104 protein-coding genes and 1 pseudogene (2 of these 105 only partly in view) are annotated in these 112,463 nt (G+C 73.0%); 52 read left to right on the top strand and 53 right to left on the bottom strand.

What is annotated here, in order from left to right; all coding sequences use genetic code 11:
- Positions 1 to 259, top strand: partial view of a dipeptidase gene (locus OG259_RS35550; RefSeq protein WP_328945974.1) — the 3' portion only. 1,106 nt of this gene lie to the left of the window's left edge; the window shows 259 of its 1,365 coding nt (coding positions 1,107-1,365); its start codon lies beyond the left edge, outside the window; its stop codon occupies positions 257 to 259.
- A 203-nt stretch (positions 260 to 462) separates the two neighbouring features.
- On the opposite strand, the gene OG259_RS35545 is transcribed toward OG259_RS35550, so the two are convergent.
- The gene (locus OG259_RS35545) at positions 463 to 1,497 is read right to left on the bottom strand and encodes an NUDIX hydrolase (protein WP_328945973.1); all 1,035 of its coding nucleotides are present in this window, start codon (positions 1,495 to 1,497) and stop codon (positions 463 to 465) included.
- Positions 1,498 to 1,689: 192 nt separating this feature from the next.
- Between OG259_RS35545 and OG259_RS35540 the strand changes: the two genes are divergently transcribed.
- The gene (locus tag OG259_RS35540) at positions 1,690 to 1,887 is read left to right on the top strand and encodes a hypothetical protein (RefSeq protein ID WP_328945972.1); all 198 of its coding nucleotides are present in this window, start codon (positions 1,690 to 1,692) and stop codon (positions 1,885 to 1,887) included.
- A gap of 59 nt (positions 1,888 to 1,946) precedes the next feature.
- On the opposite strand, the gene OG259_RS35535 is transcribed toward OG259_RS35540, so the two are convergent.
- Entirely contained in the window at positions 1,947 to 2,942 is a 996-nt protein-coding gene (locus OG259_RS35535; RefSeq protein ID WP_328945971.1) for an ROK family protein, read from the bottom strand.
- 227 nt (positions 2,943 to 3,169) lie between these two features.
- Between OG259_RS35535 and OG259_RS35530 the strand changes: the two genes are divergently transcribed.
- On the top strand, positions 3,170 to 4,204 hold the full coding sequence (locus tag OG259_RS35530) for a LacI family DNA-binding transcriptional regulator (protein WP_328945970.1): 1,035 nt from the start codon (positions 3,170 to 3,172) through the stop codon (positions 4,202 to 4,204).
- 130 nt (positions 4,205 to 4,334) lie between these two features.
- Here the strand turns inward: OG259_RS35530 and OG259_RS35525 are convergent, their stop codons facing one another.
- The 6 genes from OG259_RS35525 to OG259_RS35500 all read right to left on the bottom strand — a co-directional run bounded on the left by OG259_RS35525 (position 4,335) and on the right by OG259_RS35500 (position 10,907).
- Positions 4,335 to 6,236, bottom strand: a complete 1,902-nt coding sequence (locus OG259_RS35525) for a serine/threonine protein kinase (RefSeq protein WP_328945969.1) — start codon at positions 6,234 to 6,236, stop codon at positions 4,335 to 4,337.
- 107 nt (positions 6,237 to 6,343) lie between these two features.
- The gene (locus OG259_RS35520) at positions 6,344 to 7,633 is read right to left on the bottom strand and encodes a DUF6986 family protein (RefSeq protein WP_328945968.1); all 1,290 of its coding nucleotides are present in this window, start codon (positions 7,631 to 7,633) and stop codon (positions 6,344 to 6,346) included.
- 171 nt (positions 7,634 to 7,804) lie between these two features.
- Complete coding sequence (locus tag OG259_RS35515; RefSeq protein WP_328945967.1) at positions 7,805 to 8,779, bottom strand: electron transfer flavoprotein subunit alpha/FixB family protein; 975 nt, start codon at positions 8,777 to 8,779, stop codon at positions 7,805 to 7,807.
- Positions 8,780 to 8,866: 87 nt separating this feature from the next.
- A complete protein-coding gene (locus OG259_RS35510; protein WP_187623784.1) occupies positions 8,867 to 9,652 on the bottom strand; it encodes an electron transfer flavoprotein subunit beta/FixA family protein in 786 nt (261 codons plus the stop codon).
- Positions 9,653 to 9,852: 200 nt separating this feature from the next.
- Positions 9,853 to 10,383 (bottom strand): flavin reductase family protein, encoded by a 531-nt coding sequence (locus OG259_RS35505; RefSeq protein ID WP_328945966.1) that lies wholly within the window; start codon positions 10,381 to 10,383, stop codon positions 9,853 to 9,855.
- Between the two features lie 197 nt (positions 10,384 to 10,580).
- The gene (locus OG259_RS35500; RefSeq protein WP_328945965.1) at positions 10,581 to 10,907 is read right to left on the bottom strand and encodes a TlpA family protein disulfide reductase; all 327 of its coding nucleotides are present in this window, start codon (positions 10,905 to 10,907) and stop codon (positions 10,581 to 10,583) included.
- 226 nt (positions 10,908 to 11,133) lie between these two features.
- Here OG259_RS35500 and OG259_RS35495 point away from each other — a divergent pair, with 226 nt between their 5' ends.
- Positions 11,134 to 11,856 carry a lysophospholipid acyltransferase family protein gene (locus tag OG259_RS35495; protein WP_266902472.1) on the top strand — a complete coding sequence of 241 codons (723 nt, stop codon included), beginning with the start codon at positions 11,134 to 11,136 and terminating at the stop codon, positions 11,854 to 11,856.
- Between the two features lie 45 nt (positions 11,857 to 11,901).
- Here OG259_RS35495 and OG259_RS35490 read toward each other — a convergent pair whose 3' ends face one another.
- The 6 genes from OG259_RS35490 to OG259_RS35465 all read right to left on the bottom strand — a co-directional run bounded on the left by OG259_RS35490 (position 11,902) and on the right by OG259_RS35465 (position 17,294).
- Positions 11,902 to 12,594: a B3/B4 domain-containing protein gene (locus OG259_RS35490; protein ID WP_328945964.1), complete on the bottom strand. Its 693-nt coding sequence runs from the start codon at positions 12,592 to 12,594 to the stop codon at positions 11,902 to 11,904.
- Positions 12,595 to 12,620: 26 nt separating this feature from the next.
- A complete protein-coding gene (locus OG259_RS35485; RefSeq protein WP_328945963.1) occupies positions 12,621 to 13,220 on the bottom strand; it encodes a transglutaminase-like domain-containing protein in 600 nt (199 codons plus the stop codon).
- A gap of 83 nt (positions 13,221 to 13,303) precedes the next feature.
- On the bottom strand, positions 13,304 to 14,386 hold the full coding sequence (locus tag OG259_RS35480; RefSeq protein ID WP_328947273.1) for a threonine aldolase family protein: 1,083 nt from the start codon (positions 14,384 to 14,386) through the stop codon (positions 13,304 to 13,306).
- Entirely contained in the window at positions 14,383 to 15,144 is a 762-nt protein-coding gene (locus OG259_RS35475; protein WP_328945962.1) for an SDR family oxidoreductase, read from the bottom strand. Before OG259_RS35475 ends, OG259_RS35480 begins: the two co-directional genes overlap by 4 nt.
- Positions 15,145 to 15,179: 35 nt before the next feature.
- Positions 15,180 to 16,586 carry a DUF6421 family protein gene (locus OG259_RS35470; RefSeq protein WP_328945961.1) on the bottom strand — a complete coding sequence of 469 codons (1,407 nt, stop codon included), beginning with the start codon at positions 16,584 to 16,586 and terminating at the stop codon, positions 15,180 to 15,182.
- 156 nt (positions 16,587 to 16,742) lie between these two features.
- Positions 16,743 to 17,294, bottom strand: coding sequence for a GNAT family N-acetyltransferase (locus tag OG259_RS35465; protein ID WP_328945960.1), 552 nt, complete (start codon positions 17,292 to 17,294; stop codon positions 16,743 to 16,745).
- Positions 17,295 to 17,485: 191 nt separating this feature from the next.
- Here OG259_RS35465 and OG259_RS35460 point away from each other — a divergent pair, with 191 nt between their 5' ends.
- The 4 genes from OG259_RS35460 to OG259_RS35445 all read left to right on the top strand — a co-directional run bounded on the left by OG259_RS35460 (position 17,486) and on the right by OG259_RS35445 (position 20,818).
- Positions 17,486 to 18,106, top strand: a complete 621-nt coding sequence (locus OG259_RS35460; RefSeq protein ID WP_328945959.1) for a DUF5134 domain-containing protein — start codon at positions 17,486 to 17,488, stop codon at positions 18,104 to 18,106.
- A gap of 175 nt (positions 18,107 to 18,281) precedes the next feature.
- Positions 18,282 to 19,223, top strand: a complete 942-nt coding sequence (locus OG259_RS35455) for a M56 family metallopeptidase (protein WP_328945958.1) — start codon at positions 18,282 to 18,284, stop codon at positions 19,221 to 19,223.
- An 89-nt stretch (positions 19,224 to 19,312) separates the two neighbouring features.
- Positions 19,313 to 19,996 (top strand): phosphatase PAP2 family protein, encoded by a 684-nt coding sequence (locus OG259_RS35450; protein ID WP_328945957.1) that lies wholly within the window; start codon positions 19,313 to 19,315, stop codon positions 19,994 to 19,996.
- Positions 19,997 to 20,125: 129 nt separating this feature from the next.
- The gene (locus OG259_RS35445; RefSeq protein WP_328945956.1) at positions 20,126 to 20,818 is read left to right on the top strand and encodes a TetR/AcrR family transcriptional regulator; all 693 of its coding nucleotides are present in this window, start codon (positions 20,126 to 20,128) and stop codon (positions 20,816 to 20,818) included.
- Here OG259_RS35445 and OG259_RS35440 read toward each other — a convergent pair.
- Positions 20,797 to 22,236 (bottom strand): LVIVD repeat-containing protein, encoded by a 1,440-nt coding sequence (locus tag OG259_RS35440; protein WP_328947272.1) that lies wholly within the window; start codon positions 22,234 to 22,236, stop codon positions 20,797 to 20,799. The genes OG259_RS35445 and OG259_RS35440 overlap by 22 nt on opposite strands.
- A 272-nt stretch (positions 22,237 to 22,508) precedes the next feature.
- Here OG259_RS35440 and OG259_RS35435 point away from each other — a divergent pair, with 272 nt between their 5' ends.
- Complete coding sequence (locus OG259_RS35435) at positions 22,509 to 23,156, top strand: DUF305 domain-containing protein (RefSeq protein ID WP_328945955.1); 648 nt, start codon at positions 22,509 to 22,511, stop codon at positions 23,154 to 23,156.
- Between the two features lie 24 nt (positions 23,157 to 23,180).
- Here OG259_RS35435 and OG259_RS35430 read toward each other — a convergent pair whose 3' ends face one another.
- Entirely contained in the window at positions 23,181 to 23,534 is a 354-nt protein-coding gene (locus tag OG259_RS35430) for an ArsR/SmtB family transcription factor (RefSeq protein ID WP_328945954.1), read from the bottom strand.
- Positions 23,535 to 23,658: 124 nt separating this feature from the next.
- On the opposite strand from OG259_RS35430, the gene OG259_RS35425 reads away from it, so the two are divergent.
- Together OG259_RS35425 and OG259_RS35420 are read left to right on the top strand one after the other, a co-directional pair.
- Positions 23,659 to 24,744 carry an NADH:flavin oxidoreductase/NADH oxidase gene (locus OG259_RS35425; RefSeq protein ID WP_328945953.1) on the top strand — a complete coding sequence of 362 codons (1,086 nt, stop codon included), beginning with the start codon at positions 23,659 to 23,661 and terminating at the stop codon, positions 24,742 to 24,744.
- Between the two features lie 134 nt (positions 24,745 to 24,878).
- Positions 24,879 to 25,961 carry a WD40/YVTN/BNR-like repeat-containing protein gene (locus tag OG259_RS35420; protein ID WP_328945952.1) on the top strand — a complete coding sequence of 361 codons (1,083 nt, stop codon included), beginning with the start codon at positions 24,879 to 24,881 and terminating at the stop codon, positions 25,959 to 25,961.
- A 45-nt stretch (positions 25,962 to 26,006) separates the two neighbouring features.
- Here the strand turns inward: OG259_RS35420 and OG259_RS35415 are convergent, their stop codons facing one another.
- Positions 26,007 to 26,684: a uracil-DNA glycosylase gene (locus tag OG259_RS35415; protein ID WP_328945951.1), complete on the bottom strand. Its 678-nt coding sequence runs from the start codon at positions 26,682 to 26,684 to the stop codon at positions 26,007 to 26,009.
- A 128-nt stretch (positions 26,685 to 26,812) separates the two neighbouring features.
- Here OG259_RS35415 and OG259_RS35410 point away from each other — a divergent pair, with 128 nt between their 5' ends.
- Entirely contained in the window at positions 26,813 to 27,808 is a 996-nt protein-coding gene (locus tag OG259_RS35410; RefSeq protein ID WP_328945950.1) for an N-acetylglucosamine kinase, read from the top strand.
- 168 nt (positions 27,809 to 27,976) lie between these two features.
- A complete protein-coding gene (locus OG259_RS35405; RefSeq protein ID WP_328945949.1) occupies positions 27,977 to 28,900 on the top strand; it encodes a sirohydrochlorin chelatase in 924 nt (307 codons plus the stop codon).
- A gap of 92 nt (positions 28,901 to 28,992) precedes the next feature.
- Here OG259_RS35405 and OG259_RS35400 read toward each other — a convergent pair whose 3' ends face one another.
- Positions 28,993 to 30,042, bottom strand: a complete 1,050-nt coding sequence (locus tag OG259_RS35400) for a lactonase family protein (protein WP_328945948.1) — start codon at positions 30,040 to 30,042, stop codon at positions 28,993 to 28,995.
- A gap of 211 nt (positions 30,043 to 30,253) precedes the next feature.
- Entirely contained in the window at positions 30,254 to 31,750 is a 1,497-nt protein-coding gene (locus OG259_RS35395; protein ID WP_328947271.1) for an FUSC family protein, read from the bottom strand.
- Positions 31,751 to 32,101: 351 nt separating this feature from the next.
- Between OG259_RS35395 and OG259_RS35390 the strand changes: the two genes are divergently transcribed.
- From OG259_RS35390 to OG259_RS35375, 4 genes are all read left to right on the top strand, one after another.
- Positions 32,102 to 32,809: a VanZ family protein gene (locus OG259_RS35390; protein ID WP_328945947.1), complete on the top strand. Its 708-nt coding sequence runs from the start codon at positions 32,102 to 32,104 to the stop codon at positions 32,807 to 32,809.
- A gap of 154 nt (positions 32,810 to 32,963) precedes the next feature.
- Positions 32,964 to 33,692, top strand: a complete 729-nt coding sequence (locus OG259_RS35385) for a response regulator transcription factor (protein ID WP_328945946.1) — start codon at positions 32,964 to 32,966, stop codon at positions 33,690 to 33,692.
- Positions 33,685 to 34,764: a sensor histidine kinase gene (locus OG259_RS35380; protein ID WP_328945945.1), complete on the top strand. Its 1,080-nt coding sequence runs from the start codon at positions 33,685 to 33,687 to the stop codon at positions 34,762 to 34,764. The genes OG259_RS35385 and OG259_RS35380 overlap by 8 nt, the downstream gene beginning before the upstream one ends.
- A 137-nt stretch (positions 34,765 to 34,901) precedes the next feature.
- Complete coding sequence (locus OG259_RS35375) at positions 34,902 to 35,300, top strand: TOBE domain-containing protein (RefSeq protein WP_328945944.1); 399 nt, start codon at positions 34,902 to 34,904, stop codon at positions 35,298 to 35,300.
- Between the two features lie 76 nt (positions 35,301 to 35,376).
- Here OG259_RS35375 and OG259_RS35370 read toward each other — a convergent pair whose 3' ends face one another.
- Positions 35,377 to 36,906, bottom strand: a complete 1,530-nt coding sequence (locus OG259_RS35370) for a PucR family transcriptional regulator (protein WP_328945943.1) — start codon at positions 36,904 to 36,906, stop codon at positions 35,377 to 35,379.
- 321 nt (positions 36,907 to 37,227) lie between these two features.
- On the opposite strand from OG259_RS35370, the gene OG259_RS35365 reads away from it, so the two are divergent.
- From OG259_RS35365 to OG259_RS35355, 3 genes are all read left to right on the top strand, one after another.
- Positions 37,228 to 37,623 carry a TOBE domain-containing protein gene (locus tag OG259_RS35365; RefSeq protein ID WP_328945942.1) on the top strand — a complete coding sequence of 132 codons (396 nt, stop codon included), beginning with the start codon at positions 37,228 to 37,230 and terminating at the stop codon, positions 37,621 to 37,623.
- Positions 37,624 to 37,726: 103 nt separating this feature from the next.
- Positions 37,727 to 38,542 carry a molybdate ABC transporter substrate-binding protein gene (modA, locus tag OG259_RS35360; RefSeq protein WP_328945941.1) on the top strand — a complete coding sequence of 272 codons (816 nt, stop codon included), beginning with the start codon at positions 37,727 to 37,729 and terminating at the stop codon, positions 38,540 to 38,542.
- A gap of 78 nt (positions 38,543 to 38,620) precedes the next feature.
- On the top strand, positions 38,621 to 40,654 hold the full coding sequence (locus tag OG259_RS35355) for an ABC transporter permease (protein WP_328945940.1): 2,034 nt from the start codon (positions 38,621 to 38,623) through the stop codon (positions 40,652 to 40,654).
- Positions 40,655 to 40,746: 92 nt separating this feature from the next.
- Here OG259_RS35355 and OG259_RS35350 read toward each other — a convergent pair.
- Together OG259_RS35350 and OG259_RS35340 are read right to left on the bottom strand one after the other, a co-directional pair.
- Positions 40,747 to 41,682: pseudogene (locus OG259_RS35350) on the bottom strand (molybdopterin-binding protein); the annotation flags it as partial.
- A gap of 108 nt (positions 41,683 to 41,790) precedes the next feature.
- Positions 41,791 to 42,210 carry a TOBE domain-containing protein gene (locus OG259_RS35340; RefSeq protein WP_328945939.1) on the bottom strand — a complete coding sequence of 140 codons (420 nt, stop codon included), beginning with the start codon at positions 42,208 to 42,210 and terminating at the stop codon, positions 41,791 to 41,793.
- A 632-nt stretch (positions 42,211 to 42,842) separates the two neighbouring features.
- Between OG259_RS35340 and OG259_RS41845 the strand changes: the two genes are divergently transcribed.
- The 3 genes from OG259_RS41845 to OG259_RS35330 all read left to right on the top strand — a co-directional run bounded on the left by OG259_RS41845 (position 42,843) and on the right by OG259_RS35330 (position 44,310).
- Positions 42,843 to 43,199, top strand: a complete 357-nt coding sequence (locus OG259_RS41845; protein WP_443052165.1) for a hypothetical protein — start codon at positions 42,843 to 42,845, stop codon at positions 43,197 to 43,199.
- Positions 43,100 to 43,360 (top strand): methyltransferase domain-containing protein, encoded by a 261-nt coding sequence (locus OG259_RS41840; protein WP_443052072.1) that lies wholly within the window; start codon positions 43,100 to 43,102, stop codon positions 43,358 to 43,360. Before OG259_RS41845 ends, OG259_RS41840 begins: the two co-directional genes overlap by 100 nt.
- A 173-nt stretch (positions 43,361 to 43,533) precedes the next feature.
- Complete coding sequence (locus OG259_RS35330; RefSeq protein WP_328945938.1) at positions 43,534 to 44,310, top strand: class I SAM-dependent methyltransferase; 777 nt, start codon at positions 43,534 to 43,536, stop codon at positions 44,308 to 44,310.
- A 20-nt stretch (positions 44,311 to 44,330) separates the two neighbouring features.
- Here the strand turns inward: OG259_RS35330 and OG259_RS35325 are convergent, their stop codons facing one another.
- A complete protein-coding gene (locus tag OG259_RS35325) occupies positions 44,331 to 45,440 on the bottom strand; it encodes an alkene reductase (protein ID WP_328945937.1) in 1,110 nt (369 codons plus the stop codon).
- Positions 45,441 to 45,505: 65 nt separating this feature from the next.
- Between OG259_RS35325 and OG259_RS35320 the strand changes: the two genes are divergently transcribed.
- Complete coding sequence (locus OG259_RS35320) at positions 45,506 to 45,964, top strand: MerR family transcriptional regulator (RefSeq protein ID WP_328945936.1); 459 nt, start codon at positions 45,506 to 45,508, stop codon at positions 45,962 to 45,964.
- Between the two features lie 8 nt (positions 45,965 to 45,972).
- On the opposite strand, the gene OG259_RS35315 is transcribed toward OG259_RS35320, so the two are convergent.
- Complete coding sequence (locus tag OG259_RS35315) at positions 45,973 to 46,857, bottom strand: hypothetical protein (protein WP_328945935.1); 885 nt, start codon at positions 46,855 to 46,857, stop codon at positions 45,973 to 45,975.
- Between the two features lie 181 nt (positions 46,858 to 47,038).
- Positions 47,039 to 48,445 (bottom strand): FAD-dependent oxidoreductase, encoded by a 1,407-nt coding sequence (locus tag OG259_RS35310; protein WP_328945934.1) that lies wholly within the window; start codon positions 48,443 to 48,445, stop codon positions 47,039 to 47,041.
- A gap of 199 nt (positions 48,446 to 48,644) precedes the next feature.
- On the opposite strand from OG259_RS35310, the gene OG259_RS35305 reads away from it, so the two are divergent.
- From OG259_RS35305 to OG259_RS35295, 3 genes are all read left to right on the top strand, one after another.
- On the top strand, positions 48,645 to 49,124 hold the full coding sequence (locus tag OG259_RS35305) for an Lrp/AsnC family transcriptional regulator (RefSeq protein WP_266902543.1): 480 nt from the start codon (positions 48,645 to 48,647) through the stop codon (positions 49,122 to 49,124).
- Positions 49,125 to 49,155: 31 nt separating this feature from the next.
- A complete protein-coding gene (locus OG259_RS35300) occupies positions 49,156 to 49,551 on the top strand; it encodes a TOBE domain-containing protein (protein WP_266902545.1) in 396 nt (131 codons plus the stop codon).
- A 149-nt stretch (positions 49,552 to 49,700) separates the two neighbouring features.
- Positions 49,701 to 50,336, top strand: a complete 636-nt coding sequence (locus tag OG259_RS35295; RefSeq protein ID WP_328945933.1) for a DinB family protein — start codon at positions 49,701 to 49,703, stop codon at positions 50,334 to 50,336.
- A 28-nt stretch (positions 50,337 to 50,364) separates the two neighbouring features.
- Here the strand turns inward: OG259_RS35295 and OG259_RS35290 are convergent, their stop codons facing one another.
- Positions 50,365 to 52,425 (bottom strand): SpoIIE family protein phosphatase, encoded by a 2,061-nt coding sequence (locus tag OG259_RS35290; protein ID WP_328945932.1) that lies wholly within the window; start codon positions 52,423 to 52,425, stop codon positions 50,365 to 50,367.
- A gap of 420 nt (positions 52,426 to 52,845) precedes the next feature.
- Here OG259_RS35290 and OG259_RS35285 point away from each other — a divergent pair, with 420 nt between their 5' ends.
- Positions 52,846 to 54,666 (top strand): hypothetical protein, encoded by a 1,821-nt coding sequence (locus OG259_RS35285; RefSeq protein ID WP_328945931.1) that lies wholly within the window; start codon positions 52,846 to 52,848, stop codon positions 54,664 to 54,666.
- Positions 54,663 to 56,489 (top strand): serine/threonine-protein kinase, encoded by a 1,827-nt coding sequence (locus OG259_RS35280; protein ID WP_328945930.1) that lies wholly within the window; start codon positions 54,663 to 54,665, stop codon positions 56,487 to 56,489. Before OG259_RS35285 ends, OG259_RS35280 begins: the two co-directional genes overlap by 4 nt.
- Here the strand turns inward: OG259_RS35280 and OG259_RS35275 are convergent.
- The 3 genes from OG259_RS35275 to OG259_RS35265 form a co-directional block, all read right to left on the bottom strand.
- A complete protein-coding gene (locus OG259_RS35275; RefSeq protein WP_328945929.1) occupies positions 56,471 to 59,560 on the bottom strand; it encodes a helix-turn-helix transcriptional regulator in 3,090 nt (1,029 codons plus the stop codon). The genes OG259_RS35280 and OG259_RS35275 overlap by 19 nt on opposite strands.
- Positions 59,561 to 59,638: 78 nt before the next feature.
- Positions 59,639 to 60,481 carry a phosphoenolpyruvate hydrolase family protein gene (locus OG259_RS35270; protein WP_328945928.1) on the bottom strand — a complete coding sequence of 281 codons (843 nt, stop codon included), beginning with the start codon at positions 60,479 to 60,481 and terminating at the stop codon, positions 59,639 to 59,641.
- 5 nt (positions 60,482 to 60,486) lie between these two features.
- Entirely contained in the window at positions 60,487 to 61,719 is a 1,233-nt protein-coding gene (locus OG259_RS35265; protein WP_328945927.1) for a Tm-1-like ATP-binding domain-containing protein, read from the bottom strand.
- Between the two features lie 136 nt (positions 61,720 to 61,855).
- On the opposite strand from OG259_RS35265, the gene yczR reads away from it, so the two are divergent.
- Positions 61,856 to 63,346: an aminotransferase-like domain-containing protein gene (gene yczR, locus OG259_RS35260; RefSeq protein WP_328945926.1), complete on the top strand. Its 1,491-nt coding sequence runs from the start codon at positions 61,856 to 61,858 to the stop codon at positions 63,344 to 63,346.
- A gap of 131 nt (positions 63,347 to 63,477) precedes the next feature.
- Here yczR and OG259_RS35255 read toward each other — a convergent pair whose 3' ends face one another.
- Complete coding sequence (locus OG259_RS35255; protein WP_328945925.1) at positions 63,478 to 63,912, bottom strand: DUF2000 domain-containing protein; 435 nt, start codon at positions 63,910 to 63,912, stop codon at positions 63,478 to 63,480.
- 49 nt (positions 63,913 to 63,961) lie between these two features.
- Between OG259_RS35255 and OG259_RS35250 the strand changes: the two genes are divergently transcribed.
- The 9 genes from OG259_RS35250 (at position 63,962) to OG259_RS35210 (ending at position 75,175) form a co-directional block, all read left to right on the top strand.
- Positions 63,962 to 64,777, top strand: coding sequence for an AraC family transcriptional regulator (locus OG259_RS35250; protein WP_328945924.1), 816 nt, complete (start codon positions 63,962 to 63,964; stop codon positions 64,775 to 64,777).
- A 304-nt stretch (positions 64,778 to 65,081) separates the two neighbouring features.
- The gene (locus OG259_RS35245) at positions 65,082 to 66,758 is read left to right on the top strand and encodes an FAD-dependent monooxygenase (RefSeq protein WP_328945923.1); all 1,677 of its coding nucleotides are present in this window, start codon (positions 65,082 to 65,084) and stop codon (positions 66,756 to 66,758) included.
- A 63-nt stretch (positions 66,759 to 66,821) separates the two neighbouring features.
- Positions 66,822 to 67,292, top strand: coding sequence for a flavin monoamine oxidase family protein (locus OG259_RS35240; RefSeq protein WP_328945922.1), 471 nt, complete (start codon positions 66,822 to 66,824; stop codon positions 67,290 to 67,292).
- A 135-nt stretch (positions 67,293 to 67,427) separates the two neighbouring features.
- A complete protein-coding gene (locus OG259_RS35235; protein ID WP_328945921.1) occupies positions 67,428 to 68,342 on the top strand; it encodes a flavin monoamine oxidase family protein in 915 nt (304 codons plus the stop codon).
- Positions 68,339 to 68,620 carry a hypothetical protein gene (locus OG259_RS35230; protein ID WP_328945920.1) on the top strand — a complete coding sequence of 94 codons (282 nt, stop codon included), beginning with the start codon at positions 68,339 to 68,341 and terminating at the stop codon, positions 68,618 to 68,620. The genes OG259_RS35235 and OG259_RS35230 overlap by 4 nt, the downstream gene beginning before the upstream one ends.
- Positions 68,617 to 71,595, top strand: a complete 2,979-nt coding sequence (locus OG259_RS35225; protein WP_328945919.1) for a ferritin-like domain-containing protein — start codon at positions 68,617 to 68,619, stop codon at positions 71,593 to 71,595. The genes OG259_RS35230 and OG259_RS35225 overlap by 4 nt, the downstream gene beginning before the upstream one ends.
- A gap of 3 nt (positions 71,596 to 71,598) precedes the next feature.
- Complete coding sequence (locus tag OG259_RS35220) at positions 71,599 to 73,278, top strand: FAD-dependent monooxygenase (RefSeq protein ID WP_328945918.1); 1,680 nt, start codon at positions 71,599 to 71,601, stop codon at positions 73,276 to 73,278.
- Positions 73,275 to 74,531, top strand: coding sequence for a cytochrome P450 (locus OG259_RS35215; RefSeq protein WP_328945917.1), 1,257 nt, complete (start codon positions 73,275 to 73,277; stop codon positions 74,529 to 74,531). Before OG259_RS35220 ends, OG259_RS35215 begins: the two co-directional genes overlap by 4 nt.
- Before the next feature lie 101 nt (positions 74,532 to 74,632).
- Positions 74,633 to 75,175, top strand: a complete 543-nt coding sequence (locus OG259_RS35210) for a carboxymuconolactone decarboxylase family protein (RefSeq protein WP_328945916.1) — start codon at positions 74,633 to 74,635, stop codon at positions 75,173 to 75,175.
- Positions 75,176 to 75,217: 42 nt separating this feature from the next.
- Here the strand turns inward: OG259_RS35210 and OG259_RS35205 are convergent, their stop codons facing one another.
- The 3 genes from OG259_RS35205 to OG259_RS35195 all read right to left on the bottom strand — a co-directional run bounded on the left by OG259_RS35205 (position 75,218) and on the right by OG259_RS35195 (position 76,560).
- Complete coding sequence (locus OG259_RS35205) at positions 75,218 to 75,565, bottom strand: ArsR/SmtB family transcription factor (protein WP_328945915.1); 348 nt, start codon at positions 75,563 to 75,565, stop codon at positions 75,218 to 75,220.
- Between the two features lie 136 nt (positions 75,566 to 75,701).
- On the bottom strand, positions 75,702 to 76,088 hold the full coding sequence (locus OG259_RS35200) for an anti-sigma factor antagonist (protein WP_266902576.1): 387 nt from the start codon (positions 76,086 to 76,088) through the stop codon (positions 75,702 to 75,704).
- A gap of 28 nt (positions 76,089 to 76,116) precedes the next feature.
- Positions 76,117 to 76,560 (bottom strand): ArsR/SmtB family transcription factor, encoded by a 444-nt coding sequence (locus tag OG259_RS35195; RefSeq protein WP_328945914.1) that lies wholly within the window; start codon positions 76,558 to 76,560, stop codon positions 76,117 to 76,119.
- Positions 76,561 to 76,760: 200 nt separating this feature from the next.
- On the opposite strand from OG259_RS35195, the gene OG259_RS35190 reads away from it, so the two are divergent.
- On the top strand, positions 76,761 to 77,453 hold the full coding sequence (locus tag OG259_RS35190; protein WP_328947269.1) for an NADPH-dependent F420 reductase: 693 nt from the start codon (positions 76,761 to 76,763) through the stop codon (positions 77,451 to 77,453).
- A gap of 83 nt (positions 77,454 to 77,536) precedes the next feature.
- On the top strand, positions 77,537 to 78,133 hold the full coding sequence (locus OG259_RS35185) for a TetR/AcrR family transcriptional regulator (protein WP_328945913.1): 597 nt from the start codon (positions 77,537 to 77,539) through the stop codon (positions 78,131 to 78,133).
- Positions 78,134 to 78,166: 33 nt separating this feature from the next.
- Here the strand turns inward: OG259_RS35185 and OG259_RS35180 are convergent, their stop codons facing one another.
- A complete protein-coding gene (locus tag OG259_RS35180; protein WP_328945912.1) occupies positions 78,167 to 78,847 on the bottom strand; it encodes an isochorismatase family protein in 681 nt (226 codons plus the stop codon).
- A 106-nt stretch (positions 78,848 to 78,953) separates the two neighbouring features.
- Positions 78,954 to 79,910 carry an SDR family NAD(P)-dependent oxidoreductase gene (locus OG259_RS35175; protein WP_328945911.1) on the bottom strand — a complete coding sequence of 319 codons (957 nt, stop codon included), beginning with the start codon at positions 79,908 to 79,910 and terminating at the stop codon, positions 78,954 to 78,956.
- Between the two features lie 52 nt (positions 79,911 to 79,962).
- Between OG259_RS35175 and OG259_RS35170 the strand changes: the two genes are divergently transcribed.
- Positions 79,963 to 80,391, top strand: a complete 429-nt coding sequence (locus tag OG259_RS35170; protein ID WP_328945910.1) for a MerR family transcriptional regulator — start codon at positions 79,963 to 79,965, stop codon at positions 80,389 to 80,391.
- A gap of 82 nt (positions 80,392 to 80,473) precedes the next feature.
- Here the strand turns inward: OG259_RS35170 and OG259_RS35165 are convergent, their stop codons facing one another.
- From OG259_RS35165 to OG259_RS35145, 5 genes are all read right to left on the bottom strand, one after another.
- Positions 80,474 to 81,475: a hypothetical protein gene (locus OG259_RS35165; protein WP_328945909.1), complete on the bottom strand. Its 1,002-nt coding sequence runs from the start codon at positions 81,473 to 81,475 to the stop codon at positions 80,474 to 80,476.
- Positions 81,472 to 82,659 (bottom strand): DUF2306 domain-containing protein, encoded by a 1,188-nt coding sequence (locus OG259_RS35160; protein ID WP_328945908.1) that lies wholly within the window; start codon positions 82,657 to 82,659, stop codon positions 81,472 to 81,474. Before OG259_RS35160 ends, OG259_RS35165 begins: the two co-directional genes overlap by 4 nt.
- A 161-nt stretch (positions 82,660 to 82,820) precedes the next feature.
- Positions 82,821 to 83,336, bottom strand: a complete 516-nt coding sequence (locus OG259_RS35155) for a PadR family transcriptional regulator (protein ID WP_328945907.1) — start codon at positions 83,334 to 83,336, stop codon at positions 82,821 to 82,823.
- A 94-nt stretch (positions 83,337 to 83,430) separates the two neighbouring features.
- Complete coding sequence (locus tag OG259_RS35150; RefSeq protein WP_328945906.1) at positions 83,431 to 85,815, bottom strand: ABC transporter permease; 2,385 nt, start codon at positions 85,813 to 85,815, stop codon at positions 83,431 to 83,433.
- Positions 85,812 to 86,507 carry an ABC transporter ATP-binding protein gene (locus OG259_RS35145; RefSeq protein WP_328945905.1) on the bottom strand — a complete coding sequence of 232 codons (696 nt, stop codon included), beginning with the start codon at positions 86,505 to 86,507 and terminating at the stop codon, positions 85,812 to 85,814. The genes OG259_RS35150 and OG259_RS35145 overlap by 4 nt, the downstream gene beginning before the upstream one ends.
- A gap of 349 nt (positions 86,508 to 86,856) precedes the next feature.
- Here OG259_RS35145 and OG259_RS35140 point away from each other — a divergent pair, with 349 nt between their 5' ends.
- Entirely contained in the window at positions 86,857 to 88,245 is a 1,389-nt protein-coding gene (locus OG259_RS35140; RefSeq protein ID WP_328945904.1) for a sensor histidine kinase, read from the top strand.
- A gap of 50 nt (positions 88,246 to 88,295) precedes the next feature.
- A complete protein-coding gene (locus OG259_RS35135) occupies positions 88,296 to 89,006 on the top strand; it encodes a response regulator transcription factor (RefSeq protein ID WP_328947268.1) in 711 nt (236 codons plus the stop codon).
- On the opposite strand, the gene OG259_RS35130 is transcribed toward OG259_RS35135, so the two are convergent.
- From OG259_RS35130 to OG259_RS35110, 5 genes are all read right to left on the bottom strand, one after another.
- Positions 88,937 to 89,353 (bottom strand): STAS domain-containing protein, encoded by a 417-nt coding sequence (locus OG259_RS35130; protein WP_328945903.1) that lies wholly within the window; start codon positions 89,351 to 89,353, stop codon positions 88,937 to 88,939. The genes OG259_RS35135 and OG259_RS35130 overlap by 70 nt on opposite strands.
- Before the next feature lie 171 nt (positions 89,354 to 89,524).
- Entirely contained in the window at positions 89,525 to 90,667 is a 1,143-nt protein-coding gene (locus OG259_RS35125; protein WP_328945902.1) for an FAD-binding oxidoreductase, read from the bottom strand.
- Between the two features lie 18 nt (positions 90,668 to 90,685).
- Entirely contained in the window at positions 90,686 to 92,176 is a 1,491-nt protein-coding gene (locus OG259_RS35120; RefSeq protein ID WP_328945901.1) for a phytoene desaturase family protein, read from the bottom strand.
- Positions 92,173 to 92,676: a nuclear transport factor 2 family protein gene (locus OG259_RS35115; protein ID WP_328945900.1), complete on the bottom strand. Its 504-nt coding sequence runs from the start codon at positions 92,674 to 92,676 to the stop codon at positions 92,173 to 92,175. Before OG259_RS35115 ends, OG259_RS35120 begins: the two co-directional genes overlap by 4 nt.
- A 94-nt stretch (positions 92,677 to 92,770) precedes the next feature.
- Complete coding sequence (locus OG259_RS35110; RefSeq protein WP_328945899.1) at positions 92,771 to 94,078, bottom strand: DUF418 domain-containing protein; 1,308 nt, start codon at positions 94,076 to 94,078, stop codon at positions 92,771 to 92,773.
- Positions 94,079 to 94,173: 95 nt separating this feature from the next.
- Between OG259_RS35110 and OG259_RS35105 the strand changes: the two genes are divergently transcribed.
- The 3 genes from OG259_RS35105 (at position 94,174) to OG259_RS41835 (ending at position 97,534) form a co-directional block, all read left to right on the top strand.
- Positions 94,174 to 94,797 (top strand): GNAT family N-acetyltransferase, encoded by a 624-nt coding sequence (locus OG259_RS35105; protein WP_328945898.1) that lies wholly within the window; start codon positions 94,174 to 94,176, stop codon positions 94,795 to 94,797.
- On the top strand, positions 94,794 to 95,804 hold the full coding sequence (locus tag OG259_RS35100; protein ID WP_328945897.1) for a PaaX family transcriptional regulator C-terminal domain-containing protein: 1,011 nt from the start codon (positions 94,794 to 94,796) through the stop codon (positions 95,802 to 95,804). The genes OG259_RS35105 and OG259_RS35100 overlap by 4 nt, the downstream gene beginning before the upstream one ends.
- Before the next feature lie 104 nt (positions 95,805 to 95,908).
- Positions 95,909 to 97,534, top strand: a complete 1,626-nt coding sequence (locus OG259_RS41835; protein ID WP_443052071.1) for a serine/threonine-protein kinase — start codon at positions 95,909 to 95,911, stop codon at positions 97,532 to 97,534.
- 36 nt (positions 97,535 to 97,570) lie between these two features.
- On the opposite strand, the gene OG259_RS35090 is transcribed toward OG259_RS41835, so the two are convergent.
- The 3 genes from OG259_RS35090 to OG259_RS35080 all read right to left on the bottom strand — a co-directional run bounded on the left by OG259_RS35090 (position 97,571) and on the right by OG259_RS35080 (position 100,978).
- On the bottom strand, positions 97,571 to 98,980 hold the full coding sequence (locus OG259_RS35090; protein ID WP_328945896.1) for an aminopeptidase P family protein: 1,410 nt from the start codon (positions 98,978 to 98,980) through the stop codon (positions 97,571 to 97,573).
- A 171-nt stretch (positions 98,981 to 99,151) separates the two neighbouring features.
- On the bottom strand, positions 99,152 to 99,730 hold the full coding sequence (locus OG259_RS35085) for a hypothetical protein (RefSeq protein ID WP_328945895.1): 579 nt from the start codon (positions 99,728 to 99,730) through the stop codon (positions 99,152 to 99,154).
- 87 nt (positions 99,731 to 99,817) lie between these two features.
- Complete coding sequence (locus OG259_RS35080) at positions 99,818 to 100,978, bottom strand: ATP-binding protein (protein ID WP_328945894.1); 1,161 nt, start codon at positions 100,976 to 100,978, stop codon at positions 99,818 to 99,820.
- A gap of 239 nt (positions 100,979 to 101,217) precedes the next feature.
- Between OG259_RS35080 and OG259_RS35075 the strand changes: the two genes are divergently transcribed.
- Entirely contained in the window at positions 101,218 to 102,201 is a 984-nt protein-coding gene (locus OG259_RS35075; protein WP_328945893.1) for a helix-turn-helix transcriptional regulator, read from the top strand.
- Here OG259_RS35075 and OG259_RS35070 read toward each other — a convergent pair.
- The 5 genes from OG259_RS35070 to OG259_RS35050 form a co-directional block, all read right to left on the bottom strand.
- Positions 102,149 to 104,326 (bottom strand): prolyl oligopeptidase family serine peptidase, encoded by a 2,178-nt coding sequence (locus tag OG259_RS35070; RefSeq protein WP_328945892.1) that lies wholly within the window; start codon positions 104,324 to 104,326, stop codon positions 102,149 to 102,151. The genes OG259_RS35075 and OG259_RS35070 overlap by 53 nt on opposite strands.
- Positions 104,327 to 104,330: 4 nt before the next feature.
- Positions 104,331 to 104,879, bottom strand: coding sequence for an FABP family protein (locus OG259_RS35065; RefSeq protein WP_328945891.1), 549 nt, complete (start codon positions 104,877 to 104,879; stop codon positions 104,331 to 104,333).
- Between the two features lie 149 nt (positions 104,880 to 105,028).
- Positions 105,029 to 107,098, bottom strand: a complete 2,070-nt coding sequence (locus OG259_RS35060) for an iron ABC transporter permease (protein ID WP_328945890.1) — start codon at positions 107,096 to 107,098, stop codon at positions 105,029 to 105,031.
- 4 nt (positions 107,099 to 107,102) lie between these two features.
- On the bottom strand, positions 107,103 to 108,080 hold the full coding sequence (locus OG259_RS35055) for an iron-siderophore ABC transporter substrate-binding protein (protein ID WP_328945889.1): 978 nt from the start codon (positions 108,078 to 108,080) through the stop codon (positions 107,103 to 107,105).
- Positions 108,077 to 108,937 (bottom strand): ABC transporter ATP-binding protein, encoded by an 861-nt coding sequence (locus OG259_RS35050; RefSeq protein ID WP_328945888.1) that lies wholly within the window; start codon positions 108,935 to 108,937, stop codon positions 108,077 to 108,079. The genes OG259_RS35055 and OG259_RS35050 overlap by 4 nt, the downstream gene beginning before the upstream one ends.
- Before the next feature lie 434 nt (positions 108,938 to 109,371).
- On the opposite strand from OG259_RS35050, the gene OG259_RS35045 reads away from it, so the two are divergent.
- The 4 genes in view from OG259_RS35045 to OG259_RS35030 are tightly spaced (at most 32 nt apart) and all read left to right on the top strand, a layout consistent with a single transcriptional unit that may run on beyond the window.
- Positions 109,372 to 110,244, top strand: coding sequence for an ABC transporter permease (locus tag OG259_RS35045; RefSeq protein ID WP_328945887.1), 873 nt, complete (start codon positions 109,372 to 109,374; stop codon positions 110,242 to 110,244).
- Positions 110,217 to 110,948 carry an ABC transporter ATP-binding protein gene (locus OG259_RS35040; protein WP_328945886.1) on the top strand — a complete coding sequence of 244 codons (732 nt, stop codon included), beginning with the start codon at positions 110,217 to 110,219 and terminating at the stop codon, positions 110,946 to 110,948. The genes OG259_RS35045 and OG259_RS35040 overlap by 28 nt, the downstream gene beginning before the upstream one ends.
- 32 nt (positions 110,949 to 110,980) lie before the next feature.
- Positions 110,981 to 112,015, top strand: a complete 1,035-nt coding sequence (locus OG259_RS35035) for an ABC transporter substrate-binding protein (RefSeq protein ID WP_328945885.1) — start codon at positions 110,981 to 110,983, stop codon at positions 112,013 to 112,015.
- On the top strand, positions 112,012 to 112,463 hold the 5' end (the start) of the coding sequence (locus OG259_RS35030; protein ID WP_328945884.1) for an LLM class flavin-dependent oxidoreductase. It continues 760 nt past the right edge of the window; 452 of the gene's 1,212 nt are visible here — the first part of the coding sequence; it begins with the start codon at positions 112,012 to 112,014; its stop codon lies beyond the right edge, outside the window. Before OG259_RS35035 ends, OG259_RS35030 begins: the two co-directional genes overlap by 4 nt.

Here is a 112,463-nt window from a genome sequence, read left to right as displayed (position 1 = left end):
GTACGCGTCGATGGCCGAGGCGATGCGGATCGCGTACCCCGGCCAGGAGATGCAGACGGCGGGCATGGGCGGCTCGATCCCGCTCTGCAACACGCTGGCCTCGCTGTACCCGGAGTCGGAGATCCTCCTGATCGGCCTGAGCGAGCCGGAGGCGCAGATCCACGCGCCCAACGAGTCGGTCTCGCCGGAGGAGCTGGAGCGCCTGTCGGTGGCCGAGGCGCACTTCCTCCTCAACTACGCGCACTCGAAGCAGGGCTGACGGAGCGACGGCTCTGCCGTTACGGGCTCGCCCTGCGGCTTCTCCGTACGGATTCGCCGTACGGATTCGCCGCAGGCCTTCGCTGTACGGGTTCGCCGCGCGGTTTCGCCGTACAGGTTCGCCGTACAGGTTCGGCGTTCGGCGAAGCCGCTCCGTCGGCAGGGCCGGGGCTCGATGCCTCCGGCCGGTGGCCGCTCCGGTGGTCAGCCCACCGGGTCTCCCGCCTCCAGGTTGAGCACCGTGCCGCGTTCGCGCGCACGCAGGGCCCAGCGGAGGCGGCGGTAGCGGACGGGGGGCAGGAGGTCGGCGGCTTCCTCCTCGGTGACGAACCGCCAGTCGCGGAGTTCGGCGCCGGGGAGGTGGAGGCGCTCCGTGTCGGCGGGGCCGAGCGTGCCGCCGTCGAAGAGGAGGCGGAGTCCTCCGTAGCCGGGGGGCTGGGGGCGTTCCCAGTCGACGAGCAGGAGGCGGGGCACGGCGTCGAGTTCGAGGCCTATCTCCTCGGCCACCTCGCGCATTCCGGCACGGGCCGGGGGTTCTCCGGCCTCGACGACCCCGCCGGGAAACTCCCAACCGGGTTTGTAGGTGGGGTCGACGAGCAGGAAGCGGTCCTGCTCGTCGAAGAGCAGGACTCCTGCGGCGAGCGTCTCGCCGGTCGGTTCCGGGGTCTGGACGATGCCGCAGGGCGTGGCCTGGCCGGCCAGGACCGCGTCGGCGACGGACCGGGCGACCTCGGCCACGGTGAGCGCCGAGGTGTCGACGACGTACGCGTCGGTGGCGAGCCAGCCGAGCGCGGTGCGGTAGGGCGCGACATGGCCGTGGCACCAGTCCCGGACGCGCGCGTCGGTCTCGGGGTCGCCGTACTCCGACCTGCCGTCTATACGCTGCCGCAGGATCGTTTCCTCCGGGGCGAGCAGCACATGGCGCACGTCGATGCGGCGGGCCGCGAGCCCACCGAAGATCTCGTCCCGGTACTCCTGCCGCAGCAGGGTCATGGGGACGACCAGGACGCCGCCGACCTCGGCGAGCAGCGCGGCGGCGGTGTCGACCACCAGGCGTCGCCAGATCGGCAGGTCCTGGTAGTCCTCGACCTCGGCGAGCCGCTTGGCCGGCAGGAGGCCGCGCAGGCCCCCGCCGGTGACCTCGGGGTCGTACAGCGTGCTGTTCGGGATCAGATCGACCAGCTCGCGCGCGGTAGTGGACTTCCCCGCGCCGAACGCACCGTTGATCCAGACGATCACGTTTCCCCCTCTTCGACAGCCCTCTGTGGCTTGCCCGCAACACCCTGCCACGAAAACCACGAAGTCATGTCTCGGTGATGCGGCGCCTCGGAGATTCGGGGTCGCGGCGCCTCGGCGCCTCGACTCTCGGCATGTGCGTGACACTTCCGCGCGGGCGTCGTTGAGAACGGCAAGCACGAGGGGGTGCGGAGCATGAGTCGTAGGGTTCTCGAACGTTTTCCGGCCGGCGGCCCGCGGGGCAGCTGGCCGGCGGAGGAGTTCGCCGGGGCGCGACGCGACGAGGGGGTGCCGGCCCGGGTCGTCATGGATCTGGCGTCCGACGCGTTCCTGGTGATCGTCGAACAGCGGACGCCGGAGCGGAACGGGGAGGAGCGGGACCGGGAGGAGTGAACCGGGAGGAGGGAGCCGGGAGGAGGGAGCCGGGGTACGGCTTCCCGGCTTCCCTTCGCTCAGGCCGCCGGGCCCGTCCACGCTCCCCCGCCCACCGCGCGCGATGCCGCCGCGGCGGCGCCGAGGAGGCCCGCGTCGGCACCCGTGAGGGCCGGGACGACGGTCAGGTTCCGGACGAACGAGAGCGTGGCGTACGTGGCGAGGCTGCGCCGGAGCGGGGCGAAGAGGACCTCTCCGGCGCCCGCCACCCCGCCGCCGACGACCGCGATGTCGATCTCGACGAGGGCCGCCGTCGCGGCGATGCCCGCCGCGAGCGCCTGGGCCGCCCGCGCGAACGAGGCGACGGCGACCGGGTCTCCGGCGCGCGCGGCGGCGGCCACGGCGGCGGCGGAGAGATCGCCGTCGGGCCCGGGACGCCAGCCGTTGTCCAGGGCGCGACGGGCGATGTGCGGGCCGCTGGCGATGCGTTCGACGCAGCCGCGTGCGCCGCAGGCGCAGGACTCGCCGTCCATGTCCACCACGATGTGACCGATGTGACCCGCGTTGCCGGTGGGGCCGGGGTGGATCTGTCCACCGAGGACGAGTCCGCCTCCGACGCCCGTGGAGACCACGAGGCAGAGGGCGTTGTCGTGGCCCCGGGCGGCTCCGAGCCAGTGTTCGGCGGCCGTCATGGCGACGCCGTCGCCGACCAGGGTGACGGGCCGTCCGCCCGTCGCCTTGTGGACCCGTTCGACGAGCGGGTAGTCGCGCCAGCCGGGCACGTTGACCGGGCTGACGACCCCCCGGTGCGCATCCACAGGGCCCGCGCTGCCGATGCCGACGGCGCCCGCGGCCTCCCACAGGGGCGAGGCGGCCAGCTCGGCGAGTACGTCCTCCACCGCGCGCATCACGGTCTCGCCGTCCTCACGCGCGGGCGTGGGCCGCTGGGAGCGGACGCGGATGCGCCCCTCACCGTCGACCAGGGCGCCGGCGATCTTGGTTCCCCCGATGTCGAGAGCGACGACGAGACCGTAGGCGGGGCCGTCGTGGGGGCCCGTGGCGGGATCGGTCTGCATGGGCGTGAGGTCTCCAGTCGGCGACGGCGGACGGCGGACGGCGGACGGAACGGTCTTCTGTCCAGTCTCCCCCGCTGTGACAACGTTGTCCAGGCCCTATGCTTCGACGAGGGAGTCGATCAGACACCGCGTCCGGAGCACGGCGTCACAGACACCACCGCGTCACGGACACCACCGCGTCACGGACACCACCGCAGCACCGACCTTCGACGGAGGAACCGCACACCGTGGCCGACATCGCCCGCCGCCCCGAGCACCGCTACGGCAACCGGCCCACGATGAAGGACGTCGCCGCGCGCGCGGGCGTCGGCCTGAAGACCGTGTCCCGGGTCGTGAACGGCGAACCGGGGGTCACCGCGGACACCGAGCGGCGGGTCCAGGAGGCCATCGAGGTCCTCGGTTTCCGCCGCAACGACAGCGCGCGGGTCCTGCGCAAGGGCAGGACCGCGACGGTCGGGCTCGTACTGGAGGATCTGGCCGACCCGTTCTACGGGCCGCTCAGCCGGGCCGTGGAGGAGGTCGCACGGGCGCACGGGGCTCTCCTCATCAACGGTTCCAGCGCCGAGGACCCGGCCCGGGAGCAGGAGCTGGCGCTCGCGCTGTGCGCGCGCCGGGTCGACGGTCTGATCGTCATCCCCGCGGGTGACGATCACCGTTATCTGGAGCCCGAGATCAGGGCGGGCGTCGCCACCGTCTTCGTCGACCGGCCCGCGGGGCTCATCGACGCCGACGCCGTGCTCTCCGACAGCTTCGGCGGGGCCCGCGACGGGGTGGCCCATCTGATCGCCCACGGGCACCGCCGTATCGGCTTCATCGGTGACCGTCCGCGTATCCACACCGCGTCCGAGCGGCTGCGCGGCTACCGCGCGGCGATGGAGGACGCGGGTCTCCCGGTCCGGGACGACTGGGTCTCGCCGGGGTCCACGGACCCGGAGCGGGTGAGGACGGCCGTACGGGAGATGCTGACGGCGCCGGAGCCCGTGACGGCGCTGTTCGCGGGGAACAACCGGGTGATGGTCACGGTGGTCCGCGCCCTGGCCGGGCACCCGCGGCCGGTGGCCCTGGTGGGCTTCGACGACATCGAACTGGCCGACCTGCTCGGCATCACGGTCGTCGCCCAGGACGCGGCCGCGCTGGGCCGGACGGCGGCGGAGCGCCTGTTCCGGCGCCTCGACGGGGCCGACGAGGCGCCCGAGCGGGTGGTGCTCGGCACCACGCTCCTGGCTCGCGGTTCGGGCGAGATCCCGCCGTCGGCAGTCTGAGCGACCTGCCGAGCCGGCGCGACCGCGGAGGATCGCCCGGCTCCAGCGGATCCGGCCTCGGTGACCTGCCCTCCGTGGCCCCGGCCTCGGAGGCCCACCCACTGCGGCTTCGGCCCCTCCGGATCCGGCCTCAGCAGATCCGGAGGTTCGCCACCGGGCCCCCGCCCGCTCCTCCGGCCAGGTGCAGCACGCTCAGGTAGACGTTGGTGTTGCCGCTGTCGTCGTCGGTCCTGGCGAACCAGCGGCTGGTGGTCCCCCCGTACGTCTCACCGCGGTCCAGGTCGACCTGGCAGTACAGGACGTGCGGGCCCGCGCCGATCGTTCCCATCTCGCCGCCGTCGTACCGGGTGGTCGTGGCACTGCGCACGACCTGGCAGGTGGCGGAGGTGCCGGAGGCGACGCAGCCCTCGGCGGGCGGCGGGGCCCCGGTGGTGGGCGCGGTCGTCGCTCCGCCGCCTCCGGACGGGTCGCCTCCCGCCGTGGGGGTGCTGCCTCCCGGGCTGTCCGGGGACGTCGTACCGCCGTCGGGCGACCCGTCGGCGGACCCATCGGCCCCGGCGCCGGTACCCGTGCCGGAGCCGGGGGTCCGCGTACCGCCGGGGGGCGGGTCCGAGGCCTGCCCCGAACGGTCGGAGCGGGGGCGGTCCGTACCGTTCCCCTGCACAGGCGGCGAGGGGGTTCCGGAGACCGTCGCGGAGGAGGGCGAGGCGGTGCCGCTCGGCTGCCCCGAGGTCGACCCGGCGCTGGTCCCCGGGTCCAGCGCGCGCCCCGGGTCGTCCCGCTCACCTCCGTCCCGCGGGGCCCCACCGGAGGCCCGGACGTCGGTGTCACGGTCCATGACGGCGTACGTGAGCCCACCGCCGGCCAGCAGGACGGCGGCCACGGAGGCGGCGACGAGCACGAGCCCCCGGCGCGGCTTCGGCTGCGCGCGGCGCGCGGCCCGGGGGCCGATCGGTCCGGCCGTCCCGCTGACGGTTCCGACGCCGGTCGGCGGCAGGGGCAGCGGCGGGCCGAAGGCCCCGCCGAGCGGGACCGCCCCCGGGTCCGGGCCGCGCCCCGCGTACGGAACGGGCGCCGGAGCGTCGACGGGCGCCACCGTCGCGGCGAACCCCACGGGCTCGACGGGCGACCGGGGTTCGACGGATCCCACCATCGGCGCCGCCTCCGCCGCGCCTGCACCGTCGGGGGCGGCCTCCCCCGCGCCCGCCACCGCCGCCAACAGCGCCGCCGCCTCGCGGGCCGTCGGGCGGGCGGTCGGGTCCTTGTCCAGGAGACGGCGCAGGACCGGGGCGAGCGGTCCGGCCCGGCGGGGTTCCGGAAGGGGCTCGGTGACGATGGCCGCGAGGGTCGACCAGGTCGACGTGCGGCGGAAGGGCGAGGCGCCTTCGACGGCCGCGTACAGGGTGGCGCCGAGCGCCCACACATCGGAGGCGGGACCAGGGTCCTGGCCTCGGGCCCGTTCGGGGGCCAGGTAGTCCAGGGACCCGACGATCTCGCCGCTGCGGGTGAGATGGGTGGCGGACCCGTCGCCCGGGTCCTCCATCGTCGCGATGCCGAAGTCGGTGAGGACGATCCGGCCCGAGCGGTCGAGCAGGATGTTGCCCGGCTTCACGTCCCGGTGCAGGACGCCCACGTCGTGCGCGGCGGCCAGCGCCTCCAGGACGTGGGAGCCGATCCGGGCCGCCTCGGCGGCGTCGACGGTGCCGCTCTCGGCGAGGACGTCGTCGAGGGAGGGCCCGTCGACGAGCTCCATGACGATGACGGGCCGGCCCTCGTGTTCGGTGACGTCGTGGACGGCGACGACTCCGTGATGGCGGACCCGCGCGGCGGCGCGCGCCTCGCGGGTCATCCGCAGACGCAGATCGGCCAGTTCGGGCGCGGCCGCGTCCGTGAAGGTACGGAGTTCCTTGACGGCCACCTCACGGCCGAGGACCTCGTCGACAGCCTTCCAGACCACACCCATGCCGCCGCGCCCGAGTCGGCGCACGATTCTGTAGCGGCCCGCGAGCCGTTCGTTCTCCCCCGATGACACCGATGCCCCGTTCCCCTGTCGAGCATGTGCGCGCGGTGCGCGTGAACTCGTACAGAGTACGGGGCAGTTGGCCGGATCGAGACCCTCAGTGGATCATGTCTCGGCGGCTACTCGGCGGAGGCCGTCAGGTCGCCGCGGCGAGGGGCGGCGAAGCGGTCGAGGGCGTCGCGGTTCATACCGGTGAGCGCGTCGACCTCGGCGGTGTCGAGGGCGCCGCAGTCGATGCCGCGCAGCAGGTAGGAGCTCAGGGCCTTCGCGGTGGCGGGCTCGTCCATGACGTCGCCGCCCGCGTGGTTGGCGTACGCGGAGAGGCGCTTGGCTGCGGCCTCGAAGCCCTCGCGATAGAAGGCGAAGACGGCGGCGTAGCGGGTGGGGATGTGGCCGGGGTGCATGTCCCAGCCCTGGTAGTACGCGCGGGCCAGGGCGCGGCGAGTCAGGCCGTAGTGCAGGCGCCAGGCCTCGTGGACGTGCTCGGTGGAGCCGACCGGGAGGACGTTGGTGGAGCCGTCGGAGACGCGGACGCCGGTACCGGCGGCGGCGACCTGCATGATCGCCTTGGCGTGGTCGGCGGCCGGGTGGTCGCTGGCCTGGTAGGCGGCGGAGACGCCGAGGCAGGCGCTGTAGTCGAAGGTGCCGTAGTGCAGTCCGGTGGCGCGGCCCTCGGCGGCGCCGATCATGCGGGCGACGGCGGCGGTGCCGTCGGTGGCGAGGATGGACTGGCTGGTCTCGATCTGGATCTCGAAGCCGAGGCGGCCGGCGTCGAGGCCGTGGGCCTTCTCGAAGGCCTCCAGGAGGCGGACGAAGGCGGAGACCTGCTCGGGGTAGGTCACCTTGGGGAGGGTGAGGACGAGCCCGTCGGGGAGGCCGCCGTTCTCCAGGAGGCCGGTGAGGAAGACGTCGGTGGTGCGGATGCCCCGGTCGCGGACGGCGGACTCCATGCACTTCATCCGGATGCCCATGTACGGGGCCGCCGTGCCGTTCCGGTACGCCTCCGAGATCAGCCGGGCGGCGCGGGCTGCGTCCTGGTCCTCGTCGGCCCCGGCGTAGCCGTCCTCGAAGTCGACGCGGAGGTCCTCGATGGGCTCGCGCTCCAGCTTCGCGCGCACGCGGCCGTAGACGTCCTCGGCGAGGTCGTCGGAGAGGCCGAGGACGGCGGCGAAGGAGGCGGCGTCGGGGGCGTGCTCGTCCAGGGCGGCGAGGGCCTGGTCGCCCCAGGAGCGGATGGTTCCGGCGTCGAAGACGTTGCCGGGTACGTAGACGGTGTGGACGGGCTGACGGGTGCCGGGGTCTCCCGGGTAGCGGCGGTCCAGCTCGGCGTCCACCGCTGCGAGGGAGGCGCTGATGCCCTCGCTGACCGCGCCCGCGAGGCTCGTCGACACCTTCTCCTGCTGACCCATCCCACATCCTCCTATTTTCCGCTTCACGGAATCAACAATCCGTATAGCGAAGTTAGTAGTCCGCCGGGACCTGAGTCAATGGTTGTCCGAAACGACCGGGGGCCGCGCGGTGATCATCACCACGCGGCCCCCGGGCCGTACAGAAGCGCAGGTCAAGCCCGCGCAGTCGGATCAGCCCTTGCGGGACTTGACCTCTTCGGTCAGCTGCGGGACGACATCGAAGAGGTCGCCCACCACGCCGTAGTCGACGAGGTCGAAGATCGGCGCCTCGGCGTCCTTGTTGATCGCGACGATCGTCTTCGAGGTCTGCATGCCCGCGCGGTGCTGGATCGCGCCGGAGATGCCGGAGGCGATGTACAGCTGCGGCGAGACCGACTTGCCGGTCTGGCCGACCTGGTTGGAGTGCGGGTACCAGCCGGCGTCGACCGCGGCGCGCGAGGCGCCGACGGCGGCACCGAGCGAGTCGGCGAGCGCCTCGATGATCGCGAAGTTCTCGGCACCGTTGACGCCTCGGCCGCCGGAGACCACGATCGCGGCCTCGGTCAGCTCCGGGCGGCCGGTCGACTCGCGCGGGGTGCGGGCGGTCACCTTGGTGCCGGTGGCCAGCGCGCCGAAGGAGACCGCGAGGGCCTCGACGGTGCCGGCGGCCGGGGCGGCCTCGACGGGGGCCGAGTTCGGCTTGACCGTGATGACCGGGGTGCCCTTGGAGACACGGGACTTGGTGGTGAAGGAGGCGGCGAACGCGGACTGCGTCGCGACCGGGCCCTCGTCACCGGCCTCCAGGTCCACGGCGTCCGTGATGATGCCGGAGCCGATGCGGACCGCGAGACGGGCCGCGATCTCCTTGCCCTCGGCGGAGGACGGGACGAGCACGGCGGCGAGGGAGCCCGCGGCGGACACGGCCTCGTACGCGGCCTGGAGCGCGTCGACCTTGGGGACGACGAGGTACTCGGTGAACTCGGGGGCGTCGGCGGTCAGGACCTTCACCGCGCCGTGCTCGGCGAGGACGGGGGCGGTGTCGGCGGCGCCGTTGCCGAGCGCGAGGGCGACCGGCTCGCCGATGCGGCGGGCGAGGGTCAGCAGCTCCAGGGTGGGCTTGCGGACGGCTCCGTCGACGTGGTCGACGTAGACGAGAATCTCAGCCATGGGACTTCAATCTCCTGCGAACGAAAAGGGGCGGTCTGAGGGGCTCGCGCGGGCCGGGGACGGACTCCCGGCTCACGGCGCCGAGTCCTAGATGAACTTCTGGCTCGCGAGGAACTCGGCGAGCTGCTTGCCGCCCTCGCCCTCGTCCTTGACGATCGTGCCCGCGGTGCGCGCCGGACGCTCGGCGGCCGAGTCGACGGCGGTCCAGGCGCCGGCCAGGCCGACCTCGTCCGCGTCGATGTCCAGGTCGTCCAGCTCCAGGGACTCCACCGGCTTCTTCTTGGCGGCCATGATGCCCTTGAAGGAGGGGTAGCGCGCCTCACCCGACTGGTCGGTCACGGACACGACCGCCGGGAGGGAGGCCTCCAGCTGCTCGGAGGCGGTGTCGCCGTCGCGACGGCCGGTCACCTTGCCGTCCTCGATCTTCACCTCGGAGAGCAGCGTGACCTGCGGGACGCCCAGCCGCTCGGCGAGGATCGCCGGGAGGACACCCATGGTGCCGTCGGTGGAGGCCATACCGGCGATGACGACGTCGTAGCCGGTCTTCTCGATCGCCTTGGCGAGCACCAGCGAGGTGCCCATGACGTCGGTGCCGTGCAGGTCGTCGTCCTCGACGTGGACGGCCTTGTCGGCGCCCATGGACAGCGCCTTGCGCAGCGCGTCCTTGGCGTCCTCGGGGCCGACCGTCAGCACGGTGACCTCGGCGTCGTCCGCCTCTTCGGCGATCTGCAGTGCCTGCTCGACCGCGTACTCGTCGAGCTCCGACAGCAGGCCGTCGACGTCGTCGCGGTCGACCGTCAGGTCGTCCGCGAACTTCCGGTCTCCGGTCGCGTCGGGCACGTACTTCACACAGACAACGATCCTCAAGCTCACGCCGGCTCTCCTACTGCATCGTCATAACTGGGCTGCCTTGTTGCTCGCAGCATAGGCGCCTGAAGGGCGGGTTTCCGGTCGGGGCGCCGGACGCCCCGACCTGGAATATTACTCGCCAGTACACCCAGTTCGTTACCCCTGAGCAAGCGCTCAGGCATGTGACCTTGACAACGCGCGGAGAGCGGCGCGTGCGGGAACCCTCAGTCGCGCAGAGCGTTGAAGCGACCGTGGTGGTAGAGGAGCGGACGGCCCGCCCCGTCCGGGTCTCCGGCGACCGCCTGGGCGATCACGATCCGGTGGTCACCGGCGGGCACGCGGGCCACCACACGGCAGACCAGCCAGGCGAGTACGCCGTCGAGTACGGGCACCCCCTCGGGCCCCACGCTCCAGCGGGTCCCCTCGCCGAAGCGGTCGGCGCCGCTGCGCGCGAAGGTGGCGGCCAGCTCCTGCTGGTGCTCCCCGAGTATGTGCACGCCGATGTGCTCGGCCTCGGCGAGCACGGGCCAGCTGGAGGAGGAGGTACCCACCCCGAAGGAGATCAGCGGGGGTTCGGCGGCGACGGAGTTGAGCGAGGTCGCGGTGAAGCCGACGGGGCGCTCGCCGTGCGCGGTGACGACCGCGACACCGGCGGCGTGCCGGCGGAAGACGGAGCGGAGCAGGTCCGGAGAGGCCTGCCGGGGCGCGCCGATGGTGGGAACGGTGCCGGGTCGGAGGTCTGGCGTGACCGTCATGGAGTTGTCCTTCTGCGAGGGCGGCATGAGTGAGGTCCGGGGGCGGTCAGACACCCGGACAGCGCGCGCTCGCGTTGCGGGCCAGGTCCACGTGGGTCCGGCCGTAGAGAAGGAGTTCTGGGGGCACACGGTCAGGGTGACGATCGTTGCCGCGTGCAGTCAAGTGCGTACCGGGATGTGGGAGAAGTGTCACCGCGTCAGACGGCCCGGCCCAGGGCGGCGATGACATCCGCCTTGCGCGGCTGTCCCGAGGCCCGGCGGACGACGCGGCCGGTCCGGTCGAGGACGAGGACGGTGGGGGTCTTGGCGATGCCGAGCGCGCGTACGAGATCGAGGCGTTCCTCGGCGTCGATCTCGACGTGCCCCACGCCCGGCACCATCGCGGCGACCTCGGCGAGGGTGCGGCGGGTGGCCCGGCAGGGCTGGCAGAAGGCGGTGGAGAACTGGACGAGGGTGGCCCGCTCCCCCAGTTCGACGCCGAGCGCCTCAGCTCCCAGCGTGTCGGCTCCGGGTATCTCGGTCACCCCTGTCCCCTTCTCTTTCAGGCCGTCTCACCAGGTGCAGCGTCGCACGGGAGCGTTCGATTCCCGCCACGGCCACCGCGAGTGACGAGAATCTCCCTGTACGGAGCCGCCTGGACTGGTCACGACGGCCCACATGGGGCACGATCTGCCCAAAGCCGAAAACCTACGGCTGCGTAACTTCCGCCGGGAGAACCCTCCCCAGGCACAGAAGAAGGGTTCCTCTCAGATGGCAGAACTCGTGTATCGGCCGGTCATCGGCGCCGCATTGACCCTGTTCAAGGCGCTCGACCTGAAGATCGACACGCAGGGTTCGGAGCACATCCCGCGTACCGGCGGCGCGGTGCTCGTCAGCAACCACATCAGCTATCTGGACTTCATCTTCACGGGCCTGGCCGCGCTCCCGCAGAAGCGTCTCGTGCGCTTCATGGCGAAGGACTCGGTCTTCCGGCACAAGGTCTCCGGGCCGCTGATGCGCGGCATGAAGCACATCCCGGTGGACCGTTCGCAGGGCGAGCACGCCTACAAGCACGCGCTCGAATCCCTCCGGGCCGGCGAGATCATCGGCGTCTTCCCCGAGGCGACCATCTCCCAGTCGTTCACCCTCAAGGGCTTCAAGACGGGTGCCGCGCGCCTCGCGCAGGAGGCGGGCGTCCCGCTGATCCCGATGGCGCTCTGGGGTACGCAGCGCATCTGGACCAAGGGCCGTCCGCGCAACTTCAAGCGCAGCCACATCCCGGTGACGATCCGCGTCGGCGAGCCCGTGGAGGCCCCCGCCGACCAGTACGCGGGCGCCATCACGCGGCGGCTGCGCGAGCGCTGCCAGGAGCTCCTGGAGGCCGCGCAGCGCGCCTACCCGGTGCGCCCCAAGGACGCGAACGACACCTGGTGGGTGCCCGCGCACCTCGGGGGTACGGCTCCGACGCCGGCCCAGGTCAAGGAAGCGGGCTGACGGCAGGCCGCCGACCCCGCTCCCGTCCGCTTCCCCGCTGAATCGTCACTCCGGGTCACGGACCGTGATCCGGGCTCCCGGGCTGAGCTTCCCCAGCGACTCCGCCAGCTCGGCGCCCGCCGCGAGGAGCTCCTCCCGGGTCATCGGGGCGAGCGCCTCCAGCAGGAAGAACGCGTCGACGGTGTCGTCGTCGATACGGGTACGGGGGCCCTGGCGCCAGTTCCAGCGACGACAGGTCACGCCCTCCTCGTCGCACCAGACGATCTCCCCGGGCTCGGGGTGCTCCACCGTCTCCACGCCGCCCGCCACGGTGACGAAGGGCTCCTCTCCGGTGGCCCGCACCAGGCGCATGGCGCCCTGGATCCTGCCCAGGTCCTCGCCGCCGACCGGGATGAGGTGGGCGACGCTGATCGCGTTGTAGGCGTCGACGAGCCGGTTGATGCGGGGCAGCCCGCCGTCCGCGAGCGCGCGCTTGGCCAGCGCTTCCGCGGAGTTGCGGGTACGGGAGGGCTTGGCGCCGAACGCGGTGTACGCGGCGCGCCAGGCGGCGATGTGCGGGTCCTGGTCCGGGGTCCGGCCGTCGAGGCGCTCGGCGAGCCGGCGCGCGGCCTCGTCGAGGAGGGCCGCACTGGTCTCGTCACTGGGACCGTTGACCAGCCCCTGGGCCTCGACCACCAGAGCGGTGAAGCCGGGTACGAGGGTGCGCACCTCGTCGGAGACGGTGAGCGTGAGGGTCATGGTCCGCCGTTCGCTGGTGTCCGGGGTCAGAGCTCCGTGGGGAGCGTCCGCCAGAGGTGGGACCGGTCGGGGGCGGCGCGCAGCGCGTCCAGAACAACCGGGTGTGGTTCAGTGTAGAGCACCGGATAATCCATTTCATTGGACTCCGGCCGCACGGTCCAGGCCAGCCGCTCCCCCTTCAGGGAGAACCGGGCGTCGACGCCGGGCTTGTTTCCCCGTACGTCCTGGCGGGCCCAGGTCCGCTCGCCGGGGAGCAGGACGGCGACGAGGCCGTGGATCACCGGGTTCGAGCCGTCGTCGTCGGTGAGCCGCTGGTAGCAGAGGGCGGCCGGGATGCCGCGGGCCCGCAGGAGGGCCGCGTACGCGATCGACTTGGCGTAACAGGTGCCGGTGCGCTGCTCCAGAACGTCGGAGGCGCGCCAGGTCACGCGCGGGTCCTCGGCGTCCGCGGAGTGCGGAACGGTGTCACGTACGTACACGAAGGCCGCTTCGGCGTATGCGTATGCGCCGGGGTGTTCTTCGGAGAGGTGGTTCGCCACGGCACGGACCACCGGATGCTCATGGTCGACCGCTTCGCTCGCGGCCAGATAGGCGGCGATGTCGGGGTTCTGCTGGACGAGTTCCATGCGGGTGGAGCGTACGGAAACGGCCGGACGGAAGTCAATGACTTTCCATCCGGCCGTATATCCATGCAACTATGGGAAGGGAGTTACTGGCGGGCCAGCTCTTCCTTCAGCGCCTGGAGGAAGGCGTCCACGTCTTCCTCCGTGGTGTCGAAGGCGCACATCCAGCGCACGTCACCGGCGTTCTCGTCCCAGAAGTAGAAGCGGAAACGCTCCTGGAGCCGCCGGGTCACGTCGTGCGACAGCCGGGCGAAGACGGCGTTGGCCTGCACCGGGTAGAGGATCTCCACCCCGTCGACCTCGCGCACCCCGGCCGCGAGGCGCTGGGCCATCGCGTTGGCGTGGCGGGCGTTGCGCAGCCACAGGTCCTTCGCGAGGAGGGCCTCAAGCTGCACCGACACGAAGCGCATCTTCGACGCGAGCTGCATGGACAGCTTGCGCAGGTGCTTCATGTGGCTGACCGCGTCGGGGTTGAGGACGACGATGGCCTCGCCGAAGAGCATCCCGTTCTTCGTGCCGCCGTACGAGATGACGTCGACGCCGACCGCGTTGGTGAACGCGCGCATCGGCACGTCCAGCGAGGCGGCGGCGTTGGCTATCCGGGCCCCGTCGAGGTGCACCTTCATGCCCTTGGCGTGCGAGTGCTCGACGATCGCGCGGATCTCGTCCACCGTGTAGACGGTGCCCAGCTCGGTGTTCTGGGTGATCGAGACGACCTGCGGCATCGCCCGGTGCTCGTCCTCCCAGCCCCAGGCCTGCCGGTCGATCAGCTCGGGGGTGAGCTTGCCGTCCGGGGTCGGCACGGTGAGCAGCTTGAGGCCGCCCATCCGCTCCGGCGCGCCGCCCTCGTCCACGTTGATGTGGGCGGACTCGGCGCAGATGACGGCGCCCCAGCGGTCGGTGAGCGCCTGGAGCGCGGTCACGTTCGCCCCGGTGCCGTTGAAGACCGGGAAGGCCTCGGCGGTGGGGCCGAAGTGGCTGTGCATGATCCGCTGGAGGTGCTCGGTGTACTGGTCCTCGCCGTAGGCGACCTGGTGGCCGTCGTTGGCGAGGGCGAGGGCCGCGAGGACCTCGGGGTGGGCGCCGGCGTAGTTGTCGCTGGCGAAGCCCCGGACCGACGGGTCGTGGTGACGACGCGCGTCGGTCCTGGGGCCGAGTGCCGCGGTCACGGCTTGGGGGTCAGCCACAGACGCTGTCCATTCACTTCCTGGGCGGGCTTGTTCCACAGCCCGGCGATCTCGTCCGCCAGGACCGTGACGTCGGTGAAGCCCGCGAACTTCGCGTTGGGGCGTTCGGCGCGCATGGCGTCGTGCACCAATGCCTTGATCACCAGGATCGCAGCCGCCGCCTGCGGGCCGTCGTCGCCCCCCAGCTTGCGGAACGAGTCGGCCATCGCGAGGGTCCAGGCCTCGGCGGCCGCCTTGCCGGCGTTGTACGCGGCGTTGTTGGCGAGTGGCTTGTGCGCGCCGACCTGGCTGATCAGGGCGTACCGGCCGCGGCCACCGGCGCGCAGCAGTCCGTCGTGGAAGGCGAGGGTCGTGTTCTGGACGGTGCGGATCAGGAGCTTCTCCAGGAAGTCCCAGTCCGCGAGGTCGGTCTCGGTGAAGGAGGCGCTGCCGCGCCAGCCGCCGACGAGGTGGACCAGGCCGTCGATGCGGCCGAACTCCTTCTCGGTCTTCGCGGCCCAGTCGCGGGTGGCGTCCAGGTCGAGCAGGTCGACGGTGTCACCGACGACCTTGGCCCCTCCGTGGGCGTAGCGGGCGGCGTCGACGGCCTCCGCGAGGCGCGTCGGATCCGCGTCGGACCCGACGACGGTGGCGCCCGCCTCGGCGAGACGCAGGAGCGTCGCGCGGCCCGCCGGGCCGGCCGCGCCGGCGACCGCGATGACGGCGCCGTCGAGCGGCCCGCCGTTTCCGTTGGCGTTCATGGGCGACGCCTCCTCCGTGTCCTCCGTACGAGCACTCACGCGGCGGCCCGCTCGGTCCGCGAGACGTCGGCGGCGGTGATCCCCTTGGTGTCGGCGATCACGCCCTTCAGCTTCTTGGCGAGGGCCTCAAAGAACATGCTGAGCGGAAACTCGTCCGGAAGCACGTCGTCGACGAGCTTGCGGGGCGGGAGGGAGAGGTCGAGGGCGTCGGGGCCCTTGGCCCACTTCGATCCCGGGTGCGGGGCGAGGTAGGTGGAGACGAGCTCGTACGCCTTGAGCCAGTGGACGAGCTTGGGGCGGTCGATGCCGTCGCGGTAGAGCTTCTCGATCTCGGCGCAGAGCTGGTTGGTTACCTCGGGGGCCCGCTGCCAGTCGATCTTGAGGGTGTTGTCCGTCCAGCGCACCACGTCGTTCTTGTGGAGGTACGCGAAGAGGAGCTGGCCGCCGAGACCGTCGTAGTTGCGGTTGCGGTCGCCGGAGAGCGGGAAGCGGAACATCCGGTCGAAGAGGACGGCGTACTGCACGTCACGACCGTGGGTGTTGCCCTCGGCCTCCAGCTTCACGGCCTCCTTGAAGGCGGTGAGGTCGCAGCGGAGCTCCTCCAGGCCGTACATCCAGAAGGGCTGGCGCTGCTTGATCATGAAGGGGTCGAACGGCAGGTCGCCGTGGCTGTGGGTGCGGTCGTGGACCATGTCCCAGAGCACGAAGGCCTTCTCGCAGCGCTCCTGATCGTCGATCATCTCGGCGATGTCGGTGGGCAGCTGGATGCCGAGGGTGTCGACGGCGGCCTCGGTGACCTTGCGGAAGCGGGCGGCCTCGCGGTCGCAGAAGATGCCGCCCCAGGTGAAGCGCTCGGGGGCCTCGCGGACGGCGATGGTCTCCGGGAAGAGGACGGCCGAGTTGGTGTCGTACCCGGCGGTGAAGTCCTCGAAGGTGATGCCGCAGAACAGCGGGTTGTCGTAGCGGGTGGCCTCCAGCTCGGAGAGCCACTCCGGCCACACCATGCGGAGCACGACGGCTTCGAGGTTGCGGTCGGGGTTGCCGTTCTGCGTGTACATCGGGAACAGCACGAGGTGCTGGAGCCCGTCCACGCGGTCGGCGGCCGGCTGGAAGGCGAGCAGCGAGTCCAGGAAGTCCGGGACGACGAAGCCGCTCTCGGCCCACTTGCTCAGGTCGGCGACGAGGGCGCGGTGGTAGGCGCCGTCGTGCGGGACGAGCGGGGAGAGCTGCTCGACGGCGGCGACGACCCGGTCGAGGGTCAGCTCGGCCACGGAGCGCGCGGGCGCGCCCTCGCGCTCGAAGTCGATGGATCCGTCCGCGTTCTGCCAGGTGCGGATCTCCTCCACGGCATTCTTGAGCTCGGGCCAGGCGGGGTGGTCGATCAGCCGGGCGTCGGTGGATATCCCCCCACCGGTCACGTCCTGCACAAGAATTTCCGTCATGCCTCTTCCTTCACAGGAGAACCTCGTGTCAAGACACCGTAACCGTGGACGGTTCTCAGCCACAAGAGGTGCAAGAGAAATTATCCTGTGAGACCCCCCTGATCGCAGAAGTTTTTCCTGTCAGTCAGGGGGGAAGCCACCCTTCCGCCGTGTTCGTCAGCTCAGCGGCTTCACCAGGAGCTCGAACTCCAGGTCGTCACGCTGAGGCACGCCGAAGCGCTCGTCGCCGTACGGGAAGGGAGTCATCCGCCCGGTGCGCCGGTAGCCGCGGCGCTCGTACCAGGCGACGAGCTCCTCCCGTACGGAGATCACCGTCATGTGCATCTCACGGACGTCCCACTGCTCGCGCACCCGGCGCTCGGCTTCCGCGATGATCTGCTTGCCGAGACCCGCTCCCTGCAGTTCGGGGCGGACCGCGAACATGCCGAAGTAGGCCGCCTCGCCGCGGTGCTCCAGCTGGCAGCAGGCCACGATCTCGCCGTCGCGCTCGACGATCAGGAGCCGACTGCCGGGCGCGGTGATCACGGCCGCCACACCGTCGGGGTCGGTGCGCTGCCCCTGCAGGAGGTCCGCCTCGGTGGTCCAGCCACCCCGGCTGGCATCGCCCCGGTAGGCCGACTCGACGAGCGGGACGAGGGCCGGGACGTCGTCCAGGACCGCCTCGCGATAGCTGATCCGGCCGGTCTCCTGCGGCGTGGCGGTGTCCATGTGAACGGGGCTCCCCTCGGGCGCTGACGATCGTCGTACGCGATCGTCCCGAGCCTACTGGGGTGCCCCACCCCCGATCTCAGCACCTTTCACACCCCCTTGTACGCCGGTGCGCGCCCGTGCGCCCGCGTGTGCCCGGTCGAGCGCGGGCATCCTCCGGGAAGGGGACGCCGTCGAGGGGGAGGTGCGCCGTGCACGGACCGGCCCTGCCCGGGTGGTTGATGGTCGCGCTCTGCGCGGTGACGGGCGTGTACTGCCTGCTGCGGATGCGCGCGTGCACCGGGGAGGAGCGGCGGGCCGCTCGCGGTGAGGCGGTGATGGGCTTCGGGATGGCGACGATGGCGCTGCCCACGGCGGTCCTCACGCCGCCGGAGTGGAGCTGGGCGGTGTACGCGGCGGTGTTCGGCGGCGCGACGCTGCACGGACTCGCGGCGGTGCGGCGCGGCGGACACCATCTGCACCATCTGATCGGCTCGCTCGCCATGGTCTACATGGCGGTGTCGATGGCCGCGCCCGGAGCGGGGGCGCACTCGGGGCACACGGTCGGCACGGCGGGTGGCATACCCGTACTCACCGGCGGGCTGCTCCTCTATTACATGGCGTACGTGCTGCACGCGGGCGCGAGACTCGTGCCGGTCGCGATGCCGACGGCGACGGGGGCCATGGCCGCTGCTACGGCCGGGGTAGCCGCAGGGACCGGGCCGGGGGGAGGGCCGGCGCTCGGACCGGCCTGGGCGGCACGGCCGGAGTTGGCGCTCGCCTGCCGGCTGTCGATGGCGCTCGCGATGCTGGCCATGCTGGTGACGCTGTGAGGGTGGCCGCCCGAGAGGGGTGCGGCCGGTAGACGCGTGCGGGCGGGGCGGGCCGCGCCCTGCCGTGCCGTGCCGTGCCGTGCCGTGCCGTGCCGTGGGCAACGAAACCGTGGCGTACGTCACTTGCCGTCCGCGGGCATACCCCCGACCAGTACCGCGCTCATAGGCTGGCGCCATGTGGGTCTCCCTCGCGCTGTTCCTGCTCGGCGTCCTGACCGCCCTCGCGGCCCCCCGGCTGCTGTCACGGGCGGACTGGGTGGAGCGAGAACCCGTGGTGGCCCTCTGGGTCTGGCAGTGCGTGGTCGCCGCGGTGCTGCTGAGTTTCGCCCTCTCCATGACGTTCAGCGCCTCGACGGCCTGGCAGGCCGTACGGGGCCAGGTCTTCGCGCCCGCGCCGCGCGCGGTGATCGACGCCTATGAACTGGGGACGACCGGCCCCTGGTCCGCGGTGCTCGCGGTGGCCCTGGCGGCCGGTGGGGTCTGGTCCGGGGCGATGCTGGGCCGGGAGATCAGCCAGGCCCGGGCGCGGCGCAGGCAGCGCCGCTGCGATCTGCTCGTCCGCGCACCCCTGCTGCCCGGCGAAGAGCCGGGCAGCGAGCGCCTCGTGGTCCTGGAGGGCGAGCGGGCGAACGCCTGGTGGCTGGCGGGCACCACGCCCCAGCTGGTCATCACCACGGCGGCGCTACGGCGGTTGAAGGGGCGTCAGCTGGACGCGGTCCTCGCGCACGAGCAGGGGCACGCGCGCGCCCGGCACGACTGGCTGCTGCACTCCTCGGCGGCGCTGGCCGCCGGATTCCCGGGGATTCCCGTCTTCGCGGCCTTCCGTGAGGAGATGCACCGGCTGGTGGAGCTGGCCGCCGACGACGTGGCCTCGCGCCGGTTCGGGCGGCTGACGATCGCGCTCGCGCTGGTCGAACTGAACGAGGACCGGGGCGTGTTCGGGCCGGGCCAAGCCCCGTACGGCGATCTGCCGCGCCGGGTGAACCGGCTGCTGACCGCGGCGCCCCGGCTCACGGCCGGCCGCCGACTCCGGCTCACCGCCGCCGCCTCCCTGGTGCCGGTGGTCCCGGTGCTCGTCGCCTTCGTCCCGGCGCTCAGCGCGCTGGGACAGGGGTGACGGGAGGCGCGCCGGTCCGGGCGCGCGCGACGGCGCGCGCGGGGAGCGCGAAAGATCGTCCGGAGCTGATCGTCGGGCAGGATCGACGCATGCGCTCCTCCGCCGTGATCTCCGGGGCCCTGGCCGTTCTCCTGCTCGTGCTCGTCGCCGTCGGGTGGACCCCCTTGCTCTCCTTCGACCGGTCGGTGGTCGAGGCCCTCCACCGTGACGCGGTGGCCGACCCCGGGCTCACCCAGGCGCACCGGATCCTCAGCGACTGGGTGTGGGACCCGTGGACGATGCGCGCCCTGGCCGCCGGGGCCGTGGTGCTGCTGTGGTGGGAGCGGGAGCGGCGCCTCGCCCTGTGGGTGGCCGTGACGAGCCTGCTTGCCGTGGGGCTCCAGCAGGGCCTCAAGACGCTGGTGGGGCGGGACCGGCCGCAGTGGACCGATCCGGTCGACTCGGCGCGCTTCGCCGCCTTCCCGTCCGGGCACGCGATGACGGCCATGGTCACCTGCGGGCTGCTGCTCTGGGTGCTGTCCCTGCGGTGGCGGGACGAGTGGCGCGGCTGGGGCACCCTCGCGGGCGTCGCGCTCGTCTCGGTGCTCGGTGTGGGCTGGACGCGGGTCTACCTGGGCGTGCACTGGCCGTCGGACGTGCTCGGGGGCTGGCTGCTCGGCTGGTGCTGTGTGGCCGTGGCGGTCCTGACGTACCGCTGGAGCGAGCGACGTTTCCCCCGGACCGGACCGGCGGACGTCGGCAGCAAGGGGAGCAGAATGGGAGGAACAGAGTGAAGCCGCCTGTTCTGGACGATCCCCCGTGTCGCCCAGAACAGACGGCATCCCCGGCGGCCTGCCACACGGGCATGCCGACGGGATGCGCCGAGTATATTGGCTGGCAGCCAGTCAACGCAGGAGTCCAGCATGTCCCCGCGTAGCCCATCGGTCAATGAAGAGCTTCGGCGCAGGTCCCGCGAGCGCATTCTGCAGGCCACGGTGGAGCTGGTCGACACACGTGGTTACGAGGCGACGACGCTCGGCGACATCGCGGAGCGGGCCGGTTCGGCGCGGGGGCTGATCTCGTACTACTTCCCGGGCAAGCGGCAGCTTCTGCAGGCCGCGGTGCACCGGCTGATGCATCTCACCCTGGAAGAGGCCCTGGAGCGCGAGCCGCACACGGAGGACGGCCGCGAGCGCATGGCGCGCGCGATCGACGCGATCCTCGGGCTCGCGGCGGAGCGCCCCACCCTGATGCGCACCCATATGGCGGGCATTCTGCAGGCCGAGGGGTTCGTGCAGTGCGAGGAGCAGCAACGCCTGGCGTTCCTGCTGCGCGACACGGTCACGCGCTACGGCTCCGAGGACGTGGACACAGACTATCCGATGCTGCGCGCCCTGCTGATGGGCGCGGTGGTGGCGGTGCTGCTTCCCGGCGCCAAGATGCCGCTGGCGCGGCTGCGTTCGGAGCTGTTCCACCGGTACGGCCTGGACTGGGAGGCCGGCATGCCGCCGGACGGGGGTCCGCCCGACGGTACGCCGGCCCTCAGGCCGTCAGCCGGCCGCCGCGAGGCGACGGCCGGTGGTCACGGCTCCGGTCAGTCGTCGAAGTCGAAGTAGTCCGGCTGCGTCTGGACGTTGAGCTCGTCCATCCGGATCCGCTTCGCGGGGTCGGTACGACGGTCGGAGAGCTTCAGGACGTCGAAGCCCTTGGCGATGTCGTTCGAGTAGATGTAGCCGTTGTAGTAGTACGCGGACCACGAGCCGCCGGTGGCGATGGTGGTGGCGGACAGCGGGCCGCGCTCGAAGTAGGCGATCTCCTTGGGCTTGCGGGAGTCGGTGAAGTCCCAGACGGAGATGCCGCCCTGGTACCAGGCCTGGACCATGATGTCCTTGCCCTTGACCGGGATCAGCGAGCCGTTGTGGGCGACGCAGTTCTCGGTGTCGGCCTGGTGGCGCGGGATCTTGAAGTAGCTGCGGAAGACGAGCTTGCTCTTCTTGCCCTTGCCGACGATGTCGTAGATGCCGTCGGCACCGCGGTTCGGGCCGACCGCGGCGTTGCAGGTGGCGGCGCCGCCGCCGCCGAGCTCGTCGGTGAAGACGACCTTGTCGGCCTTCTGGTTGAAGGTCGCGGAGTGCCAGAACGCGAAGTTGACGTTGTCCTGGACACGGTCGATCACCCGCGGGTGCTCGGGGTCCTCGATGTCGAAGAGGATGCCGTCACCCATGCAGGCGCCGGCCGCGAGGTCCTTCTCCGGCAGCACGGTGATGTCGTGGCAGCCCGTGGTCTTGGAGACACCCGGGTTGGTCGGGCCACCGGGGTTGCCGCCGCCGTCCGGGCCCTCGCCCGGGAAGAGGACGGGGAAGCCGACGAGCGCGGCCTTCTCGGGCGCCTTGCGGGGCACCTTGATGACCGAGATGCCGTCGTGCGGGGGCTGGCAGTCCGGGAACGCGGCGTTGGGCGAGTACGACGAGACGTAGATGTACACGTCCCGCTTCTTGGGCACCAGCGTGTTGGTGTGCGAGCCGCACGCGGTCTCGACGGCGGCGACGTACTTCGGGTTCCGGACGTCGCTGATGTCGAAGATCTTCATGCCCTCCCAGGATTCCTTGACCGAGGCGGGCTGCGTCGTGCTGGCGCAGGAGTTGTCGCTCCGGGAGGAGTCCGTCGAGAGGAACAGCAGGTCCCCGGAGACGGAGATGTCGTTCTGGGAGCCCGGGCAGAGGACCTGGGCGACGGTCTTCGGGGACTTCGGGTTGCTGATGTCGAAGATCCGGAAGCCGTCGTAGTTGCCTGCGAAGGCGTACTTGCCCTGGAAGGCGAGGTCCGAGTTGGTGCCCGGGAGGGCGTCCTTGGGGATGTTGGCGAGGTGCTCGATGTTCGAGCTGTGGACGATCTCGTCCACGCCGGGTATCTCACCGCTCTGTATCGCGGCACGCGCCTCGGCCGCCTGCTCCGAGGACACCTTGCCCTGCGCGGGGACGTCTCCCGGGTCGGGAGTCGCGGTGGCGGGGGCCGCCATGAACATGGTGGCCATCAGTCCGGCCGCGGCGGATGCCACGCCAAGGCGTCTGAGCCTGGCACGCGGGTCGCGCGTGATGGACGTGGTACGCGGGGTACGCAACGAAGTCACTCCGTCCTCCCTGGTATCCGTTCAGCGTTGAACGGGTGTTGGACCCCGGCAGTATCTTCCTTGCCGTGCACATCTCAACAGATGGCAACACAGACGTAATGAAGGTTTTTGATCGGTCACCCCGAGAAAAGTGCTAGGAACGGTCACTGTCCCCGCAAGAACATCTGGAGGTCGCGTTGTTGATCCGCCGTCAGCGTGCCGTCGTCGCCGTGGCCCTGTCCGCCGTCGCCGTACTCGCCCTCAGCGCCTGCGAGTCGGGGCCCGACAAGGGCGCACCGGAGGCCAAGGGATCGGCCGGGACCGTGGTCGCGCCGGGAAAGCCCGGCGAACCGGCCAGGCGGATATCCCCCGAGGAAGCCGCGAAGCTGCTTCCGGACCAGAGCCCGAACAGCGCCGACTACACCTACACGCAGATGATGATCGTGCACCACCGGCAGGCCCTCACCATGACCGCGCTGGCCCCGCAGCGGGCGGCCTCGGCTCAGGTGAAGGGGGTCGCCGAGCGGATCGCGGCGGCGCAGAAGCCGGAGATCGGCGCGATGGAAGGTTGGCTGAAAAACAACGGTGGCCCGCGCGAACAGGCGGGCCACGACCATCACTCGATGCCGGGCATGGCGAGCGAGGCGCAGCTGAAGGAGCTCGGGAACGCGAAGGGCAAGGCCTTCGACGAACTGTTCCTGAAGCTGATGATCACGCACCACGAGGGGGCGGTGACGATGGCCGCCGAGGTGCTGAGCGAGGGCAACAACGTCCTCGTGGAGGAGATGGCGAACGACGTGATCGCCCAGCAGTCGGCGGAGATCGGGAGGATGCGGGGGCTGTAACGGGACACGACCCCTCTCGCAGGCCTAGGCCGTCGCGTCCTCGCGGTCGGCCTGGGCGCCTGCCGCTGCCAGGACCGCGGCGAGCAGGCCCGGGAAGAGGGCTTCGAGGTCGTCCTCGCGCAGGGCGTTGAGTTTGGCCGTACCGCGGTACGTCTGCCGGATGACTCCGCCCTCGCGCAGCACCCGGAAGTGGTGCGTCGTCGTGGACTTGGTCACCGGGAGGTCGAAGTACGAACAGCTGAGCTCGGCGCGTTCGCGCGCCATGTCCCGCACGATCCGCAGGCGCACCGGGTCCGAGAGCGCGTGCAGCACCGCCTCCAGGCGGATCTGGTCGCGCGCGGGGTGCTCGAGAGCACGGGGGCTGGTGGCGGTCGTCATGGCGGCGGCTCCACTTCATCCGGGATACGGGCCATTGTACGAGGACCCTCGTAGTTTGACAGGTGCCGTACTACGATGGTTACCGTACTAGCGTCCTTCGAGGCATCCCGAAACGGAGTCCGTCATGAGCGTCGCCCTGTTCGAGCCCTACACCCTGCGGTCGCTGACCGTCCCCAACCGGGTATGGATGGCGCCCATGTGCCAGTACTCGGCGGAGATGACCGGACCCGACGCGGGTGTCGCCACGGACTGGCACTTCGCCCACTACGCCTCCCGGGCCACTGGCGGCACCGGACTGATCCTGGTCGAGGCGACGGCCGTCTCCGCCGAGGGCCGGATCAGCCCGGCGGACCTCGGCCTCTGGAACGACGCCCAGACCGAGGCCTTGGGTCGCATCGCCGGCTTCCTCAAGGACCACGGCACCGTGCCCGGCATCCAGATCGGGCACGCCGGACGCAAGGCCTCCACCAAGCGCCCCTGGGAGGGCCGCGGGCCCGTCCCCGAGGGCGGCCCCGGCTGGCAGCCCGTCGCGCCGAGCCCCGTCGAGTTCGCCGAGGGCTACCCGGTGCCGACCGAGCTGACCGTCGAGCGGATCCGGGAGATCACCGGGCAGTTCGCCGACGCGGCCCGCCGCGCCCTCGACGCCGGGTTCCAGGTCATCGAGGTGCACGGCGCCCACGGCTACCTCATCGGCGAGTTCCTCTCCCCGCACAGCAACCACCGCACCGACGCGTACGGCGGTTCCTTCGAGAACCGGACCCGCCTCGCCCTCGAAGTCGTCGACGCCGTGCGGGCCGTGTGGCCCGAGGAACTCCCCGTGTTCTTCCGCATCTCCGCCACCGACTGGCTCCAGGAGCAGGGCTGGACGATCGACGAGACCGTGCGGTTCGCCGCACTTCTTCGCGAGCACGGCGTCGACCTCCTCGACGTCTCCAGCGGCGGCAACGGCGGACCTGCCGAGATCCCGGTGGGTCCCGGCTACCAGGTGCCCTTCGCGGCCCGCGTCAGGGCGGAGACCGGGCTGCCCGTGGCCGCCGTCGGCCTCATCACCGAGAGCGAGCAGGCCGAGAAGATCGTCGCCGACGGTGAGGCCGACGCGGTCCTCCTCGGCCGCGAGCTGCTGCGCGACGCCTCCTGGGCCCGCCGCGCCGCGCGTGACCTCGGCGCGGAGACGCACACGGCGCCGCCGCAGTACGCCTGGGCGATCTGAGGACCGCGCCCGTGGGCGCCGGGGCCTGAATCAGGGCGGCGCAGCCGGGGCGCGGGGTGTCCGGGAGCCGTTGTCAGTGGCCGGGTGCAGACTGGCCCGTATCCGCGACAACGGCGTCCTGGAGGTTGGCAGCCATGCCCGACGTACTCCTCACCGTAGGCACCCGCAAGGGACTCTTCATCGGCCGCAGGCACGACGGCCGATGGGAGTTCGACGATCCGGCCTTTCCCGCGCAGGCGGTCTACTCGGTCGCCCTGGACACCCGCGGGCCCACGCCGCGGCTGCTCGTGGGCGGGGACAGCGCCCACTGGGGACCGTCCGTCTTCCACTCCGACGACCTCGGCAAGACCTGGACCGAGCCGGCGCGACCGGCCGTGAAGTTCCCCGAGGACACCGGGGCCTCCCTTGAGCGCGTCTGGCAGCTGCACCCGGCGCCGGAGCACTCCCCCGGCGTCGTGTACGCGGGGACGGAACCGGCCGCGCTCTTCCGGTCGGCGGACGGCGGGGAGTCCTTCGAGCTCGTCCGCCCGCTGTGGGAGCACCCCACCCGCTCCCAGTGGGTGCCGGGCGGAGGCGGCGAGGCCGTGCACACCGTGGTGACCGACCGGCGCGACCCCGAGGCGGTCACGGTCGCGGTGTCCACCGCGGGGGTGTTCCGCTCGCAGGACGGCGGGGCCGCCTGGGAGCCTTCCAACCGGGGTGTGTCGGCGGTCTTCCTGCCGGACCCGCACCCGGTGTTCGGACAGTGCGTCCACAAGATCGCCCAGGACGCGGGCAATCTGGACCGGCTCTACCTCCAGAACCACTGGGGCGTGTTCCGCAGCGACGACGCCGGCGCCAGCTGGACGGACATCGGCTCCGGGCTGCCCTCCGACTTCGGCTTCGCGGTCGCCGCGCACCCGCACCGCCCGGACACCGCCTATGTCTTCCCGATCACCGCGGACTCCGACCGGGTCCCGGCCGGCCGCCGGTGCCGGGTCTACCGCACGACCGACGCCGGAGCCACCTGGGAGCCGCTGAGCCGGGGGCTGCCCGAGGGCGACCACTACGGCACGGTGCTCCGGGACGCGTTGTGCACGGACGACGCGGACCCTGCGGGCGTGTACTTCGGCAACCGCAACGGCGAGGTGTACGCGAGCGCGGACGACGGCGACAGCTGGCAGCTTCTCGCCGAACACCTGCCGGACGTGCTGTGTGTGCGGGCGGCGGTGATCTGAGTCCTGGCCCGCGGCCCCTCCGTACGAAACGGGGCCGCGGGGGTGTCAGGGCAGGCGCCAGTCCACGGGCTGGGCGCCCTGGTTCAGGAGGAGTTCGTTCGCGCGGCTGAAGGGCCGGGAGCCGAAGAAGCCGCGGTCCGCGGACATGGGGGACGGGTGCGCGGACTCGATCGCCGGCAGATCGCCGAGGAGCGGGCGGGCGTTGCGGGCGTCGCGGCCCCACAGGATCGACACCAGCGGCTTGCCCCGGGCGGCCAGCGCGCGGATGGCCTGCTCGGTCACCTCTTCCCAGCCCTTGCCGCGGTGGGCGGCCGGCTTGCGCGGGGCGGTGGTCAGCGCCCTGTTGAGGAGGAGGACGCCCTGGCTGGTCCAGGGGGTCAGGTCGCCGTTCGACGGGCGGGGCATGCCAAGGTCGGTGTGCAGCTCCCGGAAGATGTTCTCCAGGCTGCCCGGCAGCGAGCGGACCTCGGGCGCGACCGCGAAGCTCAGTCCGATCGCCATCCCCGGTGTCGGATAGGGGTCCTGACCCACGATCAGGACCCGCACCTCGTCGAAGGGCTGCTGGAACGCCCGCAGCACATGCCGTCCCGCCGGAAGGTAGGTCCGGCCCGCGGCGATCTCCGCACGCAGGAAGTCGCCCATCTCCGCCACACGGCCCGCCACGGGGCTCAGGGCCTCCGCCCAGCCGGGCTCCACCAGTTCGTTCAACGGTCGCGCTGTCACGGTCCGTCACTCTACCGGCCTACAGTGACACCCCGGTCCGGACGCCTTCACGGCCGACCCCCTAGACTCCGCCCACTCCCCCGCCCCACCCGTGGCAAGGACGGTGCACCGTGGCTCCTGTGGCTCCCGTGGATTCCGTGAACGACCCGGCCGACGCTCTGGTCGTCGGCGTCGACTCCGGCGGTTCGGGGCTGCGGATCGCGCTGGCCGAGGCGGCGGGCGGCGCCGTGCTCGACACCCGCTCCTCACGAGAACCGGTACGCACCGGCCCCGGCGGGATCTCCGCCCGGCATCTCCTCGAACAGGTCCTACCGGCCGTCCGCGCCCTGACGGAGCCTCACGGCGCGCGGCCGGTCGTGGCCGTGGCCGTCGGCGCCGCCGGGATGGCCACGCTCGGCGACGAACTGCGGGCCGAGCTGCCGGGCGCCTTCGCCGAGGCCTGGGGCGTACGACGGCTCGCCCTCGCGGCCGACGCGGTCACGGCGTACGCCGGGGCGCTCGGGCAGCAACCGGGGGCCGTCGTCGCGGGCGGTACGGGCATGATCGCGCTCGGCACGGACCTGACGTCCTGGCGGCGGGCCGACGGCTGGGGCCACCTCCTCGGCGACTGCGGCAGCGGAGCCTGGATCGGCCGGGCCGGCCTGGAGGCGGCCATGCGCGCGTACGACGGCCGCAGCGGCGGTTCCGCGGCGCTCCTGGCCCGCGCCGAGAAGCTGTTCGGCCCGGCGGCGGGCCTGCCGGGCACGCTGTACCCCCGTACCGACCGGCCCGCCGTGCTCGCCTCCTTCGCCCCCGAGGTGGGACTGTGCGCCGCGGCGGACCCCGTGGCGGCGGACATCCTGGCGCGGGCGGCCGGGCACATCGCCGAGGCCGCCGAGGCGGTGTGCCCCGCCGGGCCCGGGGCGCTCGTGGCACTGACGGGGGGCCTGTTCAAGATGGGCGACCCCCTGCTCGTACCGCTGCGGGCGGCGCTCGCGGAGCGGATCCCGGAGGCCAGGACGGTGTCCCCCGCCGGAGATCCGCTGGCCGGGGCGGTCGCGCTCGCGTCGGCCCTCGCCACGGGCACCCTGCGGCTGCCGGAGGACGTCTCACTGCTACGGCTGTTCGGGCGGGACACTCCCTAGGGGGTGTCATCCGCCCAGGTGGGAGGCGGTGCGTCGGGTCGTGGCGGGGGCAGGGAGCGCGTCCCGGAGGGTCCTGGAGGGGACATCGAGGGGACATAGAGGGGCAGAAGGCGCATGATCGCACCTCAGCCGACGGCGCGCCGGGCGAAACCAGTAGCATGCGGCGCCATGAGCTCCCCCAATGGGCCTGCTTCCGGCCTGCCTGTACGAATGCCTCGACCCCGTCAGTCCGGGCGGCACCGTCGCCCCGAACCCGCGGCGGCGCCCGAGGGCGCTCCCGCACTGGTTCTCGCTGTGCCCGGCGCGCCGTCCGCCGCCATACGCTCACTGGCCGAAGAGGTCGTGAGCATCGCCCGTTCCGAGCTGCCCGGTCTCGATGCCCTGATCGGCTTCCTCGAAGGCGACGACAGCGAGTACCCCACGCTGGCGACCGTTCTCACGGCCGCCGCCACCCTGCGCCACGAGCGGTACGAGCTGGCTCTGGCCGCCGGCCGCGAGGTCAGCGCCCCCACCGGCCCCGCCGCGGTCGTCGTGCCGCTCCTCGCGGGTCCGGACAGCGCCCAGACGCGCCAGGTCCGCCAGGCCGTCATGGACGCCGGCAACACCGCCGAGCTGACCGACGTCCTCGGCCCGCACCCGCTGCTCGCCGAGGCGCTGCACGTGCGTCTCTCCGAGGCGGGTCTGGCCCGTGCCGACCGCGCCCGGCTCTTCACGGTCGCGACGGCCGCCGACGGCATCATCCTGGCCACGGTCGGTGGCGAGGAGGCCGTGCAGGCCGCCGGGATCACCGGCATGCTGCTCGCCGCGCGCCTCGCCGTGCCGGTGATGGCCGCAGCCCTCGACCAGGAGGGTTCGATCGCCTCCGTCGCCGAGCAGCTGCGTGCCACCGGTTCCGAGCAGCTGGCCCTCGCCCCCTACCTGATCGGCCCCGAGCTGGCCGACGGCCTGCTCGACGAGGCCTCCAAGGAGGCCGGGTGTGCCGCCGCCGAGCCGCTGGGTGCCTACCCGGCCATCGGCAAGCTGGTGTTCTCGCAGTACACGGCCGCTCTGGGCATCCCGCCGCAGCAGCCGCACGGCGCGCCCTCGCTCTGAGGACCGCGACCCGAGCCCGTACGTCGAAGGGCCCGCACCGATCTCCGGTGCGGGCCCTTCGGCGTACCCCTGGCGCCGCCGCTCGGGTCGGCTCAGCCGAAGACGACGCAGGAGGCCGCCGGGGCCTCGACCGAGCCCCCGCGCGCGGGGATCCCGGTCTCCGGGTCGAGGGTGAACCAGGTGACGTCGCCGGAGCGCTCGTTCGCGGCGTACAGGTGCCGACCGGACGGGGCGAGGGTCAGATCGCGGGGCCAGGTACCGCCGCAGGGCACGGTGGCGACCAGGGCGGCCCCGTCGCCTTCGAGGGCGAGCACGGCGAGCGTGTCGTCGCCGCGCACGGCGGCCCACAGGAAGCGCCCGTCGGGGGCGACGACCACCTCGGAGGGGTAGCTGGGTCCGGGGGTGCCCTCGGGGACGACGGGGGTCTCGGCGAGCGGCTCGAGCACGCCGGCCTCGGCGTCCCAGCGGCAGACGGTGAGCGTGGGTTCCAGCTCGTTCAGGACGTACGCGTGCGTGCCTGCCGGGTGGAAGGCGAGATGGCGCGGTCCGGTGCCGGGGCGCAGCGCGGTCTCGCCGTGGAGGGTGAGCGTCCCGGTGGCGGCGTCGAGTGCGCAGATCCGTACGGAGTCGGTGCCGAGGTCCACACTGACGACCCACCGGCCGCTGGGGTCGGGGAGAACCTGGTGGGCGTGCGGGCGGGCCTGGCGCGCGGTGACGGGTCCGCGGCCCTCGTGCCGCAGGACGGCCGTGGCGGGGCGGGCGGTGCCGTCCTCGGCGAGAGGCAGGGCGGTGACGCTGCCGGAGGTGTAGTTGGCGGTGAGGAGGTGCCCGTCGGCGAGGGCGAGGTGGGTGGGCGCGGCGCCGTCGACGGGCACGGGCGAGCCGAGTGGCCTGGGTACGGGCCCGCTGATGTCGAAGGCGGCCACGGCGCCGGACTCGGTCTCGGACACGGCGTGGAGCACGGGGCCCGCGAGGGCGAGGAAGGAGGGGTCGGCGACGGCGTCGCTGCCGCCGGTGACGGTCAGCGCGCCCGTCTCCGCGTCCACGTCGGCGGCGAGGACGCCCCGCCCGCCCGCCGAGGTGAAGGAGCCGATGTACGCCCGTACCGCGCCCCGGCCCCGAACCGTCCCTGTGCCGCCCACGACGCCTCCCCTGTCCCGGTGCCGGTCACGGTCGACCGGCCTTCGTGCGGCCGACGGTAGCAGGCGGTCTAGACCAAAGAGCCGAGCTGTGCGGGGAGCCGTCGCCGGGAACCGTGACCGGGAGCCACCGAGAACCGTGCCGAAGTCGCCGGAAACGGTGCCGGAGTCGCCAGGAGTGGTCTCGGAGCTGTCAGGAACAACGCCGGAGTTGTCAGGAGCGAACGAGCAACGAGCCCGGGGGCGTCCGCAGCGGCTCGTCGAGCGCGGCGAGCAGCTTCTCCAGACCGCTGACGTGGTCGAGAGCGACCTGACCGGCGGCCGGAGCGGCCGCAGCGGCCGTCGGCGCCCCTTCCCCGCGTCCGCCCCGGGGCGACGTCAGCCGCTCCACCGCCGCCTCGACGCGCCAGCAGGCAGCCGCGAGGCGGGCGTCGTGGCTCGCGGCCGGGTCGGCCGCCACCGCGGTGAGCCCACGCACCTCGTCGGCGCACTCGTCGAGGAGCGCCAGCACCTGACGGGCCCGGGCCTTCCGGCCCCGGAAGGGACTCAGCGGATGGACGAGGGGCGCGAGGGACAGGCGCACCCGTCCGAGCAGCAGCTCCAGCTCGGCGGCGTGGGGGGTCGGGTCGGCGTCCTCGTCACCGGACAGGCGCCGCAGGGAGGCGGACGTGGCGGACCGGACGCCCTGCAGGGCGCGCTGGATCCAGGCGTCGTTGATCGCGTGCGTGGTGACCGGTAGGATGAGGAGCACGGCGAGCGCGGCGCAGACCGCGCCGACGGCCGTCTCCTCCAGGCGCAGGACCAGCAGCGCCGGGTCGAGCACGCCGAGGAGCCCGTAGAGCAGGCCCGCCATCACGGTCACGGCCAGCATCATCCAGCTGTACGAGACGGGCGCCGTGTAGAAGATCCCGAAGACGCAGAGGGCCACCAGGACGGCCGTGGGGGCCACCGCCCCGTTCAGCGGGATGGCGACCACCATGCCCACGGCGATGCCGATCACCGTGCCCAGCACCCGGCGGAAGCCGCGTACCAGCGTCTCGCCCCGCGACACGGTGTTGACGAAGATCCACCACGTCGTGCCCACGGCCCAGTACCAGCGGTCCTCGGACAGCACCTGGCCGACCGCGAGCGCCACGGCGCACGCGGCCGCGGCCTGGAACGCCTGTCGCGTGGTCACACGGGAGAGCCCCGAGCCGGGCAGCGGGGCCGGCGCGGAGGCGGGAGGGATGCGGCGCTCCAGCGGCCACAGGACGAAGCGCACCGCGCCCGCCGCGGCCAGGGCGATGCCCACCGCCGCGTAGAGCTCCGGGAGCTGGCCCGGGACGGCGTGGAGGAACTGGGTCGTGAAGAAGTTCATGAAGGCGAAGATCCCCAGCGCGTGCCCACGCGGTCCCCAGCGCCGTGCGTAGACCCCGCAGAAGACCACGGCCAGGAAGGCGAGGTCGCGCAGCAGCGTGATGTCGTGCAGCGCGGTGGCCAGGGCGAGCACGGGGAAGCCCGCGGCCGGCAGGAGCAGGGTCGTCACGGCCTGCGCCCGGACGGTGGAGTCCATGACGGTGAACAGCGCGAGCAGCGCCGCCAGACCACCGGTGATCGAGGCGGTCAGCGAAAGACCGGCCAGCTCCGCGAGGGCGACGGCGAGCGCGATGCCCATGACGGCTCGCAGCGAGTTCCTCAACCTGACGTGCCCCGGATCCGGTGCCACGAACATCCTCTTCACGGTGGTGAACCGCCCCCTCGTCTTGCCTTCCGTCCTGTCGCGCGGCGTCCCGGGGTGGTGGGGGCTCGCGGACATGACGAAGGCGCCGCGGTCCGGACCGGCCTCGTCGCCGCCCCGGCGCTGCGCGGCGCCGAAAGTACCTGGATACGACAAGGAAACCATCCAGGTCTCCCATGGCTCAACTCATCGCCGACCTCTTGAGCCATTGGCCCAGTGAGCGGCCTCCCCGATGGTCCATCGGGAGACCAACGGACCACCGGGCCCGCGGCTGCGGATGACGTATCGCGGGCCTATCGAAAATCGCATACGCCGCTGCAACGGCCCTCCGCCTTCCATGGGGGCATGAACCACGACGCATCCCTGCCGGCACCGCCCGGCCGCACGCGCAGGATCGTGCTCCTCGGTCTGGCCGTCCTCGGCCTGGCGAGCGCCCTGTTCGTCCTGCGGGGGCCGCTCATGATGCCCGCTCCGCGCTGCATGGCCGGGCGGTGGCACGGCTGCTTCGACACGTTCAACGGTGTGGTGCTCATGACGCTGGTCACGCTGCCCCTGGCCGTGCTGATGGCGTGGGCTCTGGCGTACCGTCGCCGTGCCGCCGGTGTCGCATCGGCGTGGTGCATGTCGCTGGCCGAGGTGGGCATGGTCCACGGGACGGTGCCGTTCCTGTGGCTGACCTTGATGCCGGGCTCCGCGCCCGGCATCGCGCCCGCCCGGGTGAGCCTCGTACCGCTGCGGGACCTGGTCGTGATGGGGCCGCTCGGGATCGTCGGCAACCTGCTGGTCTTCGCGTCGCTGGGGTTCTTCACCCCGATGCGCTTCGCGGCCCTGGCGTCCGTGCCGCGGATCCTGGCGCTCGGGGCGGGCTGCTCGATCCTGGTCGAAACCGCGCAGTCCGTCCTGCGGCTCGACCGGGTGTCCTCCGTGGACGACGTACTGATCAACGCCACCGGCGCCGTGCTGGCCGGACTGGCGTCGCGCCGCTGGTGGCGCGCTACGGCGGAGGCGACGCCGTCGGACCGGCCGCGGCATGTGCTGACACCGGCAGGCTGAGGCACGTGTCCGGCGCGTGCGGGCGTCCTCTCAGACGTCCCTGCTGACGCCCACGTTCCTGCTCACGCCCACGTCCCTGCTCACGCCCCACGCCCACACCCCTGAGCGCGGCCCGCATACGCCGGCGATATGTCGTGCTGCTTAGGCTTCGCGCATGCGCGTACTGATCGTGGAGGACGAGCCCTACCTGGCCGAGGCCGTCCGTGACGGCCTGCGCCTGGAGGCGATCGCCGCCGACATCGCCGGCGACGGCGACTCCGCTCTGGAACTGCTCGGCGTCCACTCGTACGACCTCGCGGTCCTCGACCGCGACATCCCCGGCCCCTCCGGCGACGAGGTCGCCCGGCGCATCGTCGCCTCCGGCAGCGGCATCCCGATCCTCATGCTCACCGCTGCCGACCGGATCGACGACAAGGCGTCCGGGTTCGGGCTCGGCGCCGACGACTACCTCACCAAGCCGTTCGAGCTGCGGGAGCTCGTCCTGCGGCTGAGGGCCCTCGACCGACGACGCGCGTACGCCCGCCCCCCGGTCCGCGAGATCGGTGGCCTGCGGCTCGACCCCTTCCGCCGGGAGGTCTTCCGCGACGGACGTCACGTCGCCCTCACCCGCAAACAGTTCGCCGTCCTCGACGTCCTGGTCGCCGCCGAGGGCGGGGTGGTCAGCGCCGAAGAGCTCCTCGAACGAGCCTGGGACGCGAACGCCGACCCCCTGACCAACGCCGTGCGCATCACCGTCTCCGCACTGCGCAAACGGCTCGGCGAACCATGGGTCATCGCCACGGTGGCCGGCGTCGGCTACCGGATCGACACCACCGGTACGGACGGCAACGCCCCCAGCACGGCGCATGCCGACACGACCGGCCCCGGCCGTACGCATGCCTAGACGCCGGGGGCTCAGCGTCCGACTGAAACTCACCCTCAGCTACGCCGGGTTCCTCGCCGTCGCCGGTGCTCTCCTGCTGGCCGTGGTGTGGGGGTTCCTGCTGCGCTACGTGCCCGACAACGCCCAGGGCCTTCTCGGGATCTCGCCCAACCGCTACCTCCTCGTGCGCACCTTCTTCCCCGCCGCGGCCGTGGCGATGGCCTTCCTGCTCGTGTTCGGCCTCGTCGGAGGATGGCTCCTCGCCGGGCGGATGCTCGCGCCCCTCAACCGCATCACGGACGCGGCGCGCACGGCCGGGAACGGGTCGCTGTCCCATCGGATCCGCATGGAGGGACGTCAGGACGAGTTCCGCGAACTCTCCGACGCGTTCGACTCGATGCTCCGGCAACTCGAGTCCCACGTCGCCGAGCAGCGGAGGTTCGCCGCGAACGCCTCCCACGAGCTGCGCACCCCGCTGGCGATCTCACGGACGCTCCTCGACGTCGCCCGCAAGGACCCCACGCGGGACCGGGACGAACTCATCGAACGTCTGCACACCGTCAATACGCGGGCGATCGACCTCACCGAGGCCCTCCTGCTGCTCAGCCGCGGCGACCGAGGGAACTTCGCACGCGAGAGCGTCGACCTCTCCCTCGTCGCCGAGGAAGTCGCCGAAACACTGCTCCCCCTCGCCGAACAGCGCCGCATCACGCTCGACGTCACCGGCGGGGCGGCCGTGACCGGCGGCTCCAGGGAGCTCCTGCTGCGGATGGTGACGAACCTCGTCCAGAACGCCGTCGTCCACAACCTCCCCGCCGACGGCACCGTGGCGGTCCACACCGAGGCACACGGTGACACGAGCGTGCTGCGGGTCGAGAACACGGGCCGACCGCTCCCACCGGAACTGGTGCCGACCCTCACCGAACCCTTCCAGCGCGGTACGGAACGCGTACGCACCGACGAGCACGCGGGCGTCGGCCTCGGTCTGGCCATCGTGCACAGCGTCGTCCGCGCCCACGGCGGGACCCTCGACCTCCTTCCCCGCCCCGCCGGTGGTCTGCTCGTCACGGTCCGGCTTCCCTGCGCGCCGTAGGCCTGCTCGTGGAGTGACGAGGGGGCGGACACCCGACTCAGGGTGATCTCCTGCCGTCCTGGCCGAGCGAAGCCGACGGCGCCGATCGAAGCCGACGGCGCCGATCGTCTCGGCCGGAAAGCCCTTAGAGTGCGGTTGTGTCGTCGTACAGCATTGGTCAGGCCGCTCGACTGCTCGGAGTGAGTTCCGAGACCGTTCGCCGGTGGGCGGACGGCGGTCGTCTGCGCGTGGACCGGGACGGCTCGGGCAACCGGGTGGTCGACGGAGCGGGGCTGGCGCGCTTCGCCCAGGAACGGGGAGCCGGCCTGCACGCGGTGCCCGAGGACGACGTGCCGACCTCGGTACGCAACTCGTTCGTCGGGATCGTCACCGCGGTACACGTCGACGACGTGGCCGCGCAGGTGGAGATCCAGGCGGGCCCGCACCGCCTCGTGTCCCTCGTGACACGCGAAGCCGTCGAGGAGCTCGCGCTCGACGTCGGCGTCACCGTCACCGCCCGCGTGAAGTCGACCAGCGTCCACATCGACCTCGCCTGAGCCTGGATCGACCTCGCCTGAGCCTGGATCGACCCCGTCTGAACCTGGATCGACCCCGCCCGACCCTGGCCGGCCCTCAGCGGCACAGCAACGCGGCCCGCAGATCCAGCCGATGGTCCAAACGGGACAGATCCCGCCCGGTGAGGCTCTCGATGCGCTCGATCCGGTAGTGGACCGTGTTCACGTGCAGGTGCAGGGCCTCGGAGGTCCTCGCCCAGGAGCAGTTCTCCCGCAGGAAGACCTCCAGCGTCTCCAACAGCACGGCATGCGAGGCCCGGTCGTCCTGCAGGAGCGGGCCCAGGACGGTGTCGCGGTAGACGGTGCGGACGTCGGTGGGGATGCCCGCCAGGAGCGTTTCCAGTCCGCGCAGGTCCTCCAGGCCCGCCACGAGCGCAGCCGCCGGCGCCGTCGTACGGGCCGCCGCGAGCGCATAGCGGGCCTGCGTCAGGGCCCGGCCCAGGTCGGCCGGAGCGCCGACCGGCCCGCCGACCCCGGCGTGCAGAGCCGCCTTCGGGCGGCAGGCGTGCAGCAGCGGCCACACCTCGCCCAGCACCGCCCGCACGTCCGGCTCCCCGCCGTCCTCGTGCGCCAGGACCGCCATCGCCTCACCGCCCGGCCGCTCGGCGACGGCGAACACGGCCGACGGCAGATGACTCAACGCCTCCGTGAGCGCGGCCACCCCGTCCGTCCGCTCGCCCGCCGGTTCCAGGGACGCCACCACCACGGTGTAGGGCCCGGTGGCGGGCAGCGCGCACGAACCCAGCGCGTTCTCCACGCCGTTGACCTCGCCGTACGCCGCGCCGACAAGCGCCATGAGCTCCTCGTAGGCCTGCCTGCGCTCCTTCCGGCGCCGGTCCAGACGACGGCGGTGCCTGCCCAGGAGCTCGGCTATCTCGTGCAGCACCCGCGGTGGCACCTCGTTGCCCTCCGGCAGGTGCAGATGCCAGGCGTCGAACGCGGTGTCGTCGGCGTCGACGCGGACCGTCATGCCGCGCGTACCCCGCAGCGCCTCCGCGGCCCGCCGCGCCGGCAGTTCACCCGCCGCGCTGGTGCGGGCGAGGGTACGGCCGCTGCCGGTCAGCAAGTAGCAGGCGGGCGTCCCCAGATGAGCGAACGCGCGCTCCAGCAGAACACCGGCCGACGCCCCGCCCTCCAGGACGCGGTCGAGGTCGACGCGTACGTTCTCCGGCAGGGCGTGGTGGTCCGTGGGGCGGCGGCTCAGCTCGCCCCACTGCCGCACGTACACCGCTTCGGTGATCGCCCGGAAACTCGTATGGGCCGGCACCGCGACCAGCGCGATCCGGTGCTCCCGGCAGGCATCCGCCAGCTCCACGGGCACCTCCCCGTGGGTCTCCTCCCCCGCCAGCAGGGCCACCGCACCGGCGTCCCGCAGCGCCGACACGAAGCGGTCGGTCTTCGCCGGGTCGCCGTCCCGGGTCCACCACACCAGCCCGCTCAGGACGACCTCCCCCGGCTGAAGGAACCGGGCCGGGTCCTCCAGATCGGTCGCCGTCACACCACCGATCTCCTGACCGAGCAGCACCTCGTCACCCCAGACGAGGGAGAGGTCGAGACGGTCCAGGCGGAGAAGATGATCGACCTGCATGCGGAACTCCTAGGGCACTCACGGGACGCGCCCGCATCTCATATTCACGAGGCAAATTCGAGTCCGACCATCGTAGATGCCAAGAGATGTCTGCAAAATGCCTCTTGTTCGATCGGCCAGAGCGCGGTACGCAGCGCTGGAGGATCTCGGCATTGCCCCCGCATCGGACGTCGAGGTGGCGGGCGCGCGGCGCGTCGCGACCTCCCGCCGGTGGGCTCCCGAGGGCGCGTTCGTCCCTTCCTCCAAGCCACCTCTCATTCGCCATGGAGACTCGCACGGGCTTGTTGCAGATGAGACCCTCATCGACCTACGGTGTGGCACATGCAGTCCTACACGATCGGTCAGGCCGCTCGTCTGCTGGGCGTGAGCCCGGATACGGCGCGGCGCTGGGCGGACGCGGGAAGGATCGCGACCCACCGCGACGAGAGCGGTCGGCGCCTGATCGACGGCAAGTCGCTGGCCGTCTTCTCCGCGGAGATCGCGCAGGGCGGCAGTGGCGACGACGACGCGTCGTACACCTCGGTCCGGAACGCGTTCCCCGGCATCGTCACCGCGATCAAGCTCGGTGACGTCGCGGCCCAGGTCACGATCCAGGCCGGTCCGCATCGTCTCGTCTCGCTCCTCACCCGGGAGGCCGTGGAGGAGCTGGGTCTCGAAGTCGGCATGCAGGCCACCGCCCGCGTGAAGTCGACCAGCGTGCACATCGACCGCACCTGAACCCCTCACGCAGTACCGGCAGTACCGGGTGACATCGGCCGTCGGCGCGGCCCGTCACCCCCCGCTATGCATCTCCCTCACGTCCCAAGGAGTTCGGACCCTCATGTCTCTCGCCCTCACCGCCACCAGACGCCGCACCGCCGCCGCTGTCCTGACCACGGCCCTCCTCGTCCCGCTCGCCGCCTGCGGCAACGACGAGCCCAAGAAGAACACCGGCGGCTCCACGGCCTCCGGCGCACCCAGCGGCGCGCCCGCCGCCCAGCTGACCGTCCTCGCCGCCGCCTCACTCACCGACGTCTTCAAGACGGCCGGTGCCGCATACGAGAAGTCCCACCCCGGCACGAAGATCACCTTCTCCTTCGCCGGCTCCCAGGAACTCGTCGCACAGGTCGCGCAGGGCTCGCCCGCCGACGCCCTGGTCACCGCCGACACCAAGAGCATGGACAAGGTCAAGGCCGACACCGGCACCCCGGTCGTCATCGCCAAGAACCGGCTCGTCATCGCCACCGGCGAGGGCAACCCGTTCAAGGTCGACGAGCTCAAGGACCTCGCCGACACCAAGCTCAAGGTCGTCCTCGCCGCCCCCGAGGTCCCGGCCGGCAAGTACAGCAAGAAGATCCTCGACGCCCAGAAGATCACCGTGAAGGCGGTCTCCCAGGAGCCCAACGTCCGCGCCGTCCTCAGCAAGGTCGAGCTCGGCGAAGCCGACGCCGGGCTCGTCTACAAGACCGACGCGGAGAGCGCCAAGGACAAGGTCGACGCCGTCGAGATCCCCGACGACCAGAACGCCGTCGCCCAGTACCCGGCCGCCACGATCAAGGACTCCAAGAACGCCGAGGCCGCAGCCGCCTTCGTCACCTGGCTCTCCTCGCCCGAGGCGCAGAAGATCCTCCAGGACGCCGGCTTCCAGAAGCCGTAACCTCCTCAGATCACGAGGGGCTGCCCGGATCGGGGGACCGGGCAGCCCCTTGTTCCTCCTACGCCTTCAGGACATTCGATGAAACGATCAGGCGTCCGCACACCCGGAGCCCGTACACCCGGAGCCCGCACGCCCGTCGCTCTGGCCGTACCGGCGCTCCTGGCCGTGGCGTTCCTGACGCTTCCTCTGATCGGCATCCTCGTGCGGACGGAGTGGGCCGAACTCGCCGACCACCTCACCTCTCCCGGGACGATCGAGGCGTTGCGGCTCTCTCTCGTCGTGTCGTTCTGGGCGCTGGGACTGTCACTGGTGCTCGGCGTCCCGCTCGCCTGGCTGCTGGCCCGGGTGTCCTTCCCCGGCAAGGCGCTCGTCCGTTCCCTCGTGCTGCTGCCCATGGTGCTGCCGCCCACCGTCGGCGGTGTGGCGCTGCTCCTCGCCTTCGGCCGGCGCGGACTGCTCGGCCCCTGGTTCGAAGACACCTTCGGCATCACCTTCCCGTTCCACACCTCCGGAGCGGTCATCGCGGCCACGTTCGTGGCCATGCCCTTCCTGGTCATCAGCCTCGAAGGGGCGCTCGGCGGACTGCGGCCGCGCTACGAGGAGACCGCGGCCTCGCTCGGCGCCTCGCCGGTACGGGTCTTCTTCACCGTCACGCTGCCCATGGTCGCCCCCGGTCTCATCGCGGGCGCGGCCCTCACCTGGGCACGGGCACTCGGCGAGTTCGGCGCCACGATCACCTTCGCCGGCAACCTCCCCGGCACCACCCAGACCCTCCCCCTCCAGGTCTACCTCCTGCTCCAGGACGAACCGGAAGCCGCCACCTCCGTCTCCCTCCTGCTGCTCGCCATCGCCATGGGTGTACTGATCGCCCTGCGCGGCCGCTGGACGGGAACCCCTTCGGACCGCCGTACGCGCCCCGCCCCGGCAGTCGGACCCGAGGATCCCGCGCCGGTCCCGCAGGCGCCCCCCGTGTCCAAGTCCGTGTCCGTGTCGGTCTCCGAGAAGTCCGGGGAGTCCCGAGAGGCCCGGGAGGCCGGAGCGTCCGGGGAGTCCCAGGAGTCCGAGCAGGGCGCCGAACGCTGGGCCCTCCACGCCGAGGTCACCGGTTTCACCCACCTCACCCTCGACGCCGAGCCCGGCACCACCATCGCCGTCGTCGGCCCCAACGGCGCCGGAAAGACCACCCTCCTGCGCGCCCTCCTCGGCCTCACTCCCCGCGCCCACGCCGCACTCCGGCTCGGTGACACCGACGTCACCGCCCTGCCCCCGCACCGACGGCATGTCGCCTGGGTCCCCCAGGACGGCGCGCTGTTCCCGCACATGAGCGCGCTGGCCAACACCGCGTACGGCCTCCGGGCCCAAGGAGTACGTCGAGCCGAGGCCCGCCGCGAGGCACGATCCTGGCTCGACCGGCTCGGCGTCGGCCACCTCGCCCACCGCCGGCCCACGCAGCTCTCCGGCGGCCAGGCCCAACGCGTCGCCCTGGCCCGCGCCCTGGCCGCACGCCCCCGGCTCCTCGTCCTCGACGAACCGCTCGCGGCCCTCGACCAGACCACCCGCGCCCACGTCCGCCACACCCTGCGCACCCACCTCGCCGGCTTCCCCGGCGTCTGCCTCATCGTCACCCACGACCCGGTCGAAGCCGTCTCCCTCGCCACTCGCGTCCTCGTCCTCGACGAAGGCCGCGCCCTCCAGGACGCCCCACCCGTGGAGGTCACCCGGCACCCACGCTCTCCCTGGGTCGCCCGCATGCTGGGCCGCAACGCCTGGCCCGGCATCGCCTCCGCCGAGGGGCTCGCCCTCGACGGAGGCGGCACTCTGGTCGCGGCCGACCCACCGCCGCCCGGCACCCCGGCGCTCGCGATCGTCGCGCCCGAGGCGGTCTCGCTCCACCGCGAGAAACCGACCGGCAGCCCCCGCAACGTCTGGCCCGGCACCGTACGCGAGATCACCGCGAGCGGCAGCCGGCTCCGGGTCCTGATCACCTCCGAGCAGGCCCCCGACCTCGTCGCCGAGATCACCCCGCAGGCGGCCACCGAACTCGGCCTCGCCGACGGGGTGTCCGTCTGGACCAGCCTCAAGGCGACCGAGGCGACGATCGTCCCCCTCTGACCAGCCCCGGGCGCCGACGGTGGCGGGAGAACCCCTGACCACGGGACCCCGAACTCCGCTCCCCTCACCCCTGATCCAGGCACCGCCGCGCCCTACGCCCCCGGGAGCAGCAGCGGTGCGAGGTCGCCGTCGGTCCAGCCCGGACCGATCGCGGCCAGCGCGTCGCCCACGGCCGCACCGCCCAGGAACGCCGCGCGATGACCTTCGACGATCCTTGCGTCGCCCCCGGTCCACGAGACGGGCACCACCCGGGTGAGTCCGGGAGCCGGTCGCACCCGCCCTCGTACGGGCATCCGGGGAAGCGCTCCGGGAGCGCGTCCTGACAGGCCCGCGAGGAGGGGACCGAGGAGGGTACGGGCGGCGACGAGGGCCGCGTACGGATTGCCCGGCAGTCCCACCACCCAGCGGCCGGTGGGGAGTTCGGCGAGGAGCATCGGGTGTCCGGGTCGGCAGGCGACCGTGTCGACCGGCATGCGGGCTCCGGTGTCGGCGAGCAGCCTCCGCAGCCGGTCGGTGACCCCGACCGAGGTGGAACCGGTGACGACGACGACGTCCACGTCGCGGAGGCCCTCGACCTCTTCGGCCAATCGGCCCGCGGGGCGGTCCGGCACGTGCCGCAACGCGGTGTCGTCACCGCCGAGTTGGCGGACCAGACCGGGCAGCAACGGGCCGAGCGCGTCACGTACCCGCCCTGCTGCGGGAACGCCCGCGTGGTCCAGCTCGTCGCCCGTGACGAGCACGCCGACGCGGGGCCGGGGGCGCACCACCAGTGCGTCGTGGCCCGCGGCCGCGGCCAGCCCGACGAGCGCCGGGCCGACCCGGCTTCCCGCCGGGACCAGACGGTCCCCCGCTTCGGCGTCCTCGCCCGCCCTCCGGATGTGACGGCCGGCGGTTCGGACGTCTCCCGACACCCGGCGGCCGGAGACCGATGCCGACTCCAGGGGCAGCACGGCGTGCGCCCCCGGTGGGACACACGCACCGGTGGAGATCTCCACGCAGTCGCCCGGGCCTAGTTCGCCGGGCCACTGCGCCCCCGCCCGGACGGCCCCCCGGACGGTCCCGCATGACGCGGGAGATCACGCATGACGCGGGAGACGAGGGGCGTTCTGGAGCGATCCGGAGCGATCGGGAACGGGTCAGGCGGAGGCGAGGGAGATCTCGGTCGACTTGATCAGCGCGACGACGGAGGTACCGGCTGCCAGGCCGAGGTCCTCGACGGCGTCCTTGGTGATCGCGGCGGTCAGCTCGCCGCCCTCGACGGAGACCTTCACCGAGCCCATGGCTCCACCGGTGGCCACCTCGGTGACGGATCCCGCGAGCTGGTTGCGGATGGAGATGCCCTCCACGGGGCCGGTCGCGAGCGCGACCTCGGTGGACTTCACGAGCGCCTTGACGGCGGAACCCTCGGCCAGTCCCAGGTCCTTGACGGCGTCGGCGGTGATCGCGGCGGTGATGTCCTGCCCGCCGGCCAGGCGCACCTTCACCGAGGCCATGGCCTCACCCGCGGTGACGGACGTGACGGTGCCGGGGAGCTGGTTACGAATGGACAGGGTCATGGAAACACGCCTCGCAAAGCCGGAAACGGAATATTCGTCACTTCTGTGACCTGCGTCATGGCCGACCGTACCGGAACGGAAATGGCGTCACGCGACTCGCGTGGCATTCACCAGCCGAACGGGCGCAATCTCCTCGCGTATTCCATGAGGGCCGGAAGTCGCCTGCCCGGCGGCGCGATCAAGCTCCCGACCTGGGGCTTGAGATCTGAAGCGTGGCCGTCCGCGCACTCTCGAACAGAGCTGCCAGACACGGCAGATGAGCAGTTCCGCTCATGCATCAGGCGCAATTGCAGCGCCTCTTCCTGAGTTGAGACCCAGGTGCGCCGACGTGAACCCTCCAGAAGTCGGATGATTCACCGTAGCCACTACGGCCGTCGCGGACTGTTTCTGTGCGCGGATCCAGTCGTCCCGCTCGGGTGGCGCTTGATTCACTGAGTTTCACCGGCCCGGGCGGAGGAGTGGCTCTCGCCGTCAGGGACAACCGGTCAGGAGGGTCCTGCGCGCCGTTCGCGGTGTTCGGCGCGCAGGGAGCCCTCGCGGTAGATGGTCTGCCATATGCGAACTCTTCGACGCGTTCTTGCAACACATGCCATCCAGAACTCCTGGACCGGCTCGAATGCGAGGAGCGCGTGATGGCAGTCGTGGTCATGGGGAGGCATACGGTGGCGGGAGTTCCGGTCGGCGTCGGCAAGGCACTGACCGAAGCGGGTCTGACCATCGGATCCATCGCCCCGGACGGCGATGCGGAGCCCACCGACCTGAGCGGCGTCGAGGGCCTGATCGTCCTCGCCACGCCTCGGTCCCCGGCCACCGCCGAGCACACCCTCCTCCGCGAAGCCCTGGCGGCAGAGGGCCAGGCCGCCGCCTACGACAAGCGGCTGTCACCCGGATGCGACTGCGGCCGGGGGGCCGGGCGCTGGACCTCGGGTGCGGTACCGGGCGGGTCATGCCGGCGCTGCGGGCGCAGGTCGGGCCGACGGGCCGGGTGATGGGCATCGACGTCACGCCGGCCATGCCGGCTTCCGCCGCCCGGCAAGTACGAGGACGCCGCCGGCCACTTCCTCGCCCGGGCCGTACCCCGTGGATGATCGACGTGTACGACCGTCCCCGACTGTCGGTACCTCCAATTCGCGGCACCACATTTGCATAGTGATCTAGGCGATTGACCAAGCATTCGCCAAGTAATTGTGAGGGCAGGCCAGCATCTGCAAGATTGGGCGAGCGACTGGCGGAGGTGCGGTGACAGTGGCTGGGCGATGACCCACGACGTCCCCGTCCCCTCCCCTCCTCCGCTGCTCCTGCTCACGAGGCGAGGTTTGGCACATGAAGGCACGTACGCGCGACGGCAGCGCCGGTGATGTCGACTACGGCACGATCGGATCCGGCTACTCGGCCTACCGCAGGCCGGACGAGCGCATCGCCCAGTTCGTCGCGGAGTCCCTGGGTGGAGCCCGCACCGTGCTCAACGTCGGAGCGGGGTCCGGATCGTACGAGAACGTCGCCGACGCGGTGACGGCCGTCGAACCGTCCGCGTCGATGCGGGCCCGGCGGCCGCCTCGTCTCACCCGGGCCGTCGACGCCGTCGCCGAGGATCTGCCGTTCGCCGACGGCGAGTTCGACGCCGCGATGACGCTGTTCAGCGTGCACCAGTGGAGTGACGTGGCCGCCGGCCTCCGGGAGATGCGCCGGGTGACCCGCGGCCCCGTCGTCGTCCTCACCTGCGACCCCGCGTCGGTACGGGACTTCTGGCTGTACGAGTACGCGCCCGGGGTCCTCGACACGGAGGCCCGCCGCTACCCTCCCGTCGACGAGATCGCGGCCGCCCTGGGCGGAACGGGCACCGTCGAAGCCGTACCGATCCCGCTCGACTGCACCGACGGCTTCAACGAGGCGTACTACGGACGCCCCGAGATGCTCCTCGACCCGGCCGCCCGCCAGGCCTGCTCCGCCTGGAGCTTCGTCGACGACGGCGTCCGCGAGCGCTTCGACCGCACACTGCGCCACGATCTGGCCTCCGGGACGTGGGACGAGCGTTTCGGTGCCCTCCGCGTCCAGCCGGCGTACGAGGGCTCGCTCGTCATCGTGCGGTCCACTCCCTGACCGGGCGAGCTTCTCCGCACTCAGTGGTGAGCCCCGGCCAGCACCGGATAGTCGGTGTATCCGGCTTCGCCGCCCGTGTACATGAGGCCGTGGTCCCGGACCGGATTGAGCGGCGCGTCGACGCGCAGCCGTTCGACGAGGTCGGGGTTGGCGAGGAACGACCGGCCGAGCGCTATCAGGTCGGCTCCGGCGGCCAGCAGCCGCTCGCCCGCGTGCCTGCCGCCGTCGGCGGGCAGCGGACCTCCCCAGCCCAGCACCGGATTGGCGATCAGCGTGCCCGGCCAGGACTTTCGGATGTGCTGGAAGAGAGGCTGGTCCGGGTCGGCGAAGACGACGTGCAGATAGGCGAGACCGGCGTCCGCCAGGGCGTCGACCAGCGCGGGGTAGATCTCGTCGGTGTCGCCCTCGTCGATGCCGTTGACCGTGAGTCCGGGGGCGATGCGCAGGCCGACCCGCTCGGGACCGATCGCGTCGGCGACGGCCTGGACCACCTCGACCACGAAACGGATGCGGCCGGCCACCGAGCCGCCGTAGGCGTCGGTGCGGTGGTTGGTGTTTCCCGCCATGAACTGGTGGAGGAGGTAGCCGTTGGCGGCGTGCACCTCCACTCCGGCGAATCCCGCGTCGACGGCGTTGCGGGCGGCGGAGGCGAAGTCGGCCACCGTGGAGCGGATCTCCTCGACGCTCAACTCACGGGGCACCACGGCGTCCTGGTGTCCGCTCGGAGTGTGGATCGTGTCCGGGAGCGGCACGGGCGAGGGCGCGACCGGCGTCAGGCCGCTGTTGTCGGGGTGACCGATCCGGCCGCCGTGCTGCAACTGCAGGAACATCCGGCCGCCCGCGGCGCGCACCTCGTCGGTGACGCGCCGCCATCCCGCCACGTGCGCCTCGTTGTAGATGGCGGGAATGTGCGGATAGGTCAGGCCCACCGCGTTCGGGGTGGAGGCTTCGGCGATGATCAGCCCCGCCGAAGCGCGCTGCGCGTAGTAGGTGGCCATGATCGGCTCCGGAACGCCGTCGGCCGCGGCACGGTTGCGGGTCATCGGTGCCATCACCAGGCGATTGGGCAGGTGCAGGGCGCCGAGACGGGTGGGCTCGAACAGGCGGGAGATCACTGGGGAGTTCGTCATGCCGATACGGTAGAAGTTGACATCAGTGTCAGGTTCAAGTCCTGAGTCGGCATGCGAGGTGGAACGTGCGAATCGGTGAACTGGCCCGCCGCAGTGGGGTGAGCGAGCGCTCGCTGCGCTACTACGAGACGCAGGGGCTGCTGAGGGCCGAGCGTACCCCGGGTGGCCAACGGCAGTACGGCGAGTGGGCGGTCGACCGGGTCATCCGCGTCCAGGCGCTCTACGCGGCGGGGCTGAACAGCAAGAAGATCGCGCAGCTGCTCCCCTGCATGCGCGACACGGACGGCGCCCCGAGCGAGACCGCGACACCACAGCTGGTCGACGAACTCGCCGCGGAACGAGACCGCATCAATCGAATGATCACTGATCTGGTCCGCTCCCGCGACGTCCTGGACGAGGTCATCGCCACGGCAGGGGTCGGCCTGGGTACCGCCGTGGCTCAGTCCCACCAGAGCGACCGTCGCAGCGAGCGGACCGTACCGGCGCCGGCGGCCACCGGGTCCTGGACCGTATCGCTGCGGTAGCCCTGCGGTCACCCGTGCCGCTCCAGGCGCTGTACGGCGACGGCGGCCTGTTCGGCGGCTCGGCGGGCTTCCCGTAGGGAGCGCTCCGCGGTCGTCGCCGCCTTGCCGGCCGTCGTGGCGGCAGCCGCGGTCTCCCGTTCGGCCTGCCGGGCCTCCCGCAGGTCCGTCTGCAGGGTGCGGACCCGGTCGGCCGCTTCACCGGCCGTCTCCCCTGCGGCCCGCCGCGCCTCCCGCGCCTCGGCGAGCTCCCGCTCCCGCCGGACGACTTCGGCTTCGGCCTGCTCGGCCGCCGTACGCGCGCGTTCGAGGTCACGTAGCCGTCGCGCGTCGCTCTCGCCGCGGCCGGGCTTCTGCTTCGGCGCCGGCGGCTCGGGGGGAGGGGGCGCGGTCCGGCGCGGGGGCGTCGCCTCCGGAGCCACCTCCGCGAATCCGACCGCGGCTTCGGGCACCTTCACGAGCCGGCCCTGCGACCACTGCCCGGCGATCTCCTCGTCGGCGAGAACGCCGTGGAGGGTCTGCTCGATCTCGTGCAGCACCGTGTCGCTCAGGGGCTGCCCGGCCTCTCCGGCCAGGGCCGCGGCCGTACGGGCGAGAGCGGCGATCAACTGCTGCCGCTGTCTGCTCGCCGTCCGCAGCCGCTCGGCGTCCAGCGTCCGGTGGGCCTCCCGCAGCGCCTCCCCGAGGAGCAGGAACTGCTGTGCCTCCTCCTCTCGCCGACGGGCCAGCAGGTTCGCCGCCCACGCGGCGAGCGAAGGGCGCCGCAGCGCGGCGATCGCCTTCGCCGCCTTCGCGTCCTTCGCCTCGCGCGCCCGGGCGACGTACGCGTCCCGCCGGGAGACGAACTCGGCCGGCCTCAGCCCGTACAGCTCCTCGGCGACTTCCTCGACATCCACGCCGCCCACTCTGCGCCGCCCGCCCCCCGCCGGCACGCTCCCGCTCGCCGTCTCCGCCGGATGCCCGGTCCGATCACCCGCTCGGGTCGGGGCGGCTGCCCGACGGGCCGGAACGGCTGCCGCGGCCGTGCCGGATCGTCAGGTCGGTGGCGGGGCCCTCCTCTACGGTCACGGTCGGCCTTCAACTCTCCAGGGGCCGGGTGGCCGGGCCCTGGAGGACACTGCCGTCGGCTGCGAAGCGGGAGCCGTGGCAGGGGCATTCCCATGTCTGCTCGGCCTCGTCGAAGCCCAGCTCGCAGCCCATGTGGGTGCAGCGCCGGACGGTCCGCAGGCCCGCCGCGTAGTGGCGCGCCACCGTGGCCTGCTGCCGTACGACCCCGGGCACCTCGCGTACCGGCAGCAGGCGGCGCGGGTCGACGAGTTCCGTCCAGGCCGGGCGCGGCGCGCCGGTCACGTGCGCGGCCAGCAGCGGGCCGGCGGCGACGCCGTTGCTGAGACCCCATCCGCCGAAGCCGGTGGCGAGGTGGACGTGCTGGGTGTCGGGGTGTTCGTGGCCGATGCAGGGCAGCCCGTCGGGCGTGTGGACGTCCTGGGCCGCCCATCGGTGAACCTCCGGTGCCTCGGCGAAGCCCGGCAGGTGCCCGTGCGCCCAGGCCTCCAGACGGTCGTACCGCTCGTTCACGCCCCCGCTCCCCGGCTCGAACACCTCGCCCGCGACGATCAGGAGCCGTCGCCCCTCGCCCAGCGGGGCGGTGCGCACGGACCGGGTGCCTTCGTCGAACGTCAGATACATGCCGTACGGGGCGTGGCGCTCCGCCACGGACGCGGCGACGACGAGTTCGCGCCGCACCGAGAGCCGCACCAGCAGGCTGCTGTGGCAGCGGAGCGGGAAGTGGGTGGCGAGGACGACGTCCCGGGCATGGACCGTTCCGCCGCCCTCCACCGTGAGACGGCATTCGGCGCCCTCGTGGAGCTGGGTGACGCGGGTGCCCTCGTGGACACGGCCGCCGTGCGCGACGAAGTCGTCCGCCAGCGCGAGCAGGAAGCGTCGTGGATGGAACTGCAGCTGGTCCTCGACCCGGACGGCGGCCGCGACCGGGTACGGGAGGCCGGTCTCCGTCACGGTGGTCGCCCGCAGGCCCGCCTCCGCGGCGGCATCCGCCTCCTCGCGGATCTCCGCCACGGTCCCCTCGTCGACGGTGTACGTGAACGCCGGCCGGTGTTCGATCTCGACGTCGACGTCCAGTTCCGCGGAGACCCGCGCCACCTGGCGCAGGGCTTCCTCCTGGGCGTCGGCGTACAGGGCCGCGGCCGCCGCGCCCTGGCGGCGGCGCAGGCGGGCGTAGTGGAGGCCGTGCAGGGACGTCAGCTTGCCGGTGGTGTGCCCGGTCACCCCGGCCGCGATCCGGTCGGCCTCCAGCAGGACCACGTCGGCACCCGCGCGCACCAGCTCGCGGGCCGTGCACAGTCCGGCGATTCCGGCCCCCACCACGACGACGTCGGCGGCAAGATCACCGTCGAGGGCCGGGTGCGCGGCGCCGGGCGGCGCCGACGCCGTCCAGTAGGAGTTCCCGGATCCACGTCGCATGATCGCTCCCCTTCTGATTGCTCCTCTGCTGGTCGCTCCTCTTCTGATCGCTCCTCTGCTGGGCGGCTACCCGCTGCGGCCCGACGCACTCGGGCGACCCGGCGGGGGACCCGGCGGCGGAGCGTTCGGGCTGCCGGGGTCGCGTGACGGACACTGACGCCGGAAGAAGTACCGAAGGACCGAAGGAGGCCCGCGGACCATGGCCGTGGACGAGCTCGACACCCGGATCCTGCGGCTGCTCATCGAGCAGCCGCGGACGAGCGTGCGGGAGTACGCGCGGATCCTGGGGGTGGCACGGGGCACCGTGCAGGCCAGGATCGACCGCCTGGAGCGCGACGGGGTGATCACCGCGACCGGTCCCGTCCTCTCCCCCGCCGCCCTGGGGCACCCGGTGCTCGCCTTCGTCCACGTCGAGGTGACCCAGGGGCATCTGGACGAGGTCGGCGACGCGCTCGCCGCGGTGCCGGAGATCGTGGAGGCCTTCTCGATCACCGGCGGCGGCGATCTGCTCACCCGGGTGGTCGCCCGCGACGCCGGGCACCTGGAGGACGTCATCCAGCGGCTCATCCAGCTGCCGGGGGTGGTCCGTACGCGCACCGAGATCGCCCTGCGGGAGCGGGTGGCGCACCGGCTGTTGCCGCTGGTCGAGGCGGTCGGACGACGGTCGGGTTCCGCCTGAGGACTTGCCCGCACGGCCTAATGTGTCGCACATGCAGTCCTACACCATCGGGCAGGCCGCGCGCCTGCTGGGAGTGAGTCCCGACACCGCACGCCGCTGGGCCGACGGCGGCCGGTTCGCCACCCATCGCGACGAGAACGGCCGGCGCCTCATCGACGGCCGTGACCTGGCCGCCTTCTCCGTCGAGGTCGGCCAGAGCGCCCAGGCGGACGACGACATGCCGTACACCTCGGCGCGCAACGCGTTCCCGGGCATCGTCACGGCGGTCAAGCTCGGCGACATCGCCGCGCAGGTGGAGATCCAGGCGGGCCCGCACCGGCTCGTGTCGCTCCTCACCCGCGAAGCGGTCGAGGAGCTGGGGCTGGAGGTCGGCATGCAGGCCACCGCGCGCGTGAAGTCGACGAGCGTGCACATCGACCGGACCTGACCACACCCGCACCCTGACACCTGCGATCTGCCACCTGACACCGGTCGGCTCACTCCGGTCGGCTGACTTCGGTCGGCTGACTCCGGTCGCCTCGCAACGGTCACCTGTTACACCCTGCCCCTGCTGTCCCCCTGCGATCCGGAGCCCCGATGGCGATGCCCGCACGACTCGTCCCTCTCCTCGACCAGTTCGACTTCGCCCGGCAGCGGCTGACCGACCGCATGGCGGGGCCGGTGGTGGACAGCGGGAACGGCACGGACGTAGCGGTCGGTCCCATGACCGACGCGGAGTACCTCTGGGAACCAGGGCCGGACTGCTGGTCGGTCCGGCGCCGCACGGACGGGCCCGGGCCGCGCGCCACCGTGCTGACCGGCGTCGGCGACTGGGGCCGGGACGCCACGCCGGCCCCGCACCCGACCCCGCCGCCGTTCACGACGATCGCCTGGCGGCTGAGCCACCTCAGCGAGCTGCTCGCGCTCCGCGCCGACCACACGAACGGCGGCCACACCCTCACCCGTGACGACTACGCGGTCAGCGGGGACGTCGCGACCGCCGTCGCCGCGTTCGACACCGCGGCGGGCGCCTGGCGGAACGCGCTGCTCTCCGCCGACGACGCGGCGCTCGACACGGTCGGCCACAGCACCTACCCGCACGGCAGTGATCCGGAGGATCCCTTCCTGGAGACCGTCTGGTGGGTGAACCAGGAGCTCCTGCACCACGGGGCGGAGATCGCCCTCCTCCGCGACCTGTACCGGCTCCAGCACCCGGAAGCCTGGAAGGGGTAGATCCGACTCCCCTGTTCCGTACCGGAGTTCAGCGGGTGGTACGAGCCAGCAGCATCGCCACGTCGTCCTGCGCGGGTGCCGCCAGGAGCTGCTCCAGGATCTCGTCACACAGTTCGTCCAGGGGACGGTCGAGGTGCCGGAGCGCCTGGGCGAGCTGCCGCATCCCCTCGTCGAGGTCGCGGTCGCGGGCCTCGATGAGGCCGTCCGTGTAGAGCACGAGCAGTCCGCCCTCGGGGAGGACGACCTCCTCCGTGCCGAAGTCGTGGGCGCCGGTGCCCAGCGGAGTTCCCGGCGGCCCGTCGAGGAAGGTGATCGTCCCGTCCGGGGTGGCCACGGCCGGCGGCGGATGGCCCGCGCGGGCGATGACCCAGACTCCGGTGGCCGGGTCATGGACGGCGTACACACAGGTCGCCATCGCGTCCTCACCGAGGTCCGCGACGACGGCGTCCAGGGAGCTGAGCATCTCGGCCGGCGGGATGTCGTGGCGGGCCAGGGTCCGTACCGCCGTGCGCAGTTGGCCCATGACGGCCGCCGCGTGGATGCCGTGCCCCATGACGTCGCCGATGACCAGACCCGTCCTGCCGCCGGGCAGGGCGATGGCGTCGAACCAGTCGCCGCCGACGTCATGGGCACTCGCGGGCAGGTAGCGGCCGGTGAGTTCGAGCCCGGTGACGGCGGGCAGCTCGCTGTTGGTGAGACTGCGCTGCAGGGTGATCGCGGCGTCCCGCTGGGTGGTGTAGAGGCGTGCGTTGTCGATGTTGAGGGCGGCCCGGGCCACCACCTCGTCGATGAGGACGCAGTCCTGCGCGTCGAAGGGCTCACGGGTCCTCAGCCGGGTCACCGTGACCGAGCCGAGCACCTTGCCCCGGGCGACCATGGGGACGAGCCGCGCCGAGCCGATGCGGGTGGCGAAGTAGGTGCGGAGCGCCTCCGTGCGCGGGTCGGTGAAGAGTTCCGGGATGTCGGACGTGAAGAGGTTCGTGGGCCGGCCGCGGGCGACGACCTGCTCGTACACGGAGTCCAGTGGGATCTGGAAGGTCTGTCCGGGCGCGAGCAGCGATGTGGGGGCGGTCGGGTCCGGAAACCGGGCCGCGAGCCGCCGCAGCACCCCGCGCGTGGAGGCGACCGGGTCGTCCGGGGCGAGGACCGACTCCAGCATCTGCACGTCCGCCGAGTCGGCGAGCTGCGGCACCAGGAAACGTACCGCCTCCTCTGCCGTCTGCTTCAGGTCCAGAGTGGTGCCGATCCGGGCACCGGCCTCGGCGAGCAGGGCGAAGCGGTGGCGGGCCCGCTCGACCTCGCTGTGTGCCTCCTGGCTCTCGGTGATGTCGACGAGTGAGGCGATGAGTCCCAGGGACCGCCGGTCGGTGCGGTCGATGAGCGGGGCGTACGAGCAGGACCAGATGTGGTCGCGTTCGGGGTCGGCGGGGGTACGGCCGACCCGGCGGGCGTCGACGACGGCGTGACCGCTCTCCATGACCTGGAGCATCAGGGATTCGAGCGAGGAGGCGTTGACACCGGGCACGACGTCGGTGAGGCGGTGGCCCAAGTGCTCGGCCGCCGGCACCCCGTTCATCCGGGCCAGGGCGTCGTTGACCCGGAGGAACCGCAGGTCGGGGCCGAGCAGCGCGAGACCGATCGGCGACTGGGTGAACAGGCTTTCCATCGCCGCCAGGTTCTCCCGCATGCGCAGGACCTCGGAGGTCTCCACAGCGATGAGCATCGCCCCCGGCCGCCCGTCGGGATCGGCGGCCGGCACGATCCACATCTCCATGGTGACCGTGTGGCCGTCGCGGTGGCGGACGGGGAGGGTGCCGACCATGGTCTCGCCCGCCTGGACACGGAGGGTGAGCCGTTCGGCGAGCTCGCGGTTGGCGTCGGGGACGAGGAGCGGGGTGGCGAGCCGTCCGAGCACGTGCTCGGGGCGGTGGCCGAGCAGGTCCTGGGCGGCGAGCGACCACTCGACGATGCGGCCCTCGGCGTCCTCCCGCCAGAGGGCGATGGGCAGCAGCTCGCGGAGCACACCGGCGTCCCCGACGGCCGCCCGGGGCGGCTGCGGAACCCTGCTCGACGACTGGTGAGTCTCCAACGCATCGACCTACGCATCGGCCCGGCCCCGGGGGGCGCATTCCCTATCGAATCACCCTAGCCGAGTACCTGGTGGTGGGCGCTGCGCAGTGCGGCCGATCGATGAGGTGGGGAGGGACGGGTGGGGAGGGACGGGCGGGAGGGAAGCGTGGGGAGGGAAGCCCGGGGTAGAGCCCGGGTGCGGTGGGCACGGGGTGCACAGGGGCGGGGTGCTGGGGTGCGCGGGGCCGAGGATTCCGTAGTTCTACGGATGTGCGGGCGGCGCGGGGCTGCGAAAGTCGGTCCGACCTGTGTGTTTGCGGGTCTTGCCCGCATCGTCGTCTCCGATTCCGCTCCCCTTACTCCGCCCTCGTCCCCCCTCCCTGGTTCCCCGCTCCTTCTCCCCCTCGCCTCTCCTCCCCTCTCCCCGGAGCACCCCCGCATGAGCAGCCGCTCGCCCGACGAGTTCCGCCTCGGTGTGCGTCCGTACGACCCGGAGCCCGGCACCGGAGACGAGCCGGAGGATCCGCACGAGCTGCTCCACCGGGCCCGGCGGCTCACCGCCCATGGGCACCCCTGGGCGGGAAGCGCCTGGGAGCGGGCCGCGACCGCCCTTCGGCGCGCGGGCGGGGCCCTCACGCCGGGGGACCATGCCGACGCCCTGGACGCCACCGCGCTCGACTGTCGGGGCGCGGCCCGGCCCGCTGCGGGGCCGCTGTTCTTCCGGGCCGCCGACCTGCACGAACAGGCCGGGCAGCGCGGCAAGGCGCTGGTCTCGCGGGCACGGGCGCTCGTCGCGGGACCTGGTTCGGGCCACGGCCCCGGCGCGACGGCCTTCGCTCGGCTCACGGAGCTGTGCGAGCGGGCCACCGCCCTCCACGCGGTCGGGCAGGCCGGCACCGCCGAGACCGCGACCGTGCGGCTGCTGCGCGGGCGGGCCCGCGCCGATCTGCTCGACACCGCGCCCGACCCGACGGCCGAAGCCGGGGCCCTGTGCGAGGAACTCACCCGGCTGATCGCCTTCGCCGTGCCGCACCGGGCGGATCCCGCCGTCCTCGGCGTGCTCGCCGACACGCGCGCGTTGCTCGGCCGGATCACGGCGCCCGACGACCCGGCCGCCGCGCTGGCCCACCTGCGGGCCGCGCTCGACGACCACCGGGCCGGGGGCGGACTGTGGCCCGCCACCGAGCACCAGCTCCTGCTCGCCGCCGTACTGCGGACCACCGGCGCTCCTGAGGAGGCGGCCGCGCTGCTCCGGGCCGCGCTCGCCTCCGAGGCGCCCGACGCGCCGCTGCGGGCCGCCGACCGGGCCCGTCTGTGTCTGGCCCTGGCTCGTACGATCGCCGGGGCCGGCGAGCGGGGGCGTACGGCCCCAGGCACGGACGAGGAGGACGAGCTGCTGTCGCTCCTCGCGGAGGCCGTCCGCCATGCCGACGGGCCGGCCCAGGACGTCCGGGTGGGCGCCCTGGCGCGGCTCCTGCTCGGTGCCGCGTACGCGGAGCGGGGACGTTGCGGCGAGGCTTCGGACCTCTTCGAGCAGGCTCTCGCCGGGTTCACGGAGGACGGCGACGCGGCGGCGCGGGTACGAGCCAGGGTCGGACTCGCGGACTGCGTGCTGCGCCGGGGCGAACCCGGCCGCGCCGCACGGGAGTACGCGCTCGCGGAGGCGGAGGCGCGGTGCTGGGACGACCGGCGGCACGGCGCGGCCCTGAGCCACCGGACGGCGCGCGCGCTCGGCATGGCGGGCTCGCCCGAGAAGGCGGCTCGCGCGTACGAGCGGGCGGCCGACCTGTGGCGGGCCGCCGGTGACCACGCCTCCGCGGCCCGTTCCCTGCGCGCCCGGGCCCGGCAGGTGCGGGCCGCCTGGGGCGACGCGACCGCCGAGGTGGTCCTGGCGGAGGCCCTTCGGGAGGCCGGACGCGGGCCGGAGGACGCGGATGAGGTGGCGGAGAACCACCACCGGGCCTCCGACGCGCCGGAGAGGACCCACCGCCCACCGACGGGGGCCCACGCCGCGGGCGGTACGGTCGACGCCGAGGCGGCGGCCGAAGACGGGGCGGAAGTCGACGTCGAGGCCGATCCCGACACCGAAACCGGTACCCACGACGGCTCTGGCAGGGGCGGGCCCTGGCCGGGGTCGCGCGAGCTGCCGGAGCCGTTCGGGCCGCCGGGGCACTACCAGGTGAACGTGTACGGCGAAGTGGGCGGGGCCGGGCCTCGGGCCGCCACCGCTCCGGGGACCCGAGTACAGGGGTGCGTGTGAACAGAGTGATCGACGGCCGTTTCGAGCTGGTGGAGCGGCTGGGCGGCGGCGGCATGGGAACGGTCTGGCGCGCCCGCGACCTGGCCCTTCACCGTGACGTGGCGCTCAAGGAAGTGCGTCCGCCGGACCCCGCGCTGGCCGAGCACGACGTCGAGAGTGCCCGGACCCTGCGGGCCCGTGTCCTGCGCGAGGCACGTGCCCTCGCCCGGATCGACCACCCCAACGTGGTGACCATCCATCACATCGTCGACGCCGGCGAGGGCACGTACCCGTGGCTCGTGATGGAGCTGGTCACCGGCGGATCCCTCCAGGACCGGCTCGATCGGGGCTCGATGACCCCCGTCGAGGCCGCCGCGATCGGCCGCGAGCTGCTCTCGGCCCTGCGTGCCGCCCACGAGCGGGACATCGAGCACCGCGACGTGAAGCCGGCGAACGTCCTGCTGCGCCCCGACGGGCGGCCCGTACTCACCGACTTCGGCATCGCGGCCATCCAGGAGTCCACCGTCCTGACGGCCTCGGGCTCGATCATCGGCTCGCCGGACTACATGGCGCCCGAGCGGATCCGCGGCGGAGGCGGCAGCGGTCCGGCCGCCGACCTGTGGTCGCTCGGCATGGTGCTGTACGTGGCGGTCGAGGGCCGCCACCCGCTGCGCCGGGAGAACACCCTCGCAACGCTGGCGGCCGTCCTCTCCGACGACGTGCCGCCTCCGCAGCGTGCCGGTGAGCTGGCCGGCGTACTGACCCGGCTGCTGGTCCGCGACCCGTCCGCCCGCCCGGACGCCGACGAGCTCGACCACGCGCTCGCCGCGGTCGTGTCACCGGACCCGACCGCGCGTCCGGCCCTCCCTCAGGACACGGGAGCGGTACGGGATCTGGTGCCGCCGGCGTCCGACGGGGCGGGCCCGGGGAGCGTCGGCGAGCGGACCGCGGGTGAAGCGGCCGGGGAGGGCGAGGAGACCTCGTTCCGGCTGGCGCCTCCCGCGAACGCGGCGGCGGCTCCAGGTGCTCCGGCTTCGGGGACCGGTCTTTCGGGGTCTGGCTCGGGGACTGGATTTTCGGGGTCTGGTTCGGCGGCGTCCACCGCTGCGGCTACCGGATCGGCGGCGCCCACCGCTGCGGCCTCCGGCCCCGTGGCGTCCACCGAGGGGCGTCGGCGGAGTCGTACCGCACGGTTCCTGGGTTCCGCCGTCGTCGTGGTGCTCGCCGTCGGCATTCCCGTCGCCGCCATGACGTGGGACTGGCGACCGGCCGACCCCAAGAGCGGGCCGAGCAGCGCCTCGCCCTCCCAGCCGGGTCCCGCCGCCAAGGGGCCCGCGACGTCGACGGGCCGGACGCCGACGCCGAAGCCGTCCCAGGAGACGGATCCGGAGAAGCGCGATCTGCTGACGCCCGCCGGGGTCCGGGCCGCCATCGCCGCGATCAAGGAGGCCGCGGGCGGAACCATGGTCACCAGCCTCGTCGTGTACCCCGACTACGCGGTCGCCCAATCACTGGTCAAGGGCAGTACGAAGAGGTACGACCGGTACGTCTACCGAGGTGAGGACGTGGCCGTCCGCGAGGGCTCCGGCACCTCCTTCCCCGGCGCGGTCCCGACCGATATGAACGACATCGACTGGGACGCCCTGCCGGGGCTGTTGAAGCGCGCGGACAAGGAACTGGGCATCGACGAGCCGACGAGTCGCTACCTCATCCTCAACCCTGGCTCGACGATCTTCGGCAGCAAGGCGGGGATGAGCGTCTACCTGTCCGACACGTACGGCAGCGCCCATCTCAACGCGGACGCGAAGGGACGGGTGACAGAGACCTATCCCCGCGAGAACTGACCTTCGCCGACCCCGTCCCTGACCACCAGGGAGGCGAGTGCGGCCCGGGTCTCCACCCCCGTCTTGCGGTAGACCCGGGCGACATGGCTCTCGACCGTGCGGGGGCTGAGACAGAGCCGGTCGGCCACGGCCTGGTTGGTGAGCCCTTCGGCGACCAGGACGGAGATCTCCCGTTCCCTCGGGGTGAGGACGGCGAGGCGTCCCCCGGCGACCCGTCGCCCGTCAGCACCCTCCGGAGGGGCCGGCCGGGTGCGGTCGGCCAGGTCGACCAACAGGCGGGCGCCGCCGTCGGCGGCCAGTCGACGGCCCCGGCGCCACTGGGCGGCGGCCTCGGTCGCGTCGCCCGCCGCATGTGTCTGCGGCGCGGCGAGGAGCAGGCTGTGGGCCTCACGCAGGACGGCCCCCGAGCGTGCGCACTCGCGGGCCGCGTCGGTGAACGCCCGTGCGGCGGCGGCCGATTCACCGCGCCGGGCCAGGAGCTGCCCCCAGGCGCGCAGTGCGGCGGCGCGCTGGACGGGCAGGCCGAGCGGCTCCGCCTCCGCGAGGGCCCGGCGGGCGACCCGCTCCGCCTCCGCGAGGTCGCCGGTGGCGAGGGCCGCGCCCGCGAGGAGTTCGAGGTATCCGGGGCGCAGCGAGGGCTGGAGCCGGGAGAGGTCCCGGTCGCCGCCGCCCCGTACGAGCACCTCGCGCACGCGGTGCGGGTCCCTGCCGGGCGGTAGGGCGTAGCCGAGCAGGCAGCGGGCCTGGGTGGCCCACCAGCCCTCTGCGGTCCCCACGGTCGCCGCGGCCTCTTCGGCGGCGACCGGCCCTTCGGGGTCGCCCATGGGGAGGGCGTGGAGGAGGACGACAGCCCTGATCGCGCCGCTGAAGCCGACGAGTTCGGCGCCGCCCAGGGCGCGGGCGACGGCGAGGGACTCGTCGGCCAGGTCGCGCGCGGTACCGACCCTGCCGGTGAGGAAGTGGACGTACGCCGAGCAGAGGAGGAGCTGCGAGAGCGCGAAGGGCCGTCCTGCGCGGCGGGCCATGGCGATGCCCCGGGTGGCGTGGCGCTCGGCCCTTCCGTACTCCTCCAGGAAGACCTCGGTCCAGCCGAGTCGTACCAACGACTCGGGGTGGGTGGCCAGTTCGCCGTCGGTGAAGGTGTCGGTGAGGGCCGCGGCCTCCGCTGCGTGGACGCGGGCGGCGGCGGTCTCGCCCTCGTAGACCTCGCCGAGCGCGGCCAGGGTCAGGACCTCCGCCGTGCCCGCTTCGTCGCGCCGCCGCCGGGCCTCGCCGAGGGTGTCGGCGACGACGGGTCGGACCTCGGGGTACCGGGCGGCGAAGAGGGCCCGGCAGCCCCACTCGACGACGAGCGGGGTCCGCAGGTCGGGGCGGGGCCCTGGGGTGCGCTCCAGTTCCCGGCGGAGCAGGGCGTCCGCCTCGGGGTAGCGGCCGAGGTGGCGCTCCATGAAGGCGCAGAGCAGGACGGCCGAGGTCCGCAGCTCGGCCGTGTCCGTCCCGTCCGCACGGTCGTCGGTGTCGTCCCTGCCCCGGCCGTCGAGGCGACAGGCGTCGATGAGGTGGTGGAGGAGGTCCCGGCTCTCCGCCACCCGGCCGGCGGACCCGAGGGCCTGGGCCCGTCTGAGGGTCAGTTCACGCCAGCTGGCGCGGTGCTCGGGGGTGTCGGGCAGCAGGGCGAGGAGGGCCGACAGCCAGTGGGCGGCGCGCGCGGGGTCGGCCGCGCCGATCCGCTCGGCGGCCTCGGCGAGGTCGGCGGCGACGGCCGGGTCCCAGGCCGTCACGGAGCGGACGAGGTGCGGAGCGCGCTCGGTCACGGGCGCCCCGGCCGCGGCGAGGGCGTCGGCGGCCCGCCGGTGCAGCTGACGGCGCCGCCAGGGGTCGAGGGTGGCCCGGACGAGTTCCGGCAGAGCGGGGTGGCGGAGCGTGAGGACGCGCCCTTCGCCGTCGGGCCGGACGAGGTCACGGCGGGTCAGCTCGCTCAGGACCTTGTCCAGGACGACCGGGTCCGGCGATCCGGACGGGTCCACTGAGTACGCCGAATCCGCCGCGCCGGCCGGTCTCGCCGGGTTCACCGGGTTCACCGGGTTCACCGAGTTCATTCGGTCCGCCGGGTCCACCGGGTGAGCCGAGTCCACTGAGCCCGTCGCGTCCGCCGGATCCGCCGGATGCCGGGCGGTCAGGGCGACGGCGGCGAGCAGCTCGGCCGTGGCGTGCCCGTCGAGGACGGCGAGTGCCTCGACGGCCGCCCGTTCCTGCCCGCCGAGCGGGGCGAGTTCGTCGAGGACCACCGCCACGGGCCCGGTGCCGGGCGCCTCCCCCCGGCGTGTACGGGCGTGGGCGAGGGCGCGGTGGTAGAGCGGGTTGCCACGGCTGACGGCGTGGATCCGCCGGGCGAGGTCCGGCGGCAGCCCTGGCACGAGCAGCCCCGTGCAGTCGTCCGGGGAGAGCGGCCCCAGGACGAGCCGTGCGGCGTCCCCCGAGTCGGCGGCACGGGCGAGGACCGATGCGAGCGCGGGCGCGGTCTGCCGTTCGCGACGGGCGAGGACGAGCAGGGCGGGCGCCCGGGGCGGATGCCGGAAGAGATGGTCGACGAGCGCGACGGACGCGGGATCGGCGGCGTGGAAGTCGTCGAGCACGAGCACGAGTCCGGCCGCCGGAACCCGGCCGAGTGCCGCCGCGATGTGCCCCACGTCCGCTCCGCCCACCACGTCGGACGGCGGTTCGGACGACTCGACGAGTGCCGCGAGTGCCGCCAGGTCCGGGGACACGGCACGGTCGTGGTGGTCCAGGTCCGCGAAGGCGTCCACGAAGGCCCGGAAGGGCCGGCCCTGGTCGCGCTCGGCGGGTCCCGCCCTGCCGCGGAGGACCGTGGCCCCGTGCCGCCGGGCCCGTGCCGCGAACTCGGCCAGGAGCCGGGACTTGCCGATGCCCGGCTCGCCCACGACGTCCACGGCCACGGGGCCCGTTCCCCCGGTGCGGTGGCGCAGCAGCGCGTCGAGCCGGGCGAGTTCCCGGTCGCGCGCGACGAAGGGCGCGCGGTCGACGCGTACCGGGTCCGCGAAGGTGTCCACCGGCGGCCCCCTCCCCTCGTGCGGTCGTGCCGTCGTCTTTCTCGCTCTCAGTTGTACGGCACGGCACCGACAACGGCGTCAGCCGGTGGTGAGGGCCTTGAAGGCGCGGGTCTGTTCCGTGATGGCCCGTTCCGTCGGCAGGCGCTCGATGGACGAGGCTCCGAAGAAGCCGACGACGCCGGTGGTGTGCTCCAGGACGTAGCGGGCGTCTTCGGGCTCGGCGATGGGACCGCCGTGGCAGAGCACCAGGACGTCGGGGTTCACGCGCTTGGCCGCGTCGTGCATCTCCTGGACCGCCGCGGCGGCCTGGTCGAGCGTCATGGCCGTTCCGGCGCCGACGGCCCCCTTGGTGGTGAGCCCGACGTGGGGCACCAGGACGTCGGCGCCGGCCCGTGCCATGTCGGCCGCCTGGTCGGGATCGAAGACGTACGGGGCGGTGAGCAGGTCCCGTTCGTGGGCGGCGCGGACCATGTCGACCTCCAGGCCGTACCCCATGCCGGTCTCTTCCAGGTTGATGCGGAAGGTGCCGTCGTAGAGGCCGACCGTGGGAAAGTTCTGCACGCCCGCGAAGCCCATGGCCTTGAGTTCGTCCAGGAAGAGGTCCATGCGGCGGAACGGGTCCGTGCCGCACACGCCCGCGAGGACGGGGGTGTCGCGGACCACGGGCAGCACTTCGCGCGCCATGTCCGTGACGATCGCGTTGGCGTCGCCGTACGGCAGGAGTCCGGCGAGCGAGCCGCGCCCGGCCATCCGGTAGCGGCCCGAGTTGTAGATGATCAACAGGTCGACCCCGCCGGCCTCGGCGCAGGTGGCGGAGAGTCCGGTGCCCGCGCCGGCGCCGACGATCGGGCGGCCGGCGGCGACCTGGGCGCGCAGCCGGCCGAGCGCGTCCTGACGGCTGATGGTGGTCCCGGTGTTCACGGTGGTCACTCCTCGCTGATCAGCTGGTGGAGGCGGTCCGCCATGGCGACGGCGAACGACGGGTCGTTGATGTGGGCGTCGAGTTCGTGGACCCGGACCTCGCCTCCGCGGACGGCGGCGCGCAGCGCGTCGAGGCCCGCCCGGTTCGCCTCCGGGTCCTCGAAGGGCCCGTCCGTGACGTCCACGGCGGAGACGCCGCGCAGCGGCCAGAAGACCTCGGCCGGTCCGCGCGCGGTACGGAGCTTGCGGCCCATGACGGCGCCGAGTTCGGTCATCTCGCGCGCGGTGGTCCGCATCAGGGTGACCGTCGCGTTGTGGACGAGCAGCTGTCGTTCGGTGAACCGCTCGGGGACGGTCGCGGCCGGTCCGAAGTTGACCATGTCGAGCGCGCCGGGGGCGACGACCTGCGGGATGCCCATGGCACCGGCGGCGGTGAGCCGGGCCGGGCCCGCGCTGAGCACTCCGCCGACGAGTTCGTCGGCGAGTTCGGTCGTGGTGAGGTCGAGGACGCCGTCGAGCATGCCGTCCCTGGCCAGCTTCTCGACGGCCCGGCCGCCCGCGCCGGTGGCGTGGAAGACGAGGACCTCGTAGCCGAGTTCGGCGAGCCGCGCGCGGGCCGCGTCGACGGCCGGGGTCGTCACGCCGAACATGGTGGCCGCGACGACCGGCCGTCCCCGGCCCGCGGGCTCGTCGTGGTTTCGCTCGTGGCGGCGGGCCATTCCGGCGGCGGCGGCCGCCGCGTTGCCGAGGACCTGGCAGGAGACGGAGTTGAGCCCGGAGATGTCGACGACGCTGTACATCAGGGTGAGGTCGCTGCTGTCGACGTACGGGGAGACGTCGCCGCCGGCCATGGTGCTGACGAGGACCTTCGGTACGCCGATGGGCAGGGCCCGCATGGCCTGGGCGGCGATGGCGGAGCCGCCGCTGCCTGCCGCGGCGAGCACGGCGTGCAGCTTTCCCTTGCGGTAGAGGTCGACGAGGACACGGGTGAGGCCCTGGGCCATGGCGGCGACGGCCGCCCCGCGGTCGCCGGCGGCCCGCAGCCCGGCCAGGTCGTGGCCCGCCGCGCGCGCGACGACGTCGGCGGTGACGTCGGCTGTGGGGGCGTGGGCGGGTGGGGGCGTGGTCCCGGTGTCGACGAGCAGGACGTCGCTGCCGTACTCCCGGAGGCGCTCGCGCAACCAGGCGTACTCCTCCCCCTTGGTGTCCAGAGTGCCGACCAGCACAACGGTCGCCATGCCCTCACCTTTCTCCCGTTCCCGCCCCTCGGTCCCGTCTCCCGGTCCCGCCGCTGTCGATCCTCCGTCGTGTGACCTGCGGCGACAACGACCAGTCGAGCCGGATTGGCCTGCGTCGTGGCGCAAGATGGATGCCATGGCCCGGATTGCTTCGACCCGTTTGTCCCGACTCCTCACCGGCTGGTCCTCGGAGGGGCCGGGACCGCTGCCACGGCGGCTCGCGGACGCGCTGCGGGAGCTGGCCGGGCGCGGCGACGTGGCGGGCGGCACCGTACTGCCCTCGCAGCGCGAACTGGCCCTGGTCCTGGGCGTGAGCCGGTCCACGGTGACGGCCGCGTACGGCCTCCTGGAGAGCGAGGGATGGCTGGAGAGCGTACGGGGCAGCGGCTCCCGGCTGCGGGGCTCGGGCACGGTCGACGGGTACGTGACGGAGGGGCGGCTGGTCAGCTTCGACGCCCGGTCGCGTGCCGCCGCCACCGCCGGCACGGCGGACCTGTCGAGCGGGGCGCTGCCGGGGCTCGGCACGGTCGGGGACGCGGTGGGGGCGCTGACCCGCGGGGACCTCGGCACGCTCCTCGAGGACGACGGCTACCACCCGTACGGGATCCCGGCTTTGCGGGAGGGGATCGCCGCGTACTACCGGGCGGCGGGGGTGCCGACGGAGGCGGGGCAGATCCTGGTGACCTCGGGTTCGCAGCAGGCGGTGTGGCTGGTGGCGCAGGCCCTGGTCGAACCGGGCGACACGGTGGTCGTGGAGAACCCCACGTACCGGGGCGCCCTGGAGGCGCTCCGCGCGCGTGGCGCCCGACTGGTCCCGGTGGGCGGGGACGGTCCGGGCGGCGGTACGGAAGGGGCCGACGTGGCGGCGCTGCGGCGGCTGTGCGCCCATGCGCGGCCGCGGCTCGTGTACCTCCAGCCGACGGCCCACAACCCGACAGGGCGCAGCCTGGACGGTGCGGCGCGCCGGGAGTGGCAGCGGGTGCTCGCGGAACAGGAGCTGTTCACGGTCGAGGACACGGCGTGCGCGGAACTCGCCCTGGGGGACGGGGATGCCGGTCGCGGAACGGCCCTGTCGGCCGGGACCGTGCCGGACGAGGCCACCCCGGTGCCACTGGTGGCCGGGCTGCCCCTGGGGTCGTCGGTGACCGTCGGCACGCTCTCGAAGCTGTTCTGGGGCGGCCTGCGGGTGGGCTGGGTCCGTTCCTCGCCGCAAGTGGTGGCCCGGCTGGCGAAGATCAAGACCTCGGTGGACCTGTCCTGCTCGGTCGTGGACCAGCTCGTCGCCGTCCGTCTGCTGGCCACGTTGCCGGAGGCACGCGCGCGACGCCGGGCCGCACTGCGGGGGCAGCGGGACGCGGCCGAGGCGCTCCTGCTGGCCGAGGCCCCGCACTGGGAGTGGACACGCCCGGCGGGAGGCCCCGCCCTCTGGGTACGGGTCCCCGGCACCGACACGGAGACGCTGGCCCAGCTGGCGCGGCGTCACGGGGTGTCGGTGGTGCCGGGGTCGGCCTTCTCGCCGGTGGACGGCTTCCGGGACCGGCTCCGACTGCCGTACGCACACGGCACGGACGCGCTGGCGGCCGCGCTCCCGACCCTCCTGGAGTGCGCGGAGCGCGCGGCGGGCTGACGCCGCCCACAGCATTCCGCGCGCTGGTCACCGTCTTCTGCGGGCTGCTCACCGTTCTCCGCGAGCCGCTCCCCGTCTCCGGCGGGCTGCTCGCGATCCGGGCGGCCGGCGTCGGCGCGCACCACGGGTCGTCAGGGGTGCATCCGGGCGCCCTTGAGCACCTTGTCGACCGCGTTGCGCGGCCCGTACACGGCGAGACCCGCGAGATCCAGCCGGTCCCTCCCGACGGCCCGTACCGCCGCGCGGTTGTCCCGGTCGTTGCCGGTGGCGAAGAGATCGGTCGTGAAGAGTGCCCTCGGGAGCGAGCGGGAGAGCACGCGCGCGTGGGCGGCGGTCAGCGTCTCGGCAGAGCCCTCGAAGACCAGGACGGGCTGGCGGAACATCGGCAGGTACGGGGTGTCGTCGGCGTCGGCGTACGGTTCGCCGATCACCTCGGGCGCCACGGAGCCGAGGCCGCTGACCAGGAACGCGGTGACGTTCAGCCGCTGCCAGGTCTCCAGGTCCTCCCGCAGGAGTACGGCGATCTTGGTGTCGAAGCGTACGGGTGTGGTGTCGGTGGTCGTCATGATCCGAGACTGCCGACCGCCCCGCCGAGCCGTCTTGTACATTCCTTGCATGGTGGCCAGGCAGGAGGTTTCGGCGTGGCGCCCGCACGTCCCGGGAGTGGTGGAGGTGTTCCACGCCCGCTTCACGGAGCACTCGTACCCGATGCACGTCCACGACGTGTGGACCCTGCTGATCGTCGACGACGGCGTCGTCCGCTACGACCTGAACCGGCGTGAGCACGGCACTCCGGGCGACACGGTGTCCCTGCTCCCACCGCAGGTGCCGCACAACGGCTCGCCCGCCACGCCTCACGGGTTCCGCAAGCGGGTCCTCTATCTGGACCTGACCCAGCTGGACGAGAGCTTCATCGGCGCCGCGGTAGACGGGCCCGACCTCGTCGATCCGCTGCTGCGGCGACGCGTGGGACAGCTGCACGCCGCGCTCGCGGACCGGGGCGGCGAACTGGAGGCGCAGAGCCGTCTCGCCCTCATCCGCGAACGGCTGCGCACCCACCTGAGGCCCGGTCCGGTGACGCGCGCGCGACCGGCCGATCCCGGCGTGGCCCGGAGTCTGCGCGAGCTGCTCGACGAACGGCTGGTCCAGGGGGTGACCCTGGACGAGGCCGCACGGCTCCTGCACGCCCATCCCACCCATCTGGTACGGGCGTTCAGCGGCGCCTTCGGTATCGCCCCGCACCAGTACCTGACCGCCCGGCGGCTCGACCGTGCCCGGCGTCTGCTCCTCGACGGGCAGCCGGCGGGGGAAGTGGCGGCGGCGACCGGCTTCTACGACCAGTCGCATCTGAGCCGCTCGTTCAAGCGGCTCGTGGGAACGACCCCGGGGCGCTTCGCCCGGCGGCCCGAGGAATCGGCGCCGGTGTCGTGAACTGGCCACGCTCCGTGGCGTGAGCGAGCCGCGACGACGCTCCGGGGGTGGTCGACGAGGAGCGGAATGGACGCCACCTGGGGACAACTCGGCGCCCCAGCGTAATGATCCGGCCAGAGGTGGTGACTCTCCGTGCAGCATACGGCTGAATTCCATTGCCGTCACGCAAACGGACCAGATGACGCACAGGTAGTCATCTCCCCTGGTCGCCATGATCCCCGCGCCCCGCCGCACGCCCTGTTGAAGGTGATCTTCCGCCCGCACGCTGAACATCGGGAACTCGATCGGAGGGCGGGTGACACGGGTGGAGACAGGCAGGGGCACGGACGGGGACGGGGACGGGGTCGACGACGAAGCGTCGGACGGGGCCGGTCGGGACCACCGCGCCGGGTCCGCGGACGTGGACGTGTGCGTGGTGGGGGCGGGCCCGGTCGGGCTCACCCTGGCGATCGGCCTGCGCCGGCTCGGGCTGCGGGTCCGGATCGTCGACAAGGCGCCCGCGACGAAGCACGAGGCCCGGGCCCTGGTGCTCTGGGCGCGGGCCCGGGAGGCCCTCGACGCCCTGGGGGTCGGCGACACCCTCCGGCGCAACGGTGTGGAGCTGGACGTGGTGACGATCCACGCCCGCGACCGGGCCCTCGGCGAACTCACCACCGGCTGGGCACGGTCGGCCCATGCCCGCCCGCTCAACATCGAGCAGCACGACATCGAACGGCTCCTCTGCGAGGAACTGGCCCGGCTCGGCACCCGCGTCGAGTGGAACGCCGAGGTGACGGACGTCAAGATCCACGACGACCGGGCGGAGTTCACCCTGCGGCACGAGGACGGCACCGTCGAGTCGGCCGCCGCGCCGTGGATCGTCGGCTGCGAGGGCACCGCCAGCGTGGTCAGGGACCGCCTCGGCATTCCCTTCGAGGGCCGGCGCCGCACCGGTCTCCAGGTCGTCCAGGGCAACGCCCACCCCACCTGGGCGCTGGGCGAGGAGCCGGGCCGGGGCCACATCTTCCTGGCCCCGCGCCGTTCCCTGCTCGTCTTCCCGTTGCCCGGCGGGGGCTACCGCTTCTTCTGTTTCCGGGACGACCCCGATCCCTCGCTGACCGCCGCTCCCACCCTCGGCGAACTGCGGGACCTGGTCGCGGACACCGCCCGGATGCCGGACCTGCGCCTCGGACCCACCGCGATCCCCTGGCTGAACCGGGCCCGCTTCAGCGACCGCGTCGCCGCCACGCTCCGCTGCGGGCGCGGGCTGCTCGCCGGAGACGCGGCGCACGCCTGGGCCCCGGTCGGCGGCCACGGCATGAACGTCGGCATCCTCGGCGCGCACAACCTCGCCTGGAAGCTCGCCGCCGTGCACCACGGCCAGGCGGGCGAGAACCTCCTCGACACCTACAGCGACGAGCAACGGCTGCTCGCCGTGCGGTACATCCGCGAGATGCGGTTCAACTTCATGGAGCTGCCGCTGCCCCCGCTGGGCTACCGGGCGTTCACGGCCACGGTGCCCGCCGCCCTCTCCCGGCGCGGCTTCCAGCGCCGGCTCGACCTGCGGCTGGGCGACCTGGCCCGGACCCACGCGGGCGGTGCGCTGTCCTGGCACCGCCCCGGCCGCCACCGCCGTTCGGGTCCACGCGCGGGCGACCGCATGCCGGACGTCACGGTCACCACCTGTCCGTCGGCTCCCACGAGCCCTGCCCCCACCCGGCTGCACACGCTCCTCGCGTACGAGCGGTGGAGCCTGGTCCTGCACGCCGCCGGCGCCCACGCGGGCGTGCTGGACACCCTCCGGGACGCGTGTGCCCGGTTCCCGGCCCCGGTCCGGATCCTGCCCGTGACCCCGTGGGACGGCGCCGAGGCCGAGCGCCTCGGGCACCCCGGCGATCTGCGTCTGGTGCGGCCCGACGGATACGTGGGCCTCGTCGCCCCGCTCGCCCGCCCCGCCCTGCTCCGCGACTACCTGACCGCACTCACCCACAGCGGCCCGTAGGCGTCCCCGCTCCGGCCCACCCACCCAGACCTGCGCACCGAACCGATCGGGAGTCGGACCGTCATGCAGACCACCACCGTCATGCAGTCCCGTCATCTGCCGCGCGCCCGGCGGCGGACCCGCGCCAACAGCACGGTCAGCGTCGTGGGCGCCGGGATGGCCGGCCTGGTCGCCGCCTACGAACTGGAGCGGCTCGGGTTCCGGGTCGAGGTCATCGAAGGCAGCCGCAGGCTCGGCGGCCGGGTCCACACGCACCGCTTCGGCGCGGCCGAGGGCGCGCCGTTCGTGGAGCTCGGCGCCATGCGCATCCCCACGGCACACCGCCGCACCATGCACTACGTGGAGCGTCTGGGCCTCGCCGACCAGGTCCGGCCGTTCACCACCCTGCTGTCCGAGGAGAACGCGTTCCTGGCGACCAGCACGGGTCATGTACGGCTCCGGGACGCGCCCAGGACCCTGATCGCCGACGTCCGTGCCGCGCTGCCGGGTGCCCCGTACCGCGAGGAGACCGTCGTGTTCGGCGCGTGGCTGTAGGCCGTCGTCGACGCCGTCGCGCCGCCCGGGCTGCGCGCCGGACTCCGCGCCGACCTCGCGCGCAACCTCCTCGACCTGGTCGAGGACGTCGACCTGTCGCCGCATCTCCTCGGCCATGCCAAGGACCGGATCGACGTGCACGGCCTGTTCGCCGCGCATCCGGGGATCCGGGCGGGCTGCGGCGACCGGCTGAACGGCTTCCTCGACGACATCCTCACCGAGACCAGTCCGGAACTGGTGCGGCTCGCCTGCGGAATGGACCAGCTCGCGCAGCGGCTCGCCGCCAGGATCCGAGGGCCCATCTGGCTGGGCCAGCGGGTGTCCGGCTTCGAAGTGGCCCCCGACCACGTCCTCGTACGGCTCGGCGGCGGCCCGTCGGCCGCCGTCCGGCGCTGCGACTACGTGCTGTGCACGGTGCCGTTCTCCGTCCTGCGGAGTCTGACGCTCGTCGGCTTCGACGAGGACAAGCTCGCGGTCGTCCGGGAGGTGGACTACTGCCCGGCGACGAAGGTCGCCGTCCACTGCCGCGAACCGTTCTGGGAACGCGAGGGCATCCGGGGCGGGGCCTCGTTCTCCGGAGGCCGTATCCGGCAGACGTACTACCCGCCGTCCGAGACCGAGGGGGTCCCGGACCCCGCCCGGGGTGCGGCGCTGCTCGCCAGCTACACGATCGGGGAGGACGCCGAGCATCTCGGCACCATGCCGCCCGCCCTGCGGCACCGCACGGTGGTCGAGGAACTGGGGCGGATGCACCCGCAGTTGCTGCGCCGGGGGATGGTGCGGGGCGTCGCCAGTCTCGCCTGGGGCGAGCATCCGTGGACGGCGGGCGGGTGCACGATCCGCTGGGGTCAGGACGCGGCCGCGTGCGAGGAGCAGCGGCGGCGGGCGGTACGACCGCAGCACCGGATGTTCTTCGCCGGGGAGCACTGTGCGACCGAGCCCGCGTGGATCGAGGGCGCGGTGGAGTCGGCCCTGGAGGCCGTGACCCTGATCGCCCGGCACGCACCGGGCCGGGGCGTCGTGGAGCCGGCCGGACTGGAGGCGGCATGAGCGTGTTCGACCTGCCCCGGCTGTACTTCGGCGGTACGGCGCTGACCCGGCTGCCCACGGGTCCGCGCGGCGGCCTGGTGGACCTGGGGCGCAACACCGCCCTGCGGGGTACGGACGCCGTGGGCACCGGGGAGGCCGGGCAGGCGCGTCCCGAACAGCCCCTCGCCGCCGGTCCGTTCGGCGTCGACGAGCCGGCGGAGGAGTACCACGAGCACCTTGCGGGGCGCGCGGGAGCCACTTCTCCGGGAACGGCCACTTCCTCCTGGAGGCCCGGGTGACCGGGGTCCAGCGGGACGACGGCGGCACCGTGGACACGCCGGATCCGGTGGTCGGGCGGGCCGTCGACCTGTGGGGCCACCACAACCCGTACCTGGGGACGACCGTGAACCGTGCCCGGGTCTTCGACGTCGACCCCTCGTCCGCATGGACGACGACGCTGATGGGCGGCCGGTTCGCCTTCGGCCGGGACGGGCGCTCGCACGACGTGGGCTATCTGTGCGTCGGGGAGGTGACCGGGTTCATGCCGCCCCGGTGGCACGGCTTCACCCCGGTGCGCCGCACCCTCCACCAGTTCGCGATCGCGGCCGGCGAGGGCCTGGACTGGCCGTCCGGATCGGCGGACTCCCCCGCCGTACGGGCCCTTCGGGCCGCCGCCGAGGCCCGGGACGGCGGCGGAATCCTCGTCCAGTTCACCCTTGAACAGCAGTCCACAGACCGGGACTTGGACGCGGAGGACGCTCCTGGGCGGTGGCTGCTGCGGGGCACGGTAGCGCCCTGGCACGCGGACGAGCCGCGCACCCACCCGGCGGGCCGACTGCTCGTCCCGCACGGGCGCCACGTGGATGGGGCGCCTGGGCCGTGCACCGTACGGGTCTCCCCCACCGGCGTGTCCTTCAACTCGCCCTTCACACCCTCTCCTTACCGCTCCGCCGACCGGGCCGATGGCGACGGGGGAACCCTGGAGCTGCGGACCGCCCACTCGGACCTGCCGCTCGCCCGCCTGCCCGAGGGTGCGTCCGAGGGCGGTGCGGTCGTGACCGTGCCGGTGGAGTCGGCGGAGGCGGTGGGCCGCGCGGAGACGGAGGGCCTCGTCCTGGTGCGGTCCGGCGGCAGCGGCGGATCCTCACGCACGGTGCTCCTTCGGGAGCGCGAGGCGGTCGTCCTGACCGACGAGGCCTGCCTGATCCTGGAGCACCCGGACCTCGAGCGGGGCGACGAGCACGCCGTCGAGGTCCCGGTGCGGACGTTCGTACGGGGCCGCCCGGCGCCCCTCGACACGGTCGTCGTCCGCCAGTACCCCAACCCGCGCGCCCTGCCGCTGGAAGCGGCTGCCTCGGCACCGTCCGCCCGCTGCGGGGACGTGGAGATCGTCCGGCTCCGGGCGGGCCGGACCACCGGGGAGAAAGCCACGGCGGACACGTCCGGGACGGCCGGAGGCGCGCGCTGCCACGTCGCCACGGACGCACGCGGGCGCGGCTGGTTCACGGTCTCCGGTGCGCGGGCCGGTACGGCACGGCTGCTCCTGGCGGCGGATTCCGCGGAGGAGCCGCCGGCCGATCCGGCGGCCCCCGGTTCGGCCGAGGCCTGCTACGACCACGACGACGCCCTGGGCTTCTGGCCGTGGGCGGGCTCGGCGGCGGTCCGGGTATTGCCGGACGACTGGCCGCTGGACGCGGTGCTCCAGCAGGACGTGACCTTCGAGCTGCTGCACCGCGAGGTGTTCGCGTACTACGAGCAGCTGTTCCCGTTCATGCGCGACGAGGTGTTCAGCCTCGCGGACCGCTGCAAGGTCGACACGTACGCGAAGCTCATCTGGCAGATGTGCGATCCGGCCAACAAGGACAGGACGTACTACATGCCGCCGACCCGCGATCTGTCGCTGCCGAAGGCGCGGCTGCTGCTCAAGTACCTGCGGGCGCAGAGCGCGATGGCGGCCGTGCCACCGGCGGCCGTCCCGTCGCCGGTCCGCGCGTATCCGCAGATCACCACGCGCGCGCAGTTGCGGTCGGCGCTCTGGCAGGCGCTGTCGGTGGAGCTCGCCAGCTCCCTCCAGTACCTCTACGCGGGCTATTCGGTCCCGACGCACGGCACGGGGTTCGAGTACGTGCGCAGTGGGGTGTGGACGCCACGTCAGCTCCGGCTGGCCTGCGGGGACGGCGGCGAGACCCTGGCCAAGGGCGTGCGGGACAGTCTCTTCGACGTGGCCCGCGAGGAGATGACGCACTTCCTCGTCGTCAACAACATCCTGATGGCGATGGGTGAGCCCTTCCACGTCCCCGAGATCGACTTCGGCACACCGGGCCGGCTTCCGCTGCCCCTCGACTTCGCCCTGGAGCCGCTTCACCTGGGGAGTCTCCAGCGGTTCATCGCCATCGAACGGCCCGAGCGGCTCGCGGGCGGTACCGGAGCGATGGACGCACCCCACCCGTTCGGTTCGCCGAGCGAGCTGTACGCGGGCATCCGGGAGGGCCTGACGCGGGTCCCCGACCTGTTCATGGTGGACCGGGGGCGCGGCGGCGGCGAGCACCACCTCTTCATCGGCGAGGCGGTCGACTCCGTTCATCCGGACTACCAGTTGGAGGTGGACGACCTGTCCAGCGCGCTGTTCGCCGTGGACTTCGTGACCGAGCAGGGCGAGGGCGGGGTCCTCGACACCGAGAAGGACGGCTCGGAGTCCCATCACGACACCTTCGTACGCCTCGCGGAGCTCCTGATGACGGAGCGGGCCGACGGCCCGCACGGCGAGGGGACACCGTGGCACCCCGCGTACCCCTCGCTGCGGAATCCGACGCTCGACCCCGGGCATCCGGGGCGGGCGGCGGTGAGCGATCCGCACGCGCGTCAGGTGATGCGCCTGTTCAACCGCTGCTACTTCATGATGCTCCAGCTGATCGTCCAGCACTTCGGGGAGAGTCCGGACGCGAGCCTGCGCCGCTCGAAGCTGATGAACGCCGCGATCGACGTGATGACGGGGATGATGCGCCCGCTCGCCGAGCAGCTGATGCCGATGGAGTCGGGGTGGCGGGGGCGGACGGCCGGTCCGTCCTTCGAACTGGAGGAGCCGCCTGCGTACATCGCGCGCCCCGATGTGGCCCGGCGCGGCTTCGCGATGCGGTTCCGGCACCTCGCGGCGATGGCCCGGGAGTGCGAGGGCGTGCCGGACCGGGTGCCGGAGCTGATGGCCTGGTACGCGGAACGCTTCGAGCACGAGGGCTTCGGGAAGTCAGCTTTCCGGCGCGAGGGGAGCAACTGAGTCGTGGAGACTGATGTGCTGATCGTGGGCGGCGGGCCCGTCGGGCTCGCGCTCGCGCTCGATCTGGCCCACCGGGGCGTGGACTTCGTCCTGGTGGAGGCCGGCGACGGGCAGGTCACCCACCCCAAGGTGTCGACCGTCGGCCCCCGCGCGATGGAGGCGTTCCGGCGGTGGGGGGTCGCGGACGCGATCCGGGATGCGGGCTGGCCGGCGGATCACACCCTGGACATCGCCTGGGTGACCGTCGTCGGCGGCCATGAGCTGCACCGGCTGAGCCTCGGCACGGCCGGTCGACGGCCCCCGCCCCCGTACACGCCGGAACCCGAGGCGATCTGCCCGCAGCACTGGCTCGCGCCGCTGCTCACCGCCCGTCTCGGAGTCCATCCGGCGGGGCCGGTGCGGCTCGGGACCCGGCTGCTGGGGTTCACCCGGCTCCCGGACCGGGTGAGCGCCGCGCTCGTGGACGGGGCGGGGGTACGGACGACGGTCCACGCCGGGTTCCTGGTGGGCTGCGACGGGGCTTCGTCCCCGGTGCGCAAGGCGTGCGGGATCGACGCGCCCGAACGGCACCGGACCCGCGTCCTGCGCAACATCCTCTTCCGGGCGCCGGGGCTCGGCGCCGCCCTCGGCCCGCGCAGGGCCCTGGTGCACTTCGTGACCGAACCGGGCGGTCAGCGCTACCCGTTGAGGTCGATCGACGGCCGGGACCTGTACCGGCTGACCTGCCCGGCGGGCCCCGCCGACGCGACCAGGGCCGTGCGGCGGGCCGTCGCCCCGGACGTGCCGGTCGAGGTGGTGTCGGACTCCACCTGGCACCTGACCCACCGGGTCGCCTCGCGGTACCGCGCCGGGCGGGTGCTGATCGCCGGGGACGCGGCGCACACCCTGTCGCCCTCGGGTGGGTTCGGGCTCGCGACGGGAGTGGGCGACGCGGCGGACCTGGGGTGGAAGCTGGGGGCGGAGCTGGCGGGCTGGGCCGGACCCGGGCTGCTCGACACGTACGAGACCGAACGGCGACCGGTGGCCCTGCGGAGCCTGGAGGAGAGTCACCGCAATCTGCGGCGGACCCTCGACCGGCGCCTCTCCGCCGCGCTGTGCGACGCGACCGCCGACGGGGAGCGGGCACGGGCCACCCTGGGCCGGGAGATCGCGGAATCCGATCCGATACGCGAATTCGACGCGCCCGACACCCACTTCGCGTACCGCTACGCGTCGCCGGCCGTCGTGGACGAGAAGGTCGTCGCCGAAGAGAAGGTCGTCATGGAGGACAGGACGGGGCCGCGCCGCTCCGGTGGATCGGCCGCCGACCCGTGGTGGAACCGTACGGCCGTGCCGGGCGCACGTGCTCCGCACGTGTGGCTGGGGCCCGGCCGGTCGACGTTGGACCTGTTCGGCCCGGACTTCGTGCTCCTCCACTTCGGTGCCGGCGCGGGTTCCGGCGCCCGTTACGGCGATCCGGAGGGTCTCGTGCGCGCCTTCGGCGACCGCCGGGTGCCGCTGCGGGTGGTGCGCTGCGACGACGAGGAGACGGCGAGGCGGTACGAGCGGCCGTTCGTGCTCGTACGCCCGGACGGTCATGTGGCCTGGCGGGGTTCGGCGGCACCGGCGGATCCCGGGCGCCTGGCCGACCTGGTACGAGGGGCGGGAGCACCCGGGGGCGGAGTGGGAGGAGCGGGCGGATGAACGGGCACCCGGCGCCGACGGACATCCCGGAACCCTTCGATCCGGCGCGGCTCGATCTGGCCGACCCGTACCCCGTCTACCGGCGCTACCGCGAGACCGACCCGGTGCACGCGGTACGACCTCCACGAGCGGCGGGCCGGACAGAGCCGACGACCTGGTACCTCTTCGGCCACACCGAGGTCGCGCGGGTCCTCACCGACCGGGGCTTCGGGCGGGCGTCCCCGTCGACCGGAGGCGGCGTGCCGATTCCCGAGGGCTACGTGATGCTCCGCCGGATCGTGGAGAACTGGCTGGTCTTCCTGGACCCGCCCCGACACACCCGGCTCCGTGCCCACGTGGCGCCGCCGCTGGGCGCCCCCGCCGTACGGGCGCTGCGCCCCCGTATACGGGAGATCGCGGAGGAGCTGGTACGGCCACTGGCCCGGCGGCCCGTGGTGGAGCTGGTCGAGGGCTTCGCCGCGCCGTTCCCCCTGCTGGTCGTGGCGGGCCTGCTCGGGGTGGAGGCGGGCCGGTGGCCGTGGTTCCGGGCGGAGGCGCTCGCGCTCCAGCAGGCGGGCGGTACCAGGGGCGACCGTTCGCCGGCCGCGCTCGAACGGGCGGACCGGGCGGCTGCGGGGCTGGACGCCTACTTCCGCGAGGAGCTGGCAGTCCGGCGTACGGAGGACCGGGGCGACCTGCTCTCCGCGCTGGCCGCGGTGGAGGGCACGGACGCCTCCCTGGGGACGACGAGCCTGACGTCGACCTGCGTTCATCTGCTGACGGCCGGGCACGAGACGACGACCGGACTGATGGGGAAGGCGGTGCTGGCGTTGCTCGCCCGTCCGGAGGTCGGGGAGGAACTGCGCGCGGACCCAGGACTGTTGCCGAACGCGGTGGACGAGTTCCTGCGCCACGACCCACCGGTCCAGATGATCACGCGGTGGGCGCACCGGGACACGGAACTCGCCGGCCGGTCCGTCCGCCGGGGCGACCGCGTCCAGCTGGTCCTGGGCTCGGCCCACCGGGACCCGGCACGTTTCCCGGACCCCGACAGGCTCGACATCCACCGGGACAGCGGCCGGCACTGCGCGTTCGGCCTGGGCATCCACTACTGCGTGGGCGCGGCGCTCGCGCGGGCGGAGGCGGAGATCGGGCTCGGGCTCCTGGTGGACCGGCTTCCCGCGCTCCGCCCCGACGCTCGGCCGCGGGTCGAGGTGGAGTACGCGCCGGACTGGGTGTTCCACGGTCCGGCCCGCCTGACGCTGTCGTGCTGACACGACGAGGTGCCCGGCCTCATCGGGAACGTCTCGGACCCGCTCCTCGTTGCGATCCACATACCCCCCATGGGTATATTGGCCGTAACGAGGAGGGCTTCGTGACCACGAGAAGAATGACCGCGCTCACTCCCGAGCAGGCACCGGGCCGGGCGGGCGAGCTGTTGGCCGACATCGCCCGACGACATGGCTCCGTCGGTGAGATGGTGTCGACGATGGCGCACTCACCGGCGCTGCTCGACGGCTATCTGAGCCTGTCCCGGGCGATGAAGCGGGTCAAGATACCGCGCGCCCTCAGCGAGAAGCTGTCGCTGGCCGTCCAGGAGTGGATCGGCTGCGGCACCTGCCGCGAAGCGCACCGCGCGGCCGGCCGCGCGGCCGGCCTGAGCGAGACGGACATCGAACTGGCCCGCCAGGGAACGTCCATCGACCCCCGCGAGGCAGCCCTGATCGGCCTGGCGTTGCGGGTCCTGGCCGAACCGGGCTCCCTGTCGGACGACGACATCGCCGAGGTACGCGGGCACGGCTGGAGCGACCGGGTGATCGCGGAGGTGGTCGGCGTGGTCACCCTCAACCTGCTGACGGGTGCGTTCAATCTCCTGGCGGGCATCCAGCCGGACAACGAGACCCGACCGACTGCCTGACCGGGGAGGAACCGCCTCGCCCCGAACCCGCCCAGGGCACCCCTAGGGGGTCTTCTCGCGGGGCGCCGCGGACCGGAGGTCGGCCAGCAGTTCCGCCTGGTTCGCCAGGACGCCGGAGATGATCGCCCGGGCGGTGCACAGCAGTTCGGCCACCTGAGGGCTCGTCAGCGCGTAGTACACCGCCGTCCCTTCACGTCGGGCCACGACCATGTTCGCCCGGCGCAGGACGGCCAACTGCTGGGAGAGGTACGCCGGTTCGACGCCCGTGTCGCGGAGCATCTCGGCGACCCCGTGTTCGCGTTCGCTCAGCAGCTCCAGGACGCGGATGCGGACGGGGTGTCCGAGCGTCTTGAAGAACTCGGCCTTCAGTTGGTAAAGCGGCGCACTCATCGCACCCACCCCGCGCGTCGCGTCGACCCGGCACTCTGCAGCATGCCCCCATCCTCGCGCCTCCCGTGGCCGAAGACATACCAACGGCGGGTCGGGGATCGGGCGGTGGGCCAGGGATCAGGTGGTGGGCCGAAGATCAGGCGGTGGGCCAGGCGTCACTGCGCCACGCCCGCTGCTCCGCACCCGCGTCACGGTGCGCGGCGAGTGCTGCGGCCAGGTCGCGGTGGACGAGGACCGGGGGCCCTTCACCCGCGGGGACGAGGGAGCCGTCGGCGGGGATCGCGGCCAGTTCGAGGGCCCGGCCCGCGGCCCGGAGCCGGAGCGCCGCCTCCGCCACGGCGAGCTGCCCGCCCACCGACCAGCCCCGCAGCCGGGTCAGGTCGAGGACGACCGGCCCGGTGCCCCGCGCGACCGCCCATCCCACGGCCCCGGTGAACCGTCCCACGGCGTCGGCTCCGAGGAACCCGGCCAGGGACAGCACGCCCAGGTCCTGCTGGACGGTGTAACGCCATTCGATGGTCATGTGCGTCGTCATCCTTCTCGTACGGCGATCACTGCGGAAGCACGGGTGGGAAGCAGGACTGCGGGGCCGGGACGCCGGTGGCGCCGGAGACGCCGCAGGTGACGGAGAGGTCGGAGGCTCCGGCGGTGTCGGAGGCGTGGGCGGTGCCGCCCTCGCGGAGTTCCGCGAGGAGCCGTCCCTGTCCGGTGAGCATCTCGGTGAGGATCCGCCGCGCGGCCTGCATGAGCTGGGCCACGTCTCCGCCCGCGAGCGTGTAGACGACGGTCGATCCCTCGCGCGTCGAGGTCACGATCCCGGAGCGGCGCAGCACGGCGAGCTGCTGCGAGAGCGCCGCCGGCTCGACCTCGATCCGCGCGAGCAGCTCCCGTACCGGCATCGGCCCGCTCTGGAGCAGCTCCAGGACCCGGATGCGTACGGGATGGCCCAGCATGCGGAAGAACTCGGCCTTGGCCTGGTACAGCGGGACCGGCACGGTCTCTGTCCTCCGGGGGCGCGGGTGCGCGGGGCTGGGCGGGGTGCGCCCGGCGGCTACCCACGGGCTCGGCCCGACCAGGATGTATCGAATTGCATAATATTGCAATTTGCCGGTCTCGCATCCTGGGACTGCGCGTGTGGCGGGTTCCGACCCCACCGTTCGGACGCCTGACGGAAGCTGGAGAACGACAGCACTTGATCGCGTACAGCTCTCGACAAGGAAGCATCATGAAGATCGGCATCATCGGCGCCGGCAACATCGGCGGCAATCTGACCCGCCGCCTCACCGCCCTCGGCCACGACGTGTCCGTCGCCAACTCCCGCGGCCCGCACACCCTCACCGCGCTCGCCGAGGAGACCGGCGCCACCGCGGTCGCCGCCTCGGAGGCCGCGCGGGGCGCGGAGGTCGTCGTGGTGACGGTCCCGCTGAAGAACGTCCCCGACCTTCCGGCCGGGCTCTTCGACGGTGCCGCCGACGGTTTCGTCGTGATCGACACGGGCAACTACTACCCGCGTGAGCGCGACGGCCGCATCGACGCGATAGAGGACGAGGGCCTGACGGAGAGCCGCTGGACCGAGCGCCAGATCGGTCACCCGGTGGTCAAGGCCTTCAACGGCACCTACGCCCAGGACATCCTGGAGCGGCCCCGCCCGGCGGGTGACCCGGAGCGGCTCGCCCTGCCCGTGGCGGGTGACGACGCGGCGGCGAAGGAGAAGGTACGGCTCCTCGTCGACGAGCTGGGTTTCGACTCCGTGGACGCGGGCGGCATCGACGACTCCTGGCGCCAGCAGCCGGACACTCCGGTCTACGGCCTCCGGGAGGGTGTGGACGCCGTGAGGAAGGCGCTCGCCGAGGCCTCACCCGAGCGCCCCGAGGGTTTCCGCGGCTGACCTCCCGCCCCTACCGGACCCGGGCACTCCGCAGCCAGGCTACTAGAACCAAACTCTAGTTACAGCTGCACTAGGGTGTGCCCATGTCTCCTAAGCAGCAGCGTGGCGAGGCCACGGTCGAGCGCCTGCTGACCACGGCGCTGCGGGTGTACGCGGACTCCGGCCGGCACGGTTTCACCGTGAACGCGGTGACGGCGGCGGGCGGCGTCAGCCTCGGCAGCCTCTACCACCACTTCGGCAGTTTCGACGGCCTCGCCGCCGCCCTGTACATCCGGTGCACGGAGCAGTTGCACGGCGAGGTCGTCACCGCCCTGGGCCGCACCAGGACCGCCCGCACCGGGGTGCGGGCGATGGTCACCGCGTACCTCCGGTTCACCGAGGAGCACCCGGACGCCGCGCTGTTCATCCACGCCTCCGCCCACTCGGGGCATCTCGTCGCCCATGCCGATCGGGTCCGGGCGGCCGAGGAACCTCTGCTCGCCGCGATCGGCGAGTGGATGCGGCCGCTCGTCGAGGCGGGCGAGATCGCGCCGATTCCCGAACCGCTGGTCGAGGCGCTGATCATCGGGCCGGCCGCCGAGACGGCGTGCCGCTGGCTGTCCGGCGCGCACGACGTCGACCTCGCTCAGGCGGCCCGGGTCCTGCCGGACCGGATCTGGCGTTCGCTCCGCCCGGAGTGAGCGCGCCTGAACTCCGGTCGGTGGCAGAGGACTTCAGCCGGTGCCGGACAGTGGGGGCGCTGTGAAGGTGACCTCGGAGGCCCGCACGGTGACCTCCGCGTCACTGCCGAGGGCGTAGGCCGCCACCCGGGAGACCGTCGCGGCCGGTACGACCTCGCTGATCCCGGGCGCCGCCGGCACGTCCTGGGTCGCGTGCGCGTCGTGCGGTACGACGACGCGGTAGCCGCGCGCCAGGGCCGTACGGGCCGTCGCCTGCACGCACATCTCCGACATCACGCCGCAGACGGCGACGGCCCTCACCCCGGCGTCCGTGAGCACTCCGCCCAGCGGGGTCTCCGCGAAGCCGTCGTCGTGCGGCTTGCGGATGACCACCTCCCTGGGACCGGGCTCGACCGGGTGGTGGAGCGCCCAGCCCGGCGTGTGGGGTTCGTCCTCCGCGCCGGGCGGTCCGTCGTTCTGGAGGTGCACGACGAGCGCCCCGTCCCGCCGGGCCCGCGCGATGAGATCCGTCGTACGGTCGACGAGCCGCGCGGCTGCGGGCACGGCCCCGTCACCGGTGACGAAGGCCGACTGCACGTCCACGACGATCAGGGCGTCCACGGGCGGCGCGGTCGGAGTGGTGGGGACGGTCGGACCGGTGAGGGCATCCGGGGTGGTGTGGGCGTTCGGGGCGGTACGCGCGTTCGGGGAGGTCCCGGGGTGCTGGGTGGTCATCCCGCCATCCTCATGTCCATGTTCCCCCGCTGCCAGGGGATTTCGCACGTCCGTCGCGGGCGGACCGCCCTCCCGCGCCTGTCCCGGCCCGGCGTTCCCGAAGACTTCACCGGAGCGCGTTCAGGCCGGTGAGTCCGCCGGAGAGTTCCCAGAGGCGGGATGCCGATCCGGGGTCGGTGGCCCAGGGCTTCACTCCGCCGATGAGCATGTCGTCCGTGGCGGCCGGTTCCGCGATGTCGCAGTCCTGGCAGTAGACCCCTCCATGGCCGTCGAGGAGCGGGGAGGTCGCCGCCCAGACCGCTGTCGCCGCGCCTTGCCCGGGTGTCTTGAAGCCGTCGGCAGGCTTGCCGTCCGGCGTCACCCAGCCCAGGGCGAGCCACTCCTCCCGAGGGATGTGGCGCTGCAGGGGCGTGAGGATGCTGCCGGGGTGCACCGCGAAGGCCCGCACGCCGAGGTCGGTGCCGAGACGGTCGAGGTGCAGGGCGAAGAGGGCGTTGGCCGTCTTGGACTGGGCGTAGGCGAGCCAGCGGTCGTAGCCGGTGCGGAAGTGGATGTCGTCCCAGCGGACGTCGGACAGGAAGTGCCCGGCCGAGGCGATCGACACCACCCGGGCCCCTCCGGCCGCGAGGGCCGGGAGGAGACGCTGGACGAGCGCGAAGTGACCGAGGTGGTTGACCGCGAAGTGCGCCTCCCAGCCCGGTCCGACCCGTGTTTCCGGGCAGGCCATCACGCCGGCGCCGTTGATGAGGATGCCGAGGGGACGGCCGGATTCCAGGAAACGTGCGCAGAAGGACCGGACGCTTTCCAGGTCCGCCAGGTCGAGTGCGTGCACCTCCGTCCCGGGGATGTCGCGCAGAGCGCGTTCGGCGGCGGAGGGGCGGCGTGCGGGGACGACGACCTGTGCTCCCGCTCGGGCCAGAGCGCGGGTGGTCTCCAGTCCGAGGCCCGAATGGCCGCCCGTGACCAGGGCGGTCGTGCCGGTCAGGTCGATCCCGGAGAGAACGTCTTCGGCGGTGCTGTGGGCACCGAAACCGGTGCCGATCCGCAGCTGCTTGGTGATCATGCCGATGACGCTAGAAGCTGGAGTGCAGGCTAGGTCAAGGTACGTTGCTGTGATGAGCGAGGACACGGGAGGCCTGCCCATCGGCAAGGTCGCCGAGATGACCGGCATGAGCGTGCACGCACTGCGGTTCTTCGAGCGCGAGGGCCTGTTCCTTCGCGAGATCCCGCGCTCCGGTGGCGGGCAGCGGATCTACGGCCGGGCGGATGTTGAGTGGCTGGTGCTGTGCGGCCGACTCCGGGACTCGGACATGCCCATCGCCACGATCAGGAGGTTCGCCGAACTCGTCCGGTCGGGGCCGGGCAACGAGCCGGACCGCCTTGCGCTGCTGCGCGAGCACGAGGACACCGTGCGCGCCAGGATCGCCGCCCTGACCGAGAACCTCGACGTCATCCACGGCAAGGTCGTCACCTACGAGCGGCATCTTCGCGACGGAACGGCCGCCGGGGTCTGGTCACCGACAGCACCGACACCACCTCGGTGACCATTCCCGCGCGCCGGGCTCAAGGACCTCAGGAGCTCAGGGCTTCCTGAAGTCGTGGGCCCTGGGCCCTGGGCCCACGACTTCAGGAAGCCCTCTTCTTCGGCGACTTGTCCACGTTGCTCGGCTCGTCCTCGGGGGTGGCGTCGTTTCGGCGGGTGGCCCGCGAGAGCAGCCACCGGCCCGAGACTCCCGTCGTGAGGAGACCGGTGACGAGGGCGAGGAGCGAGATGCCCGGGCCCGAGGCCCAGTCGACCGACCGGGCATGGACGGCGAGGACGACCGCCGCGGCGAGCGCCACCACCGGAACGGCCCGGAGCGCCGGGCGGATACGGGTGAGGTCGTCCTCGGCCAGCGCCCCGAGGATGCCGACACCCAGCGCCAGGGCCCACACGCCGAGGCCCTGCGCGTCCGCGCGGTTCACCGTCCACGGCACGAGCGCGCCCCAGAAGTCGGGGAAGGCCAGCAGACCGAACCCGATGCCGAACCATCCCGAGCCGACGATCGCGAGCGGCGGCTTCGACCAGCCGGGCATCGGGGCGACGGGCTGCCGACGCGACGCCGGGCCGCCGCCCACCGGACCTTCCGGAGGAGCGCCCACCCGCTCCGCCGGTCTGCGGTACTGCGCGGCGAGGCAGCCGACGGCGGCGAGGGCGAGGAGTCCGAGGGTGGCGACCCAGCCGAGGCTGAAGAGGGCGAGGAACAGCGGGCCGCCCCTGACGGCCTGGAGGGTGCCGCCGTTCAGCAGGCTCACCGTGAACAGGCCGACGAGCACGATCGCCAGCGGCAGCACCAGGCTCCGTACGTCCTCCCAGACGCGCGCCCGCCCGATCGTGAACAGTGCCGGGGCCACCCCGGCCATGGCGGCGCCGAGGAGCCCGGGGCTCAGCGCCTCGGGGGACACCCAGGCGCCGGCCGCGTATCCCAGCAGGCTCGTCACGGTGAGCAGACCGCCGGTGGTGAGACCGATGCCTCCCACGACGCCGCTCAAGAGGACGACGGCGGGCGAGAGTTCACGGCCGTCGGGCCGGCCGGAGCGCGCGGCTCCGGCGACCGCCTCGGCCTCTTCCTGTCGTATGTCGCTCATCGCCGCTCCCCTTCCCCCGCGGCCCCGCCGACGCCGACCGGAGCCGCGGCGGCGGCCGCCGGGCCGGTCGACGGTTCGGCGAACTCCCGCTGTCTCCTCAGGACTTCGCGGCCGTGCAAGATCCGCAGACTCACCACCGTGACCGCCGCGTACGCCAGCATTCCCGCACCGATGCCGACGCCCGCGATCAGGGACGTGAGCCGGTCGAGGCCCATCGTCCGTTCCAGCACGGGCACGGTCACCGCCGAGAACGCGGGCGCCAGACACTGGGCCGCCAGGTGCAGGCGCCACTCCTCGCGCGCCCAGGTCGCTCCCCGCCGGCGGGCGCTTGCCGCGCGGGCCGCGATGACGGCGTGGGTCAGCACGTACGGGACGAGGTACGCGACGAACAGCCGTCGCCCCTGCGCGCCCTGGCCGAGGAAGGCGTACGTGATCCACGCCAGGCCCGCGGCGCCCGCGAGGTGGGCGGCGACGAGGACCGGGCCCGGCGCCCAGGTGCCGGTCAGGCCCGGGACGGTGGTCCGCCGGTCGAGGGCCCGGGAGGCCAGGAGCGCGCCGAAGGCGACGAGGGCGCCGAGGTGCATGATCGCGACGCGGTTGATGTCCTGGATGGAGAGCCCGGGGTACAGCGAGGGCAGGGCGCCCCATTCGAGCCGGAGCAGCGGAGCGGTCATCAGGAAGCCGTAGCAGAGCAGCATCCAGCGCTGGTGCAGGTCGGGGAAGCCGCGTACGGCGGCGAGGACACCGAAGGTCACGCTGCCGACGGTGCCCACCAGGATGGTGGCGAGGACGATCCAGAACGCGGCTCCGCTGAAGGCCTGCGCCGGCGGGGTGCGCAGCAGGTAGAGCGCGGCGCCGGCCATCGACACGTACACCGTGACGGCGAAGACGGTTCCGGCGATCCGGTGCAGCCGGATGCGGCGGCGTACCGCCGAGAGCAGCTGCACCGGGCCGAGCAGCATCAGGAGGCCGCCCAGGACCGAGTGCACGATCAGCGGGCCCAGGCTGCGGGCGTACGGTGCCATCCGGTCGCGCACGGCCTCGGCCACGAACTCCGGGGAGACGGACCGGCCGAGGAGCCATTCGCCGACGGCGGGCGCGCCGGGTGTGGCGTACGGCCAGAGTTCGGTCATGGCGATCGGCGCGTACAGGAGGCAGACCACCGTCACGGCGACGGCGGACACCCGCCCCCACCTCGTGCTCGTGTTGCTCGTCGGACGTCCCACGGTGCATCCCCCTCCACCGTTCACGCGCACTCACAGCCGCGAGGGGCGCGATAGTCCTTTCTGGACTATGGAGGAAGGTAGGGCGGGGCACCGCCGGGGTCAACCGGTCGGTAACAGATTCAGGACTCGCGGCTCTCGACCCAGTGCCAGAAATCGACCATCATCCGCTCATACCGGATGCCGAACTCCAGCGCCTCGCGCTGTCCGCGCGTCAGCAACTCGCCGACTTCACCGGCCAGTTCCTCGTACTCGTCCAGGGTCCGACGGTGCTCCTCGATCTGGACCGGGGCGTGGACGCGCGGGCTGGCGCCGAACCACAGCTTGAGGATGCCGCGTTCGCGCGCCTCGACGGGCACGAAGGAGGGGTCGGCGAGCCAGCCGCGCAGGGCGGCCGAGCCCTCGTCCGTGAGCTTCATCAGGCGCCGGTTCCGGCCACCGGGCTGCCTGATCTCCGAGAGCAGCCCGGCCTCCAGGAGCCGGTCGCACTGGGCGTAGACCTGCGCGTGCGGCATCGACCAGAACGGCGCCACGGTCCGCGCGGCCTCGACCTTCACGTCGTACGGGCTGGCCTCGCCGAGTTTGTCGATGATGCCGAGCACGAGAAAGGAGGGCGTGGTCAACCGGACTTCAGACATACGGCCGACGGTATCGCGACACCTCGCCCGGGCCCTCGCCCTCGGCCCGGACGGCTCCCCGCCCCCACCTCCACCGCATCCCCCGGTCCGCCCCCTACTCCGCCCTCAGTGCCCGTGCCGTGGCCGTGCGGGCCGCCCAGCCCGCCGGGAGCAGGGCGCCGCCCATCGCGATCACCACGCCGGCGGTCGCGAGGAGCACCAGCAGGGGCGTGCCGTACACGTCGATGTCGGCGGACGGGATCGTGGTGCCGACCGCGCGGCCCATCGCCGGCATCACCTGGCGGTGCAGCGCCACGCCCAGCGGCACGCCGACCGCGCCCGCCACCAGACCGATCGCGCCCACGGAGGTGAGGACCTGCGCGACCGTCTGCCGGGGCGTCATCCCCAGGGCCTTGTACACGCCCAGGTCCCGGACCCGGTCGCGGGTGTCGAGGACCACCGTGTTGAGCACCCCGAGACCGGCGACCACGACCAGCATCAGCGTGAGCATGGCGATCAGGGCCTGCATCGCCCGGATGACGCTCGACTTGCCCGCCTCCGTGACCGCGGCCTCCGCCCCGAGCGGGGCGACGGCGGTGTGCAGGCGCTCGGCATAGCGGGCGGCGTCCGTGCCCGGGGCGACGCTGACCGTGAAGTCCGCGGGCAGGTACCGGGGTTGCAGCGCGGCGACCGAGGCGGCGGCCGTGCGCAGGGTCATGCCCTCGCCGCCCAGGTCGAAGACCTCGCCGACGATCCGCACCCGGACGGTGCGCCCCTGCTCGGACAAGGTGACCGTCTCCCCCGTGCGCACCCCCGTGGCCCGCAGGAACCGGGTCGGGGCGACCGCCTCGCCCGGGGCTTCGAACCAGCGGCCGGAGAGCATCGTGTGGGGGCTGCCGGCGGTGTTCCCCTCGTACGCGACGAGCTGCGCGCCGCCCTTGAGTCCCGCCACCTCCAGCTGCGTCTGCGCGGTCCGGTACACGGAGCCGGTCCCCGGGAGCGCGGCGATCGCCGCCGCCACGGCGGCCGGGTCGGCCGGATTCCCGGGCAGGGGCACTCCGGGTCCACCGTCCCCTCCCGACTGTCCCGGTCCGGCGTCGTCCGGCCTCGCCAGGGTGCGGACGGTGACGTCGCCGCCCCGGTCCGGATCCCCGTCGGTCTTCACCGCGACCAGCGTGCTGCCGAGGCCCACCGCGAAGGTCACCGCGAGCGCACCGAAGGTCACCGCGGCGGCCGTACTCGCCGCGCGCGCGGGGCGGGCGAAGGGCGCGGCGAGTCCCAGGGTCACCGGACGGGGCAGCGGCAGCCGCCCGAACAGGCCGCGGATCCGGCGCCCCCCGCCGCCGCCCGTGGCCGCGCCGAGCCGCAGGACCGCGGCGGTCCGCAGCCGGGCGGCGCGCAGCGCGGGGCCGAAGGCGGTGGCGGCGACCACGGCGAGAGCGACCGCCGGCACGAGGAGGTTCACCCAGAGCGGGATCAGGACCGCCGTCGTTCCGTACGTCTCCGCCAACTCCGCCATGAGGGGAACGGCGAGCACATTGCCGAGGGCGACGCCGAGCGCGGCTCCGAGGGCGCCCGGGATCAGGGCCTGCGCCACGTACGCCCGTCCGACCTGGAGCGGGGTGAAGCCGAGCGCTTTGAGGATGCCGATCCGGCGGGTCGCGGCGCCCACGGCACCACTCACCACGATGCCGATCACCAGGACCGACATCGCGAGTCCGAGGAGGGCGAAGGCGGTCACGAAGGGCACGAAGGCCGCCGTGTTCTCCTGGGCGGCCTCGCGGACGTCGAGATACGAGCGGGCTCCGACGACCGCTCCGGCGGGGGCGGCTGCGACGATCGCGTCCCGGCCCGCCGCGACCTCGGCGCGCGTGCCGGCGTCGGCGAGCCGGTACAGCATCTGCGAGGCGGGAGGCCGCTCCCCCGCGAGCGTCGTGAGCTGCACCGGTACGACCCAGGCGTCGGCGCTCTCGCCGGCCGACCCGGCGATGCCGACCACGGTGAGCACGGCGCTTCCGGCGGTCAGCCGCGTCCCCACGCCGGCGCCCGGCGGGCGGGACCCCCGCTCCAGGACGATCTCGCCGGGAGCCCCGGCCCACCGGCCCTCCACCAGGGTCACCGCGTCCACGGGCCCGGCCGCGGAGGCCCGGCCGACCACCGTCAGGGGCGGCGGCTCGAACCCGGGCGGGGCCGCTCCGTCCGCGCGGAGGCGTACGGAGGCCACGGCGAACGGGCCCGCGGACGCGGCCACTCCGGGTGCGTGTGCCGTGGCGGCGAGCCGCTCCTCGGTGGCGGCCGGACCGTCGAAGCGCACGGTCAGATGGGCTCCGCGCTGCTGGCCGAAGGCCCTGTCGAAGGGGGCGCCCGAGGCGACGAGGAGGCCGACCGCGAGGACGGCGGAGGCGACGGACAACAGCGTGGTCAGCACCATCACCGCGGTCTGGGTACGCCGCCGCCCGACGCCCGCGCGCACGACCCGGCCGAGAGCGCCGCCGGTCATCGGGTCACCGCCATGGCGTCGCGGGCGATGCGGCCGTCGACGAGTTCGATCGTGCGGGTCGCGCAGGCCTCGGCGAGCGCCAGGTCGTGCGTGACGAGCACGATGGTCTGCCCGTCGGCGTTCAGCTCACGGAGGAGATCGCGGACGTCCGCGCCGGACGCGGTGTCCAGCGCTCCCGTCGGCTCGTCGGCGAGGAGCAGCGGCGGCCGGTTCATCAGGGCCCGTGCGACGGCGACGCGTTGCCGTTCGCCGCCGGAGAGGCGGCCGGGGTGCACGCGCGCGTGCCGGGCGACGCCGAGCCGGTCGAGGAGTTCGGCGGCCCGCGCCGCCGCCTCGGCCCGGGGCATCCCGGCGAGCTGGGCCGGGAGCAGCACGTTGTCGGTGACGGTGAGGTCGTCGAGGAGGTTGAAGAACTGGAAGACCATGCCGATCCGGCTGCGCCGGTACCTGGCGGAGGCGGTCTCGGTCAGCCGGTCGACGCGCAGGCCGTCCACCGTCACACGGCCGGTGCTCGGCCGGTCGAGGCCGGCGAGGAGGTTGAGCAGGGTCGACTTGCCGCTGCCGGAGGGCCCGAGGACGGCGAGCGCCTCGCCCCGTCCGACGCGCAGGGTCAGCTCCGAGAGCGCGGCCCGGCCGTCGTCGTACGTCCTCCCGACGTCGCTCAGGTCGATCAGGGGCTCGGATCCGGTCATGGGCCCTCCAGGGCTCTGGGTGGGGGAAACGGTGGCGGCGACCGACAGGGTCGTGGCCGGTCGGGTCGTGGCCGGTCGGCCTTTCCGATCGGCCTTTCCGATCGGCCTTCCGATCGGCCTTCCGATCGGCCTTGCGGTCGGCCCTTCGATCGGCGTTCCGGTCGGTCGTGTCCGCGCCGAACCGACGCTAGGAGCAGCTCCACGAGGGGCGCGTCGGCCTCGGTGGCGAAGATCCGTACCGTGTGCGGTGGAGGCGCGGCGACGTCATCCGCGCGATGTACTCCCCCGGGGCGGCGGGCTGGTCCCACGGGCTGATCCGCCCGCTCCCCTTCCTTGGCACACTGCACCGGTGAGCTGGTACGAAGAACTCGTCGACCGGGTGCGCGGACCCCGGGCCCTCGGTGCGCCGCCCCCGCTGTCCCGCTGGGCGTGGGCGGCCGACGGGCTTCTCGCCCTGGCGCTCGCGATCACGACGATCGTGGGTGATCTGAACCGCTCGTACGTGGACGTCCATCCGGATCCGGAGGACGCTCCGTTCCCTCTGCCGGTGCCGCCGTCGATCCCGCAGCCGTCCTTCCCCCCGGAGCTCCCGCAGGCGCCCCAGCCCGTGCCCGCCGTGGAGCATCTGCTTCCCCCGGTCGATGGCTGGGAGTTGTCGGTGGCCGCGCTGACCGCGCTGCCGCTGGTGCTGCGCCGCCGTTTTCCCCTGGCCGTCTACTGGGTGGTGATGGGCGCGACGGTGCTCCTGCACCAGGGCGATGTCGCCGCCGACGCGACCACGCTCACCTTCGCGTCGGGTCTCGTCGCGGCGTACAGCGCGGCGATGTACAGCCCGCACCGCACGGCCGTGGTGGTCTCCCTCGTCTCCGGCGTGGTGCTGTACGCGGTCTTCCCCCTGGTCCCGGACGTGGACGAGGGCCTCGTACCCCTGCTCGTACTGCTGCCGATCGCCCTCGCCTCGCACGGCGCCCACCTGTGGCGGCAGCGGGAGCGGGCGCTCCGCGGGGAGCGGGAGGCCGAGCTGCGCCGGGCGGTGGAGGCGGAGCGGTCCCGGATCGCCCGGGAGTTGCACGACGTGGTCACCCACAACGTGAGCATGATGACGATCCAGGCCGGTGCCGCGCGTACGGTCCTGGCCGCCTCCCCCGACCAGGCCCGCGAGGCGATGCTGGCCGTCGAGGCGGCGGGGCGGACGGCGCTGTCGGAGCTGCGGCACGTGATGGGGCTGCTCACGATGGCCGCGGAGGGCCCCGACCCGGCCGTCGACGTGGAGCTCGCCCCGCAGCCGGGTCTGGACCGGTTGACGGAGCTGACGGACCGGGTGCGGGCCTCCGGGGTGCCGGTGGAGGTGGCGGTGCGGGGCGACCCGGTCGCGCTGTCGGCCGGTGTGGACCTCGCCGCGTACCGGGTGGTGCAGGAGGCGCTGACGAACGTGGTGAAGCACGCGCCGGACGCCCGGGTCTCGGTCACCGTGGAGTACGAGCCGGAGCGACTGCGCGTGGAGGTCTCCGACACGGGTGCCCCCGCCTCTGGTGCGGGCGCTTCCCGGGACCGGGGGACGGGCCCGGGTGCTTCCCGCGACCGCGGCACCGCGCGGCGTGCCACGGAACCCGGCGGCGGTCAGGGCCTGCTCGGCCTGCGGGAACGGCTCGCGGTCTACGGCGGTACGCTGCGGGCGGGCAGGGGCCCGGACGGCGGGTACCGGGTCCGGGCGGTGATTCCGTGGGAGGCTCCGTGACCGACCCGACCGGCGTGACCGAGTCGACCGGCGTGACTCACCCGACCGGTGTGGCCGACGCTCCGCGTGTGGTGATCGTCGATGACCAGGCCTTGGTACGCACCGGCTTCCGCATGATCCTGGCCGCCGACGGCATCGACGTGGTCGCGGAGGCGGCCGACGGCGACGCGGCGGTGGCCGCGGTGCGGCGGACCCGGCCGGACGTGGTCCTGATGGACATCAGGATGCCCGGCACCGACGGCCTGGAGGCCACGCGCCGCATCCTCGCGGACAGGGCGGTCGAGGTGGCACCGCCCAGGATCGTCGTGCTCACCACCTACGACCTCGACCAGTACGTGTACGCGGCGCTCGGCGCGGGTGCCAGCGGCTTCCTGCTCAAGGACGTGACCCCCGAGCACCTGACGGCGGCGGTCAGGCTCGTCCGCTCCGGCGACGCGCTCCTCGCCCCGGCGATCACCCGCCGCCTGGTGGAGCGCTTCGCCACGTCCGGTGGGCGTTCCGCCGCCCCGCACCGCGAACTGGCCACGCTGACCCCGCGTGAGCTGGAGGTCCTCGAAGCGCTGGCCCGCGGCCTCAGCAACGCCGAGCTGGCCGAGCGGTTCCGCCTGAGCGAGGCGACGGTGAAGACGCATGTCGCCCGCATCCTGTCGAAGCTCCGGCTGCGCGACCGGGCGCAGGCCGTGATCGCCGCCTACGAGACGGGTCTGGTCACGCCCGGCTCGGACAGCCGCGGGTCCACCGGATCCGACGGTCCGGGCTGAGATTCGGGCCCGTCCGGCAGCGCGGCCTCCGGGCACAGGACGTCGCCCAGTGCCGTCAGGCGGATGAGGCGGAGGATCCACGGCTGGTCGCAGACGAGCCTCCAGCGCGCACCCCGCTGCCGGGTCCGGCCCGCGCAGTGGGCGAGGAGGCCGAGCCCGGTGGCGTCGCAGAAGGTGAGGCGCCGGATGTCGACGGTCAGGGCGTCGGACTCCCGTACCAGGGCGTCGAGCTCGGGCCGCAGGTGCCGTACGAGGACGAGGTCGAGCTCGCCCCGGAGGGCGGCGACGGTGACGTCGCCGGTCGATCGGACGACCATGTACGGGTCATGACGGGGGATCAGCTGCATCGGGTGCTCCACAGGGTGGCTCCGTGTGTCGCTTCGAGCGTGGCCGTCCCCCTTCCGGGAGGGACGTTTCACCTCGGCCGCTGTCACCTGAATCGGTGAATGTTCTAGCCGTTTCCCCTCGTACGGACGATCTATGTGCGTACGTATGCCCACGACCGGCGCTCCGTCTCCTCACACGTCCAGGTCCACGTCCGTCAGGGGATACGCGACGCACGCGTGCGCGTACCCCGAGTCCGGGTCGGAGAGCCGGAGCCGGGCCTCCTCCGCGTGGTGGACCTCGCCCTTGAGGACGCGGACGCGGCACAGGCCGCACTCGCCGGAGCGGCAGGCGGATTCGGGGCGGATGCCGGCGTCTTCCAGTGCGTCCAGGAGGGGACGGCCGCGCCGGGTGCGGAACGCGCTGCCCCGGGTGGCGACCGTGACCTCTTCGGCCGGGTCGGCGCCGTCCGGCCAGTGCGGCTGCGCGGTGGGGTCGGCGGGGGCGCCGTTGGCCTCGAAGCGGATCCTGCGGCGCGGGTGTCCGAGCCGTTCGGTGAGCTGCCCGAGGGCGTACGGGTAGAGGGCCTGGGGCCCGCAGACGTACACCATCCGCCCGTCGAGGGGCCCTGCCAGCTCCGTGACGAGCTCGGCGGTCAGCAGCCCGGTGGGGCCCGACCAGCGCGGGTCGGGGTGCTGGAGGACGTGGTGGACCCGGATGCCGGGGTGGGCGGCGGCGAGAGCGTCGATTTCCGGGCGGAACAGGACGTCGTCGAGGGACCTGGAGCCGTAGAGGAGGTGGAAGCGCCGGTCGAGCCCCCGGTCGACGATCTCCCGGATCATGCTCATGGCGGGTGCGACGCCGGAGCCGCCGGCGAGGAAGACGACGTCCTCGCCGTGGAAGAGCGGGTTGTGGTGGAAGGTGCCCTGGGGGCCGGTGGTCGTGACGGTGTGTCCGGCGGCGAGGGTGTCGAGCAGGTGGTTGCTGATCCGCCCGCCGGGCACGCGGCGCACGGTCAGGTCGTAGTGGCCGAGGTCGGCCGGGCTGGAGGAGATCGCGTACGGGCGGTTGGTCCCGTCCGCGAACACCCCCACGTACTGCCCGGCGAGGAACGGCGGCAGGTCGGCGCCGTTCGGGCGACGGAGCCGGAAGGTGCGGGTGCTCGGCGTCTCGTCGACGACCCGCTCGACCCGGAGGGCGAGCCGTCGCGGGTGGTAGGTGTCGATGGTGCGGCGGGTCAGGGCGGCGTGGTCGGCGGCGTCGGCGGGGCGGGCCGCGATCTCGTCCCGGATGCGGTCCGCCCCGGCGAAGCGCGGGGTGAGGTGATGAGGCGTCACAGTTTCCTCCCGGTCTCTTCAGGCGGCCTTGGAGCGCAGCAGGCGCCGGGCCACGCGCGCGCCGGCTTCGAGGGTGGGCTGGAAGCCGCCCATGCCGGACCAGGATCCGGCGAGGTGGAGTCCCGGCACGTGCGGGTGAAGCTCGCTGTCGCGGAACTGCCAGCTCTCGGTGGCGTCCTGGTCGTAGCCGTATATCGCCCCGCCGGGGTGGCCCAGGTAGCGGCTCATGGTGAGCGGGGTGGCGACGTCGACCTCCTCGATGACGCCCCGGATGCCGGGGGTGACGGTCTCGACCAGGTCGAGGAGCGTCTCGGCGTAGGCGAACTTCTCCCGTGCGTACGCGGCGGGTTCGACGCCGTCCCAGGCGGAGCCGTACTGGAGGGTCATGAGGCTGACATGGGTGGCCCCGCGCGGCGCGAAGCCGATCGGCTCGACGTCGTACGAGGTGACGCAGATCCCCCGGGCGGGCTCCCGCGTACGCCAGGAGGCGGAGGTGCGGTCCGCGTCGAGGTCGGTGTTCACGAAGGTGGTGCTGGTCGTGAACCCGAGTTCCGCCGGGGTGGCGTCGAGGCCCATGTGCAGGACGAAGCCGGAGACCCCGATCCTGCGCGAGGCGAGGTCTGCTCGGACGGCGCCGGGTATGTCGAGGCCGTCGAGCATGCCGTAGGTGAGGGGCAGGGAGGCGTTGGAGACGACATCGACCGCGCCCACCTCCTGGCCGTCGTCGAGACGGACTCCGACGACCTTCCCGCCCCGCGTGAGGATCGCCTCGACGGCGGTGTGGAACCGCACTTCGCCGCCGGCCTCCAGGAACGCGTCGAGGATCGCGCTCGACATCGCCTGCGAACCGCCCCGCACGTGCCAGGGCTTGAATTCCAGGTACGCGAAGAGGATCAGCGCGAGGTCCTGGAAGGGCAGCCGGGACGGTGGCTGGCCGAGATAGCCCCAGTAGGAGGCGAGGACCGCCTTGAGCCGCTCGTCCTCGAAGTGCTCGTCCAGGACGTCCTGCGCGGGCCGCAGTCCGTGCCGGAAGAACAGCTCGTCCACCTGGTCGGCGGGGGTGCCGCGCATCGCGGCGATCTGCCAGAACGTGAGGTCCCGGACGAGGGCGAAGAACCGTTCCAGCCGGACGCGATTGCCGGGGAAGTGCGCCTCCAGGGTCGCGGTCGCGCCCTCCCAGTCGGCGGGGAGGGTCACGTCGAAGGAGCCGGGCACCACCGTGCGGTAGAGGTCGGGCTCCCGGACCCAGGTCAGCCGGTCACCGATGCCCAGCTTGTCGAAGAGGGGGCGCAGTGTGAACCCCTGCCCCTCGGCACCGATGCCGGAGAGCTGGTGCAGCGCCACCTCGAACTCGAACCGGCCCCTGCGGAACGAGGTCGCGCAGCCGCCGGGCACGCTGTGGCGCTCGACGAGGAGGGTGCGGGCGCCGGCACGCTGGAGGGTGGCGGCGGCGGTGAGCCCGGCGTTGCCGGCGCCGATGACGACGGCGTCGAAGTCCGCGCCGCTCACCGCTCGCCCTCGGCCCGCGCACCCTCGGTTCGCGCACCCTCGGGGGACACGTCTCCTGCGGTGGCGTCTCCGGCGGTGGTGTCTCCGGAGATGGCGTCTCCGGCGGTGGCCGCCGCCAGGGCCTCCTCCTTGATGCGGTCGAACTGGGCGCCCATGGCCGCGGCGAGCGCCTGAGCCGCGGAGAGGGGCCGGACCATGACCATGAAGTCGTCGATCTTCCCCTGCTCGTCGAAGTGAAGGAAGTCGCAGCCGTTGATCTCCATGTCGCCGACCTTCGCGGTGAACACGAGGGCGTGGTCCCGGCCGTCCTCGCTCCCGATCTCGCGCACGTACCGGAAGTCGGTGAAGACGCGGATGACCCCGCGCAGGATCGCGGCGGTGATGGCCTTGCCGGGGTAGGGCCGGAAGGCCACCGGGCTGGTGAAGACGACATCCTCGGCGAGCAGGGCCTCGATGGCGGCGTGGTCCCGGTTCTCGACGGCCTTACGGAACGGATGCATGACGCGACTCCCTATGCAACTTATTGATTAGGTGCAAGGGCAGCTAACCGCATCCCCCGTGCCGCGTCCAGAGGCCGGCCGACCCCGTCCCGCGTCAGCCCTCCGGCGTCGCCGCGCGCCGGAGGGGCGGCCGCGTCAGCGTGGTCCACGCCCGCAGCAGCCACTCGACGGGGCCGTACCGGTGGCGCCGCAGCCACCACCGAGCGGCGACGATCTGCACGGCGAAGAGCGCGAGGGCGATCGCGAGCACCACCGGTGGCGACACCCTGCCGACGAGGCCCGCCCCGTACCCCGTGAACAGCAGGGCACAGACGAGGGACTGGGTGAGATAGCCGGTCAGGGTCATGCTGCCCACCGGTCCGAGCACGGCCACCGCGCGCCCGCCCGACCTCCGCCCCTGGGTGAGGCGGAGCACGGTCGCGGCGTACGCGGCGGCGAGCAGCGGCGCCGTGACGACGTCGACCCCGAGAGCGAGGATCTGATACGCGCCGCCCGGGCGCACCAGGCTCGCGTGGGCGTACACGACACCGCCGAGGAGCCCGAGCGTGAATCCCGCCCACTGAAGTCGGACCAGAGTCGTGCGATGGCGGGCGAGGTCCCCGAGCTCACGGCCCCGCCCGGCGGCGAGACCGAGGAGGAAGGCCGCGAAGGCGGCCGGGGCCTGGAAGAAGGCGAGCAGGAAGACGACGTCGGGCAGCTGCCCCAGGTGCTCCCCGATCACGGCACCGGGGCCGCCGCGCAGGGCTCCGGCGGCGCGCTCGGCCTCGGCGGTCGCACCCGGGTCCACACCCGCGCCGCCCGCCAGGTGCACACCGGCCGCGAGCAGGACGTACAGGGTGGCCGTCACGGCGAAGAGGACGACGGCGGCACGGACGGCGGTGCGCGGCCCGATGCGCCGCGCGGCCAGCAGGATCAGGCCGAGCAGGGCGTACGTGGTGAGGATGTCACCGGGGAAGAGCAGGACCGCGTGCAGGGCGCCGAGGACGAACAGACCCGCCAGGCGCCGCAGGAAACGCGGGGCGAACCGGGCGCCGCTCCGCTCGGCGGAGGCGAGCTGGAGGGTGAAGCCGTAGCCGAAGAGGAACGAGAACAGCAGGAAGAACTTGGCCTCGAAGAAGACGGTGACGAACCACCGGACCGCGCTGTCGAGGGGCGAACCGAAGCCTGGATCCTCCAGCCCCGAGCCGTGGTAAGTCGACGCAATGTAGCCGATGTTGACGACGAGGATGCCAAGCAGGGCGAAGCCTCGCAGGGCATCGACGTGCGCGAGTCGCACTCCGAGGCCGGCGCTGGTGCCGATGGCTCCGACACCGGTGCCGGAGCCATCGGCACCGGCGTCGGCACTGGCACGGGCGCCGACCGCCGACCTCTCGCCGCCCTGCGCTGCCGCTTGCAAGTCCATGACCTTCCCCCAAAACTATCGAATGCAAAACGCTCGTATCGAGAATGAACGTATTACTATCGATAGCGCAAGCCGGTCCGCCGAGGAGGAGCGCCATGGACACACCGCCGGTGGTACGCCGAGGCGTACCGGAGGGAGCCGAGGCCAGGGTCGCCGCCCTGTACTGGGAGGCGTTCGCGCGCAAGCTCGGCGTCGCCCTGAACCCGCCCGACAAGGCCCGCGCGTTCCTCGCGGCCCACCTCCACCACGACCGGGGGATCACCGCGCTCGTCGACGGCGAGGTGGCGGGGGTGGCCGGCTATCAGCTCGACGGGCGAGGGCTCACCGGCGGCGGGGCTTCGGACCTCCTCGCCGCGTACGGGGTGCTGCGGGGACTGCCCCGGCTGGCCCTCCTCGCCCTCCTGGAGCGCAGGCCCGCATCCCGCGAACTCGTGATGGACGGCATCGCGGTCGCCCCCGAGCACCGGGGCACGGGCATCGGCGGCCTCCTGCTGCGCGAGATCGCGGCCGTGGCGGCCGAGGCCCGCTGCCGCCGTGTCCGGCTCGACGTCATCGACGTCAACCCGCGCGCCCGCGCCCTGTACGAGCGGCACGGTTTCGTCGCCGTCCGCACCGCGAAGACGCCCTGTCTGCGCGGCCTGATGGGCTTCGGCGCTGTCACGACCATGCACCGGCCCGTCACGGCGGCCTCCTCCCACCACGACCAGGAGACCCGATGAAGCCCGGAACCACCGCGACGGAGGGCGAGGCCACCGGCGCCGCCGAACCTCCCGGAACCACCGAAATGCCCGGAGCCGCCGAAGTCCCCAGAGCCACCGAAGTCCCCACAGGCACCGAAGTCCCCGCGGACGCCGCTCCCTGGAACCCCATCCCCACCCGCACGCTCGTGCACGCCCTCGTCCGTACGGACGGGACCGTCGACGCCGGGGAGCTCTACTCCGTAGCCGGACTGCTCTCCATGACCGACCAACAGGTCCGGCTCTGCGTCAAGCGCCTGGTCGCGGAGGGCCGGTTCACCCACGAGGGACGGGGGCGCAAGGCCGTCCTCCGTGCGGTCGCCGACCCCACCGGCTCGATCGCCCCCGACACGGCCCATGTCGGCTTCGCCTACCGTCAGGACCACGGGCTCGCGCCCTGGGACGGCCGTTGGCACCTCTTCGCCTTCGCCGTCCCCGAGTCCGCGCGGGCCGCGCGTGACACGCTCCGCGACAGCCTCCTCGGCCTCGGCGCCGCCCCTCTGCAGGGAGGCCTGTACGTCGCCGCCAACCCGATCGAACCGTTGGTCGAGGCCCAGGCCCGCCATCTCGGCGTCCCCGACCAGGTCACGTATCTCACCAGCACCGACCTACGGGTCGGGGACGTCGCCGAGCCGCAGGCGCTGGCCGCCGCGCTCTGGCCCCTGGACGAGATCGCGGTCCGGCACCACCGGCTGGCCGCCTTCGCCCGCTCCTGCCTCGACCGGCTCGAACGCCCGGAGAACCTGACGGACTCCGAGGCTCTGACGCTCGCCGTCCAGCTCGCCTCCGCATTCACGTACGCCATGCGGCCCGACCCGCTGCTGCCCCCCGAGCTGCTCCCCAGGCCCTGGCCGGGCGCCGGGGCGCGCGAACTCTTCGCCGCGGCCTGGACCGCGCTGACGAACCGCCCGGCGCGGGACTCCGGACCGCCCCTCCCCCGCCTCTTCGCCCTGTACGAGGACGTGGCGGACCTGCCCGTCCCCGAGTGAGGCTCCCGGCCGGGCTACCCGGAGGGCGGGTGACGGCGGGCTGAGGGGTCGGCCATACTGACCGGCGGCATTCCGACGGGGGCGTGCCGCACAGGGGGTGGCGAGTGGACGGCGTGGACCTGCCGGAGCGCATCGGCGACTACGCCGTGGAGCGTGAGCTGGGTGCGGGCGGCATGGGGACGGTGTACCTGGCGCGGTCCCGGGGCGGACGTGCCGTGGCCGTCAAGGTGGCCCGGCGCGAGCTGGCCGCCGATCCGCACTTCCGCGCCCGGTTCCGCGCGGAGGTCGACGCCGCCCGCAGGGTCGGCGGGTTCCATACCGCGCAGGTCGTCGACGCCGACCCGGACGCGGCGGCGCCCTGGCTCGCGACCGCCTACATCCCGGGGCCGACCCTGTCGGGGCTGCTCACCGAGCGGGGTCCGATGGACGAGGCCCGACTCCGGCTGCTCGGTGCGGCGTTGGCGGAGGCGCTGCAGGCCATTCACGACTGCGGCCTGATTCACCGTGACCTCAAGCCGGGCAACATCATCATGGCCGACGACGGCCCGCGCGTGCTCGACTTCGGTATCGCCCGGGCCTTGGAGTCGACCCGGCTGACCTCCACCGGAGCCGCCTTCGGCACCCCTGGTTTCCTGGCCCCGGAGCAGGCTCAGGGTCTCGAAGTCGACGGCGCCGCCGATGTGTTCGCGCTGGGGGCCGTACTGGTCGCGGCGGCCGGTGGGCATGCGTTCGGGGAGGGCACCCCGATGGTGCTGATGTACCGGGCCGTGCACGAGCCGGCGGACCTGTCCGCCCTGCCCGAGGGCGTGCGCCCGGTGATCGCCGCCTGCCTGTCCAAGGATCCGGCACGAAGGCCCACGCCGAGAAGACTGCTGGACCTGTTGGCCCCGGACACCGCCGCGGATCCGGAACCGGACGCGGTCGGCCACCCTCCGACGGTGCCCTCCGCGGCCGTGCCCTCCGCGCCGAGGCCGACGGCCGGGTCGACTGACGTCCCGACCGGCGGGGACATCGCCCATGCCGCGACTGTTGCCGCGGCCCCGCGCGCGGATTCCCCGCCCGCCCTCCCCCGGCAGGCAGGGCTGAGCCGGGAGGCGAAGACCGCCCCGCCGGGGCGGAAGAGCACCGGACTGGTCGCCGCCGGAGTGGCCGGAGCCCTGATCGTGCTCGGCGGCGCGGGGTACGGCATCTACGCGTCCGGGAGCTGGGGCTCGGGCTCGGACGCATCCTTCCCCGAGGCCACCCACGAGCTCGTCCTTCCCGAGTCGATGGTGGGAGGCGTGTACGGGCGCAACATCGAGCACCGCCTCCCTCCGGACCGGCAACCGGACCGCGAAGGCCAGAAGGGCTCGACGCACTACTCCGCCGACTACACCGTCACCAGCACCGGCATCGAGGAGGGGGTCCTGTTCCGCACGGTGCAGGTGTACGGCTCGTCCGGTCGGTACAAGAACCCGGAGTCGTATCGAGACGGCCTGATGAGGGCCATGACCGTGACGGGCAGCGAGACCGTCAGCGACCCGCCCAGGACGATCCGCGTTCCCGGCTCGGACGTCGATTTCCGCTGCGAGACCGTGGACGGCGAGACGGTGTGCGGCTGGGGCGACGACAACACCACCGTCGCGATCGCGTTCGCCCCGGCCGGCTCACTCGAACTGGCGGCGAGGGAGACCCACAAGATACGCAACGAGATTCGCCGGCCGATCGCGACCCCGACCGCCTCGCCGTAGGGCCTCTCCGACCCCGACCCCCCGGACAGGCCTGCCCTAGCCCGCGAAGCGGGCCATCCAGGACTCGACCTCGGCCGAGGAGCGCGGCAGGCCCGCCGACAGGTTCTCGTGGCCGTCGTCGGTGACGAGGAGGTCGTCCTCGATCCGGACGCCGATGCCACGCCACTCCTCGGGCACGGTCAGGTCGTCGGGCTGGAAGTAGAGGCCGGGCTCGACCGTGAGCACCATGCCCGGTTCGAGGACGCCGTCGACGTACTCCTCCGTGCGTGCCTGCGCGCAGTCGTGGACGTCGAGGCCGAGCATGTGGCCGGTGCCGGCCATGGTGAAGCGGCGCTGGAGGCCGAGCTCGTAGGCGCGGTCGACCGGGCCCTCGATGAAGCCCCACTCGACCAGCCGCGCCGTCAGATGCCGCTGGGACGCCTCGTGGAAGTCTCGGTACGGAGCGCCGGGCTTCACCGCGGCCATGCCCGCCTCCTGGGCCTCGTACACCGCGTCGTACACCTGGCGCTGGACCGGGCTGAAGGCACCGTTGATGGGGAGGGTGCGGGTGACGTCGGCGGTGTAGAGGGAGTGGGTCTCCACACCGGCGTCGAGCAGGAGCAGTTCGCCGGGGCGCACCGGGCCGTCGTTGTTCGTCCAGTGCATGATCGTGGCGTGCTCGCCGGCGGCGCAGATCGAGCCGTAGCCGACGTGGTTGCCCTCCAGGCGCGCCCGGCGGAAGAAGGTGCCCTCGATCCACCGCTCCGAGGAGGCGACGGCCCGGGACAGCTCGCCGACGCAGTCGGTGAAGCCGCGGACGGTGGAGTCGACCGCCTTGCGCATCTCGCCGATCTCCCACTCGTCCTTGACGAGCCGGAGTTCGCTGAGCGTCCCGTCCAGCTCGACGTCACGCTCCTCGTCGGTGGTGACGGCGGCTTCGAGGGCCGGGTCGATCCCGCGGACGATGCGGGTGGGCACGCCGGAGGCGGCCAGGTCCTCGACGATGGTGCGGACGTCGCGGCAGGCGAGGCCGAGGACGACCTCGGACTCCGCGAGGGTGCGGCGGCGGCCCATCCACAGCTCGGCCGTGTAGCCGATCCAGAACTCGTCGGTGTCCCGGCCGTCGCGCGGCAGCTGGTAGCAGTAGGCGTCGTGGCCGCCGTCCGCGCGGGGTTCGAGCACGAGGGCACCGTCGCGCGCCTGGTCGCCGGTCATGTGCACGTAGCCGGAGTACGCGCGGAAGGGGTACGTGTCGTCGTTGGAGCGGGTCTTGAGGTTGCCGGAGGGGATCACGAGGCGCTCGCCGGGGAAACGCGCGGAGAGCGCGGCGCGGCGGCGGGCAGCGTACGGGGCCTGCTCGTCGGGTTCGAGCCCGTGCCGCTCCGTGTCCGCCCACCCCGACCTCATCAGGGTGGAGAGTTCCTCGGATATGCCTTCGTAGAGGCCGTTCTTGCGACCCTTCGCCACGTCCTGCACCTTCTTCCGCGTGAGTTCCTCGTCCGCCGTGGGCCGGCGTTGCCCGGAACGTACTCCGCGAGGCGCACGCCGGTTGCCGAAGACCGCCAGTGGCACGGATCGGCCACGCGGCGATCGTGCGTGCCAGGCGTCGCGGGCCAGGCGGGACTCTCCGGACCCGACCTAGCGGGGCGCCCAGGCCGCGGTCGGCCAGTCGTACTCGGAGAAGCCGTCCGGCAGCTTGCCGCAGGGGGCGTGGGTGCTCAGGGCGAAGGTCCCCGTGGGCTCGTACCAGTCGACGTCCACCTTGTCGCCGGTCCCAGGGTGCTCGAAGCGGAAGCCCAGGTCGGAGATGTTCTCGCTGACGAGCTTCCAGCCGTCCCGCTCCAGACGGAGGCGGGTACGGGCCTGCGCCGCGCGGGCCGCGGCCTCCGGCACGTCCGTGACGCTCCACGAGAGCCCGAAGCTGCGGACGTCGGGCCGACCGCTGTCGATGTGCGCGAATCCCCTGAGGCCGCGGTACGAGCAGCTGCCCGTCTCGACCCGGGACCCCACGCCGTCGGCTCCGCCGGGCAGCGCTGCCTCGTCGTACACCCGCTGTGCCTCCGCCTTGAGGCGCCCGGCGACCGCGTCGGGGTCGGCCGCCGGGTACGGCGGGCCGTTCCACACGGAGAAGCCGGCCAGGATCAGGCCCACGGCGATCAGGCCGTAGAGGCACCGCCGCAGCACTCGGCCCGGACGGCTTCGAACGACAGGATTCATGATCGGGAGCGTAGGACGACGACGCGGCACCGCGCGTGGGCGCTGCTACTCACCCGTGGGTGAGTAGCAGCGCCGCAGCTCCGTGGCTCAGTCCCGGCCCGCTCCCCGGGCGACGCGGGCGACGACGGCCGAGGCCTGCTCCGGGTGCCGCTCCAGCCACGCGCCGACGTGGTCGCGGACGGCCTCCTCGACGCAGGAGCGCACCTCGGCGCCGGCCAGGAGCGTGAGGGTGGCTCCGCGGAACTCAGGCTGATCCAGCTTCACCGACACGACCGCCGCGAGGCCCTCGCCGACCCGCTCGGCGCCGAGATCGGGATCGCCCGCCGCCAGGAGACGCCGCTCCCTCGCGTACGTGGTGAGCGCGGTCGCCCATCCGGCGCGGAAGCCCTCCACGTGCGCGCCGCCCTCATCCGTACGACGGCTGTTGGCGAAGCTCCGGACCGTCTCCTTCCCGGAGTCGCACCACCGCAGGGCCACCTCCACCGACCCCGCCATCCGCGGGTCCTCCACCTCGAAGTCGAGGATGTCCGGGTGGACGGGCCCACCCGCGGCGGTCTCCGGTAGGGCGACGAAGTCCCGTACGCCGCCCTCGAACCGCTCGGTCCTGGCCCCGCCCGGGGGACGTTCGTCGGTCAGGGACATGCGAAGGCCCCGGTTCAGGAAGGCGAGTTCCCTGAAGCGCTCCGCCAGCACGTCGTACGAGCATTCCGTCGTCTCGAAGAGGTCCGCGTCCGGCCAGAAGGTGAGGGTGGTCCCGCTCCCTGCCGCGGGCCCGGCGGTGGTGGGCGGGGCGAGCGCGACACCGCGGGCGTACTCCTGGACCTCACGCGCTCCCTCGCGCCGCACCTCGGCGGTCAGACGGCTCGACAGGGCGTTGACCGCGCTCAGGCCGACGCCGCGGAGGTCGAGCCTCGCCACGCGGCCTCCGCCGGGCTCCCAGCCGGCGTACAGGCGTGTCAGCCGAGCTTCCAGGCCGGGAGCCGCGGCGTCCCCGGCACTCTCGAACGGGATGCCGGGCCCGTCGTCGGCGACCCGGACGCCGCCGTCGGCCGTCAGCGTCACGTCGACGCGGCCCGCACCGCGGGTCAGGAGCGCGTGCACGGCCGGGCTCAGAGCTTCGTAGACCATCTGGTGCAGCCCTCGTGCCGAGGTCGATCCGACGTACATCCCGGGCCTCCTCCGGATGGCCTCCAGCCCCTCGATCACGTGGATGCGGCCGGCGTCGTACATGTTCGCGGCGTCGCTCATGAAGTCCCCTCCGACGGTGTCTTCCAGACCTCCGTCAGCCTAAGAGAATTTCAGAAGAACACCAGGTCAGAGCGGTTTTGGCGAACGTCTGGGAAGGGCGGTGAGCGCCCGCCGGGAGGCGGTCGGCCCCGGGGTCGCCGACCCCTGCCGGCGGCCGTACGCGGTGGCCTTCAGGCCCGCCACGGCACACGAACGGCGGGGACCGACGGCCCCGCATCGAAGGCGTCGATAATCGGTGCATGGCGAACGAGAAACTCAGCGAGGCACTCCGGCTTCTGGGCATCGGAGAGGAGGGCGCCCGGGTCTACCGGACGCTCCTGGAGTGCGGTCCCGCGCCGCTGAGTTCGATCGGTTCCGCGGCCGGGCTCGGGGACGAGGCGCTGGCGGAGGCGTACCGCGAACTGGTCGACTGCGGTCTGGCGAGCACCGCCGAGGAGGGTTCCGACGTGGTGGCGCCGGTTCCGCCGGCCGCGGGTCTGGAGATCCTCGGGCGGCGCCGGGCGGCCGAGCTCGACGCGTCCCGGATCACCGTGGGAGGCGCCTTCGACTCGTTCCGGCGGCATCGGCTCGCCGGGTACCACGACCCGCTGGTGGAGGTCGTCACCGGTGACGCCATCGGGCTCCGGATGCGTCAGGCGTGGACGAGCGCCCGGGACCAGATCCGGCAGTTCGACTCGCCGCCGTACTTCCCGCTCGTCGGCGCCACGGACGACGCGCTGGCCACGCTCGCGCGTGGGGTGACGCAGCGGGTCGTGTACTCGCGGGAGTCCCTTGAGCATCCGGGGCAGTTGGAGAACTCGATCGAGCCGTGCATCGAGGCGGGCGAGCAGGCACGGGTCCTGCCGTCGGTGCCGGTGAAGCTCGTGATCATCGACGACGCGTACGCGCTGGTCGCTCTGTCGATCAAGGAGACGGACGTCTACAACACGATGCTGGTCGTCCAGCCGTGCGGCCTGCTCTCCGCGCTCGTGGCGCTGTTCGAGCAGGCCTGGCAGAACGCGCTGCCGTTCCACGGCCGTTCGGCCCGGCCGGCGGGGCTGCTGCCCGCCGACCGGCGGCTGCTCCGGCTGCTCGCGGCCGGCGCGAGCGACGAGGTCATCGCCCGGGAGATCGGCGTCAGCCGCCGTACGCTCTTCCGCCGGGTGCAGGTCCTGATGGCCCGGCTCGGGGCTACGAGCCGGTTCCAGATGGCGCTGCAGGCGCAGCGGTCGGGGTGGCTGTGAGCGGTCCGGGGATCGCCGTCGCCTCGGTTCCCGCTCCCGCCTCCGCTTCCGCTCCCGCCTCCACTCCTTCTCCCCGTCCCGCTCCCGCTCCCGATCCCGATCCCGTGAGCTGCTGCCACAGATAGGTGTGCACGAGCGCGCTGTTGTGGGCGGCCTGTTCGTTGTCGCCCGCGCCCGCGTGCCCGCCTCCGGTGTTCTCGTGGAAGAGGACCCGGTGGCCGAGTTCCCGCAGCCGTGCCGCCGTCTTGCGGGCGTGCCCGGGGTGGACGCGGTCGTCGCGGGTGGACGTCATCAGGAGGACCGGCGGGTACTCCCGGTCCGCCGCGAGCCGGTGGTACGGGGAGAGTTCAAGCAGGTGGGGGCGGTCGGCCTCGTCGTCGGGGTCGCCGTACTCGGCGATCCAGGACGCGCCCGCGAGGAGCTTGTGGAAGCGGGTCATGTCGAGGAGCGGCACCTGGGCGACGATCGCGCCGAAGAGCTCGGGGCGGCGGGTGAGCATGGCACCCATGAGGAGCCCGCCGTTGCTGCCGCCCTTGGCTCCCAGCATGGCCGGGGTGGTGATGCCCCGGGCGACGAGGTCCTCGGCGACTGCGGCGAAGTCCTCGAAGGCCCGGGGGCGTTCGGCGCCGAGCGCGGCCTGGTGCCAGTCGGGGCCGTACTCGCCGCCGCCGCGGATGTTCGCGATGACGTAGGTGCCGCCGCGTTCCAGCCAGGCCCGGCCGGTCACTCCGCCGTAGAACGGGGTGAGGGAGACCTCGAAGCCGCCGTAGCCGTAGAGCAGGGTGGGACCGGGGCCGGGCGCCGCGGTGCGGTCGGGGCCGACGACGAAGTACGGGACGCTCGTGCCGTCCAGGGAGGTCGCGAAGTGCTGGTCGACGGTGAGGCCGGTGGGGTCGAAGTGATGCGGGGCCTGCTTGAGCGGCTCCGAGCAGGCGCCGATCCGCCCGTGGTGGAGGGTGGACGGCTGCAGGAACCCGGAGACGTCGAGGAAGTACTCGTCGGACACGTCGGGGTCGGTGTCGACGACGCTGACGGCGGACAGGGCCGGGACGCCGACGAGCGGCTCGCGCGTCCAACCGCCGCCGTCGGGAGCGGGGGTGAGGACCTCGATGTGGGTGCTGACGTCCCGCATCGTCTCCAGGATGAGGTGGTTGCGGGTCCAGGTGTGCCCGGCGAGTGCGGTCCGCGGATCGGGGGTGAACAGCACCTCCGGGGTGCGGTCGCCCGCCAGGAAGGCGTCGAAGTCGAAGGCGAGCAGCGATCCCGTCGGCTGCCCGAGCCACTCGGACTTGAGGGTGACGGTCAGGTGGCGCCGATGGGCGTAGGCGCTCGCGTCGTCGGGCACGTCGACGCGTACGCGGGTGCCGTCGGGGCGCAGGAGGTACGTCTCGCTCCTGAAGAAGTCCAGGGAGCGGCCGACGAACTCGCGCTCGAAGCCGGGCGTGGTGTCCCGGTATCCCCAGGCGGCCACGTCGCCCGGCTCGGCCTGGTAGACGAGCTCGGAGTCCTCGACGGGTGTCCCGCGGCGCCATCTGCGGACGGTGCGCGGATAGCCGGAGTCGGTCAGCGAGCCCGGGCCCAGGTCCGTACCGACGAGGACGGTGTCGTCGTCGACCCAGCCGATCCGCGTCTTCGCCTCGGGCAGCCGGAAGCCGTCGTCGACGAACTCCCGTGTGCCGAGGTCGAATTCGCGCACGACGACGGCGTCCCCGCCGTCACGGGAGAGCCGCACCAGGGCCCGGTCGTAGTCCGGGCGCCGTACGCGTGCCCCGTCCCAGACCCACTTCTCGTCCTCGGCGGCGGCCAGCGCGTCGACGTCGAGCAGCACGTCCCACTCGGGGGCGTCCTCGCGGTACCGCTCCAGGGTCGTGCGCCGCCACACCCCGCGCACGTGCTCGGCGTCCCGCCAGAAGTTGTACAGGTACTCCCCGCGGCGCACGGTGTAGGGAATCCGGTCGGAGGCGTCGAGCACCTCCCGCAGCCGCGCCTTCAGGGCCCCGAAGTCGTCGTCCCCGGCCAGCGCCCCCGCGGTCTCCGCGTTCCGCTCGGCCACCCAGGCCAGCGCGGCCTCTCCGGAGACGTCCTCGAGCCACAGGTAGGGGTCGTCGTCGTTCAGGTTCCCCATGGGTCTACTTCCCGTCCTCGCGTCGCAGCTGTGCCGACAGATGGTGTTGCAGCGGCCGGCCCACCGCCGCCAGGTCGTGGACGAAGTCCAGGGTGTCCGCGTCCGTGAGGGTGTAGCGGCGGCGGGTGGCCTCGACGTCCTTGGCCGTGGGGGCGAGGGCGACCGTGTGGGTGGTGAGGTCGATCGTGCCGTCCGCCGCCCGGCCGACCATGATCTCCGCGATGCCGGTGGGCTGGGTGATCAGTGCCTCCACCTGTCCCTCGGGCTTGAGGCGCCACCAGCCGCTCTCGCGCGCCGCCGGTCGCAGTGGGGTGCCGTCGGCGTCGATCAGCCAGGCGCGCGCCTCGTAGTGGAGGAAGGGTCGGCCGTCGTGGCTGAAGGTGACCTCCTGCGCGTACGTGAACTCCTCGGCGAGCGTCGGGTACCCGCCCCGGCCCGTGCCGACCCAGGTGCCGAGCAGCCCGGTCACCGGCGCGAGGAACTCGTGCGGGGCCGGTGCCGCGTCCGGCCGGAGGGCGTCGGGGTACGGGTACTGCCGGTCGCGGTCGGTCATGGTGCGCGCTCCTGGGTCGAGGCATGTGCCGGAGGGCAGCTTAGGCGGTGTCTTGTCGATCGGGCCGGATCGGCGAGCCCGGCCTGATCGGCAAGACACCCCTAGGTCGTCCACCCTCCGGCCGGGCCTCGTGCCACTCCTGACGGGCACTAGCCGCGGCGGCTCCGTACCAGGAGGTAGAGGAAGTACGGCGTGCCGATCACCGCCGTCATCAGGCCCGCGCCGAGCTGGGCCGGGGCGATCACCGTACGGCCGACGAGGTCGGCGACGCAGACGAGGACGGCGCCGATGAGGACGGCGACCGGCACCACGCGCGCGTGCTGTCGGCCGACCAGGGCGCGGGCCGCGTGGGGTGCGACGAGGCCCACGAAGCCGATCGTGCCGGCGGCGGCGACGGCGGTGGCGCTGAGGAGGACGGCGAGGGCGAGGAAGCCGAGGCGGCCGCGGCCCAGGTTCAGGCCGAGGAGGCGCGGGGTGTCCTCGTCGAGCGACACCAGGTCGAGTTCGGTGCGCCGCGCAGCTGCGACGACCACGCCCACGGCGAGGACCGCCGCGAGGGGGACGACGTCGGGCAGCGTCCGCCCGTAGGTGGAGCCCGAGAGCCAGGTCAGCGCCTTGATCGCGTTGAACGGGTCGGTGAGGATGATGAGCAGGCTGATCAGGGCCGATGCGCCGGTCGCGACGCCGAAGCCGACGAGGACGAGCCGGTTCTGCCGGAAGCCGTCCTTCGCGGCGAGGCCGAAGACGAGGACGGAGCTCGCGGCGGCACCCGCGAAGGCGGCGCCCGCCACACCCCACGACCCCACCATCGGCACGGTCGTGACCAGGAGGACCGCGCCCAGCGCGGCTCCGCCGGAGACGCCCAGGATGCCTGGTTCGGCGAGCGGGTTGCGGGTCACGGCCTGGACGAGGGTGCCGGCCAGTGCGAGGGCGGCGCCCGCGAGCAGGGCGGCGAGGACGCGGGGCACGCGTGTGTCGAGGACGAAGGCGGTGGTCCGGCCGGCCCGTCCCTGCGCCCAGTTCAGGACGTCGCCGAGCAACAGCTTGGCGTCGCCGAGGAGGAGGGCCGCGATCACCACGCCGACGAGGACGACGACCAGGACGGCGGTGGTGGTGAGGAAGACGCCCCGGCTGCGGATCCGCAGCCGGTCCGTCTCGGCGGCCGCCGCCGTGTCCCGGGTCCGGGTGGCCATGACGACGAGGAAGAGCGCGCCGACGAGGCTCGTGACGACTCCGGTCGGGACGGCGACGGCCACGTCCGAGGGGACGAGGACGCGCAGGACCACGTCGGAGCCGAGGACCAGGGCCGCGCCGGTGAGGCCCGCGAGGGGCAGGCTGCCCCGGGTGCGGGTGAAGCCGCGGAAGCGCCGGGCGAGCGGCCGGACGAGCGCGGGCGCGCACAGGCCGACGAAGCCGATGGGTCCGGCGAGGGTGACGGCGGCCGTGGAGAGCAGGGCGGCGAGCACCACGGCGGTGAGCCGGGTGGCCCGGACGGGGACGCCGAGGCCGCGGGCGGCGTCGTCGCCGAGGGCGAGGGCGTCGATCCGGCGGGCGAGGAGCAGCAGTCCGACGAGTCCGACGACGGCGACCGGCAGCATCTGGAGGACGCCGTCGAAGCCGTTCTGGGCGATGCTGCCCTGGTTCCAGTGGTAGATGCCGTCGGTCTGCTGGGGGAACAGCAGGAGCAGGCCCTCGGTGACGGCGGTGAGGCCGAGGGTGAGGGCGCTGCCCGCGAGGACGAGCCGGACGGTGCCGGTGCCGAGGCCGGAGAGGCCGAGGACGACGGCGGCCGCGGCGAGCCCGCCGACGAACGCGAGGCCGGAGGAGGCGAGCAGGGGCAACGAGACCCCGGTGACGGAGGCGAGCCCGAGCGCGAAGTAGGAGCCCGCGTTGACCGAGAGGGTGTCCGGCGAGGCGAGGACGTTGCGGCTGACGGCCTGGAGGGCGGCGCCCGCCATGCCGAGGACGGCGCCGACGAGCAGGCCCGCGGCCATCCGCGGCAGCCGGGAGGCGACGACGACGGACGCGTCGGCCGGGTCGGCCCGGCCGGTGAGCGCCTTCCACACCTCCGGGGCGCCGACGGCGGCCGTGCCCTGGGTGATGTCCACGACCGCGAGTGCGACGACGAGAAGGAGGAGGGCGGCCGTCACCGGGGCCGCGCCCGTCCGGGACGTGGCCGTCGGCGGACGGGTGGCGGGGGTGGTTGCGGTGACGGCCATGGTGTTACTTCGTCAGGGCGGCGACGACGGAGTCGACGTACTTGTTCATCGAACCGGGACCGCCGAACATCCAGACGCCGTCGGGCAGACGGTGGACGTTGCCCTTCTTGACGAACGGCAGGGAGGTCCACACCTTGTCCTTGGCGAGGACACCCGCGAACGGGTTGCTGGAGGCGTCGCCGTCGTTGCCGATGTAGGCGAACTGCACGTCACCGATCTTGGTGAGGCCCTCGACGTCGGTGGCGCCGAGGCCGTAGGCCGGGTCGCCCTTGACCGTCCAGGCGTTCTTCAGGCCGAGCTTCTCGTTGACGGCGCCGATGAGCGAGCCGCTGGTGTAGGGGCGGATCGAGACCTGGTTGGAGACGACGTATCCGTCGGCGAAGGCGTACTTCGCGCCGGCCAGCTTCGCGTCGGCCAGGGCCTTCCTGCCCTCGTCGAGCTTCGCCTCGAACTGCTTCTTGAGCTCCGTGGCCTTGTCGGTGGTGCCGGTGGCCTTGGCGATCAGGTCGAGGTTCTCGGTCATCCGGCCGATCGGGTCGGCGGCGTCGGCGGCCTTCACCTCGAGGACCGGGGCGATCTTGCGCAGCTGCTTGACGGCGGCCGGCGGCAGGTCGGAGGTCGCGAGGATGAGGTCGGGCTTGAGGGCCGCGACGGTCTCCATGCTGGGCTCGCCGCGGGTGCCGATGTCCTTGGGCTCGTTCTTCAGCGGGACGGCCGTGTCCCAGGTCTTGTAGCCCTTGACGTCGGAGACGCCCACCGGGTCGACGCCGAGCTCGATGAGGTGCTCGACGACGTTCCACTCGGTGCCGACGACCTTCTTGGCGGGGCCGTCGAGCTCCACCTTGGTGCCCGTGGCATCGATGAGGGTGATGCGCTCCGTGGTCTTCTTCGCGTCGTCGGCGGCGGGCTCGGTGGTGCCGCAGGCGGTGAGGGTGAGGGCCGCGGTGGTGGCGACCGCCGTGGTGAGGAGGAGGCGTCTCATGAGGTGGTGCTGAGCCTTTCGCTTCGCGAGTGGTGCCGGCCCATCGCACGGGTGCGCAGCCGGCCGGTGAGGGGATCGGTGTCGACCTCGATGCGGATGCCGTACGTGTCGGTCAGCCGCTCGGGCGTCAGGACGTCCGAGGGGCTGCCGTCGGCGACGACGCGTCCCGTGTCGAGCAGGACGATCCGGTCGGCGACGGCCGCCGCCTGGTCGAGGTCGTGGAGGACGGCGCCGACGGCGATGCCGTGGTCGTCCGCCAGGTCACGCATGAGGTCGAGGAGTTCGACCTGGTAGCGCAGGTCGAGGTAGGTGGTGGGCTCGTCGAGCAGCAGCACGCCCGTCTGTTGGGCGAGGCAGCCGGCGAGCCAGACGCGCTGGAGCTGTCCTCCGGAGAGGTGTTCGGCGCCGCGCCCGGCGAGTTCGGTGACGCCCGTCATGGCGAGCGCGCGGTCCACCGCGGCCCGGCCGTCCGGGTCGGCCTTGCCCCAGCGTCCCCGGTAGGGGTAGCGGCCGAACTCGACCACGTCCCGCACGGTCAGACCACTGGGGGTGGGGCGTCCCTGGGTGAGCAGGGCGACATGGCGCGAGAACTCACGGGGGCTCAGTGCGAGGCCGTCGGTGGTGCCGTCGAGGACGAGCGTGGCGGTCCGCGGCTGCTGGAGCCGTGCGAGGGTGCGGAGCAGCGTCGACTTGCCGCTGCCGTTCGGCCCCACGAGGACGGTCACTTCGCCGGGGCGCAGCGTCATGGAGGCGTCGTGGACGACATCGACGCCTTCGTACGCCACGGTGACACCCGTGGCCGAGAGTTCATGACCGTGGGGACGAAGCGTCGCGTCGGTCTGTTCACCTGCTTGCACGTCGCAGAGGTTAGCCTAACCTTAGCGATCGGCAAAAGAGGGCCCCGTGAACCGGACACAAGGCGGATTCAGGCCAAGCTGACGCCCTGTCTTGCTCCGCCACTTCGAGCCCGACGCACGTCCACGCTCCGAGACACCGTTGACCCTGCGCGCGGCCACCGCTACCTTCGCGCCATGTTGCGTACAGCCCTGCTCACCACGCGCGGTCACATCGACCTGCTGCGGGTGGCCTCCGCCGCGTGTCGCCGCGGCTGCTGACGCCCTTTCACGTCTTCGGCGCCCCTCTCGCCTTTCCGACGCCGCGTGCCCGCATGCCAGGGCGCGCGCCGTACCCGTACCCCCGCTGACGCGCTGACCGCCGTGTGCCCGGGCTCGCCCCGCGGCGCCCACGGTCACTGACGCGTACCCGCGCCTCCCCTCCCCGGAGTCCCGCCATGACGGTCGGTCATGCCCCGCCCCCTTCCCCGCCCCATCCATCGCCCGACATATCGCCTTTGCCCGATGTCGAGTCCCTGACTCCCGACGGTGGTCCCGGTCGCGGCCCCGCCGTTCCCCGCTGGTTGCGCCGCACCGTGGGACCCCTACTGCTCCTCGCGCTCTGGCAGACCCTCAGTACGACCGGAGCGCTGCCGGCCGACGCGCTCGCCTCGCCGGGGACGATCGCCCGCGCCGGTGGTGAGCTGATCGGCGACGGGACCCTCCCCACCGCGATGGGCGTCTCCCTGCGCCGGGTCGCCGCCGGACTGCTGATCGGCGGGATCGTCGGCATCGCGCTCGCCCTGCTCTCCGGTCTCTCCCGGCTCGGCGAGGACCTCGTCGACGCGCCCGTGCAGATGCTGCGGACCGTGCCCTGGGTCGGCCTGATCCCGCTCCTCATCATCTGGCTGGGCATCGGGGAGGCACCCAAGGTGGCGCTCATCGCGCTCGGCGTCGCCTTCCACCTCTATCTGAACGTGTACGCCGGAATCCGCGGCGTCGACGCCCAACTCGTCGAAGCCGGACAGTCCTTGGGGCTCGGACGCTGGGGTCTCGTCCGGCACGTCGTGCTGCCGGGGGCGCTGCCCGGGGCCATGACCGGGCTGCGCTACTCCCTCGCCACGGCCTGGCTGGCGCTGGTCTTCGGCGAGTCCATCAACGCCGACGCCGGCATCGGCTTCCTCATGAACCAGGCCCGGGAGTTCTTCCGCACGGACGTGATCGTCGTCTGCCTGGTCGTCTACGCCTTCCTCGGCCTCCTCGCCGACGCCGTCGTCCGCACTCTCGAAAGGCTGCTGCTGCAATGGCGACCGACCTTCACCGGACAGTGACCGTCCAGGGCCTCACCCGCTCCTTCGACGGACGCCCGGTCGTCGACGGGCTCGATCTGACCCTGGGCGCCGGACAGTTCACCGCCCTGCTCGGCCACAGCGGCTGCGGCAAGTCCACCCTCCTCCGGGTCCTCGCGGGGCTCGACCGGGAGATCTCGGGCACCGTCCTCGTCCCTCGCCGCCGCGCCGTCGCCTTCCAGGCACCGCGTCTCATGCCGTGGAAGCGGGTCTGGCGCAATGTGCTCCTCGGGCTTCCCGGGAAGCCGGGCCGGGCGGTCGCGGAGCAGGCCCTGGCGGAGGTCGGGCTCGGCCACCGCTCGGGCGCCTGGCCGAAGACCCTCTCCGGTGGCGAGGCCCAACGTGCTTCCCTCGCACGGGCCTTGGTACGGGATCCGGATCTGCTGCTGCTCGACGAACCGTTCGGCGCGCTCGACGCGCTGACCCGGATCAAGGCCCAGCGGCTCGTGGCCGAGCTGTGGCAGCGGCGCGGCTGCACGGTCCTGCTCGTCACCCACGACGTGGACGAGGCGCTGCTGCTCGCGGACCGCGCGCTCGTCATGCGGGACGGCGTCATCGCGTACGACACCGCCGTCGACCTGGACCGGCCCCGCTCCCCCGGCGATCCCGCACTGGCCGCGCTCCGCACCCGTCTGCTCGCCGAACTCGGGGTCGAAGAAGCCGAGTTCGCCGGACAGCCGGCCTGACCCGCGCCCCCCTGCCTCCAGGAGAGATATCCGTGAAGTCCTTCCGTCTGTCCACCGCGGCACTGCTCGTGCCGCTCGCGCTCCTCGCCTCCGCCTGCTCCGGCGCCTCCGCGGCCGGCTCGTCCTCGAACTCCGACGGCAAGGGCTCCCTCGTCCTGAACGTCGGCGACCAGAAGGGCGGCGCCGAGGCGCTGCTGCGGGCCGCCGGTGAACTGGACGACCTCCCGTACCGGATCACCTGGTCGACCTTCACCTCAGGACCACCACTCCTCGAAGCGGTGAACGCCAAGGCCGTCGACATCGGTTCCGTCGGCAACACCCCGCCCGTCTTCGCCGCGGGCGCCGACTCGAAGATCACCGTGGTCTCCGCGACGCACGGCGACTCCGCGGGCGAAGCGATCCTCGTCGCGAAGGACTCGCCCCTGCGATCCGTGGGTGATCTGAGGGGGAAGAAGGTCGCCGTCGCCCAGGGAAGCTCCGCCCACTTCCAGCTCGTCTCCCAGCTCGGAAAGGCCGGACTGAAGCCGTCCGACGTCCAGGTGACCCTGCTCCAGCCGGCCGACGCCCTCGCCGCGTTCACCAGCGGAAAGGTGGATGCCTGGGCGGCCTGGGACCCGTACACCTCACAGGTCCTGCTGAGCGGAAAGGGCCGGGTCCTCGCCGACGGGCGCGGGCTCGTCAACGGCCTCGGCTTCCAGGTCGCCGCCCCCTCGGCGCTCGCCGACCCCGCGAAGGCCAAGGCCATCGCTGACTTCGTCGAACGGTTCCGGCGCGCCCAGGGCTGGGTGTTCGACCACCCCGAGGCCTGGGCGAAGGTCTGGGCGAAGGAGACCGGGCTGCCGTACGAGGTGGCGCTCGCCGCCGTGAAGCGCAGCAGCGGCACCCGTATCCCGGTCGCCATCGACGACGCCGCCATCGCCTCCGAGCAGAAGATCGCCGACACCTTCGCCGCCCTCGGGCTCATCCCGCGCACGTTCCGCTTCGCCGACTACGTCGACACCCGCTTCAACAAGGACCTGCCGCCGTCCACCACCCCGGCGCGCAGCTACGGAAAGGCCTCCTCGTGACCGTCCATCTGCACTGGTTCCTGCCCACCGGCGGCGACGGCCGGACCCTCGTCGACCGGCACGCCTACACGGACGGCGGGATCACCCGCGACCGCGCCGTGTCCGGGGTGCGCGCGCCCGACATCGACTATCTGATCCAGATCGCCAAGGCGGCCGAGCAGTTGGGGTTCGAGGCCGTACTGACCCCGACCGGGACGTGGTGCGAGGACGCCTGGCTGACCACGGTCGCACTCGCCCAGCACACCGAGCGCCTCAAGTTCCTGGTGGCGTTCCGACCGGGGGTGATCTCGCCTGTGCTCGCGGCCCAGATGGCGTCCACGTACCAGCGGATCACCCGGGGCCGGCTCCTCCTCAACGTGGTGACCGGCGGCGACTCGGCCGAGCAGCGCCGCTTCGGCGACCACCTGGACCACGACCGCAGGTACGCGCGCACGGCCGAGTTCCTGTC

Source organism: Streptomyces sp. NBC_00250 (assembly GCF_036192275.1).
Lineage (GTDB): Bacteria > Actinomycetota > Actinomycetes > Streptomycetales > Streptomycetaceae > Streptomyces.
This window is presented reverse-complemented; position numbering and strand designations above follow the sequence as displayed.

What these genes read in the sequence shown, in the direction of transcription:
- OG259_RS35540 (WP_328945972.1), top strand. Translation starts at nt 1,690, where the DNA reads ATGAGTCGTAGGGTTCTCGAACGTTTTCCGGCCGGCGGCCCGCGGGGC.
- OG259_RS35535 (WP_328945971.1), bottom strand. Translation starts at nt 2,942, where the DNA reads ATGCAGACCGATCCCGCCACGGGCCCCCACGACGGCCCCGCCTACGGT.
- OG259_RS35520 (WP_328945968.1), bottom strand. Translation starts at nt 7,633, where the DNA reads ATGGGTCAGCAGGAGAAGGTGTCGACGAGCCTCGCGGGCGCGGTCAGC.
- OG259_RS35515 (WP_328945967.1), bottom strand. Translation starts at nt 8,779, where the DNA reads ATGGCTGAGATTCTCGTCTACGTCGACCACGTCGACGGAGCCGTCCGC.
- OG259_RS35505 (WP_328945966.1), bottom strand. Translation starts at nt 10,383, where the DNA reads ATGACGGTCACGCCAGACCTCCGACCCGGCACCGTTCCCACCATCGGC.
- OG259_RS35495 (WP_266902472.1), top strand. Translation starts at nt 11,134, where the DNA reads ATGGCAGAACTCGTGTATCGGCCGGTCATCGGCGCCGCATTGACCCTG.
- OG259_RS35490 (WP_328945964.1), bottom strand. Translation starts at nt 12,594, where the DNA reads ATGACCCTCACGCTCACCGTCTCCGACGAGGTGCGCACCCTCGTACCC.
- OG259_RS35485 (WP_328945963.1), bottom strand. Translation starts at nt 13,220, where the DNA reads ATGGAACTCGTCCAGCAGAACCCCGACATCGCCGCCTATCTGGCCGCG.
- OG259_RS35475 (WP_328945962.1), bottom strand. Translation starts at nt 15,144, where the DNA reads ATGAACGCCAACGGAAACGGCGGGCCGCTCGACGGCGCCGTCATCGCG.
- OG259_RS35470 (WP_328945961.1), bottom strand. Translation starts at nt 16,586, where the DNA reads ATGACGGAAATTCTTGTGCAGGACGTGACCGGTGGGGGGATATCCACC.
- OG259_RS35465 (WP_328945960.1), bottom strand. Translation starts at nt 17,294, where the DNA reads ATGGACACCGCCACGCCGCAGGAGACCGGCCGGATCAGCTATCGCGAG.
- OG259_RS35455 (WP_328945958.1), top strand. Translation starts at nt 18,282, where the DNA reads ATGTGGGTCTCCCTCGCGCTGTTCCTGCTCGGCGTCCTGACCGCCCTC.
- OG259_RS35450 (WP_328945957.1), top strand. Translation starts at nt 19,313, where the DNA reads ATGCGCTCCTCCGCCGTGATCTCCGGGGCCCTGGCCGTTCTCCTGCTC.
- OG259_RS35445 (WP_328945956.1), top strand. Translation starts at nt 20,126, where the DNA reads ATGTCCCCGCGTAGCCCATCGGTCAATGAAGAGCTTCGGCGCAGGTCC.
- OG259_RS35440 (WP_328947272.1), bottom strand. Translation starts at nt 22,236, where the DNA reads ATGGCCACCATGTTCATGGCGGCCCCCGCCACCGCGACTCCCGACCCG.
- OG259_RS35430 (WP_328945954.1), bottom strand. Translation starts at nt 23,534, where the DNA reads ATGACGACCGCCACCAGCCCCCGTGCTCTCGAGCACCCCGCGCGCGAC.
- OG259_RS35425 (WP_328945953.1), top strand. Translation starts at nt 23,659, where the DNA reads ATGAGCGTCGCCCTGTTCGAGCCCTACACCCTGCGGTCGCTGACCGTC.
- OG259_RS35420 (WP_328945952.1), top strand. Translation starts at nt 24,879, where the DNA reads ATGCCCGACGTACTCCTCACCGTAGGCACCCGCAAGGGACTCTTCATC.
- OG259_RS35405 (WP_328945949.1), top strand. Translation starts at nt 27,977, where the DNA reads ATGAGCTCCCCCAATGGGCCTGCTTCCGGCCTGCCTGTACGAATGCCT.
- OG259_RS35395 (WP_328947271.1), bottom strand. Translation starts at nt 31,750, where the DNA reads ATGTTCGTGGCACCGGATCCGGGGCACGTCAGGTTGAGGAACTCGCTG.
- OG259_RS35390 (WP_328945947.1), top strand. Translation starts at nt 32,102, where the DNA reads ATGAACCACGACGCATCCCTGCCGGCACCGCCCGGCCGCACGCGCAGG.
- OG259_RS35385 (WP_328945946.1), top strand. Translation starts at nt 32,964, where the DNA reads ATGCGCGTACTGATCGTGGAGGACGAGCCCTACCTGGCCGAGGCCGTC.
- OG259_RS35380 (WP_328945945.1), top strand. Translation starts at nt 33,685, where the DNA reads ATGCCTAGACGCCGGGGGCTCAGCGTCCGACTGAAACTCACCCTCAGC.
- OG259_RS35370 (WP_328945943.1), bottom strand. Translation starts at nt 36,906, where the DNA reads ATGCAGGTCGATCATCTTCTCCGCCTGGACCGTCTCGACCTCTCCCTC.
- OG259_RS35365 (WP_328945942.1), top strand. Translation starts at nt 37,228, where the DNA reads ATGCAGTCCTACACGATCGGTCAGGCCGCTCGTCTGCTGGGCGTGAGC.
- modA (WP_328945941.1), top strand. Translation starts at nt 37,727, where the DNA reads ATGTCTCTCGCCCTCACCGCCACCAGACGCCGCACCGCCGCCGCTGTC.
- OG259_RS35355 (WP_328945940.1), top strand. Translation starts at nt 38,621, where the DNA reads ATGAAACGATCAGGCGTCCGCACACCCGGAGCCCGTACACCCGGAGCC.
- OG259_RS35340 (WP_328945939.1), bottom strand. Translation starts at nt 42,210, where the DNA reads ATGACCCTGTCCATTCGTAACCAGCTCCCCGGCACCGTCACGTCCGTC.
- OG259_RS41845 (WP_443052165.1), top strand. Translation starts at nt 42,843, where the DNA reads ATGGCAGTCGTGGTCATGGGGAGGCATACGGTGGCGGGAGTTCCGGTC.
- OG259_RS41840 (WP_443052072.1), top strand. Translation starts at nt 43,100, where the DNA reads ATGCGACTGCGGCCGGGGGGCCGGGCGCTGGACCTCGGGTGCGGTACC.
- OG259_RS35330 (WP_328945938.1), top strand. Translation starts at nt 43,534, where the DNA reads ATGAAGGCACGTACGCGCGACGGCAGCGCCGGTGATGTCGACTACGGC.
- OG259_RS35325 (WP_328945937.1), bottom strand. Translation starts at nt 45,440, where the DNA reads ATGACGAACTCCCCAGTGATCTCCCGCCTGTTCGAGCCCACCCGTCTC.
- OG259_RS35310 (WP_328945934.1), bottom strand. Translation starts at nt 48,445, where the DNA reads ATGCGACGTGGATCCGGGAACTCCTACTGGACGGCGTCGGCGCCGCCC.
- OG259_RS35305 (WP_266902543.1), top strand. Translation starts at nt 48,645, where the DNA reads ATGGCCGTGGACGAGCTCGACACCCGGATCCTGCGGCTGCTCATCGAG.
- OG259_RS35300 (WP_266902545.1), top strand. Translation starts at nt 49,156, where the DNA reads ATGCAGTCCTACACCATCGGGCAGGCCGCGCGCCTGCTGGGAGTGAGT.
- OG259_RS35295 (WP_328945933.1), top strand. Translation starts at nt 49,701, where the DNA reads ATGGCGATGCCCGCACGACTCGTCCCTCTCCTCGACCAGTTCGACTTC.
- OG259_RS35285 (WP_328945931.1), top strand. Translation starts at nt 52,846, where the DNA reads ATGAGCAGCCGCTCGCCCGACGAGTTCCGCCTCGGTGTGCGTCCGTAC.
- OG259_RS35265 (WP_328945927.1), bottom strand. Translation starts at nt 61,719, where the DNA reads ATGGCGACCGTTGTGCTGGTCGGCACTCTGGACACCAAGGGGGAGGAG.
- yczR (WP_328945926.1), top strand. Translation starts at nt 61,856, where the DNA reads ATGGCCCGGATTGCTTCGACCCGTTTGTCCCGACTCCTCACCGGCTGG.
- OG259_RS35255 (WP_328945925.1), bottom strand. Translation starts at nt 63,912, where the DNA reads ATGACGACCACCGACACCACACCCGTACGCTTCGACACCAAGATCGCC.
- OG259_RS35250 (WP_328945924.1), top strand. Translation starts at nt 63,962, where the DNA reads ATGGTGGCCAGGCAGGAGGTTTCGGCGTGGCGCCCGCACGTCCCGGGA.
- OG259_RS35240 (WP_328945922.1), top strand. Translation starts at nt 66,822, where the DNA reads ATGCAGACCACCACCGTCATGCAGTCCCGTCATCTGCCGCGCGCCCGG.
- OG259_RS35230 (WP_328945920.1), top strand. Translation starts at nt 68,339, where the DNA reads ATGAGCGTGTTCGACCTGCCCCGGCTGTACTTCGGCGGTACGGCGCTG.
- OG259_RS35215 (WP_328945917.1), top strand. Translation starts at nt 73,275, where the DNA reads ATGAACGGGCACCCGGCGCCGACGGACATCCCGGAACCCTTCGATCCG.
- OG259_RS35205 (WP_328945915.1), bottom strand. Translation starts at nt 75,565, where the DNA reads ATGAGTGCGCCGCTTTACCAACTGAAGGCCGAGTTCTTCAAGACGCTC.
- OG259_RS35200 (WP_266902576.1), bottom strand. Translation starts at nt 76,088, where the DNA reads ATGACCATCGAATGGCGTTACACCGTCCAGCAGGACCTGGGCGTGCTG.
- OG259_RS35185 (WP_328945913.1), top strand. Translation starts at nt 77,537, where the DNA reads ATGTCTCCTAAGCAGCAGCGTGGCGAGGCCACGGTCGAGCGCCTGCTG.
- OG259_RS35180 (WP_328945912.1), bottom strand. Translation starts at nt 78,847, where the DNA reads ATGACCACCCAGCACCCCGGGACCTCCCCGAACGCGCGTACCGCCCCG.
- OG259_RS35175 (WP_328945911.1), bottom strand. Translation starts at nt 79,910, where the DNA reads ATGATCACCAAGCAGCTGCGGATCGGCACCGGTTTCGGTGCCCACAGC.
- OG259_RS35170 (WP_328945910.1), top strand. Translation starts at nt 79,963, where the DNA reads ATGAGCGAGGACACGGGAGGCCTGCCCATCGGCAAGGTCGCCGAGATG.
- OG259_RS35165 (WP_328945909.1), bottom strand. Translation starts at nt 81,475, where the DNA reads ATGAGCGACATACGACAGGAAGAGGCCGAGGCGGTCGCCGGAGCCGCG.
- OG259_RS35155 (WP_328945907.1), bottom strand. Translation starts at nt 83,336, where the DNA reads ATGTCTGAAGTCCGGTTGACCACGCCCTCCTTTCTCGTGCTCGGCATC.
- OG259_RS35150 (WP_328945906.1), bottom strand. Translation starts at nt 85,815, where the DNA reads ATGACCGGCGGCGCTCTCGGCCGGGTCGTGCGCGCGGGCGTCGGGCGG.
- OG259_RS35145 (WP_328945905.1), bottom strand. Translation starts at nt 86,507, where the DNA reads ATGACCGGATCCGAGCCCCTGATCGACCTGAGCGACGTCGGGAGGACG.
- OG259_RS35130 (WP_328945903.1), bottom strand. Translation starts at nt 89,353, where the DNA reads ATGCAGCTGATCCCCCGTCATGACCCGTACATGGTCGTCCGATCGACC.
- OG259_RS35115 (WP_328945900.1), bottom strand. Translation starts at nt 92,676, where the DNA reads ATGCATCCGTTCCGTAAGGCCGTCGAGAACCGGGACCACGCCGCCATC.
- OG259_RS35110 (WP_328945899.1), bottom strand. Translation starts at nt 94,078, where the DNA reads ATGGACTTGCAAGCGGCAGCGCAGGGCGGCGAGAGGTCGGCGGTCGGC.
- OG259_RS35105 (WP_328945898.1), top strand. Translation starts at nt 94,174, where the DNA reads ATGGACACACCGCCGGTGGTACGCCGAGGCGTACCGGAGGGAGCCGAG.
- OG259_RS35100 (WP_328945897.1), top strand. Translation starts at nt 94,794, where the DNA reads ATGAAGCCCGGAACCACCGCGACGGAGGGCGAGGCCACCGGCGCCGCC.
- OG259_RS35085 (WP_328945895.1), bottom strand. Translation starts at nt 99,730, where the DNA reads ATGAATCCTGTCGTTCGAAGCCGTCCGGGCCGAGTGCTGCGGCGGTGC.
- OG259_RS35080 (WP_328945894.1), bottom strand. Translation starts at nt 100,978, where the DNA reads ATGAGCGACGCCGCGAACATGTACGACGCCGGCCGCATCCACGTGATC.
- OG259_RS35075 (WP_328945893.1), top strand. Translation starts at nt 101,218, where the DNA reads ATGGCGAACGAGAAACTCAGCGAGGCACTCCGGCTTCTGGGCATCGGA.
- OG259_RS35070 (WP_328945892.1), bottom strand. Translation starts at nt 104,326, where the DNA reads ATGGGGAACCTGAACGACGACGACCCCTACCTGTGGCTCGAGGACGTC.
- OG259_RS35065 (WP_328945891.1), bottom strand. Translation starts at nt 104,879, where the DNA reads ATGACCGACCGCGACCGGCAGTACCCGTACCCCGACGCCCTCCGGCCG.
- OG259_RS35060 (WP_328945890.1), bottom strand. Translation starts at nt 107,098, where the DNA reads ATGGCCGTCACCGCAACCACCCCCGCCACCCGTCCGCCGACGGCCACG.
- OG259_RS35055 (WP_328945889.1), bottom strand. Translation starts at nt 108,080, where the DNA reads ATGAGACGCCTCCTCCTCACCACGGCGGTCGCCACCACCGCGGCCCTC.
- OG259_RS35045 (WP_328945887.1), top strand. Translation starts at nt 109,372, where the DNA reads ATGACGGTCGGTCATGCCCCGCCCCCTTCCCCGCCCCATCCATCGCCC.
- OG259_RS35040 (WP_328945886.1), top strand. Translation starts at nt 110,217, where the DNA reads ATGGCGACCGACCTTCACCGGACAGTGACCGTCCAGGGCCTCACCCGC.